This is a genomic window from Myxococcus sp. MISCRS1 (assembly GCF_026626605.1).
GTDB classification, from domain to species: Bacteria; Myxococcota; Myxococcia; order Myxococcales; family Myxococcaceae; genus Myxococcus; species Myxococcus fulvus.
In genome coordinates, this window is record NZ_JAPNKB010000001.1 from 2,590,784 (window position 1) to 2,703,983 (window position 113,200).

Sequence of the window (113,200 nt, forward strand, 5' to 3'; positions counted from 1 at the left end):
GGCGCGAACAGGACCCGCTGCCGGATGTTCGCGCGCCAGTGGTCCGCGTCGAGCACCGAGGCCAGGACCCGCCCACCCCGGACCGTGGAGTACAGCGGCGTCACCAGCGCCTTGGGCGCGAGCTCCCGCGTGCATTCGTCCAGCTCCGCCAGGTGCGCGTCCATCTGCGCGCTGTGGAACGCGTGGTCGACGTTCAGGAGCCGGACGCGAATCCCCTGCGCCTGGAGGCTGTCCCGCAGCGACTCCAGCGACGCGCGCTCTCCCGAGACGACGATGTCCTCCGGACCGTTGAGCGCGGCGACCGACAGCGCGTCACCGTGAGGCGCGAGCAGCGGCGACAGTCGCTCGAGCGAGGTCGCCACCGTGGCCATGCCTCCGCGTCCGGCCGTCTTCCCCATCAAGCGGCTGCGGCTCACGACCAGGGCCATCGCCTCATCGAGCGACAGCGCGCCGGCGAGGTGCGCCGCGCTGACCTCTCCGATGCTGTGCCCCACCACCGCGTCCGGACGGATGCCCCACGCCGCCCACAGCGCGGCGAGCGACACCTGGAAGGCGAACAGGAGCGGCTGCTCCACCTCCGTGCGCGGCGGAGCGGCCCCCTCCCGCGCGGCCTCCATCGCCTCGACGAGCGAGGCCCCGGTGCGCGCGCGGAACGCCAGGTCGCAGCGCTCGAACATCTCCCGGAAGCAGGGCTCCTCCTCGAACAGGCGGGTGCTCTCCCCGAGCGGGAAGCCCCCCTGCCCCGAGAACACGAAGCCCACGCGCGGCCCCTCGCCCTGTCGGACCACCCCCTGGGACTGGAAGGCCCGAGGAGGCGCCCCCTGGCCGAACGCCTCGAGCTCCTCCGCCAGCGCCGTCCGCGTCCGGGCCACCAACGTCAACCGGTGCGCATGGTGGTCACGCCAGAGCCCCGCGGTGGCGCAGAGGTCCGCGAGCGAGGGCGTGGGCGCGCCGCGAAGCTGCCCGGCGACACGACGCGCCTGCGCCCGGAGCGCGGGCTCCGTCCTCGCGGAGAGCACGAACAGCTCCGCGGCCCCGTCGGCGGTGGGAGGCACAGGGGCCTCCGGCAACACACGCTCCCAACGAATCGCGTGGCCCGCCGAGGCGAGCGCGTCGAGCGCGCGATGAAGCCCATCCAGGTCCGACGCTCCGCGCTGCAGCCCCTGCACCACCGTGGCCGTCGCCGCGTGGGCCGCGATGTTCTCCTCCACCGAGCGCGCGTGGATGGGATGCGGGTTGACGTCGAGGAAGACCTCGTGCCCGGAGTCGAGCAGCGTCTTCACCGCGTCGGCGAACCGCACGGGCGCCTGGAAGTTGTCGGTCCAGTACCCGGGTCCCAGCGACACGCCGTCGACGAACGCGCCCGACACCGTCGAGACCATCGGGATGCGCCCCGGCAGCGGCCTCAGCGCCGGACAGCCTCCCAGGAAGAGCGGCGCGAGCGGCGCCACCTGGGGGATGTGCGCGTAGAAGTCGATCTCCACCGTGCGCGCGAAAATCCCCTCCGCCACCAGCCGCGAGGCGAAGTCCTGGAGGGCCGAGGGCTCTCCGCCGATGCCCGTGGACCGGGGGCTGTTCACCGAGGCGATGGCAATCCTCCCCGCCCCGGCGAGGCGCGCCTCCACCTCCGCCGCGGGGAGCCCCACCACGCCCATGCCCGCGCCGCCCGTCACGCTCCGCTGCACCTGGATGTAATGGCGCGCGAGCGCGAAGACCTCCTCCAGCGTGAGGATTCCCGCCACGTGCGCCGCGGCCCACTCGCCCACGCTGTAGCCGATGACGGCGCTCGGCTCGACGCCCCAGTCCCGCCACGTCGCCGCGAGCGAGACCTGGAGCGCGAGGACGACTGGCAACTGCACCTCGCCCCGCTCGAAGCGCGAGCGGTGGCGAGGCGCGAGCAACGCCTCCACGAGCGAGTCGCCCCCGAGCCCCCGGTACACGGCGTCACACGCCTCGAAGCGCGCACGGAAGACGGGCTGCGTCGCGAGCAGCTCCCGCCCCATGCCCCACCACGCCGAGCCGGCGCCCGCGAAGAGGAACGCGACCTTCCTCGGCCCTCCGGGGAGCGGCGGGCGGGCCACGACGGAGGGAGGCGCCACGGCCCGCCGGGGCCCCGGCAGATGCTCCTCGACGACGAGGTGACAGTTGGTGCCCCCGAAGCCGAAGGAGCTGATGCCCGCCAGCGCGGGCTCGTCGTCCCTGGGCCACGCCGTGAGCGCCGTCTGCATGCTCAGGCCCAGCGCATCGAACGGGATGTGCGGGTTCGGCTGCTCGAAGTGCAGGCTCGCCGGGAGCCGCCGCTTCCGGATGGAGAGCGCCACCTTGATGACTCCCGCGACGCCCGCGGCCGCCTCCAGGTGCCCGATGTTGGTCTTCACCGAGCCCACGCGAAGGGGCTGCCCGGAAGCGCGCGCCGCCCCGCCCAGCACGGCGCCCAGGGCCCGGGCCTCTATCGGGTCGCCCAGCGGCGTTCCCGTCCCGTGCAGCTCGACATACTGCACCCGCGCGGGGTCCACGCCCGAGGCGCCGTAGGCGGCGCGCAGCAGCTGCTCCTGGGCCTTGGGGCTGGGAGCCGTCAGCCCGTTGCTGGCGCCGTCGTTGTTCACCGCGCCGCCACGGATGACGCAGTAGATGGAGTCCCCATCCGCCAGGGCGCGCGACAGGGGCTTGAGGACGACGACGCCCGCGCCCTCTCCGCGCCCGTAGCCGTTGGCCCGCGCATCGAAGGTCTTGCACCGCCCGTCCGGCGCGAGCGCACCGAAGGCAGAGACGGCCTGGAGCGTGCGGGGAGAGAGATTGAGCTGCACGCCCCCCGCGAGCGCCAGGGTCGACTCGCCCGCGCGCAGGCTGCGACAGGCCTCGAGGATGGCGACCAGCGACGAGGAACAGGCGGTGTCGATGGCCAGACTGGGGCCCTCGAACCCGAACGTATAGGAGACCCTGTTCGCCACGATGCTCCCGGCGTGGCCGGTGCAGGTATGAAGGGAGGCGGAGGCCCCCTGGAGCGTCTGGAGGTCGGCGTAGTCGCGCCAGACCAGCCCCGTGAAGACGCCGGTGCGCGAGCCCCGCAGCGTCCCGGGCGCGATGCCCGCGTCCTCGAGCGCCTCCCACGACAGCTCCAGCATCAAGCGCTGCTGGGGGTCCATCTGCCCCGCCTCCCGGGGCGAGATTCCGAAGAAGCCCGGGTCGAAGCGGTCGACCGTGTCGAGGAACGCCCCAGGTCGCTCCCAGGTCCCGGCAGAGGCCGCCCAGCGCTCCGGGGGCACGTCCGTCACGCAGTCGACGCGCTCCTGGAGGACCCGCCAGAAGCCCTCGGCATCCGGCGCGGAGGGGAAGCGACAGGCCAGCCCGACAATGGCGACAGGCTCCGAGGGCTCCTGGCCGGGCACGTCCCAGCCGGGCTTCGACGCCGCTTCGGGTCCCAGCAGATGGGCCGCCAGCCCCGCGGGTGTCGGATGCTCCCAGATGAGCGTGGGCGACAGCGGCCGCCCCAGCACCCCCGACAGCCGGGAGATCAACTTGAGCGCGACGAGCGAGTCGACGCCCATCTGGAAGAACGGCGTCGCGAGCCCCACCTCGCTCGCCTCACGCCCCAGCAACGAGGACAGCTCGACCGCGAGCCACGCCCGCAGCCCGTCGACGTCGCCAACCCGCTCTTCCATTCCCTGCCTCACTGGCATCCAGGCGGTCTTCCGTCCACGACCGGAGACACCCTGGACGTCGCAAAAGACATACATGCCCGACCCCAGGCATGCACCCACGCATCCATGTGAATCAGCGATTGACCTGCTACCGATACACCCGGCAACGCATACAACAACCCATAACTCCGCCGCTCGGGCGATCTCTCTCTACGCCCGGAACTCGCGCAATACCAGATGATTTTCTGCCCCGCGGACAGGGGGTGGAGAGCACTCCCGGACAATCCGATTTTGAGAATATGCACACTGCAAAGGCACCCGAACAAAGACACTCTCAACGCAGGTTTTGCGTCCGCCTGCGTCACATCAATGTCAAACACGCCATTCGCGCACGATTTGCGGGAGAGTGGACTCCCCATCCTCGGTTGAGGCTTCACGCCCGGGGCCGTCACGGCCGTCAGGAGAAGGCCCTCGACCCGGGGAGGGCCCTGGCCCCGCCGCGAACGCTCAGGTCTTCATCGACCGGATGAAGTCGATGAACGCCCGCAGCGGCGTGGGGAGGTGGTGGCGGCCGGGATAATAGAGGACCGGCCCGGAGAAGCTCGGCCACCAGGACTCGAGCACGGGGACCAGCTCTCCCCGGTCCAGGTAGGGACGAAGCCAGTCCTCGAAGTCGTAGATGATGCCGGTCCCCGCCACGGCGGCGGCCACCGCCAGGTCCGTCGTCGTCCCGAGGCCGACGATGAGCGGGCCCTTCGGCTCGACGTTGAGCGTCACCCCGTCGCGCTCGAACTCCCACGCGTGCAGCGGCCCCTTCGTGAACCGGCCCCCCAGGCAGTCATGGTTCAGGAGCTCTTTCGGATGCCTGGGGCGCCCACGCCGCGCGAGATACGCGGGCGAGGCGGCGGCCGCGAAGCGCTGGACGCGCGGACCGATGGGCACCGCCACCATGTCCTGCGCGAGCCGCTCCTCGTAGCGGATGCCCGCGTCATAGCCCTCGGCCACCACGTCGACCAGGCGCTCCTCCGCGATGACCTCCATGCGGATGTCGGGGTACTTCGCCAGGAACGGCGGCACGATGCGGGGCAACACCAGCCGCGCCGCCGCGATGGGGACATTGAGCCGCAGCCGCCCCGCCGGTCGGCCGCGGAAGTCGTTGACCACGTCCAACGCCGAGCGGACCTCCCCCAGCGCGGGCTCCAGCCGCTCGAGCAGCCGCGCCCCCGCGTCCGTCAGCGTCACGCTCCGCGTCGTCCGGTGGAGCAGCCGGACCCCCAGCCGGGCCTCCAGCCGGCGGACGGCGTCCCCCAGCCGCGAGGCGCTGCTGCCCGTCACCCGCGCCGCGCCGCGAAATCCGCCCTCACGCGCCACCGCCCTGAAGGCCGTCAGGTCCGAGAACTCATCCATCACTGTGCGGATTTTCGCACAGCCCGTGCGCATTGCCACTGATTGTCGCGCAGCGGCGCCCTCCGTAGAGAAAGGGAGAACCTCGAATCCCAAGGACCTCCACCATGTCTCCCATCCCCAAGACCTATCGCCTCGGCACCCACACCGTCCGCCGCGTGGGTTACGGCGCCATGCAGCTCGCCGGCCCCGGTGTCTTCGGTCCACCCAGGGACCGTAAGGCGGCCCTCGCCGTGCTGCGCGAGGCCATCGAGCAGGGCGTCGACCACCTGGACACCAGCGACATCTACGGCCCGCATGTGACGAACCAGCTCATCCGAGAGGCGCTGCACCCCTATCGCGACGGGCTGGTCATCGCCACGAAGGTGGGCGCGGTGCGTGGCCCCCAGGGCTCCTGGGAGCCCGCGTCCTCTCCCGAGGACCTCGAGCGCTCGGTCCACGACAACCTGCGCAACCTCGGCCTCGACGTGCTGGACGTCGTGAACCTCCGGGCCATGTTCAGCGCCGAGGGCCCGGTGGAGGGCTCCATCGAGGCGCCCCTCACCGCGCTCGCCGAGCTCCAGCAGCGCGGGCTCATCCGCCACATCGGCCTGAGCAACGTCACCCCGACGCAGGTCGCCGAGGGCCGCAAGCTCGTCGACATCGTCTGCGTGCAGAACCACTACAACCTGGCGCACAGGCATGACGACGCGCTCATCGACCAGCTCGCCGCCACGGGGACGGCCTACGTGCCGTTCTTCCCGCTGGGCGGCTTCACCCCGCTGCAGTCGAGCACGCTGAACGACGTGGCCACGCGCCTGGGCGCGACGCCGATGCAGGTCGCCCTGGCGTGGCTGCTGCACCGCGCCCCCAACGTGCTGCTCATCCCTGGCACGTCGTCACGCCCCCACCTCCGGGAGAACCTCGCGAGCGCCTCGCTTTCGCTGAGCGCCGGGGACCTGGACCTGCTCAACCGCCTCACCGAGCGGGGCTGACCGCGCGCGGGACACCCCGCGCGGCGTCCCGCCCGACGTCAGTTGCCGCGGTAGGTCGTGTCGAGGATGCCGACGCCAGCCCCCTCCACGTAGAGGGTGACCCGCGTGCCCTGGGTGGCGGCCTGGGTGGCGCGCTCGAACAGCCCCAGGCGCTCCGCTTCACTGTACTGGTAGCCCGCCGAAGCGGCGCTCGCGCCCAGGTAGTAGTAGTTGCCGACGAAGCTCCCCGTGCAGTTCGCCGCCGTGTACACCTGCACGACCACGTAGCCCTGGCCGTAGGTGAGATTGGGCTGACGCGTGTACGTGGCCGCGCAGACGTAGCCATTCACGGTGATGGGCGCCGCCAGCGCCGGAGTGGCAAACCCGACCGACATCATCACCGCCGAGACAACGAGGGACGCTCGCTTCATGGTGTTGCTCCTTCCAATGGGGACTTGGATTGGAATTCCCACAGCCAGGATGGATGCCGGGCTCCGGAGAAATGACTTTGGCCTTTCCACACAAACCAACGCGCGAGCCGCTTTTTCTTCCCGAGGGTGCGGGCTTCTCCAACGCGAATCGCACTCGGTATTGGCCCGGGGAGGTATCGACGGCACGGGGGGCTCCTCGGGTACGACTACGGCTCCATCATGCGCGACTCGCGCACGGCGTTCTCGAGCAACGGGCTGCCGACCATCGAGCCCCTGGGGCGGGCAGGCCATCGGCCAGCGCGCCTCGAACGGCAAAGAACGACGTGGTGGCCGAGGGCGGTGGCAGCGGCACGGTGAACGCCAACCGCACCGCCGTGGGCGCGTGGGAGCAGCTCATCATCACCTTCGAGTGAGTCGCGGCCCGCCGGCCAGCCCTTGCGTCGTGGCAGGCCGCGCGGGTCGAGTGGCCCCGGTGTGGCTCACCACCGTCGGTGGACGGTCGCCTTCGGGCCCGTCACCAGGCTCGCGTCCGGCACGTCGTCGCAGACGATGGCTCCGGCCGCGACCACCGCGTCGCGACCAATCCGGACCCCGGGAAGAATCGTCGCCCCCGCGCCAATCCACGCGTTCTGGGCCACCTCGATGGGCGCGCCCGTGAGGTACAGCCGCCGGTCCCCCGGGTCCACCGGGTGGCTCATCGTGATGAAGGTGACCTTCGGGCCGACCATCACCCCTTCGCCCAGCCGGATGCCGGCATGGTCGAGGAACGTGCAACCCTGGTTGATGAACACCCGCTCGGCCAGCTCCAGCCGCAGCCCATGGTCCGTGTAGAACGGCGGATAGACGGTGACCCGCTTGGGCAGCGGCCGCCCGAGAATCTGCTCGAGCAGCGCCGCCTTGCCCGCCTCGTCCTCGAACGGTAGGACGTTGAGGCGTGACGTCAGCCCGGTGACGTGCAGCACCCGCTGGCTCATCGCCGCGAACTCGGGGCTGAAGGCCCGCTCTCCTCTCGCGAGGGACTCCGGGTCGTGGATGCGCATGAGGTTCTGGAGGGGCATCCCACGAGCCTGGCCCTCGGGCCGCGCCGGCGTCCAGCGCCAGGAAACGCTTCAGCCCGGGCGGCGGATGGAGGACGCTGGGCGCCCCCCCACGCACGGAGTCGGTGATGACGTACATGCTGTTGGTCATGGAGGAGAGCAAGCGCAAGCGGAGCCGGACGGCGGAAGAAGGCCGCCGCGAGATGGAGCGGATGGTGGGCTTCGTCCAGGACCTCCAGGCGCGCGGGCTCTGGAAGGGCAGCGACTCCCTCCGGTCCGTCTCGGAGGGGGTCCGGATCGAGGTCCGGGACCACCAGCGCACCCTGCGTGATGGCCCCTTCGCCGAATCCAAGGAGGTTGTCGGAGGCTACGTCCTCTTCGACTGCGCGAGCCGGGAAGAAGCGCTCGCCATCGCCAGCCAGTGTCCCGCGGCCGAGTGGTCCACCGTCGAGCTGCGCGAAATCGGCGTCTGCTACGAGGAGGAGGACCCGGGCTGAGGCCCCCGCCTCCGTGCCTCGCCAGGAGGTTGGTGCAGTGGAACTCTTCGCTCGGACTGTTGCGTGTCTGCCCTGAAGCGCCCACCAACTCCTTTCAGCTTCCAGGAGACTGGGGTGGCCGCCGCACCCCATCCCTATCAATTCAAGATTAATATGGACTACTAGACATACCGGTAGTATCTGCGCGCCCCAGCTCGAAGCTGAGTCGGGGGCCGAGATGACTCGTGTCGCGAGGTCAGACGGAAAATCCGCAAGTCCTCACACTGAAGTGGCGGTCCTGAAATGGCTGCCTTCGCAGGCGGAATACCTGCATCAACAGGCCGTGCGGTTGGCTCGGGCAGGGGGACCACAAGCCGCGGGGGTCCGTGAGCGCGCCGAGGCCAGCGCGAGCGCGCTGCGAGAGCTGCTGGACCCCGGGCAGCGCGCCGTGGTGGATGGCTATGCCAGCAATCGCACCACCCTGCTGGTGGTCGAGGGCATGCGAGCGGTGGGCGAGGGCGTCCCCGAGACGAGGCCGTCGCTCGAGTCCTTGAAGGTCGACTTCGATTGCCAGGTGCTCGCGTCACGCAGCCAGCTCCTGTTGAACCTCTGTGACAATCGCGCCTTCGCGTACGATTTGGATTACAATGAGATGGTCCGCATCGTCGGCAACTTCAAGGGGGGCGGCCAGCACAAGATTCCAGAGGAGCCCGCGCCCGAGGACGTGGAGCTCTCCTCCCACTCCGGCCTCGCGCTCGGCGCCCACACCGAGCCGCCGTATTACTGCTCGTTCCACGCGACGCAGCGGCGCTCCCCGGCGCCCTCGACGCTGATTCTGACGGCGCGGTGGAATCCGCTCCAGGAACCGACCCAGGTCATCCCGGTGACGCCGGTGCTGGAGGCCCTGGGAGAGCCGGTGGTCGACGCGTTGACCCGCAAGCACTATCAATTCACCCGGCCCGACTCCTACGTCCCCGGTGACGAGGACGGCCGCGACGTCTCCATCGTGGACTACAACCCACACGGCGACTACGCGTTCCGGTTCAGCGCCTATCGCTTCTCCGCGTGCGCCGGGGCGCCGGAGACCGCGCACAGGGCCCTCGCCGCGCTGCAGGCCGGCATCGCGAACGCCGAGCGGCTCCAGGTGACGCTGGACTCCAGCAAGGCCATCCTCATCAACAACACCAAGGCCCTGCACTGCCGCGACATCATCAAGGACAACCGGCGCATCCTCGTGCGACTGTTCGGCTACAACCGCTTCTCGACCGCCATCGTCCAGTCGACCGACCCGATGCTGGTCCAGGGCTGACCCCGCGACACCATGCCTCGACTCGACCACCTCTCCGTCATCGCACCCTCGCTCGTCGAAGGCATCTCACATCTCCGGGAGTGCCTGGACCTCGACATCCCCTTCGGCCGCAAGCACATCCACATGGGCACGCACAATCACCTGCTCCGGCTGGGTGAGGCCGCCTATCTGGAGGTGATTGCCATCGACGAGGAGGCGCCGCCCCCCGCGCACCCCCGGTGGTTCGGGCTGGACGACCGCGCGGCGGTGCGGCGGGCGTGGGACGACGGCAGGCGCCTGCGGGGCTGGGTGGCGAGCACCGACCACTTCGCCCGGGACCTGGCCCGGCACCCGGGCGTCTTCGGTGAGCCGCGCGAGTTCCACGCCGGCGCGTCCAGCTACTTCTTCGCCGTGCCCGTGGACGGCTCGCTGCCGATGGGGGGCGTCGTGCCCTCGCTCATCGACCGCAAGGGGGCACGCCCGACGCTCGCGCCCCAGACCGAGCGGGGCTGTGAGCTTCTGGCCTTCACGCTCGAGCACCCGGACCCGGCCGGCATCACCCGGCTGTACGAGGCACTCGACATCCCTGGCGCGCCCGCCGTGAAGCACGGCGAGGCGCTCCGCTATACCGCGACGATTCGCACGCCGTCGGGAATCCGCATCCTGACTTGAACCCTGGGGTCGACGATGTCCAAGGTGGCTTCTCCCTTTCAGAAAGACGGCGGCGGTCTGGCGCTGTGTCCCTACGACGCGGAGCTCGACGCGCTGCTGGCCCGGGCCTCGGCCGACGAGCGTGAGCACATCGCGGCGGCACAGCGCGACCTGCGCGCGACGGCGCTCGACCACCGGCTCCAGTTCGACGCCAACCACGCCTATCCGGTGTGCCTGCGGCCGACCGTCATCGACGCGGACTGGGCCGCGGAGCTGAAGCTCGCCGGCGAGCGCTTCATCCGGGTGTTCGACGACGTGCTGGAGCTGTACCGCCACGACGACGAGGTCCGAGGGCTCTATCGCGGCTATGAGCCGGTGCGTGACTACCTGCTCGCGGCGCCCGGGTTCCGGCCGCTCACGCGCATCTGCCGCTTCGACGGCCTGGTGGCGCCGGACGGCCGCTACCTCATCCTGGAGACCAACACCGACTGTCCCGCGAACCTGTTCGCGTCCGGCATGGCGACGCGGCTGTGGCGCTCGCGGCCCAACCCCATCCTGGCCGCGTGGGGGCGCGACGTGGAGTGGGTCCCCCAGCCCATCGTGGAGACGCGCAACCTGTTCATCTCGGAGATGCTGGACACCTATCGCGCGGACAAGGGACGTGAGCCGAGCGAGGTCCGCATCGTCAACTACAACGGCCGCTTCACCAGCGAGACCGACCTCATCATCCAGGGCTTCGACGAGCGCGGCATCCACTGCGAGTTCATCGACCTGCGGGAGCTGGCGCCGGGGGCGGGCCACGTGACGCACCGGGGGACGCGCATCGACCTCGTCTACAACAAGTGGGACCTGCGCGACCTGGTCCGGTGCCCCGACGCCGCCCCCTACCTGCGCGCGGTGGCGGACGGAGACGTGGTCAGCGTGAACCCGCTGGCCTGCCAGTGGCTCTACGCGGACAAGTCCATCCTGGCGCTCCTGAGCGACCCGCGGTTCGGCGACCACTTCTCACCGGCGGACCGCCAGCTGTTCCAGCGCCACGTGCCGTGGACGCGCGTGGTGGCGCCCGGGCGCTCCATCTCCATGGAGGGCGACGCGGTGGACCTGTGCGACTACCTCCAGCGCAACAGGTCCCGCTTCCTGCTCAAGCCGACCAACGCCACGTGGGGCGACGGCATCGTGATTGGGAACAAGGCGCGGGAGGAGGACTGGCGGCGCGCCGTCGAGACCGCGGCGTCCGACGCCTCGTACGTGGCCCAGGAGTACATCCAGGGCCACGTCGTCCACTGTCCGGACCCGACGACGGGCGAAATCACCCAGCGCATCGCGGACCTCAACATGTTCATCTTCGGCGGCAAGGCGGTGGGCTTCCTGTCGCGGGCCAACCAGAGTCCCATCATGAGCCTCTACAAGGGCGGCGCGATGCTGCCGGTCCTGGTCGCGCGCCACCCGGCGTCATGAGTCCACCCCTCCCGGACGCCGCCGCGTGGCGGAGCATCTTCACGATTTCGTTCCTGGTCGGCATGTTCGCCGTCGCGGTGGGGGGCACGCCCGTGTTGCTCGGCGTGCTGCTGGCCCGCCAGGGCGTGGCCGACAGCGTGATTGGCATCTCCGCGGCGTGCAGCCCGCTGGGGCTGATTGCCTCGTCGTTCGTGATTCCGTGGGCGGCCGAGCGGTTCGGCGCGGTGCGCATCGGCGTCGCCAGCTGCCTGCTCGGCCTGACGGCGATGGTGGCGATGGCGCTCGTGCCCCAGCCGCTGCTGTGGATTGTCGCGCGCCTGCTGTGGGGCCTGGCGGTGGGCGGCTTCTACATCGTCAACAAGGCCTGGCTCGCGCAGCTCACGCCCTCGGGGCGCCGGGGCCGGGTGTTCGGCATCTACACGTCGTTCCTGTCCGCGGGCTTCGCGTGTGGGCCGCTGGTGGTGGCGCTGGTGGACTTCCGCTCGCCCCACTGCTTCGCGCTGCTCGGCGCCGCGTTCATCGCGTGCGCGCTGGGGGTGTTGCTCGTCCGCCAGCGGCTGCCGGACTTCCACGGCACGGCGCGCGCGCCGGTGCTCGGGGCGCTCGGCTTGATTCCGGCGGCGCTGCTGGCGGCCGCGTCGTTCGGCGCGTTCGACCACGCGTCCCTCGCGTTCCTGCCCCGGTTCGGGGCAGCGCATGGCACGAGCACCGCGGTGATGGGCATCGGGCTGAGCGTGCTGAACGTCGGCAACGTGGTGCTGCAGCCGCCCATCGGCTGGGCGTCCGACCGCTGGGGCCGACGCCCGGTGATGATGGGCTGCGCGTTGCTCACCGTGCTGGGCGGCGCCGCGCTGCCGTGGGTCATCGGCGTCGCGACGCCCCTGCTGTTCCTGTTCCTGTTCGTCTGGGGCGCGTGCGCCTACGGCACGACGACGGTGGCGCTGGCGTCCATCGGCGACCGCTTCAGCGGGGCGCAGCTGCTCAGCTGCAGCGCCGCCATGACGATGGCGGGCGGGGTCGGGGGTGTCGCCGGCTCCTCGGCTATCGGCGTGCTTCAGGACGTGTTCGGCACCCAGGCATTCCCTCGGGCGCTCATCCTCATCTTCCTGGCGCTGGCCGTGGTCGCGGCGCGCTCGATGCGGGGCGGCAGCCCGGCCACGCTGCCCGACGCCGCCGCCACCCGGTGAGCGCGCCCGCTCGCCGTCAGAGCGAGGCGGAGGGCTGACCGCCTTCCCGGGGCGTGACGCCACCGCGGACGGAGCCGCGGAGGAGGTCCTCGAGCGTGGAGCTGATGGCGGCGCGGTAGCGGTCGAACGCGTCCACGCTCTTGGGCACATCGCAGATGATGGAGTGGAGGAAGAGCCCCTCCGCGTTGCGGAGGAACCACATGTTGCCCGTGTTGGAGTGCGAGGACTCGGGCATCGTCTTCGGCCGCCAGACGTCGAGCATGTCCGCGCCGGGCAGCTTCCGGTAGTCGAGGAAGGAGAAGAAGTTGACCGGGAACGGCCACGTCCGCAGGTGGAAGTACTGCGGCGCGAGCAGCTCCCAGACCTTCACGAAGGGCACGTCGACGTTGCGCAGCAGCTCCTTGAAGCTTGTCTGGACCCCCTCGACGACCTCCGGGAACGTCATCCCGTCGGCGATGGGGAAGCGGATGGCCAGGGTGTTGACGAACCAACCGAAGGACTTGCGCCAGCGGGGGTCCTTGCGCTCACCAATGGGCATGAACCCCCGGTACACCTGGGCGCCCGAGATGTCCCGCAGGGCCATGCCCACGACGGCCAGCATGCCGATGAACAGCTTCACGCCGCGCTCCTGGCAGAGGCGCTCGAACGCCTGCGCCCCCGCGTCGTCGAGCAATCGCACGGTGCTGTTGCGGGCCGGGTACATGCGGCCTGACTCGAGGCCCAGGTCGAGCGGGATGTGGGGGAACAGGTCCCCCGCGTCCGCGATGAAGGCACGCCAGTAGTCCAGCTCGGGGCTGTCCGCGGTCAGCTTCGAATAGCGGTGGCGCTGCACGTCCCCGAAGTCGAGGTAGCTCCCCGCCACCTCGGGGACCGGCGTCAGGCCCGCGGCCAGGGCGGCGTAGTCGCGCTGCACGTCCTCCACCGCGAAGACCAGGGAGAGGCCATCACACAGGATGTGGTCGAACCCCATGTAGACGGTGGCCTGCGACGGCTCCACCACCACGCCCATCACGAACAGCGGCCACGACAGCGTGTCGATGTCCCGGTTGAACGTGGCCTGGATGTGGGCCGTCACCGCCTCGCCCGACGCGAGGTGCCCCACGTCGGTGTGCTCCAGCCGGACCTGCGCGGGCGTCATGACGTCGCAGCGCAGGTCCCCGGCGATGAGCTGCTCGAACCCGCAGCGCAGCACCTCGTGCCGCTTCACGAAGTGCAGCAGCGCCGCCTCCAGCGCGGCCAGGTCGAGCGGGCCGGGGATGCGGAACGACAGGCCAATCCAGTAGTCCTCCGAGACGTGCTCCTGCCGGGCCGACACCGCGGCCGCGAAGTGCTTCTCCTGGTTGTAGGAGGCGGGCCGGTCACCGGCCGAGAGCGAGGCGAGCGTGTTCGCGGCGGGGCGCAGTCGCCATTCGTGGACATGGCCGGCGTGGAACCCCGCCTCTTCGAGGGGGAGCTGATGCATGGAGGAAGTCCTTTCCGCGGTCTTTCGCGTGTTCGGCGCCTCGCGGACGCGAGTTCGCGTCAGTGCGCCCTGCACAGAGGCTGTGATTGCCATTCGGCACGGACAAGCCCTCTTCCGCGCCGTGTCGGGTGCATCCAGTTGGGGGCGACGCGAGACTGGAGGTGACGTCTGCCATTGCCCCCGGGATGCGGGTGAGCCGGAACACCAGGCCGAGGCAGTGTGGAGCAAGCCCCACTTCGAACGGGTGACGGTGCTACGGGCTTTCCACGCGCGCACCGGTCCGGAGTATGCAGCACGCATGACTCATCCTGATTTCGACCCGCAGCTCGCCCCGCTCCTCGCCCCGCTCGAGGGGTACGTCCCCTTGAAGATGACGCTGGAGCAGCTCGAGCACTTCCGCCGACTGAGCGACGTGACGCGGGAGGCGCTCATCGGGGACGCGCAGGTCGACTGCGTCGACCACACCATCCCGGGATATCGAGGCGACGACATCGTCGTCTCCGTCATCTCCCGCAAGGGGCACTCGGTGGCCGGGCCCGCCGTCTACCACATCCATGGTGGTGGCATGGTGATGGGGACCCGCTTCGCCGGAGCCCGGCCGCTGGTGGACTGGGCGCTGCGCCATGACGCCGTCTGCGTGAGCGTCGAGTACCGGCGGGCACCCGAGCACCCCGCGCCCACGCTGGTGGAGGACTGCTACGCGGGCCTGGAATGGATGGCCGCGAACGCGAAGTCGCTGCGCTTCAATCCCCACCAGCTCGTCATCTTCGGCGGCAGCGGCGGGGGCGGGCTCGCGGCAGGGACCACGCTGCTCGCCCGGGACAGGCAGGGGCCTCGGCTGCTCGGCCAGTTGCTGCAATGTCCCATGCTGGACGACCGCAACGAGACGACCTCCGCGCATCGGTACGACGGCGTCGGCGTCTGGGACCGGACCAGCAACCTGACCGCGTGGCGCGCCGTGCTGGGAGACCGGCTCGGCGGTCCGGAGGTGTCCCCCTACTCCGCGCCCGCGCGGGCCTCCGACCTGAGCCGGCTGCCGCCCACCTTCATCGACGTGGGAGGCGCGGAGACGTTCCGGGATGAAGCCGTCACCTACGCGAACCGGATCCTGGCGGCGGGGGGCGAGTGCGAGCTGCACGTCTGGGGTGGCGCGTTCCACGGCTTCTACGACATCGCCCCCCAGTCGGCGCTGGCGCGGGCGTGCATCGCGGCGCGGGACTCGTGGCTCGCGCGGATGTTCGCGCGCGACGCCACCCACCCCGTGACGGGGTAGACTCCGAGCCCCCCTCGCTTGGAGTCCCCTGGATGAGAACCGTCCCCCTCGTCGTCCTCCTCCTGCCGCTGTCGGGCGTCGCCGCCACGAAGAACGTGACCACCGTGGCGGAGCTGCAAGCCGCGCTGTCCTCCGCGAAGGCGGGGGACGACATCGTGCTCGCGGATGGCACCTACACGGTGAATGCGAACCTCAACTGCGCGGCGGAGGGCACGGATGCCCAGCCCATCACCGTGCGCGCGGCGAACCGGCACGCGGCGCTCATCCGCTTCAACGCCACCGAGGGCTTCAAGGTGTCGGGGCGCGCCTGGGTCTTCGACGGGCTCACCATCGAGGGCATCTGCGCCCGCGACCAGGACTGCGAGCACGCGTTCCACGTCACCGGCCACGCGGAGGGCTTCGTGCTGCGCAACAGCCGCGTGCGCGACTTCAACTCCCAGCTCAAGGCCAACGCGACGAAGAACACCAGCGGCGTCTTCGAGATGCCCCACCGGGGGCTCATCGAGCGCAACGACATCTACGACACCCGCCCGCGCGTGACGGGGACGCCCGTCAACAAGCTCAACATCGACACGGGCGACGACTGGGTGGTGCGCGACAACGAGGTGCACGACTTCTCCAAGCAGGGAGGCATCTCCTACGGCGCTTTCATGAAGAGCGGCGGCAAGCGGGGGCTCTTCGAGCGAAACCGCGTCCTGTGCGCCCGGGACCGGCCGGCCTCGGACACGCGAATCGGCCTGTCCTTCGGCGGCGGAGGCACGGGCGCGGCGTTCTGTGCGCCGGCCTTCGACGCGACGGTGCCGTGTGACCCCGAGCACTCGGATGGCATCATCCGGAACAACATCGTCGCCAACTGCTCGGATGTCGCCGTCTACCTGAACCGGGCCGCGCGCACGCAGGTGCTGTTCAACACCTTCATCGCCACGACGGGCGTGGACTTCCGCTACGCGTCCTCCACCGGCGAGGCCCACGGCAACGTGTTGTCGTCCGTCATCCGAAACCGCGACAACGGCCGCTTCACCGCGGGGACGAACATGACGAACGTGGCCACGGGCACGTGGACGTCCTGGTACGTGGCGCCGGTCCAGGGCGACCTGACGCTGAAGGGCCCGGTGACGCAGTTGGTGGCCGCCGCCGTCCCCAGTGCCTCTGTCACCGAGGATTTCTGCCAGCGGCCCCGGCCCACCTCCGGCAACTCCACGCTGGGGGCGCTGGAGCACTCGCTCGGCGACTGCGCGCCCGTCACGCAGCAGCCTGACGCGGGCACTCCGGACGCGGGCGGAGGAACCCCGGACGCGGGCGGAGGCACTCCGGACGCGGGAGGCGGCGTGACAGACGCGGGCACGAACCCGGACACGGGCTCCCCCGACAAGGACAGCGGCGGTTGCGGCGCCAGCCCGGGTCTGTGGCCGCTGCTCCTCGTGCTGCTCCTGCCGTTGAGCTTGCGGCGCCGGCTGCGTTAGCGGCTGTCTTCCATTCCGGCCCGTGGGTGACCTGCCCACGGGCCAGGCGGGCCCCAGGGCGTGAACACTGGCGGAGCCAGTCATGACGCGCTATTGGCAAGCGCCAGCTCCACCATGGTTGCCTCCACACCTGATTCGGGCCCCGAGCGCCCGCGACCACGACTGGCACCGCTCGCGCTGCCGCTCGTGGTCCTCCTCTGGCTGGTGCTCGTCGTCACCCCCGTCTGGCTTCAGGCCGCGCGGGCCTGTTTCCCGAACTTCGACCTGGGCATCTATTCCCAGGCGACGTCTGGCCCCTCACGCCCGAGCGGGTGAGCGAGCTCATCAACGTGTGGCGCAAGGACGCGGGCACCCGGGTCCTCATCGATGACGAGCACGTCTTCCTGGCCCGAGGGCGCTTCACGGCGCACCGCTGACGCGCGTCTCGAAGAGGGTCCCCGTGAGGTCGTCGGTGAAGACCTTCGAGGGCGGCAGGCCGAACATCCCTCGGAACAGACGGGAGAAGTGCGCCGAGTCGTAGAAGCCCGCGGCGTGCGCGACCTCGGTGAGGCTCCTCCCCCGCAGCGCGAGCGCCGCGGCCGCCTGCATCCGGTGCCACGCGCGATACGCCCCCATCGGCACGCCGACCTGCTCGCTGAACCGGTGCTCGACGAGCGAGGTCGAAGCCCCCACCCGCCGCGCCAACCCCACCGCGTCCGCGGGCGCCGACTCCCGCGTGGGAGCAGCAAGCCACGCGGCGACCCGCGCGATGCGCGCGTCGACCTCCCTCGGGCAAGGCCCCAGGTGCAGCGCCTGCTGGAAGAGCTCCGTCCAGGGCTGGAGGTGTCGCGCACCGAGGGCGGTCTCCACGGCCGCGCGCACCGCGCTCGCGTCGACCTGATGGCGCAGCTTCACGCCGGGCTCCAGGAACAGCACCGCGGCGCGCCCACCCTGGAAGTCGAGCGCGTGCCATTGCCACCCCCGCACGAAGGTGGCCTCGTGCTGCCCGACACGGCCGTCGCCGTCGACGAGCTCGAACGCATCATCCAATCCCACGAGCACGGCGTTGGCGGCGAACCGATGCCGAGGCAACTCGTGGAAGCGGCCGACGTAGAGCGCTCGACCTCCGCCCAGCAACAAGTGGCTCCGCATCTGCAGAATCATACAAGCCGGCCCGTGGCGCCGCACCTAGCGTGGCTTCGTGAAACAAGCCGCTCCCCTGCCCGCCACGCACCGAGGAGGCCCCATGGCCGAGGTCCACCCGTCCCTCCCCCAGATGATTCTCGACCGGGCGAACGCGTCGCCGCATCGCGTCGCGTTCCGCGTCAGACATGACGAAACCTATGTCGACCACCGCTGGTCGGAGCTGCTGCCGCGAATCGAGTCGCTCGCCGCGGGGCTGTTGAGCGCGGGCACGGTGGACGACGGCGCGTGCATCACCCTCGTCGGCAACACCTCGATGGCGTCCTGTCTCGTCGACTTCGCGGCCCTGCGCGTCGGCCTCAAGACGGTGCCCGTCTACGCCAGCCTGCTGCCCGAGGAGGTGGGCTACATGCACGTGGACACCGCCGCGCAGCTCATCGTCGTGGACGACGCGAACCAGCTCGACAAGGTGCGCGCCTTCCGTGCGGGCTTCACCTTCTTCGACCGGCACTACCCACCCGACGCGCTCCCCGCGCGCGCCAGGGTGGTCGTCATCCATCCGGCCGGACTTGCTCCCGCCGATGACTGGGAGAGCCTGGAGGCGCTCGAGGCTCGCGGGCGCGCCCGACGGGCGGAGCTGGAGGACGAGGTGCGCCGCAGGGCGTCGCTGATTCGACGCGAGCACGTCGCGACCTTCACGTACACCTCGGGGACCACCGGCGCGCCGAAGGCGGTGATTCAAACCCACGACAACATGCTGGCGATGCTCGAGGACGTCGGCGCCGCACGGCTCCTGGATGACAACGTGCTCACGCACGGCCTGTTCCTCTTCCTCCCCGCCGCGCACTCCTTCGGACGCATGGTGGAGTTCGCGGGCCCCTTCTTCGGCGCGCCGCTGGTGATGTCGTCGGTGCCCACGCTGGCGGCGGACCTGGTCGCCTCCCGCCCGGGCTTCTTCCCCGCGGCCCCGCGCGTCTTCGAGAAGATGATGGCGAAGGTCACCAGCACCATCGAGGGCGAGCGGGGCTTGCGCCGCTGGATGCTGGACTGGGCCCTGGGCGTGGGGCGTCGCGCCGCGACCCACGGCAAGTCCCGGCCCCTGTGGCTGGAGGCGCAGCGGGCCCTGGCGGACCGGCTCGTGCTGTCGAAGCTGCGCGCGCGCCTGGGCCTGGACCACGCCTCCGTGCTCCTGTCCGGCGCCGCCGCGCTTCGCGTCGACGTGCAGCTGTTCTTCCTCTCGCTCGGGCTGACCATCCTGGAGGCCTATGGGCTCACGGAGACATGTCCCGGGCTCACCATCAATCCCAGGGAGGACGTGCGCCCTGGCACGGTGGGACGCGCGTTCTCCCGCTGCCAGCTCAAGGTGGACGCGGATGGCGAGCTGCTCGCGCGCGGACCGAACATCTCACGGGGCTACCTGAACCGTCCGGAGGCCACGGCGGAGGCCTTCGATGCCGACGGGTGGTTCCGGACCGGAGACCTCGCCTCCATCGACGCGGAGGGCTTCGTCCGGGTGACGGGGCGCAAGAAGGAGCTGCTCAAGACGAGCGGCGGGAAGTACGTGGCGCCGCTGAAAATCGAGGCGCAGCTCAAGCGACACCCGCTGGTCCAGGAGGCCGTCGTGCTGGGCGACGGACGCAACTACTGCACGGCCATGTTCGCGCTCGACCCGGAGATACTCGCCATGGTGGCCCGGCGAGAGGGCATCCCCGCCGACCCCGCGCACCCGCGCATCAACGACATCCTGAAGGCCCTGGTGGAAGAGACCAACGCAGGCCTGGCGTCCTTCGAGCGCATCAAGACGTTCCGTATCTCCCCGGGCCCGTTCACGGTGGATGGCGGCGAGCTCACCGCGTCGCTCAAGGTCAAGCGCCACGCCGTCACCCGCAAACACTCGGCGCTCATCGAGTCGATGTACGGGGCCTAGGCGTCGTCAACCCGCCTGGGCTCGCCTAAGCTATCCCCGCACTTCGCGTATTCCGAGCGAATCAACTGGAGATGGTCATGCGAGCAATCCTGGCAATCGCGGTGGCGTTCGGACTGACGGCCTGTGGGGGCGTGGAGACGGGTGAGCCGATGGCGCCCGAGGCCACCGAGCAGGCGTCGTCGGAGCTGGCCGGCAGTTGCGAGGCCCTCGTCGGGACCTTCTGTCGCCCCGGAGCGTTCACCTCCTGCACCTGGTCCGACGGCAACCTGGGCGAGTGCGAGTGCCAGCGCACGCCCTTCAACAAGTGGCTCTGCTACTAGCCTTCACGCCGTGTCAGTCCCGTTGATTCCGTCCCGAGGCAGGCAGACGGAATCAACGGACCTGCCTCAGGGTTCGGTGAAGAAATGTGGGCGACACACCCACAAGAGAGTACCTAGAATCAGGCCTCCCCGCCGCTGAAGGTCGACTCCGCTGAACACCACCGAACCGCGCCACCTGGCCGGCCTGGACCTGCTCCGGTGCCTGGCCATCTTCATCGTCGTCCTCTTCCACTACCCACGCCCCGAGGGACACGAGTCCTACCGGATGCTCGCCAACTTCGGCTGGACGGGCGTGGAGCTGTTCTTCGTGCTGAGCGGCTTCCTCATCGGCTCACAGCTGATGGAGCCGGTGTCGCGCGGCGAGGCGCCATCCCTGAAGCGCTTCTACCTGCGGCGCTCGCTGCGCATCCTGCCGCCCTACCTCATCGTGCTGGCGCTGTACCTCTTCGTCCCCGCGTGGAGCGAGCGTCCGGTGGAGACGCCCGCGTGGCGCTTCCTCACCTTCACGCAGAACTTCGGACTGCGCCTGAATGGCTTCTCCCATGCGTGGTCGCTGTGCGTGGAGGAGCACTTCTACCTGGTGCTCCCGCTCACCGTGCTCGCGCTGCGAGGACGCGTCCGGGCCGCGCACCTGCTCGTGGGCGCTGGGGCGTTGATGCTCGGCGGAATGCTCCTGCGGGCATGGCTGTGGCAGCGGCACTTCTCGATGCTCGCGCCCGAGGACACCGCGTGGCGCGGCTACGACACGCTGCTGTACTACCCGACCTACGCGCGACTCGACGGCCTCTTGTGTGGCGCGATGCTCGCGGCGCTGCGCGTCTTCCGCCCCGCGACCTGGGAGCGCTGGACCCGAGGGGCGCGCGCGGGCGCCCTGGCCGGAGCGGGCCTTGCGTGCCTGGGCGTCGTGTTCTGGCTGAACGAGGAGCACTTCCGCTACCTCGCCCACACGATGCTCGCCTTCCCCCTGACGTCGCTGGGCTACGCGGCGCTGCTCGCGGCCATGGCGAGCCCCACCGCGTCGCGCGTGTGCGCCCGCATCCCCGGGGTGAAGACCTTCGCGCTCTTGAGCTTCACCATCTACCTCACGCACAAGGCCCTGCAGGCCGGAGCGCGCGTCGCGCTGGAGCCCTACGGCCTGGACGCGTTCCACCCGCTCACGTTGCTGGCCGGCGCGGCGGCGGTGCTGCTCGCGTCCCTCGCGCTGCACCACGGCGTGGAGCGCCCCGCGCTGAAGTGGCGCTCACGGCTGGAGGCCCGGCTCTCCCACGAGCCCACGCCGCGGCCCGCCCTCCGTTAGCCCGGGGCCCCTCCACGGAGGCCCCCGGGACTACGGACGCTGCACGGGGCGGGACATGGGCGCGGCGGCGGGGCGCGGCGTCTCCTGGAGCAGGCGCAGCGCCCGCTCCAGCACCTCGTCCCGGCCCGCGCGCACACCCGCGAGCGTGGGGCGCACCGCCACGTGCGGCGTGAGCCCCTTGCGCTGGAGCTGACCGCCGTCCGCGTGCCGGGCATCCATGCCCGTGAAGCTCATCCAGATGCCGCCGGGCAGCACCGCGTACGTCATGTTCCCGTTGGCGCCGGCGGTGGGGCTCCCGACGAAGGTCGTCCCGCTGGTGACCTCCAGCATCAGCCCCAGGTGCTCCGCCTGGCTCACGGCGCGCTCGTCGATGAGCGTCACGGTGCGGCCCCGGTACACCGGCACGTCCGCGGTGGGCAGCGCCTGCACCAGGGCCATCCGGCCGTTCACCAACGTGGAGCCCGCGACGACGGGCACCTCGAAGCGGGACCAGGTCTTCGCGCGCTTCACGTTGAGGTACGGCGCCAGCGTCCCCGCGGTGCCACGCGGGTAGCCTCGCAGGTCGAACACCACGGCCCGGGTGGTCTGGACCTTCCGCATGACCTCCGGCACCTCGTCGGCCCCCAGTTGCGAGAGGTTCACGAGGGCGATGTTGCCCTCCAGCAGCTTGAAGGGCTCATGGGGGCGCTCCGGCCGGGAGAACGCGGCGGGCCGCTTCACCTTCACCTCCCGACGCCCCTTCTCGTTGAGCACGGTGAAGGTCGCCTCCGAGTCCGGGGGGCCCGCGAGCGCCAGGTAGACGTGGTACAGCCGGGTCGCCGCCTCGGTGGAGGCCTGGTGGACGGCGTCGATGCGGCGGACGCGCTCGTCGAGGAGCTCCGCGTCCACCTTCTCGATGACGTCCCCCACCTGGAGCCCCTGCGCGAGCGAGGCATTGGTCACGGACGTGATGACCACCTTCCCATCGAGGTCGAGCACCTCGACGGGCGCGGCGATGCCGCCCCAGATCTCCCTGAACGTGGGGTGGCCGCTGAGCGAGACGTGTCCGTCGCGCAGCTCCCGCGCGGACTTCGCCACCTCGAGCGCGTACGCCTTCGCGTCCTGGGCGGCCTCGAAGCGCTTCAACATCCCGGGGAGCGCCTGGCTCCAGTCCACGTCCATCAGGTGGCGATAGGGGAAGAACAGCTCCACCACGTTCCACAGCCGCACGGCCGCCAGCAGGCGCAGCTCGCGCGAGGGGTACGGGGACTCCGCGTAGGCGTTGTCCGGGCGCCACTGGGCCTCGGGCCGCGCCGGGGCGCTCGGGCCCTTGGGCTTGGACTTCTGATTCGCCAGCGCCAACGCGCGCGTGTAGGCCGCGTCCGGGGCGGACAGGTCCGCGCGCGCCGGCACCTCCGCGTCGAGCCCCAGCGGCAACACCGTCTCGGTGGTGCGGACCGTGGCGACGAGCGTGCTCCCCAGCGGCACTTCCTGCGTGTCCACGGCCAGCGCGTCCGTCACCGGGCCCTCGCCCACGAAGAGCGCGCGTCCCGAGGCGCGCAGCGCCAGCACCTTCGGCGAGACGACGCTCCGCGCATCCAGGAGGAAGACGACGCGCGCGAACTTCTTGCCGGCGTTGCCCTCCACCACCGAGCTGACGTCCTGGTTGAAGGCCGTGGTGTAGGGCGAGTCCATTCCCGTCTGGGCCTTGTAGCCACCGTGGAGCGAGGAGCGCGAGCCCGGCACGGACAGCTCGCCGTCGATGAAGAGGGGCAGCATCCAGTCCGCGGCGTTGGAGGCGCTCCAGGCCGCCGCCTCGTCGAAGCCTCGCATGCGCATGTCGACGACGGCGGCGCGCGCCTTGCGCACGGGGCCCCAGAGCTTCTCGCCCAGGCCCCAGAAGGCCTGGGGGCCCTCGGGCGTGGCGAGGTTGCGCAGGTCCAGGACGACCACGTCCTTCTCCAGGCCCAGGAGGGGCCGGAGCGTCGGCGGGGCCAGCGCCGCGGGCGGACGCGCGCTCTTCACGCGGGTGGCGGGGTCCTCGAGCGCGCCGAGCATCGACTGGACGGCCTCGGCGAACGCCTCGTCGCTGGTGGCAACCTCCACCTTCGGCACCGCCGCCAGGAAGGCCGCGTCCCAGTCGATGCGCCGCGACAGCATCCACGGGTGGCGATAGCGCACCTGCCCCCAGAGCTCGCCCAACGCGCTGAGTCGCTGGAGCCTCAGCTGCGCCTGGGCCTCCTCCGGCTTCGAGGGGGCCTCCGAAGCCATCGCTCCCGAAGCCAGCAGAAACGCCAGACACAGTCCCAGCCTCGAGCCCAGGTCCTGGTGCCGCATGCAAGTCCTCCTCGTGTTCCAGCCAGCGAGCGAGGACTCTAGAGCGACCCGGAGCCGGAGTCGCGGGCCCGGTGCGCCTTCAGGATTCGCACGAAGCTCTCACGCTGACGTGCCTGGGAACGACGCAGTGAGTCCAGACTGGCGATCCAGAACGCGTCGAACAACGTCGGGTCCTCGCTGACCACCTCGACGAGCGCCTCGATGAAGTTGCGGACCCGCGCCGGCTCGCGTCGCGCGGAGGCAGGCACGAGCCGCCATTCCCGCTCCACCACCTCGCGGACCGCGTCCTCCTCGAAGACGACCACCCGGAAGACGATGCAGAGCGACCGGTCCGGGCGCTCCTCGGTGCTGAACCAATGGAGGAGCTTGTTGTCCGACTCGAGCCTGGGCAGTCCCTCCAGGTACGCCTGGAGCGCCTCCGCCGAGAGCTCCTCGCCGGGCAGGGGCGGCTCGCTGACGAGCTCCTCCGGCAGCAGGTCGAGCGCGGGGAGGTCCGGCGTGCCCTCGGGTGAAAAGCGCACGGAACTGAACCGCTTGCCGTCCCCGCCGACGTAGGTCGAGAACGCATCGAGCCGACGCGCCTCCACATCGAAGACATAGACATAGGACACGCTCCCGGTCTCATCCGGCGCGACCGGCAGGCCCGGGCTCTCCTCCGAATAGCGCTCCTCCTCCGTCTCGTCCTTCCCACCCATGCAGGTGGACCAACCCCAGGGGGCCTCGTCGATGAGCCGCGCCACCACGGCCTGGAGGTCGCCGCGGACGCGCTCGACACACGCCATCAGGTGTTGCCCGAGGCCCGTGGGATAGCCATCCCAGTGATGATAGACACCGCGCCAGGGCCGAGAGGAGACGTGCTCGGGAATCCCCGAGCCCGACGTGTACACAGCGATTGCACCACGGGTCGACATGGGGGCCGGAGTGTAGCGTCCAGCCCTCACGGGTTGTCGGACAATCACGCCTTCCGAGCGGAGTCACGCCTCACGGCCGGATGCCCAAAAGCGCCAGACGCAGCACCCGGCGCGCGGTGGGGGCATCCTGCTCGTTGGCGACCGCGATGGCGTTCACGAGCCGCAGCAGGTCCTCCGCCGTGGCGCCGGAGTGAATCGCGCCCGCCGAGGACGCCCGCGCCACCAGCCCGTTCAACACCTCGAGCAACATGTCCGTGCAGCACAGCTCCCAGGGTGACAGCCCCTCCGGGCCCGCGAGCAGCGCGGCGGCGAGCCCACGGTGCGTCGCCGTGTAGACCGTCACCTCCTCCAGCCAGGCCGCCAGCTCCGCGGCCGGATTCCTGCCCGGCTGAGCGGACGCCATCGCACACAGCTGCGCGACGCCCTCCCGGAACACCACCTCCAACAACGCCTGCCGCGTCGGGAAGTGTCGGTGCAGCGTCGCCGAGCCCACCCCCGCCCGCCGCGCAATCTCCTCGAGCGACGCCTGCGCGCCATCCCGCGCGACCAGCTCCGAGGCCGCCGCGACGATCCGCTCCCGGTTGCGCTGGCCATCCACTCGCAATGACTTCACGCGCTCCACGACACCTGTCTCCTCACCGTGACGCGCCCCCACAACTGGGGGAGCCCTCCACATTCAACCACGGAATGGCACGGGGGGACGCCACCTGCCGTAGGGCCGCCGTCACCCAGGCGGTTCGGGACCCAGGCCCCCCGTGTCTCCCGCTCGCCCGCAATGGCAGTCAGCGCTCGACATGGACACACACACGAGCCCCATCCAGCCGGGGATTTCCTGTCAACACGCTGTTTCATTTCAATTCATTTCAGGAAATCCAAACCAGTACCACTTAGATGGATTTTGCGGCAAAACATCAACTCGGCCGCTAGCATAGACATCCCGCCGGGCATGACGGGCGTCCGCCCATTCCTGGCGTCTTCCTTCAAGGACTCATCACTCATGTCACACCCTCGCACCCTCTTTGTGCGCGCTCTTCGGGGCGCGTTGCTGTCCTCCGTGTTGCTCGCCGCCCCTGCCCTCGCCGAGGAGCCGCACTGGGGCTATGCGCAGACCGTCGACCCCGAGCACTGGGGCGAGGTCGCCGGTGGCGCGCTGTGTTCCACGGGCATCCAGCAATCCCCCGTGGCGCTGTCCACCTCCGGGGCCATGCACACGAATGTGCAGGCGCCCAGCTTCCACTACGGCACCAGCCAGGTGCGCATGGTGAACAACGGCCACACGGTGCAGTTCAACTACGACGTGGGCAGCACCCTGCGCCTGGGCGACCAGGAGTACAAGCTGGCTCAGTTCCACTTCCACACGCCCAGCGAGCACACCCTGAACGGCGTGCACCATCCGCTCGAGGTGCACCTGGTGCACACCGACGCGGCGGGGACGCCCAGGGTCGTGGTGGGCGTGCTCATCGAGGAGGGCCTGGTGAACGCGGCGCTCTTCACCGCCTTCCGTCACCTGCCCCGTCACGAGGGTGAGACCAGCACGCCGCTGGGCGCGCTCATCAACGCCAGCGCGCTCCTGCCGTTCAACCGGGCGTTCTTCCACTACGCGGGCTCACTCACCACCCCCCCGTGCAGCGAGGGGCTGCAGTGGTTCGTGATGAAGAACCCCGTCCAGATGTCCGACTCGCAGATCGCCGCCTTCGAGCGGCTGCCGCACCTCAACCCGAACAACCGCCCCGTGCAGCCGCTGAACGGCCGCGACGTGGGGCTCCAGTCCGCGCACTGAGGTCAGGCTCGGGGGCACTCCAGAAGCTTGGGGGCCCCACCCTGTTCAATCCGCCGACAAGCGGTGGGGGCCCCCGCTTTCGACCCGTCCGTCCTTCACGAACCCGACAGACGTCGTGTTGAGACAGAGCTCGAGGCGGCCCAGAGGATGCCGCCCTGTTTCCAGACAAGCACTGCCAGCCGAGGCAGGCGCGGAATCCCGCTGCCTTGACAAACGGGGGGCCCCTCCGTATTCAACGACCATAAACGGTGGGGTCCCCCACTTACGAGAGGAGCCGCCGATGCGTCGTCACCCGACTGTCCTCGTCACCGCCGCCACGGGGAGACAGGGCGGAGCCACGGCCCGGGCCTTGCTGACCGAGGGCAGCACCTCGGTGCGTGTATTGGTGCGCAATCCGGAAGCGCCCAACGCCAGGGCGCTCGCGGCGGCGGGGGCCGAGCTCGTGGTGGGAGACCTGGACGACCTCGCGTCACTGCGCGCCGCCTGCGCGGGGGTCCAGGGGGTCTTCTCCATGCAGTCCCCCATCGTCTCCGCGACGGGCGTCGACTTCAGCAAGGAGGTCCAGCAGGGCAAGAACCTCATCGAGGCCGCGCTGGCCGAGCGCGTGGAGACGTACGTGCACACCGCGACGTCCGGCGTCGGGGACCACCGGAACATCGAGGGTTGGGCGGAGGGACGCTGGAAGGAGCACGAGGTCTACTGGGAGAACAAGCTCGCCACCTGTGAGCGCGTCCGGAGCGCCGGGTTCAGGCACTGGACGCTCATCCTGCCGGCCACCTTCATGGACCACGCGATGCTGGACACGTCCGCCTTCGTCGACGGGCACCGGTGGGTGACGGTGCTCGAGGCGGACCGGCCCATTCCCTTGATTGCCCCGGAGGACGTGGGCAACGCGTCCGCGGCGGCCCTCCTGAACCCCGCGCGGTTCCACGGGGTGACGCTGCAGCTCGCGGGCGACGTGCTCACGCCCCGGCAGATGGCGGAGGTCCTCTCCCGCGTCGATGCAAAGACCTACACCGTCCAGTCCAGCACCATCGAGGAGGCCGTCGCCGCGGGCCTCCATCCCGGCGTGGCGCGAGGGCTGACCTACATGAACGTCGCCCCCGCGCTGGCCCGGCCCGAGCTCGCCAGCGACCTGGGGCTCTCGCTCATGCGCTTCGAGCCCTGGTTGCGCCAGCGCCGTATCCAGGCACCCCGTGAGGCGCTCAGTACGGGCTCGCCGTCGGGCGGATGATGATTTCGCTCACGTCCACGTCCGCCGGCTGGCTGATGGCGTAGGCGATGGAGCGGGCGACGGCTTCGGCGGGAATCGCCACCTTGCGGAACTCGCGCATCACGTCGCGCGCGTTCGAGTCGCTGATGCTCTCCGCCAGCTCCGACGTGGTGACGCCCGGGGAGATGACCGTCACGCGGATGTCCCCGCCCACCTCCTGACGCAGCCCCTCGGAGATGGCCAGCACCGCGAACTTCGTGGCGCAGTACACCGCCGCCGTCGGACTCACCGCGTGCCCGCCAATGGACGACAGGTTGATGACCTGCCCGGACTTCTGCCGCTTCATCACCGGCAGCGCCGCGGCGATGCCGTGCAGCACGCCCCGGATGTTCACGTCGATCATCCGGTCCCACTCGTCCACCTTCAGCTTCTCCAGCAGCGACAGCGGCATCACCCCCGCGTTGTTGATGAGCACGTCCAGCCGTCCGAACGCCTCCACCGTGAAGCGCACGAAGCCCTCCACGTCCTCGCGCTTCGTCACGTCCACCGCGCGCACCCGCACCTCGCCTCCCGCCGCCGTCAGCTCCTTCGCCAGCACCTCCAGCCGCTCCTGCCGGCGCGCGCCCAGCACCACCTTCGCGCCCTGCTGGGCAAGCAGGCGGGCCGCCGCCTCGCCGATTCCGCTGCTCGCTCCGGTGATGGCCACCACCTTGCCCTGGATGTTCGTCGTCATGTGCACGTCCCTCGATGGATTGCCCGGTGCCAGGAGGGCGCCGGGGACATGCACACCTTCTCAACCGAGGGCCTGGGGGCGTTATCCGGATGCTCGCCGGCTCTTGCCTAATCCTGCACGGGACGTTTGACTGCCTGCCATGAAGCGCGCCCCTCCCTCGGCGTCCGCCCCGAATCCCAGCCTGGACGAGCTGGCGACGCTCCTCGCGCGCCACACGCCCGCGGACGGCATCCACGCCACCGCCATCCCCCGGCTCTCGCTCATCCGCGCCTCCGCCCCCACCCCGGAGCTGCACGCGCTGCAGGCCGCCGCGCTGTGCATCGTCGCGCAGGGCCGCAAGCAGGTGCTGCTCGGTGACGACGTCTATGTCTACGGGACGGACCAGTGCCTGGTCGCCTCCATGGACCTCCACGTCACCGGCCAGGTCATCGAGGCGACGCCCGCCAGGCCCTACCTCTGCTTCCGGCTGGACCTGGAGCCCGGCCAGCTCAGCAGCCTGATGATGGAGGCGGCGCTGGAGGCGCCCGAGGACCGCGGCGTGGCCCGAGGGCTCGCGCTGGGCCCGGTGGCGGCACCGCTCCTGGACGCGACGTCGCGGCTCGTGCGGCTCCTGGACACCCCGCGCGACATCCCCGTGCTCGCGCCGCTCATCACCCGGGAGATTCTCTACCGCCTGCTGTCCGGGGAGAACACCGCGCGGCTGCGGCGCATCGCCATGGCGGACAGCCGCCTGGACGCCATCGCCCGCGCCATCCACTGGCTCAAGGCGCACTACGCCGCGCCCCTGCGAATCGAAGACCTGGCGCGCACCGTCCACATGAGCCCGTCCGCGCTCCACCACCACTTCAAGTCCGTCACGGCGATGAGCCCCCTGCAGTACCAGAAGCAGCTGCGCCTGCAGGAGGCCCGTCGCCGGATGCTCGCCGAGGCCATGGACGCGGCGATGGCCGGGCACTCCGTGGGCTACGAGAGCCCGTCCCAGTTCAGCCGCGAGTACAGCCGGATGTTCGGCGCCCCGCCGTCGCGGGACATCGCACGGCTCCGCGAGTCGCTCGGAGCCGTGCAGTGACGCAGTCAGCGGGGCGCGCCGCGCAGCTCGTCCATCAGCGCCTTGGCCGTGCGGCCGTCATGCACGCTGAAGTCGGCGAGCCCCGGGTGGACCTCGGAGCCGAGCGCCTGGATTTCACCCGACGCCGTCACCCGGAGCCGCCCCTGCCAGCCCCCGAGCACATGGTACGCGCCCGGGTGCTTGGCCGCGGGGATGAGGAAGAAGATGGCCTCCTCCGCCAGCCGCAGCACGGGCTTGTCATCCGGCTCCATCCGGTGGCCGTCCGGCGCCAGTCCCCCCAGCTCGACGATCTCCAGCTTGCTGTCGGGCCCGAGCTTCGCGCCCCCCAGCGCGACCAGCCCCTCTTTCGCGCGGGCGACGTCCGACACCACCAGCGTGGAGACCGTCAGCGGCGTCTCCGCGTAGCGGTCCCCCGCCTCCTCCGGCGTGAAGTACCGCTGGGCCTTCTCGTTCCAGCCGTAGACGCGCTGAACCGCCGGACGCGACGACACCACCCGGGCCTGGACGATGACGCCCGACTCGCCCACCATCTCCTTGAAGCTGTCGTGCGTCACCCAATGCACCGTCATCGGGTGGCTGTGCTCCACGGACTCGAGCGGCTGGGACACCGGTTGCGCGACCTCGGCGGACGGCGCCTCGCGAGCGCAGCCCATCATCGCGCCCCAGACGCACGGGAGCAGCAACAGCCTGCGTGCCTTCTTGAATTCATGCATGGCGTTCTCCTTTCCTGGCGGCCCGTCAGGGATACAGCGCGTTGAGGCCCTGCGCGTCGCAGCCGCTGAGCGTGGCGGGGTTGGAGCACTCGGTGCAGGGGTTCATCACCCGGCCCTGGGTGCAAACACAGACATGCTTCATTCCCACCGCGTGCCCCGTCTCGTGCTCGGCCAGCCACAACCGCCAGGTGGCGTCCGCCGTGACGCGGCTCAGGTTGAACTGGATCATCGCGCCGCCCCGGTTGATGCAGTTGTTGGCGCCGATGCCGCCCGGGTACGTCGTGTAACCCCACCACGTGTCGGAGGTGTTGGCGTCCCAGTAGTCGATGTCGTGGTTGGAGTGGTTGGAGCCGTCCGTGTTGAGGTACAGCGTGTTCCCCGGCGCCGCGGGCGGGTTGTTGAGGTTCGTCCAGGCCTGCGGCACCTGGCTGATGGACGAGTGGTTGTAGACGTTGACCGAAGTCCAGTGCTGGGAGCCGCTGTAGGTGATTCCGCACCACTTCCAGCCCGACAGGTTGTAGCAGGCGTTCAATCCCCCCGAGCCGCAGTCATCGCGGGTGCAGGCCTGAGCGTCGGGCGAGGTGAGCCCTCCGAGCGCGGCCACCATCGCGATGGCGGCCGTCCGGTTCCAGAGCGTTCGCATGAGCCGTTCCTCTTGGCGGGGCGTGGGCTACTGACAGGTGATGCCCGGCAGGCCCTGGTAGGAGCCCTGGGACGTCCACAGGGAGATGGTGCCGCCGCAGCCCGGCGTGGCCGCGTACGGGTCATCCGTTCCCCACGTCGGGTCGGAGAACTCGAAGTGCAGGTGAGGCCCCGTGGACGCGCCCGACGAGCCCGCCTTCGCAATCCAGTTGCCGCAGGGGATGTTCGCGCCCACGCTGTACTGGAAGCTGAACTTCTTCAGGTGGAAGTACTTGCTGCGGCGGTTGTCCGAGTGTCGGAGAATCATGTAGTTGGCCGCGCGGATGCCGCAGTTGGCGTTGGGGTCGTCCTTGTTCCAGGCCAGGCACCGGTCGTAGAACCCGTCGACGGCGCTCTCCAGGACGCCGGAGGCGGCGGAGATGACCCAGACGCCCGCGTCCATCGCCGCGAGGCCGCCGGACAGCGAGAAGTCCGTGCCCAGGTGGCCGTAGTAGGTCCAGCCCTGGCACGTCCAGTCCTTCACGCCCCCCAGGTCCTTGTACGCGCCGACATAGCAGCCGCCGCTGGCGCACTGGCCGGGGTTCATGGACATGGGGAAGCGGAACATCGTGCCCGCCAGCGCGGACGCGGGCGCCACCAGCAAGGCCCCCACCAGCAGGGCCTGCAGCTTCATCGAGAGCGTCGTCTTCACCGGGCACCTCCTTCCCGCACCGCCACACCGGTGCGCACATCCAGCGTCCACTGCTCGCCGCCGCCGGCCGCGTAGCGCAGCCGGTCCTCGGACAACCACTCCATGGCCCCGGTGTTGATGGGAGGCGGCACGAAGTTCGCGGGCACGCCGTCGCGCAGCGCGCCGGCCTTCAGGCCGACGTTGGTGAGCTGCACCGGCTCCGCGCCATCCAGCGTGGTGCGGAACCACGACGCCATGGTGGTGCGTCCCGACACGAACACCACCGTGCGCCCGTCCGGGGACATCGTGCCCATCGCATCCAGACCCGGCCCGTCCGCCACCACGGTGACGCGGCCGTCCACGCCCACGAAGCCCACCGCCGTCTCATGCGACTCGGCGCCGGTGCGCGACAGGGTGGCCACCACGCCGTCGCCCTTCACGGACGGCGCCAGGTCGCCGAGCACGCGCTGCGCCAGCAGGCGCTCCCGGCCCGAATCCTCGCGCAGCCGCAAATCTCCCTCGGGGGTGAGCAGCAGCGTCTTGTCGCCCAGCGCGCTGGCCTCCGCGTACTTGAAGGCGCGGTCCACCACGCGCACGGTGCCCCGGGCCTCGTCGTAGCGCAGCACCGCCAGCCTCGGCTGCAGGTCCGTCCCCGGCGGGGGTGCCTCCTCGATGACGCCCAGCACCGTCTGCGCGCCGCGGCCGTGCAGCGTGGCGACGAACGCCTTCGCGCCGAACTCCTTGGCGAGCATGGGCTCCACCGCCGCGCGCATCGCCCGCACGCGAGTCACCTCGCGCGACGCCCCACCCTCTTCCGCCTGGGCGACCGGCCCCGACAGCAACAGTCCGGCCACCGCCATTCCCAATGTCTTCATCACGAGACCTCACTGAACCTTCATGATTGCAATGCAGCCATGCCCGGCCGACACACGGCTCCGGGCACACGGCGACTCACCACTGACGAAGGGCGCGGGTGTCCCCATGCGGGGCATCGGGACGTGGGAAGCACGCCCTTCGCCCCCATGACCGACGGGGCGGATTTACGTCCCATTTCCCGGCGCGACGGACCGGACCACGGCGCCAGGGCGCGGGTCTCCAGGTCCTTCTTCGCCAAGGTGGCCGACCTTGTTCACGCCTCGAGGGCGGCCACCGTGAACGGCACGACTACACGCCGCTGGGCGTCACTCGGCGCCCGGCAACAGCGGGGGCGCGGAGAAGAACAGCAGCCCGCGGCTCAGCATGGGCATCCAGGCGCCGTAGTGGTCCTCGCCCGGGAACTCCAGGAACCGCACCTCCAGCCCGCCGCCCAGGGCGGACAGCTCGCGGGTGTTGTCGACCATCCGCCGCTCGACGGCGAGCATGCCCCGCTCACCCTGGCTCTTGCGCGGCGTCTGCTCCAGTCCCCCCACCGTGAACAGCACACGCGCCCTCACCGGCGTCGCCGCGTGGTGCGCCAGGAAGGACGGCTTCCCGGTGAGCACGTGGCGGTGGTTCCACCAGAGCGACGGACTGCCGGCGATGAACGTCTGGAACGACGCGGGCCGCGTGAAGAGCGCGTGCACCACCAGGAGCCCACCATAGGAGTGGCCCATCAGCGCCGTGCGCGACGTGTCCAGCGGCAGCCGCGCCGCGAGCGCGGGCTCCAGCTCCTTCTTCACGAAGTCCAGGAAGCGGTCCGCCCCCCCCTGCTTCTTCGAGAACCGGTCCCCCGTGTTCGACAGGTCCGGGGCCGGCGGCGTGTAGTCCTCACCGCGCGCCTGGTCACTCGCGGCCGTGTCGCCCGGGTAGCCCAGGCCGACGATGATGGGCGGCGCGGCTGGCACCCCGAAGCCCTTGGCGAGCCTGGGGAGCGCACGCGACAGGCGCTCCAGCGTGGGGAAGTGCGAGCCCCCATCCAGCAGGTAGATGACGGGGTGGCCCGCCGCGGGCGCGGGGCCCTCCGGGATGGCCACGAACATCCGGTGGGTCCGCCCCGTGTGCGTCGACGCCAGGTCGAACTGGAACGTGCCCGGCAGCGTCACCGGCGCCCAGTCCACCTGGACCACCGAATCGGCGCGGGGCGTGGGCCCCGAGGAACAGCTGGCGGTCAACAGCCCCGCCGCGAGGAACAAGGGGATTCGCATCAGGTGGCCCACTCCTTGGGAACAGACGGCTCCTGGCCGGGGCTCGCGGCCGGAGCGCCCAGGGACCAGACACTGTCCTGGGGACCCGTATGCGCGCGTCGGGACGTCGCCCGCGCCATCCAGGCGAAGCAGAGGGCCCCCAGGAGCGCGGTGAGGTCCACGCCCAGCCCGTCCAGCGTCGCCCAGGGGCCGAGCCCCGGCACGAGCCACCCCACCAGGGTGGTGAGCGGAATGGCCAGCGTGCAGAGCGCCGCGCCCCACAAGAGGTCGATGGACGCGCGCGCCGCGCCTCGCGCCAGCGCATAGCCGATGGAGGCGAAGAAGACCGCGTAGTAGCCGTATTGGTGGAAGACCCGCACGTCCGCCACGTGGGCGCCGAGCCACTTCGCCAGCACCAGGGTGAAGGAAATCCCGCTCACGCAGCCCAGGCAGATGCCGACGGTGATGGCCGCCATCCAGCGCACGTCCCGCCGCTGGACGGGCAGCGCTCCCGCGGCGCGCGCCTTCTTGCGGCGCGTCTCCACCCAGAGCACGTTGCCGCTGTAGAACAGCCACGCGCCGCTGAGCGCGAGCAGGAAGTAGATCCACTTCACCGGCGGGCCGCCGAAGGTCCCGAAGTGCAGCGCGAAGAAGCTGCTGATGAGCGTGACGGGGGCGGACATCTGGCCCGGGAGGAAGTCGGCGGACTGCACCTTCCCGCTGTACGGGTCCAGCGCCACGAACCCTCCGAGCGCGCGCGGAGACAGCGCCGCCGGGTCATGCCCCCACACGCGCACCAGGGCGCGAGGCGTGGCGACCTTCACGTACTGGAGCGAGTGCGGCTCCAGCGCGGGAGCGGCGACCCGCGCCCGGGCGAGCAGCTCCGCGGGCGGCAGCATCGTGGTGGGGTCCGGAGCGCTCCGGACGTCACCGGCCGCCGGCCTGAAGCCGGCGCGCAGCGTCCCGCCGTGGATGAGCTGGTCCTGCACGTCGTAGATGATGTCGTGGAGGCCGAACACCGCCGCGGTGATGGCAATCAAGAGGTGGAACGGGAGGCTCGCGATGCCCACCACGTTGTGCGCGTCCATCCACCACCGCTTGAGGCCCTTGCCCACGCGCAGCGCGAAGAAGTCCTTCACCAGGGACGGCAGGACGATGACCAGCCCCGACAAGAGCGCGAGCGCGTAGAGCAGCGAGATGACGCCCGTGAGCACGCGGCCCACCTCGGTGTCGAAGGGCAGGCCCACCACCCGGTGCAGCACGTCGATGAACTCGCCCACCTTGCTGGGGTGTCCCTCGGTGACGACGGCGGCGCCGTTCGCCTGGAGCGTGGCGTGGAACCGACGCTCGCCGAGCACGTCGTGGTCCTCGTCGCCCTCGTTGCGGTGCCAGCTCATCGGCGAAGGCGCCTGGGCCGGCGCCGCCTCGAGCGTGAGGGTGAACTCTTCGGCCACTTCGGGGTGCTGGGCCAGGGTGGTCGTCACCAGGGCGTGCAGCTCCGCGGCGGACCTGGGCTTCGAGGAGGCGCGTTCAGCGGGCGGCGTGGCCCAGCGGGCCAGCGGGTCCTTGAAGACGGTGAAGGCGCCCGCGTAGAAGCAGATGAAGAGCCCCAGTCCGGCGACGATGCCAGCCCAGGTGTGGACGACCTTGTAGACCTTGATGAGGGCGGAGCGCATGGGAGTGCCGGCGGAGGTCAGGGGTTGCGCAGGAGCAGGAAGGTGCCCCAGGTGAGCACCGCCGCGCCGCCCAGCCACAGCCAGGCGCGCGGCCCCGTCCTGAAGAAGAAGCAGCCGCCGACGACGCCCATCCACACCGGCACCACGCTCCACATGACGAGCTGGTTGCGGGGGCTCGTCGCCATGGGCGCCAGGGCCAGGGACAACAGGCCGCTCACGCCGAACGCGAGCACCAGCCCCAGCAGCACACCCGCGAGCGTCTTGGAGAGCCAGTCGGGCCGGAGGACCTCCTCATCGCCGCCCGCCATCACCGAGCCTCCCCTCGCCCGACGAGCAGCGCCGCGTACGGGAGCAGCATGAGGAGCAGCGTCGTCCAGACGAAGAGCACGGAGAGCGCCACCCAGGGCTGGAGCGACTGCCCCAGGAGCGGCAGCGCCGCGAGCACCAGGAGCGAGCCCACCCAGCGCGCCGGACGCGCGGGCAAGGCAGCGCGCAGCAGGCGCTGGTGGCGCGAGGACAGGTACAGGCCGAGACATCCCCCGAGGGAGAGCAGCAGCGCGAGGGGGACGAAGGGATTCATGGCGCCCGGGGAAGCAAGGGACAGCGGGAGCAAAGGCCCCCGCCGGGACACGGCGGAGGCCCTGCTCGAGGAACAGCGAGGACTAGCGGACGCGCAGCAGGCCGCGCACCTGGCCCTCGACGACGGTCTTCGCGTCACCCAGGCCCGTCTGCGGGCTCATGATGCGGAAGCGCGTCTGGGCGTTGTCGTTGACGAACTCGGGCAGCACCAGGAACTCGCCCGGGTTCTGGGGAATGGTGCGGCCGTTGGTGGGCACCAGGTCGTCGCGCACCACGGCCGTCGCCGTCGGAGCGTCGCCGAGCGTCACCTCCCACAGGCTCCACCAGCCGCCCGTCGAGGCATGGCTGCCGTGGAAGGGCCGGCCACCCGCCACCGCGGCGTCGAACGCGACCTGCGCGGCCGCCTTGTCCATCACCCGCACGTAGCCCTTGCCGGGCGCGCCGGGCAGCAGCATGGACGCGATGTCTCCGTCCGTGCCGGGAGAGACGAAGGCGTCGAGCGTGGTGAACCAGTTGTCGAACTCACCCGTCGCGGGGTCGAAGCGAATCATGCACGGCTTCGCCGCCGTCGTGGGCGACACGAAGTGCGCGCCGGCGGCGAGCGACTCGGTGGCGTAGTAGATCTTCCCGTCCGTGTGCTTGACGCCGTCGCGCGCCCAGCCGCAGCGGGTGTCGGTCTTCACCGTGACTTCGTCCGTCTGCGTGTCCACGATGACCAGCGCCGTCTTGGCCGGAATCGTCTTCACGTCGGCGGCGTGCCAGCCACCGGCGATGATGACGTCATTGCCCGCGGTGACGGCCAGGCTCTGCGAATAGCGGAACGTGAACTCGCCGTCCTTGAGCTGCGCCGTCAGGTCCTTGGAGCCGATGAGGGACAGGTCCTTCGGGTTCCAGATGACCAGCTTGTAGTTCACGTGGTCGAAGTAATAGGCCTTCGACTCGCTGACGAAGTAGTGCTGGGACTGGTAGCCGTTGGTCGCGCGGACGCCGTAGCCGGTGAAGGACAGCGCGGCCTCCGGCACGAGCGCCCCGGAGGCGTTGAGCGTGTAGGGCGTCATCGTCGGCTGGGTCGAGCTGCTCACGAACAGCTTCCCGGCACCCGGGTAGCCCGCGACGATGTACGCGTCCGCGGACAGCTCGAGGGCGTTGGCGATGCCGACGGTCTTCGCCTCCTGGATGTCGTCCACCGTCACCAGGTAGCTCTGGGTGTTGCCACCGGCGATGGGCACCTGGGTGATGAGGGCGTAGAGCGGGTCCGGCGTCCCCGCGTCCGGGTCCGTCGGGTTGCCGGCATCCGGAGTCGGCGTCGGGTCATCCGAATCCGAGCAGGCGGTGGCGAACACGGCGAGAGCGAGCAGTGCGGACTTCAGCTTCATCGGGCTTCCTTTGGCGATGACATCCTGAAAGGGGACACGGAGGGCGGCTCAGAGGTCGACGGTGAGGCGCGCGGACAGGGCGCGCCCCGGCCGCTGGACACCGACGAGGTCGAAGGCGGCGGCGTCGGTGAGGTTGTGGAGGTTGAAGGAGAAGGAATACGCGCGCCGCTCGAACCGGGCGCGGTAGGTGAGCGCGGTGGAGTGCAGCACCTGCGTCGGCACCGACTGCTTCGTGCCGCCATTGCCCGCGCTCTCCCAGGAGCGGTCGAACGAGCCGACGACGCGGGTGGTCCACTCCAGGCCGAGCGCGTCCTCGCGGGAGAGCAGCCGGCTCACCTGGAACCGCGCGGTGCCGGTGGCCTGCAGCCACGGGAGGTTGGGCATGCGGTCGCCCTTGAAGCGCGCGAACTGCCCCTCCTCCGCCAGGTTCTTGAAGTCGAGCCAGGTGACGGCGCCGGTGAGCCCCACCCAGTCACCGGGGGAGTCCCAGTCCAGCCCCGCGTGCGCGGTGACGGAGCGGGCGTGGTCCACGTTCTCGTAGGCCTGCGTGGTGTCGCCGGGGAACAGCTGGATGAGGTTCTCGATGTCGCGCAGGCCCGCGGAAGCGTTGGCGCCGAAGCGGCCCACGGGCGTCACCCACGAGAGCAGCTCCACGCCCACGTTGGCGTTGTGGCTCGACTCGGGGAGCAGCGCCGTGCTCTCCACCAGCAGGCCGCCGTCGCCGAAGAGCTCCTCCACCCGGGGCATCCGCGTGGTGCGCTCGTAGGACGCCTTGAGCAGGAGCCAGCGCGTCACGCTGAAGCGCAGCGTGTCGCCGTAACCACCCGCCCACCGCGTCTCCGCCAGCTGCGCGTTCGTCCCCGAGGAGAGGCGCTGCACGTAGCCCTTCACGAACAGCGTGTTCTCCAGCCGGCCCTCCCACAGGGACTGCCGGTGGGACAGCCCTCCGAAGCCGGACGTGAGCCCGAGCGGAATCCGCAGCGGGTCCTCCTGCCCCAGCCGGGTGAGGTAGGCGTTCTCGCCCGTCCGCTCGCTGTCGTCGGCGCCGAGCGACAGCTCCAGGTCCTCCACGTCGAGCAGCGTGCCGAGCAATCGCACACGTCCGAACAGCGTCTGCCGCTTCTGCGTGTTCTCCAGCGGGGACGAGCCAATCTCACCCGCCCGTGCCTGGGTCCCCTGGCAGACGCCATACCAGTCGTAGAGACAATCCGAGACATCGTACAGCTCACCGATGCGCTGGTTGTACCCCGCGATGGCCAGCACCTTGAGCCGCTCGTGGGCGGACACCTCGTAGCGCAGCCCCACGCCGTAGCTCTCCTGTCCGGAGGTGACGGCGCCATAGGGGCGGATCATCAGCTGGTCGTGCGGGACTTCCTTGTCGTACTGGCCCAGGTAGCCGGTGAGCACCAGCCGGTCGAGCCCCGGCAGCGACTCGACGCCCAGCTCCAGGCTCCCTCCGGAGCCCCGGTAGGCGTCATGGCTGCGGTTCAGCGCGCGCGGCCCCACCCGCCCGGTGACGGGGTCGGCCACGGGGACGGTGACGCGGTAGTCGTTCCGGGCCCGGTCATGGAACCCCGCGGCGCGCACGAAGACCTGCTCGTTCGCCCGCCACGTCACCCGGCCGGTGCCGCGGTAGCTGCCGAAGGAGCCCGCCTGGAGCGACAGGGACGCGCCCGTCTCCGGGGCCGCCAGGTCCGAGCGCAGGTGGATGGCCCCGCCCAGCGCGTCCGTCGCCAGGCGCACCGGGACGACGCCGTTGAAGACCTCCATCTGCCGGATGAGGGAGACAGGGACGCTCCCCAGCCCGTAGACATACGGCGAGTACTCGATGGGCACGCCGTCGAGGAGCACGCGCACCTGGTCGCCGGAGAGGCCGCCCAGGGACAGCTGCGTGCGGCTGCCCAGGCCGCCCGTCCTCTGGACCTGCACGGCCGAGGCGCGCGTCAGCACCTCCGCGAGGTCCTCCGCGCGCTCATGGGCCTTCTCCAGCTCCACCACATCCACCGCCTCCGAGCCACGCACCAGCACGCGCGCCTCGGTGGCCTTGCCCCGGACAATCGACGTGAAGGAGGGCAACTCCGGCTCCGGGGGGGCCTCCGCGGGCGTCTGGGCCACGGGCGCCTCGTCCACGGGCTGCTGGGGCGCGGGGCCCTCGGCGACCTGGGAAGCGGGGGCGGCGAGGATGAAGTGGTGGATGAACTCGAACTGGCAGGCGACGGGGGTGCCGTCCTGCATCGCGGGTGTGAAGCTCGCCTTCGCCAGCGCGTCCACGGCCGCCTCGTCGAGCCCGTGGCCAAGCCCCTCGACGACCTGCGCGCGCGTGACGCGGCCCTCCTCGTCCAGCGTCAGCAGGAGCTTCACCGCGCCCCCGACCTTCGCGGCCAGGGCCTGGGGCGGATAGACGGCCTCCGGCTTGGACAGGAGCACCGGCGGGACGACGCCGCTGGACGGCGCGCGCGGCTCCTCGGTCGGCGCCGGGCTGGCCGGAGCGGCGACAGCGGTCCCCGGAGGCTCACTCGCCTCCTGCGCACGCGCCTCCCCTCCCGACAGCAGGGACAGCAGCACCAGTGCGGAGAACGAAGAGGTCGGCGCGAGGGCGCCCCGCCAGCGACGAGGTGTAGGCATGTTCAGCGAGTGCGGGTCGGAGCTCCCAGGATGATTCCGATTTTGAATCTCATATTCATTATCGACCCACACCGCCTTTGTCCTATCAGCGGTGGCGGTGGGGGTCAATCAGGGAGGCTCTCCCGGGTCGGAACCGGGGGCCGTCCGGAGACCTGCGCTACTGGGACTGATAGGGCCGGTGACTCCGAGCCCGCAATCCTTGCGCGTGGGGCACTCCAAGGCCGCATCGAGCCGCGCTTCCCGAGGAGGTCCCGGTGCCAGGGGAGACAGGGGAGGTGTCCGGTGGCGGACTTCGAGCCCCCTTCACGTCCCGCTCAATTCCTGCTCAACCGCGACATGCGCGGCCTTCACAAAGACAATCCAGACAGCCGCACCGCTCGCGGAAACGCTCAGCGAACCTGGAGGACGTCGCCTCATGAGGACCCGCCTCGACTGCCTGTCTCCCGAAGTCATCGCGAATCTGCACGCCCACCTGGCGGAGCTCCGGCGCCAGGGGCCCATCGTGCAGGTGGACCCGGGCGGCATGTGGGCCGTCACCCGCTACGACGAAGCACAACACGTGCTCAAGTCGCCGCAGCTCTTCTCCTCCACGGGGATGCGCCTGGCGTTCCAGCCGGAATGGCTCGGGCGCGCCAATCCCCTGGCGGAGTCGCTTCCCTTCCTGGACCCGCCCCAACACGGACGACTGCGGACCCTCATCCTGCGGGACTTCACCTCCGCGGCCATCAAGCGCCTGGAGCCGCGAATCCGCGCCCTCACCCGGGAGCGCATCGCGCGGATGATGGAGCAGCGGACGGTGGACTACATGGAAGCCCTCGCCGTGCCCGTTCCCGCCACCGTCGTCTGCTGGCTGCTCGGGTTGGACACCGCGCTGCTGAAGCACTTCGAGCGCTGGGCGCATGACATCGCCCTCATCGGCGGTGTCCACCCGGAGGACACGAAGCAGATGGAGCAGTGCCGACGGACGCTCGACGAGATGGAGCGGTACGTCCAGGACGCCCTGGACGCGCGGCGCAAGACGCCGGGCGATGACTTGATGAGTGATTTGCTCCAGGCCCGCGCGGGCGGGCAGGCCCTGACCCCACAGGAGCTGATGAGCTTCTTCTTCGTGCTGTTCACCGGCGGGGTGGAGACGACGACCTATCTCATCGGTCAGTGCGCCCGGATGCTCTGTCAGCACCCGGAGCTGCTCTCCCGCCTGCGGGAGACGCCGACCCTCATCCCCCGCTTCGTCGAGGAGACCCTGCGCTACGAGCCCTCCGTCGTGGCGCTGCTGCGCACGTGCCTGCAAGACGTGACCGTGGCCGACACCGCGCTGCCCAAGGGGAGCGTGGTGCTGGTCTCGCTCGCCTCGGCGGGCCGTGACGAGAAGGTCTTCCCCGACGGTGACCGGTTCATCCTGGGGCGGGAGAGCGCGCAGCACCTCACCTTCGGCCACGGCATCCACTACTGCCTGGGGGTGATGCTGGCACGGATGGAGGCCAGCATCGCCCTGGAGGAGCTCATCCCCCACGTGAGCCGGATGGAGCTGCGCACGGAGCGCATCGACTGGACCACCTCCCTCGTCGTTCGCGGGCCGGCGACGCTGCCCGTCGAGCTCTTCCCCGCGTGAGCCAGGGCGCGGGGCCCCACGGGAAGGGACGCGGACCCCTCGTGTTATAGGGTCCGCGCATGCGGATGATCGACAGCGTGGAGTTGCACCCTCAGCGCGCACCGGCGCCGCCTCGCGCGGCGTCCACGCCCATCGCGAAGGACACGGTCCCCTACGTCGAGTTCCTCGCCTTCGAGCCCCATGGCTCCCTGCTGGTCATCGAGGCGCCCAACCTCGCCAGCCAGCTGGGGCGGCTGGTGCGCCGGAGCGGCCCCCGCTTCGACGTCGAGGCCGAGCTGACGGGCCTGCGCGGCCCCGGCGCGCGCTCGCCGGGTGGGCGCTGGCTGCTCACGGGTGGCGCGTTGTTCTCGGGACAGGCGGCGTGCTGCCAGGTCATCGACCTGCACACCTTCCAGGTCGTGCACACCCTGCCCGTCATGCGGCCCTTCGTCTGGGTGGACGATGCGCACTTCATCGCCCAGTCGCCGAACTGGAGGACCGCCGTCACGGAGGGGGGAGTGACCCGGGCGGAGACACGACGCGTGGACCCGGCGCTCGCGGCCGCGCTGCCGGCCCTGGTGACTCCGGAGCCGTCGATGGTCCTCGTCTCCCTGGCCTCCCTCGACTGTCGGCCGTTGCTTCCTTCCCTCCTGCTCGATGAGGAAACCTGCGCCGTGCTGTCGTCCGACAAGGACATCCTCTACACGGCCACGTCCTTCTCCCGCGTGTCCGCGGTGAGTGTGTCCGACGGGCAGGTGCTCTGGCAGCGCCCACCGTCACGGCTCGTCACGGAAGGCACCGTCTACGCGATGGCGCTCGATTCCTCGACGAACCGGCTGGTGACTGTGGGCGGCGGCGTGGAGCACGACACGCTCGTGCTGGATGCGAGGAGCGGTGACGAGCTCTCACGCCACTCCCTGGAGAAGCTCACGCGCGGAATGACCCCGGGGCCGAGCACCCGCGGGGATGCCGTCCACTTCCGCGAGGACGGCCTGGGTGTCATCGGCACCAACAACGGCCTGGTCATCGAACTCGGAACCGATGGGCGCTGGTGCGCCTTCAAGGCGGGAAACCGCTCGCACCGAGCCATCGCGTTCTCGCCCGACGGCGCGTCCATGATTCTCGGAGGCGCGGAGAAGAACCTGCGCGTCGTCCCGCTCACGACGCGCTGAGCGGCGCTTCAGGAGTTCCTGGCCCCGGAGCTGGCAGCCCGTCACCGCGCGACCCAGGCTACGGGCGCACCATGTTCACGGGCACAGCCCCCGTCAGGTCCTCCACGCTGTCGAAGAGCAGCTGGCCCACGTAGTTGAAGTTGTGGGCCCACGCGCCCTTGTCCTTGCGACTGAGCTGGTAGTTGTGCGTGGCCTTCACGAGCGCGGGGGTGAAGGGCGCGAACGCGTTGGACGAGACGGCCTCCGTCGCGCTGCACGTGCCGTCCTTGTCCGTGTCCTTGAAGAAGTACGGATTGACGTCGCCGTTGTAGCAGAGGCCGTTGCTCGTCACCGTGCGCATGGCGGCCAGCAGGCGCGCGGCCATGCCATCCACCTCCGCCCGGAGCAGCTCCGTGGTGTTGCCGTCCCCGTCGTAGTCCTGGAGGTGGACGTTGCGAACCTGCTCCGCCGACTCCTGGTCGGCGTGACACGTCTCGCACCGCGTGCTCCACACGTCCGCGATGCGGAAGGTGTGGTTGCTCACGCCGGGGACATGGCAGCTGGTGCACTGCGAGCCCCCCAGGTGCGAGAGCCGCCCGGCGTACGTCTTGCCCGGGTACTCGTACCCTGTCTTCGCCAGCGTGCCCTCACGCGTCCCGGCGGCGGGCATGTAGTGGACGTTCTGGAAGCGGGGCGTGCCTCCCGCCGCCAAGGCATTGTCGAGCGTGGCCTTCGACGCGCGTCCGATGTGGCAGTTCGCGCAGAGGTTGTCCTGGCCCGGCAGACTCACCGTCGTGCCATCCGGCAGCCACGTGCGCGTGGGGACGAACACGTCGTAGTCCGGCGCGAAGCTCTCGTGACACGTGGCGCACTCCAGTCCGTTGGCCGTCTCCGGCACCGCCTGCCCCACGCCGTACTGCACGAAGAACCGGTAGCCCTGCGCGCCGCTGTGGCAGCGGGAGCAGCTGGCCTGCACCGTCTCGCTCGCGTCCCAGTTTCGCGCCGCCTTGCTCGCTCCATTGAAGTGGCCGGGGTCGTTGCGCACCAGCAGCGACGTATCGAAGGGGGTCGTCAGCGCGCCGTTGAGCGACTGAATCGAGTCGTGCAGGAGCTGGATGATGTACTTCGCGTTGTGGGCGAACGCGCCTGGGTCCACGCGGGCGAGCTGATAATTGAAGGCCGCCTTCTGCAGCCGTGGCGTCCAGCTCTTGTAGGCGTTGGTGCTCACGACCTCGGCCGTGGAGCATGTCCCATCGCCATCTCCATCCCGGAACCAGTAGGGATGGGCGTTGCCGTAGCAGAGGGGCTGGGCCCGCTCGGCGCCATAGCGCTGGAGCGTGGCGAGCAGCCTGTCGCGCAGCCCCTGAATCTCGAAGTAGATGCCCTCGGTGCGGTTGTTGTCTCCGTCGTAGTCCTGGTTGCGCGAGGCGATCTGCCGGATGTTCCACGCCTGGGTGACATCGGTGACGCCCGGATGGCACGTCGCGCAGGCGTCCCAGCGGACGCGGGTGCTGTGCGGGTCATGGCACTCGTTGCACTTGTCGAAGTCCGGCACATGGCGGAAGCGCGTGTCGTAGACCTGCCCGGCGTACTGGTAGCCACCGGCCGCCTGGGCGGCGAAGAGCGTGGCGGCCGCCGGGTAGTAATGGATGTTGGTGAAGCCCAGCGCCGCCGAGGCCGTGTCCTCCCCCACTCCCGCGTCGGCGACCTGCGCGTCGATGTCCTTCCCCGCGGCGCGCCCCTGGTGACACACCATGCACCGCGCCTCCGCGCCCAGCCCGGTGACCTCCTTGCCCGAGGGGAACGTGACGGCCGTCAGCCGCGAAGCCGCGGCGTCATGGCACGTCTCGCACCGCACCACGGACTCCGTCCTGCCCGGCGCGTCCACCCGTCCTGGGGCGGAGCCGTCCCCGCCCAGGAAGTCGATGTAGCCCTCCGAGCTGTGGCAGCGCGCGCACGTCGCGGGCACCATCCCCTCCTCGTTCCAGTGAGAGAAGGCCTCCGCCGTGGTGTCCGCGTGCGGCGAGCCCGCCCAGGCCACGTAATAGGGCACCTGCGACGGGTCCACGCCGGCGTCCCCCGCCGAGGGCCCCACGACCACCACCGCGTGACGCCCCTCCAACCGCGAGCGCTTCCCGACGACCTTCACCGCCGTCTCACCCACGCTGACGCCCGTCACCAATCCCGTGTCGTCCACCGTGGCGATGGCCGGGTCCTCGCTCTCCCACGTGTAGCCGTCATCCGTGGCCTCGCGCGTGGCGGCGCCGAGCTGGAGCGTCTGTCCCAGCAGGACCGAATGCGCCCCGCTGGTCGTGATGCCCGGGTTGGCGTTCTCCAGCTTCGCGCAAGCCACGAGGAGACAGGGCAGCGCGGCGACCAGGAGCAACGTCGTTCGTCTCATCGGGTCCCTCCTGGGAGATGTGTGGGTCATGGCAGCGCGCCTCCGGCGATCCACGCCAGGAGCGTCTGATACTCGGGGGTGCCGTCGGCGTAGATGGCCCCGCCGCCGTGTCCCGCCCCGGCGGCCTTGCGCAACAGGCGGCTGCCAGCGGGCGCCGCGGTGTCCGTCAGCGCGTTCGACACCTGGAAGTCCGCGTCCGCGTCGCCCGTCAACACGAAGCCCGTGTTGCCCGCGGCGCCTCCAGCGCGATGGCAGGACTGACAGCCCGATAGCAACAGGGGATGCGCGTCCGTGGCGAACGAGGGCGCGTCACCTCCTCCGTCGCCGCCACCGCCGCCGTCACCACCGGAGGGCGTGCCCGCGTCGGGGCTCGCGTCTCCTCGGTGGAAGTCCGCGCAGCCCGGGACGACCAGGAGCGCGAGCAGGAGTCCGAGCCTAGAACTCATACGCCACCACCAGTCGCGTGAAGTCGTCCGGCACCTCGTCCACCTTCTCCAGGTTCCAGAACTGGAAGAGGCCCACGCTCAAGCCCTTCCAGCGGGCGACCGCGCCCACGTTGTGCGCGGAGGCGTCCTCGCGGGTGAGCGCGGTGGTGTCGAGAATCCGCCCGCGCTGGTTGCCGAAGGTGCGCAGGCCCTGTCGATACTGGAGGTAGAGCCAATCGGTGGGATGGAAGCGGAGCTGGAGGTAGCTGGCGAAGTGGTAGTAGTCCGCGCCGGGACCGCCGTACCCCTCGGCCTCGCCTCCGGAGACGTCCGCGCGCAGCAGACCCGCGCCCAGTGAGAAGCGCTCCAGCACCGGCACCCCGCGAGGGCGCCACGACGCGACGTCCAGGGCCTGGAGGAACAGCCTCCGGCCGTATCCCAGCGGATTGTAGTAGGCCGAGTACCAGAGGCTCAGCGGGCCCCAGGAGCCACCCAGCCGCGTCCCCACGCCCAGCCGCGTCGCTTCCAACGGAGCGAAGTCCGACTGGAGGTTGAGCACGGCATCGGCCCGGCGGAGCTGGTAGCCGGCGATGACGTAGACATCCGCGGAGAGCAGGAACGGCCCCTCCCGGCGCTGCACGTTCGCCGTGAGCCCCTCACGCGCGTAGACGGGTGGGAGCACCTTCTGGTCGAAGCCCGCGAGGCCGCCGTAGCTGTGGTGGAACAGCGGCTCGGCGCCGAAGGGCACCAGCACCTTGCCCACCCTGGCGGAGAGCCGCACCGGCCAGTCCTCGCCGCTGACCCGGTAGCCCACCTCCCAGAACTGGAGCGACAACGTCTCCAGTGTCAGCGTCACCGGGTCCTCGGTGGACTGGCGCGTCAGGAAGAGGAAGTGGTGGTAGCTGCGCAGCGCGTTCGAGGCGCCCTTCTGGAAGGGCTGGTCGTTGTAGCCGAGGCGCTCGTAGTTGAGGTCGAAGCGCCCGTTGAGCGTGAGCGAGCCGAGCACGGGGAAGGTCCCGAGCTGGACGCCCGGCGGTGGCCCACCCGACGATGCGATGGGAGGCGTCGAGGACGGAGCAGCGGGCGCGGCGGTGGCCACGGAGGGAGGTGGCGCCGAGGATGGAGCAGCGGGCGCGGCGGTGGCCACGGGAGGTGCCTCCGCTCCACGCGCGCCCTCATCAATCCACCGGGCCAGGAGCGCGAGCTCCGCGCTCCCGGGCTCCCACACCGCGCCGCCCTGATGCGAGTCACCTCGCGCGCGTTGATACAGGAGGCTCGTGTCGGCCGAGCCGGGCGTCACCAGCGCCAGCACCGTGCGCAGGTGGGGCTCGGGCTCCGAGTGGGCGACATAGCGGGTGGACCCGGCGAACCCATCCGCCGCGTGACAGCTCGCGCAGCCCGCCAGGAGATGCTCGTGGATGCGGGGAGCGAAGCGCAGCGAGTCCGAGCTGGAGGCAGACGCCGGCACGGGCTGCGTCCCTGGCGCGAGCGGCGTGGACGAAGGAGGCGTCGGCGCATCCCCCACGCGCGCGGAAGCAGGAGCCCCCGGAGGTGCTGCCACCGTCGAGGAGGGCACCGCGGACTCCACCCCCACGCGCGAGGAGGCCATGGACTCCGAAGGTGTTGCCCCCGTCGAGGACGGCGCGACGGGCAACTCTCCCACGCGCGCGGAAGCAGGAGCCCCCGGAGGCATTGCCGCCGTCGCGGGTGGCGCCGAGGGCCCCTCCCCCAGGCGCGCGCCCCCCGGAGACGTTTCCTCCGTCGAAGGTGTGGCCGAGGCCACGTCCCCCACGCGCGCGGAAGTCGGAGCCCCCAACGTCGTTGCCGCCGCCGACGAGGGGGGCGGCGCGGTCCCGGCAGGGGCCTGTCCTGGGAGCGCCCCGGATTCGACCCACCTCAGCAACGTGGCGTACTCGGGCGACTCGGCCGCGAGCGACTTCTTGCCACCATGCAGGACCGCGCCGGTCCCCTTCTTCAACAGCGGACTCTGCGCGGCGGCATCCAGCTTCACGAACCGCAGCGTGGTCTCGTAGTCCGTGCCATCGCCACGCAGCACCCACTTCGACCTGCCAGCCATGCCCTCCGGGCGATGACATGACAGACACCGGGCCACGAGGATGGGCCGGGCGTCGGCGGCGAAGGTCGGTCCGCGCGGCTTCGGCGCCCCTCCCGTCCTCGGCCCCGACGGAGTCACCCCCGGTGCTGGTGCCGCCTTCGTGGGCGCGGCAGGTGCCGCGGAGGTCTCGGGAGTCCCCGCGTCAGCGCTGCCTTCTGGTGCGGGCGGAGGCGTCGGCGGACGCTGGATGCCCAGCCGCTCCTGGAGCTGGCGGCGCTTCTCCTCCTGCGTCTGCGCGCGCGCGGGCATGGCCGCCGTCAGCAGGAACACCCCCACGCAGAGACGGCCCAGGTCAATGAGGCGCATGGCAGGCCTCGCAGCGCATGGAGCTCGGCGCATTGGCCGCCCGTCCATCGTGGCAACTGCCACAGTAGCGGCCCTCGCGCATGTCCTGATGGGTGAAGCCCAGTGGGGCCTGGGGGAACACCCCCGGGTGGCAGCTGTAGCAACGCTGCGAGTCGTGGGCCCAGTGTGAGAACAGCGCCGGCACCGGCGCCTTGCGTTCCTTCAAGAGAGGAATCCGGACATCCTGGGGCGCGTTGACCGCGAGGATGGGCGGCGCGAAGAGCAGCGGCACGGCGAGCACCACTCGCCAGCGCCAGCGATGCAGCACGGCCCCCGCGCGAGCGCGCCAGGGCTCCGAGGTCGGAGTGCTCATAGCGCCTTGCGCTCCTTGAGGATCTTCCAGACGGTCACCACGTAGAGGCCCACTCCCAGCAACACCAGGGGCACGCCCACCGCCGTGAACACCACGAAGGTGAGCGGTGACCAGAACAGCGTGGTGAAGAGCTGGACACACAACCCCGCCAGCACCAGCAGGGCCGCCCTCCGGATGCGCTTCTCGTGGCTCATGGACGTGGCTCCGGCAGCCAGAAGTTCCGCGCCTTCACGCCCTCCAGGTCGTGCGCGAGGTCGTGACACGTGAGACACGAGCGCGCGCCGCTCTGGAGCTCCGCCTGGATGTCCTGGTGCGCGGACGCCTCCAGGAAGCTCCGGGCGTCGCTGTGACAGTGCAGGCAGTTGTAGTTGGGATACGGCTGATAGAGCTTCGGTCGCTCGGGAATGGTGCCGAAGTAGTGGACCCAGACGTGCTTGAGCCCGTTGAACTTCGCCTTCGCGTCACCGAACAGGGCGTAGTCCGTGTGGCACGCGTAGCAGGTGGTGTCCCGGCTGATGAGCCGCTTCTGGTAATGCACCGCCGCCAGCGACGCGGCGTTGTCCACGAACAGGCTCTGCCCGTACGGCTCCATCTCGTGACAGCTCAGGCAGAACTGCGTCTGCGACGACTCACGCACGCCCACGGCGACGCCCGCGCCGGTGACGACCAGTGGGAGGATGGCCAGCCCCGCGAGCAACACCAGCCGCCCCAGGTGGCTCGCGGTCAGGACTCCCGCCGCGAACGCAATCAGGGCGACCAGGACCGCCACGGCGATGACAACCACTATCAAGAGGGTGGGCAGGCGGGAACCTCGCTCCCTTTCCTATACAGGTCTCATGCCCATGCGTGAACCCTGGAATGAAGATGCGCAATCGATACGCAATTCCTGCGCACCCGCGCCATGGCGCGCAAGAATTGCGCGACCATGACCGGGGGGAGCGACAGCACGTCCAATCCCTAGCGCTTGTCGACGAGGTGGCGCAGGAGCGAGGTGAGCCCGGAGAAGCGGAACGACGGGTCGATGTACTTCTCGAGCACGTAGAAGGCGAAGTAGTAGGCGCGACAGAAGGCCCAGATGGCGAGCAGCAGCAGGAGCAGGACGCGCCACTCGGGCAGCTCCATCAGGAGCAGCGCCGACGAGACGCAGCCGATGACGACGAAGAGGATGGCCTTCACCCACATCCACCGGTGGGATTGCAGGTCGCGCATCCCTGGAACGTAGCGCCTGGCGAGCCCTCTTCGACAGGCCGGCCCACCCACGCTCGAACTCCGGGGCTTGCATACATACCAACCGTACGGTATGTCGACTCCATGCCACGCTTACCGAAACACGCGCCAGAACGCGGGGAGGCCCGGACGCGGCTGCTCGAGGCCGCGCGCGACACGATTCGCGCGAAGGGCTTCGCCGCGACCTCGGTCGAGGAGCTCTGCCAGATCGCGGAGGTGACGAAGGGCGCCTTCTTCCATCACTTCAAGAGCAAGGAGGGGCTCGGCGTGGCCGCCGCGGAGCACTGGAAGGAGACGACGACCGCCTTCTTCGCGAGCGCGCCCTACCACGCCCCCGCGGACCCGCTCGACCGGGTCCTGGCCTACGTGGCCTTCCGCAAGTCCATCATCACCGGGAGCCCCGCCGAGTTCTGCTGTCTGGTGGGCACGCTGGCGCAGGAGGTCCACGCGAGCGCGCCTGACATCCGGGACGCCTGCGCCGCGAGCATCTTCGGTCATGCCCAGACGCTCGAGGCGGACATCGCCGCCGCCATGCGCAAGCGCCGCGTCTCCGGAGGCTGGACGGCCGCGAGCCTGGCACGCCACACCCAGACGGTGATTCAAGGCGCCTTCGTGCTCGCCAAGGCGGGGAACGACGCGGCCCTCGCGCGCGAGAGCCTGGACCACCTGGACCGCTACATCCGCCTGCTCTTCAGGCTCACACCCCCGGAGAAAGCCTCACCATGACCCAGGCCTCATCGCTCGGCTGCGCCTGCGGGGAAGTCTCCCTGCGGGTGGACAAAGCCCCCATCATCAGCGCCGAGTGCTGCTGCGACAGCTGTCGCGCGGCCGTCGCGAGATTCCAGACGCTGCCCGCGTCACGGCTGCTGCTGGGGCCTCGGGACGCGTCACGCTTCGTGCTCTACCGCAAGGACCGCGTCCACTTCCTCCAGGGCACGGACCGCCTCGCGGAGTTCCGGCTCACGCCGGAGTCGAAGACCCGCCGCGTCGTCGCCACGTGCTGCAACACGCCCGTGTTCCTCGAGTTCCAGAGCGGCCACTGGCTCAGCCTCTATGGGGGCCTCTGGGCCGACGGAACCCTGCCTCCGCTGGAGCTGCGGACGATGACCTCCGACCTGCCGCCCGGGCCCGCGCTCCCCACGGACGTGCCCAACAGCCGGCACCAATCCGTCGCGTTCTTCATCAAGCTGCTCGGCGCGTGGGTGGGGATGGGCTTTCGCAGCCCGAAGCTCACCTTCGTCAAGGCGGAGCTGCCGCGCTGACCTCGCGCGCGGATGCGCCTGCTAGAGCCTGCCGACGACGAGCCCTCGGACGTCACGATACCACCGACAATCGCATGACCAGAGCCCTCCAGGTGCAACAGCAACGCACAGGAACGACCGGTCATCAGCAGATAGATGGAACCCCGGACGCGACGAGGGGCGTCGAAGCAGCTCACGAATTGTTCGTGAGTTCATCGACTTGCTCGAGGAGTTCCCATGCCCGCTCGCCGTGTATCCCTGGTCCCTGTTTCACTGTGCGCCACTGTCGCGCTCGCCCTCCTCTCCGGCTGTGGCGGAGGCCTCGCGACGTCCAACCCGCGCTACTTCACCGACGGGAAATGGAACGCGTTGGACAGCCCGTATGCCCTCACGCCCATGCTCGCCTGCGCGTATCCGGCGGAGGGCAACGACAAGGTGTATCGCAACCTCGAGGACCATCTCGCGCCCGCCATCTGGAGCGCGTATGGCAAGGATGTCTCCGAGGTGAAGGTGAAGAAGTTGAAGGGAGACAGCGAATGGTGTGACGCGTTCCCGAACATCGCCGCGGACCGCTTCATCGTCCCGCCGCGGATGAAGAAGGAGCTGGCCGAGTACGTGAAACAGTCCGGCGCCAGGGGTGTCATCATCCCGGTCGCGCACCTGTATCGCTCGCCCATCATGAAGGATGTCCTGGGCCCTGATGGTTCGCCCATCGGGAGCGTGGAGACGGACCGCTTCGGCGCCGACGGCACCGCGGGACTCTTCGTCCACTACATCAACGAGAGCGGAGAGCTCGTCTACACGGGACGCTCGAAGACGAATGGCCTGGGCGTACTCGCGAACCCCATCGATTACATGCGGGACCATGCGTCCGACTACGCCCAGCAGATGACGCAGAAGGCGCCGCCCGTCACCCTCCAGTAGCCCTCGTGCTTGACTCTCCCCCTGGGGGAGACCGCCACCCTCCAGGCATGTCACCCACGGACATGTCTCGGAGGAAGCGCATGGCGGCGGCAATCCTTGGAACCCTCATCCTGCTGGCGGGCGCGGCGGCGGGCGCCTGGTGGTGGATGGGGAGGGCCCTCTTCCAGCCCGGCACCGTGACGCAGGTGCTGACCGCGCGGGGCGAGACGCTGGAGGTTCCTCCGGGACAACGCGCGGACGCCTCGTCCTGGCAGGTGACCGGTGATGTCCAGTTGCACCACGTCGCCGTGGGCGAGGGGCGGGACGTCCTCGTCATCCACGGAGGCCCTGGCCTGCCTCCAGCGAACCCCTGGCGCGCGGCGGCGCTGACGAGGGATGCCCTGCGTTGGCACTTCTATGACCAGCGAGGCAGCGGCGCCTCCTCGCGGCCCATCACCCTGCCGCCTCCCGGGGGCACCTGGCGGGCCATGCAGGAGGTGGAGGCCCGCCTGGGACTCGCCGCGCAGCTCGCGGACGTGGAGCGCATCCGGCGCCTGCTCGGCCGGGAGCGACTCACGTTGGTGGGCCACTCCTTCGGCGCCCTGATTGCCCTGCTGTACGCGGCCGAGTGGCCGGAGCGGGTGGACGCGCTCGTGCTCGTGGCGCCGGCCCCGTTGGTGACGATGCCCTCGAAGGGCGATGACCTGTTCACCCAGGTGCGCACCCGTCTGGACGAAGCAGCCCAGCGGGAGCTCGCGGCCTGGATGAAGCACACCTTCGACTTCCCTGCCCGCCTGAAGGACGACGAGGCCCGCCTCGCCGAGCACTTCGCCGCCTTCGGACCGCTGTATGCCCGGGCCCTGAACGCCGAGCGCCCCGACACGAGGCCTCCCGACACTGGTGCCGCTGGAGGCTTCCTCTCGCTCGGGCTCTACCTGAGCCTGGGACGCCATCACGACTGGAGCGAATGGCTGCGCCGGGTGCGCGCGCGCACGCTCGTCATCCATGGCGCCCATGACCTGCAGCCGCGCTCGGCCACCACGCGCGTGGTAGAAGCGATTCCCCACGCGCGACTCGTGGAGCTGGCGGGCAGCGGGCACTTCCCCTTCGAGGAGCAGCCCGAGGCCTTCGCGGCCACCGTGCGCGCCTTCCTCCAGGAGGAGGAGCGGTGAGCGGACTGCTGTACTCCATCGGCGAGGTGTCTCGCATCACCGGGCTCACCGTGAAGGCGCTGCGCCTGTACCAGGAGAAGGGGCTGCTCGAACCCTCCCGCGTGGACGCCTCCACGGGCTACCGCTACTACACCGAGCACGACATCTCGCTCGCCCACACCGTGCGCGCGCTGCGCGACCTGAAGCTCTCCCTGGAGGAGATTCACGGCGTGCTCACCCAGCTGGGACAGGGCGCCTCGCTCGCGGAGCAGCTCGCGCGCGTGCGGGCCCGACTCGCCGAGGAGGCCGCGAGCGCGCGACGCTCCGTGCTCGCGCTGGACACGCTGCTCGAAAACCAGGCCCGGGCGGAGGCCTACCTGCGCGCGCCACCGCCCCTGCTGGAACGCTGGCTCCCACCCGTTCGTGTCGCCGTGCATCGGGCCCGGGGGCGATACTCCGACGCGTCGGTGTTCTTCCCCCGGCTGCTGGCCGCGTGTGGCCCCCACGTGGCCGGGCCCCCCTTCTGCCTCTTCCACGAGGCGGAGTACCGCGAGGACGACGCGGACCAGTCCTGGTGCGTGCCTCTGGCCCCCGGGGCCGTCCCGGAGGGCGTCGCCATCTCGGAGCTGCCCGAGGTGCGGGCCGTCACGCTCGCGCACTCCGGCCCGCCCCACTCCGTGGGCCCATCCTGGGCCCGTCTCTTCGCCCACCTCCACGCGAAGGAGCGCACCCCGAGCGTCCCGCTTCGCGAGACCTACCTGCGCGTGGACTCGGCCCAGGGCGCCTCGTGGATGAGCGAGCTCGCGCTGTCGTGGGAGGCGAGCCCGGACTGAATCAGGGCGACGGCGCCCGGTGGCTCGTGGAGAGCCAGCGACGCACCTCGTCCAGGTACTCCTTCGGGAGCGCATGCCCGCTGTCGAAGGTCTTGTGTGTCTTTCGCACGGACGGAGCGGACTCGAACAGGGCGCGACTGTCGGCGACGGGCGCGAAATCATCCTGGTTCGCGGTCAGCAGCAACCAGTCCTGGCGAATCGTCGACATGTGCCGCGACGGGGCGACCTCCTCCATCGACGGGTCGATGTGGGGCGGCACCATGGTGATGAGGTGGGTGACGCGCTTCTCGCGTGCCGCCAGCAGGAGCCCCACCTGGGCCCCCATGCTGTACCCGACGACGAGCACGCGCGGCGGCTTGCCCTGGGCGAGCACCGCGGACAGCAGCGCGTGGGCATCGCGCACGGTGTCGGCGATCATCTTCACGTACCGCGCGGGCTCGCCCTTGTGGGCCAGCTTCGCGAGCGCCCCGGGCTTCGCCTCGGGGTTCGCCCGCTCTCCGTGCAGTCGCGCATCGAGGAGATAGACGCGGTAGCCGGCCCGCAGGAGCTCGTCCTTCAAGACGCCGCCATGCGTGGGCCCCGCGTCAGACAGCCAGTCCTCCTTGCGGCGCGTGAGGCCATGCACCAGGACGGCGATGGGTGGATTCGCGTGCCCCCCTTCGGGCTCGAGCACCCGCGTGGGGATGCGCTCGCCATCCGCGCCACGAACATCCAGTGTCGGCGTCGGGGCATCGGCCCGGGCCAGGGAGGCGGACAGCAGCAGCACGCACAGCGACAGCCAGCGGAACATGGTGGACTCCTGGAAGTGAGCTTCACCGTCACCCTGCCCTCCGCTGTGTCGGACAGGCGTCAACCCGCGGTTGACGTTCGATTGACGTTCCCTCCGGTAGCCTGCGACCGTCCTGCCATCCCGAGGTCCCCTGCCCGCTCATGCGAGTGCTCGTCGTCGAAGACAACCGTGACCTCCAGGCCAACATCGCGAGGTTCCTCGGCGCGGACTTCCAGCTCGACTTCGCCGCCACCGGGCCCCAGGGGCTCACGCTCGCGCTAAGCCACGAGTACGACGTCATCGTGCTGGACCTGATGCTGCCGGGGATGAGCGGCATCGAGCTGTGTCAGCGCTACCGGCAGCTCGCCGCCCGGCTGGTGCCCATCCTGATGCTCACCGCGCGCGACACGCTCGAGGACAAGGAGGAGGGCTTCCGAGCAGGCGCGGATGACTACCTCGTCAAGCCGTTCTCGCTGAGGGAGCTCCGGCTGCGGCTGGAGGCCCTGGCGCGCCGCCCCGTGCCTCCGAGCGGTCGGCGTCTGACGGTGGGCTCGCTCACCCTGGAGCCCGACACAGGACAGGCCCGGCGCGGCGAGCGCGGCGTGCGACTCAACCGGACCGAGGCACGGCTCCTCAAGCTACTGATGGAGTCCGCGCCCGGGCCCGTGTCGACGGCGACGCTCGCCCATCAGCTCTGGGGCGACGACGCGCCGGAGTCCAGCGCCCTGCGCACGCACGTCTATGCGCTGAGAGGCGCGCTCGCCGAGCTGGGGATGGACGACTGCATCACCACCCACCGCAACAAGGGCTACAGCCTGGAGGCCCGTGAGGACTAGGTCGATACGAGCGCTCCTCCTGGGCGCCATGGTGTCGTCCGCGGCGCTCTCGCTGGTCCTCATGGGGGCGTTCTTCACGCTCTTCAGCTACGACCTCGAGGACACCCTCTTCGCGCGGCTCGTCGCCACCGCGATGGACGAGCACGGCGGCGATGGGGTGATGCCACTCGGCATCAGGACCTATGTGGGCCACGCGAGCCTGCCGTCCTGGCTCCAGGCGGAGGTGCCGGCGGACGCGCTGGGTGGCGAGTACGAAATCTTTCCTCCCGGACACGGCCACTTCCATGTCGCGGTGCGACCGGACGTGTCGACAGGCCTCACGCGCTACGGCGTGCTCGACACGACGGAGCTGACCGGCACCACGCGCCAGCTGCGTCGCACGTCGGGTCTGCTGGTGGTGAGCGCGGTGCTGGCCCTGCTGGGCGCCGCCGGGCTCTCCCTGCTGGTCGCGAGGCGGCTGGGGGTTCCGCTGGAGCGGCTCGTCGCGCAGGTGCAGTCGGGACAGGCGACGCGAGCCGAGGACATCGTCGTCACCGAGGTGCGGGCCCTGTCCCAGGCCTTGAGTGCCCGGGATGTCCGCATCCAGGAGCTGCTGGAGCGGGAGCGGGCGTTCAACCGGGACGCCAGTCATGAGCTGCGCACGCCGCTCGCCGTGGCGCAGGGCGCGGTGGAGATACTGGAGCTGGACCCGCCCAGGGACTCGGCGACCTTCGAGCGGCTGCGGCAGGCGGTCCTCCAGATGGGCCTGCTGACGGAGGGCATCCTCTGGCTGGCGCGGCCGGGGCGCTCGGACGAGACGTGCGGACTGGTGGGCATCTCTCGCGAGCTGCTCGCGCTGTACGGTGGCCACCTCTCCCGAGGCGACGTGGCGCTCGTCATCGAGGCGACGGACGAGGTCGTCGTGCCGCTGCCCGGCTCCGTGGCGCGGGTGATGCTGGGCAACCTCATCAAGAACGCGCTCGCGTATACGGAAGAGGGGCGCATCGTCATCCGCGTCACGCCCGAGGCGTGGAGCATCGACGACACAGGGGTGGGCTTCGGTCGGAGCGAGCCCGAGCAAAGGGGCTTTGGTGTCGGACTGTCGCTGGTGGAGCGGCTGGCGCGCCGGTTCCAGTGGACGCTGGACCTCCGCGCGGTGGAGCCGCATGGCACACATGTCCGACTGACCTGGCCTTCATGAGGGCGGGCGCTGGAACTCATGACCGGGGCCATCTACAACTGGCCCATGCACTCGAGCCTCCGCCGCCTGACCGCTCTTGTCCTCGTCTCGCTGACGCTCGCCTGCGCGACGCGAGCCGCGGCGCCCTCCCCAGGCCCCCCCATGACGACGCCCTCCCCGCTGGACGCCCCCGCCGAGCAGTACGTGAAGCTGGCCCTCGCCGTGGGGCAGCACGACGGCAACTACGTGGACGCCTATTACGGGCCGGAGGCCTGGGCGAAGGAGGCCGAGGCCACGAAGCTGCCCCTGCCCGAGATTGCCGCGCGCGCCGCCGCGATGGTGGCCGCGGTGGAGGCGACGCCGGTGCCCGCCGATGAGCTGCTCGCGATGCGCCACCGCTTCCTGCTGACCCAACTGCGCTCGCTCGAGGCGCGGGTGCGGATGCTGTCCGGCGAGAAGCTGAAGTTCGACGAGGAGAGCCAGGCGCTCTACGGCGCGAAGGACCCGGGGCACACCGACGCGGAGTTCGAGGCGGTGCTCGTGGAGTTGGACAAGCGCCTGCCCGGCCAGGGTCCGCTGGTCGACCGGCTGGACCGCTTCCGCAACGACTTCGTCATCCCGAAGGACAAGCTGGACGAGGTCTTCCGCGTCGCCATCCAGGAGGCCCGGCGCCGCACGCTCCAGCACGTGGAGCTGCCCGCCAACGAGCACTTCACGTTGGAGTACGTCACCAACAAGCCGTGGAGTGGCTACAACTGGTACAAGGGCAACTCGACCAGCGTCATCCAGATCAACACGGACCTGCCCTTCTACATCCTGCGCGCCATCGACCTGGCGGCGCACGAGGGCTACCCGGGGCACCACGTCTACAACGCGCTGCTGGAGCAGCACCTGGTGCGCGGACGCGGGTGGGTGGAGCTGACGGTGTATCCGCTCTACTCGCCCATGTCGCTCATCGCCGAGGGCAGCGCGAACTACGGCATCGACGTGGCGTTCCCGGACGCGGAGGCGTACTTGAGGGACGTCCTCTTCCCGCTGGCGGGGCTCGACCCGAAGCGCGCGGCCAACTACGTGGCCGTGGAGGCGCTGGCGGCGAAGCTGTCCTACGCGAGCAACGAGGGCGCGCGCCGGTACCTGGACGGGCACCTCAGCCGCGAGGCGACGCGTGACTGGTTCGTGCGCTACGGCCTGGTGTCCGTGGAGCGGGCGACGCAGAAGATGGCCTTCATCGACTCGTATCGCGCGTATGTCATCAACTACAACCTGGGCCAGGACCTGGTGAAGCAGTACGTCGAGCGCCACATGGGCGCCGACACCTCGCCCGAGCGCCGCTGGCAGGTGTTCCGCGAGCTGCTGTCCTCCATGCGCTTGCCGGCGGACCTGTCCCCGGAGAACTGAGCACAGCCACTCACTGTATCCACCGGCCCACCCGGTCCCAGCGAACCCTGAGACCGGGCTCCGATGAGAAGTAGATGTAGGAGCCCACGCCTCGGATGCTGTCTTCCCGCACCGCACCGAAGTGACGCGAGTCGAAGCTGAAGTCTCGGTTGTCGCCCAGGACGAAGAGATGGCCAGCGGGGACTCGGCAGCTCGACCCAGCGGGCTCCAGTTGGGCCGGGCAGACCCCCTCCCGCTCCGGGAAGGACGCCAGGGCGTCGCTGACCTGGACGCGGTAGCGGTGTTCGCCCAGCGTCTCCTCGAACACCGCGCAGGCGATGTCCATCGATCTCGGGCTGGAGGCAACACATGCCTCTTCGATGGCTCGACGAGAGACGGGCTGCCCGTTCACCCAGAGCCGGCCCGCGTCCATCCTCACGGAGTCTCCAGCCACCGCGATGATGCGCTTCACAAAAGGGCCGGAGAACTCGCGTGGAGGGTCGAACACCAACACCTCTCCCCGCCGCAGGGAGCGACGCCGCCAGGGAGAGGCAACGCTGGCGTCCGCCATGAAGACGTCCCCTTGCAGCAGAGACGGCTCCATGGCCCCCGAGGGAGTGCTCCACGGCGACGAGACGCCGGCGCGAATCACGCCCTTCACCACGCCGCCCCCCAGCCCGACTCCCACGGCCATCATCAGCGCGAGCAAGCGGGCAGGCGCTCCCGCCACGGGAGGAGCCACGAGCATCACATCGACGACCGCCGCCAGGTACACGACCAGCACCGCCACAACGCCGACGAAGCCCACGAACGGCATGCTCATGCTGAAGAGCGCGAGTGCGCCCGACCACAGCGCTCCACGAATCCAGCGCCCCAGCAAGGCGTGCCCCACTCCCGTGAAGGACACCAACGTCAGGAGCACCGCCACCGCTCTGCGTCCCACCGACACGCGCGGGGACGGGGGCCTGGCCACATCGGATTCAACGGACATCGTCGAATCATCCAGGAGGAGGACGACCCGGGCAATCGGCGGCAGGGCCTTGGAGACGCGGCCTTCACGCACCCGGCATGGACGGTGGACGAAGAGGTGCGCCGCAGCGGATGCTCCTCCCTCCCGTCGGGGCGGGGTCCACACCTGCCCCTGAAGAGCGAACGAGAGAGGCCCCCATGCGCGTCACACGGTCTGTTCGACTCGAGGTGAACCCGACGACGGACCCGCGGTGGGCCGCATGGGAGGGCTCCTTCAGGTTGCCCGCGGCGCCTGGCGAAGCTGGAGGGCCCCAGTGGTACTCGGGCAAGCGGCGCGGCGCGCGCCTCGTGATTCACCGGCAAGTCCCTGCCTGGGAGCGCTGGGTGTGGCGCCCCAGGCACCACGTGGAGTCCTCCGTGGAGAAGGTGGCCGAGAAGGAGGTCCAGGTGGTGACTCGCCTGGTGTGGCACGCCTCGGCCCTCCTGCCCCTCGCCGCGTTGGTGCTCGGGACGCTCGCGATGTTTCGATTCCTGTGGGGGACTCCCTGGCTCTGGGGCTTCCTGGCGATGATGTATGCCTTCGCGAGCCTGCCGTGGCTCGTTGGCTCTCGACAGGTCCGGCGGGAGTCCAGGGCGCTGACCCACGCACTCGAGAGTCAGGCCACTTTGACTGACACGACAACACGCGCTCATTGACGTGTCAGGCCATCGCCATTGACGTGTAGGAGCGCGGCATCCTCCCTTGAACACCTCGCATCTCCCCGGAATGACAGGCGCCGGGGGAATGGCTTATCGTGTGCAGGTGGGGGGAGGCATGCATTCTCGTGCGGACCGTCTGTCATTCGAGGCGCCCCTGGCGGAGCCGACCACGCTCGTCGAGCAGGCCCGCGACCTGGTGAACCAGCGCGTGACGCTGGGCGAGGTCATCCCCGTCCTCACCGAGCCCGCGCTGCTCGCCGCCAGTGATGCCTTGCTGCTGTCGGTGCCCGGGTTCCGCGAGCTCCACGCCGAGCTGTGGGACCCGGCCCTTCCCGAGCCCGAGGCCCTCTCCACCCTGCCGGAAGGCTCGTTCGGCCGTTGCTACGCGGCCTACATGGCGCACTACCGGCTGGCCCCGGACTTCTTCCCCATCCAGGCCGAGCTCGACCCGGAGGCGACGCCCACCCGCTACGCCGTCCACCGGCTCAACAAGTGCCACGACTTCTTCCACGTCCTGGGCGCCTATGAGACGTCGGACGCGGACGAGGTCGCCGTCCAGTCGTTCGTGTTCGGACTCGCGCCCTCCGCGCTCGCCCTGTTCCTGGCGGCGGCCTCCGTGCACCCGGACATCCTCCGCGACAAGTACAAGCACCTGCGCGACATCTACGAAGGGCGCATCCAGGCCCACGACTTCGTCCGCGGCGTCGCCGCCACCGCCCTCTTGGGCGCGCGCCTCGAGTCCCTGATGGAGGAGCCGCTGGACGGACTGCGGCAGCGGCTCGGCCTGGGGGCACGGACGGACTTCCGACCCGGGCATCCCGGCGAGAACACCTGCTCGGGCCGCTCCGTCCCCGCCTTCTTCACGCACGCCACCGCTCAGGTGCCGTGAAGCTTCAGCATCCGCCGCCCCACCTCCGTGTCCGCGAAGTCCGGCAGCCCATCCGCGTCCGTGCTGACGCTCAGCTCGCGCAGGGCCTCGTCGCTCGCCCCCATCTCGCGCAGCGTCAGCCCGGCGAGGGCGTAGGCATCGCTCCCCAGGAGCAACCGGCGTGGCTGCTTCTCCATCGCCGCGAGCCGCAGCAGCGCCTTCGCCGCCTTCTCGGGCACACCGCGCGCCGCGCCCGGATTGACCCTCACGCTCGCGTTGAGCGCCCCCACCGTGGCCTGGTAGTCGGGCTTCGAGGGATGAATCGTCATCGACGCGCCCGCCCAGTCCGTGGCGAAGCCACCCGGCTCCACGATGGTCACCTGGATGCCGAGCTGCGCCACCTCGTTCATCACCACCTCGCTGAAGCCCGCGACCGCGAACTTCGCGGATTGATAGGCGCTCAGGCCGGGCGTGCCGCCCCGCCGCCCGCCAATCGAGCTGATTTGAAGGATGCGCCCCTGCCGCTGCGCGCGCATCACCGGCAGCACCGCCCGCGTCACGTGCACCACGCCGTAGAAGTTGGTGTCCATCTGCGCGCGGAAGTCGTCGAGCGCCAGGTCCTCCGCCGAGTCGATGTTGGCGTAGCCCGCGTTGTTCACCAGCACGTCGATGCGGCCGAAGGCCTCCACCGCCTCACGCACCGCCCGCTCCGCCTGCTCGGGCTGGGTGACGTCGAGGGCCACCGGCTGGATGCGCGCGCCGTGCTCGCGAACGAGGTCCGCGAGCGACTCGGGGTTTCGCGCCGTGGCGACGACGCGATGCCCGGCGGCGAGCACGGCGAGGGTGAGCGCGCGGCCGAGGCCACGCGAGCTGCCCGTGATGAACCACACCTGCGAAGTGTCCTGGGTCATGGGCTGAAGATGCGGCGCGAAGGCGCGTGCCTCAAATCCAGACGCGCCACTATCTCATCGAATCGCGCCAACGGTGCGGCGTGGTGCCCTCCCAGGCGCGGAACGCCCGCGTGAAGGAGTTGAGCTCCTCGAAGCCGAGCAGGAAGGCAATCTCGTCCACGCCCACCTGCTCGGTGCGCAAGAGCCGCAGCGCCGTGCGATGCCGGACGTCATCGAGCACCTGCTGATAGCTCAGGCCGTGCTCCTCCAACCGACGCTGGAGCGTCCGGGCGCTGAGCGCCAGCTCCCGCGCCACCTTCGCCACGCTGGGCCGCTCCCCCGCCATGCGCCGGGCGACCACCGCGCGGACCCGCTCGACGAGCGAGTCCTGCTCGACGGGCGCGAGTCGCTCGTCGAGGCTGGGGAGCAACACCCGCAGCAGGTTCGCGTTGTGGGTGACGAAGGGCGTGGAGAGCACCTTCGCGTCGAAGACGAGCGCGTCGCGCCGCGCCTTGAAGCGCAGCGGGCAGCCGAAGAAGCGCATCAGCATCGGCTCGTCCGCCCGGGCGCGGAGGAGCTCCACGCGCTTGGGCGCCAGCGACAACCCGCTCCCGCGCTGCAGCAGCACCAGCAACGAGGCCAGCGAGGCATCGACGAGGCGCGCGGGCGCGGGGCTGGAGGCGTGCAGGTACGTCGTGTGGACGGTGACCTCGCCGCCCTGGCTGTCGACGGACATGTCCTTCGGGCCGCACAGGCGCTTGTAGCGGGCAATCTTGCCCAGGGCCGTGCCCAGGTCCGGTGAGTGCAACGCGGCCAGCGACGAGATGTCGTACTCGTGCACCTGCGTCTCACGCGCGAGGCGCAACCCGATGTCCGCCGGAGACGACTCCCCGAGCACCTCCCAGAAGTGGAAGAACTGCGCGGTGCTCATCGCGCCCCCAGCGGGCACGCGCGCGGCGGCGGTGGCGTGGGCCACGTTCACGCCGAGCCGGGCAAGACGCGCGCCCACATCCGGCGCGAGGTGGACGAGGTCTCCGCTCATCGGAGAAGCGTAACGAGCACCCCGGCACGCGACCAATCCGATCGCGCCAATCGCTCGGACGGCGCCCCCCGCGCGCCAGGACAATCCCTCACGCAAGGCCCTGGTCTCGGACCACGACCGCCTGTATGCCTGCCGGCATGAGCGCTCGGAATGCAATCGTCGTCGGCGGAACGGGCAACATCGGCGCCGCCGTCATCCACAGGCTGCGGGCGGAGGGACTGCACGTCATCTGCGCCTCGGAGGACGTGACGCGGGAGTCATCCGACTCGATGCGGGTGGACGTCACCGATGAGGCCTCCGTGAGGTCGCTGTTCGACAAGGCGTCCGCCAACGGGTCCCTTCATCTGCTGGTCAACTGCTCGGGCTTCGGGGCCTTCACGCCCATCGAGGAGACCTCGCTCGCCGACTGGCGGAAGAGCCTGGACGTGAACCTGACGGGTGCCTTCCTGTGCGCGCGCGAGGCGTTCAAGCGGATGAAGGCGCATGGCGGAGGGCGCATCGTCCACATCGGCTCGGTGAGCGACCACCTCACCCTGCCCATGAATGGCGCCTACGCCGCCTCCAAGCATGGCCTCCGGGGGCTGACGGGCGTGCTGAACGCGGAGGGAAAGGACCACGCCATCCGGGCCACGCTGCTGTCGCTGGGAGCCGTGTACACGGCCTTCTGGAAGACGCGTCCGGAGTTCAGCCCCGCCGACATGTTGTCCGTGGACGACGTGGCCGAATCCATCTGGGAGATTGCCCGCAAGCCCTTGCACATCCGCGTGGACGAGCTGCGCCTGGTCCCCTCGAAGGGGGTCCTGTGATGACGTCGGCCTCGAACGCGGACTTGGCGCTCGTCACGGGCGCCAGCCGGGGAATCGGCGCGGCCATCGCGGAAGTGCTCGCCGGGCAGGGGCTGCGCGTCGTCCTCCTCGCGCGGGACGAGGAGGCCCTGGCCCGACAGGAGGCGAAGCTGCGCGCCTCGGGAGCCCAGGCGTGGTCCTTCGCGTGCGACCTGGCGAACGAGGCCGCGCTGGACGCGACGCTCGCGAGGCTGGAGTCCACCGTGGGAGTGCCAGGAGTCCTCGTGAACAACGCGGGCTTCGGCGGGCCCTTCCACCGCGCCGACGAGGTCTCGCGGAGCGAGTGGGAGCAGCTCTTCGGGGTGAATGTGGACGCCGTCCACCAGCTCTGCCGCTGGGCCCTGCCGCGCATGAAGGCGGCGAGGTTCGGCAGAATCGTCAACATCGCCTCCTCCCTCGGCCTCTTCGGCGGGGCGCTCTCCTCCACCTACGCGGCCACCAAGCACGCGCTCGTGGGCTACTCCAAGTCCATCGGCGCCGAGTGGGGCGCGCACGGCATCACCTGCAACGCCATCTGCCCCGGCTACATCGACACGGAGATGCTGGCGAAGGCGCCGCCCGCGCTCCGCGAGGAGCTGCTGCGCAGGATTCCCGCCGGGAGGTTCGCCACGCCCGACGAGGTGGCCCGACTGGTGGCCTTCGTCGCGGGCCCCTCCGGGGGCTACATCAACGGCACCACGCTGGTCGTCGACGGGGGATTGTCATCCCATCTGGCCAACGACCTGCCGACCTTCTGAGGCGGCGCCGCTACGCCTTCTTCAGCGCGGAGACCAGGTCGCCCGCGCCCAGCCGGGTGACCTCCTCCGCGGAGGTGTGCAGGAAGCGCAGGGCGTACCCCTCGCTGCCCTGAGAGAGCGCGGGAACATCCGTCAGCCCCGCGAAGAACGTGGGCGCCTTGCCGGGCGTGAAGCTCCGCGCGGTGGAGTCCGCCTCCAGGCCTCGCAGCCTGCGAAGGAAGGAAGCGGTGTCCTCGTCCTCCGCCCGCTTCAGGACGGACACGGAGCCATCCCGACGCCGGACGTGCACGGTGCGGCTGCGCGCGGCGGCGTGCAGGGTCGCCAGCTCCCACAGCGTGGGCCGGGCGCCGGTGCCGAAGTAGGCCAGGGTGTCCTTGCCCAGGTGCGCGAGTCCGCCCCGGGAGCGGGCCACGCTCTGGAAGCCGTCCTCGGGAGGGACCTTCACGTCCACCCAGCGAAGCTGCTTCTCGACGAGGTCGATGACGAGCGGCACCGAAATCTGCGCGCTCCCCTGCAAGTCGAAGCGCTGCTCCACCGTGCGCGCGTCGAAGTGTTCCCCCTCCACCTCGTCCCGGACCATGAAGCCCGCGAACGCGTCCTCCATCCGGTCGAACGAGACGCTGTTGAAGGAGAAGACCACGGGGATGGCGTAGCGCACACCCTGGGCGAGCAGGCGCTCCATGTGCACGTCCAGGAACTCTGCGCCTCCCAGCGGCGGAGAGCCCGACGTGACATCCCCCGAATGCACCGCGGCGTCGTCCTCCAGCCGCAGGTTCGTGTAGTCACACCGGTCCACCAGCCACCAGTTCTTGTCGTAGAGCGCCACCGACAGGTCCAGGTCGACGTACGTGTTCTGGGGCTCCGTCCAGTGGACGAAGAAGCGCAGGACCTTCCCCTCCGGAATCGGCAGCAGGCTGCCGCGAGGCACCGCCACCAACGCCTTCGAGGCCGTCTTCTCCGCCATCGGCACCAGGAGGTCCCCCAGCGCCTCGTCGATGACCGCCTGAGGGAAGGACGGCAGGGCCTCCGCCCGTCGCAGCAGCTCCCGCTCCAGCGGCGCCACCAGCTGGCCAATCACATCCCCGGGGAGCAACGGACGACGGTCCTCCATGCCCCAGGCGTGGGTGGCCTCACCCTTCGGGAAGAAGATGCGCCGGGCGAACGGCTGGTGCCGCTTGCGCAGGTGCGCCGAGGCGGCGAGCAGCAACGCGGGCGGAGACCGGGCCAGCACGGCATCGAGCGTCGCGAGCAGCTCCGGCGCCAGCGACGCGGAGCCCGCGAGCGCCACCGAGAGCCGGCTCACATGGTCCAACCTGCGCAGCAGCTCACCGGGCCGCTGCCGGAGCAGCGTCAGCGCGCCCGGAAGCGCCCTCGCGCGCAGCGCCTCCTCGACGCGCGAGGTCCAGGAGCGGAACTCCACCACGACGCCGCCCTCGACGTCCCGCGTCTGGAAGGACTCGGGATGTGCACCGGCGAGGCCCAGCAGCGTCGCGCCGAACGGCGTCTGCACGGAGAGCACCGTCCCGCGCAGCACGGCGAACGCGAGCGAGACCTTGGGATGACGCCGCCACTCCTCGAAGACGTGCAGCAGCCCGCCGAAGGCCTTCCACAAGCCCGGGTTGCGACCGACGTCCTCGGTGACGTTCAACAGGGAGAAGCCCTCCATCATCTGGAGGACGGCGCGCCGCACCTGACGCGGCGGGCTCTTCAAGGGCACCTTGACGGAGAGGTCGGGGTTGCCACCCGCCCAGGCCACCAGCACGCGGAGCACATCCGTGGCGGTCTTCACGTGCGCCGCGGCGCCGGCCAGCACGTCCCCCGCCGTCCGGGGGTCCCGGAGGAGGTGCCCCACGATGAGCGCCAGGGTCTCCTTCACCGGGATGCGCCGGGGCAGCCAGCCCAGCACCCGGGGCCCGAAGGCGGACACGAGTCGCTTGAGGATCTCCAGGTCGCGAGGGTTGAGCACCGTGGACCGCGATGCCAGCCGTCGCATCAGTCCGCTCGCGGTGGCCTCGGGGTCCGTGCCCAGGGACAACCGCGTCAGCTGGCTCCGACGGATGGAGTAGACGGTCCGCGAAGCGCCCTTGAGTTCCTTGGGCTGCAGGAAGGGGTCCGTCGGCGACAGACGTCGACGGCAGATGGGACAGGCGGAGTAGTCCTTGCCGTCGAAGCACTTCTCACAGACGAGGTGGGCGCACGGCGACAGCGCGCGCACCGAGCCCAGGGTGCCGCAGTGGATGCACGGCTGCTCGGGGTTCTGGTACAGCCACGACAGCACGCGCTGGACGAACAGCGCCTGCGTGTCGCGCGGGACGCTGTGGGGGAAGTCGCGGAACAGCGGGACGAAGGGGCGGTCCTTGCCCACCGTCGCCGCGCAGTTCTCGTAGAGGAAGCGGCCAGACGCGGCCAGGGTCTCGTCGGGGAGCGCGAGCAGCGCGTCCCGGAGGTCCCCCGCGAGCACGTAGCCGACACCCGCCAGGTCCGCATCCAGCGCGACCAGGGCCTCCTCGCGTGCCTTCGTGTCACCGCCGGCGGGCAGGCCCGTGGAAGGAAAGACGAGCCCCGTGGTCCAGAGCAACAGCGCGGCGGAATCGCCCGTGAGTTGGAGCGAAGGGGCGCCCATGGTGACTCCCTGAGAGAGGGGAAAGGCGGGGCGGAGAGCGGATGAGCTACCTCATAGGAGTGAGAAGGAAGCACACCCAAAGCCGCCCCGCGGAGAACCCTACCAGGGCCCACCAGGAACCGCCAACGAGGAAAAAGACCGGGGCATCGGACTCACGCCGTGCGCCAGCGAACCATCGCCAGACATCCTCGACGTTGAATTGACAGCGTGAACCCACCCCTCTCAAGTTGGGCCGTCGCCGACGCCGGCGATCTGGAACACGTGAGGGTGTGGGCGGGCGCAATGCCTCTCAGACCCAGACACGCATCGCAGTCCATCGCGTCATTCCCATGCCGAGGATTGTTCCATGTCGAAATCGAATCCGTCGACTGTATCCAGCCGTCTGTTCTTCACACTCGCCACGCTCTGGGGCGTGCTCCTGGCCCCCGCCGCCCAGGCACACTCGGCTGTCTATGGTGGAGGACCTTTCTACTCCGGGGGCACCGCGGTGATGGATGACCTGCGCGCCTCGGGGTTCACCACGGTGATTCTGTGGAGCTTCCACATCGAGGACAACGGGGACCTCGTCTACAACGACATCCCCGTGGTCCGGAATGGCGCGTACATCGGCGACGCGGCGTGGCCCACGCGGCTGGCCACGCTCAAGCGGGCGCCCACGTCGGTCAATCGCATCGAGGTGTCCATCGGCGCCTGGAGCGTCCCGGACTTCGAGCGCATGGCGAGGCTGGTCAACGGCACCGCCGCCGGCTGCGGCACCACGCTGGTCTGCGGCACCGGGAGCAACAGCATCCTGTACCGCAACTTCCAGGTGCTGAAGACCATCACCGGCGCGGACGCGGTGAACTTCGACGACGAGAGCGCGTATGACCTCGCTCCGACGACGACCTTCGGGCAGATGCTGATCGGCCTGGGCTACAAGATCGCCTTCGTGCCGTACACGCAGCAGACATTCTGGCGCAACCTCCGGAACAACCTGGGGAGCGCGGTGGACCGCATCTATCTCCAGGTCTACGACGGCGGCGCGGGCAACAACCCAGCGAGCTGGAACACGGCCATGGGGATGACGGTGTCCCCGGGCCTGTGGTCGCGGCACGGCACCAACTGCGCGTCGGGTGACAGCCCGGCTTCGGTGCAGACCAAGATGACCCAATGGAAGGCCAATGCCGGCATCCCGGGCGGCTTCATGTGGCTGTATGACGACATCCAGCGGTGCTCGGCGCAGGGGACGAGCGCTCAGTACGCGGCGGCCATCAACACCGCGGTCAGCGGCAACACGCCTCCGGTGGCGAACTTCGGCGTCACCCTCAGCGGGCTCACGGCGACGTTCAGCGACGCGTCCACGGACGCCGATGGCAGCATCGTCTCGCGCAGTTGGAGCTTCGGCGACGGCACCACGTCCACGGCGACGAACCCCGCGCGCACGTATGCGAGTGGCGGCAACTACAACGTCACGCTGACGGTCACGGACAACGGCGGGGCGAGCCACAGCAGGACCCAGACGGTCTCCGTGGGCACGGGCTTCATCAACCTGGCGCTGAACAAGCCCACCAGCAGCACCACGCCCTGCAACAGCAACGAGACGGCGGCCAAGGCGGTCAACGGGAGTGTCTCGGGTGGAACCACCGACAAGTTCTGCTCACTGACGTCACCGGCGTGGATGGATGTCGACCTGGGCTCGGCCCAGACGGTCAGCAGCTTCACCGTGAAGCACGCGGGGGCAGGCGGTGAGACGGCGACCTGGAACACCCAGGCGTTCACCATCCAGACTTCGACCAATGGGACGACGTGGAACACCGTCGTCACGGTGAGCGCCAACACCGCCAACGTCTCCACCCACCCCATCACCGCCACGTCCGCACGCTACATCCGGCTCCATTTGACGCTGCCCACCCAGGACTTCTCGCCGGCGGCACGCATCTACGAGTTCGAGGTCCGCTGAGTTCCAGGCATCCGCGCCGACCCGCGAGCATGTCTCGGGTCGGCGTGGGCGTCCCTCGTCAGGGCGCTGTTCAGAAGTGCGTGTGACTCGCCGCTACAAACATCACCAGCGTCCGTGGCCCTACGTCTCGAGAAGACGGCCATGACATGCCGGCACACCCTGCATCGACGTGGCGCGCACGGACCGGCGGCGCACGGGGGCGACTTCCTTGCGTCGAGCGCGGACACAAAAGGCCGCGACGGGCGCGCGCATCCATCCACGTCGTGCCCGATGAGAGCGCCCGTGGACGAGGGGGCGCTCCTTGCCAACCTCGAGCGTCGACACGGAAGGCCGCGACAGCCGGCCTCATCGATACAAGCCGTGCCGAGCTGGAACGCCTCGCGAGTGCGCGGGGCACTACTTCCCGGCGTCGAGCGCGGACAGCGCGGCCTTCACCGCGTCCACCGCGTACTGGGAGAACTCCCGCTGCATCCTGGGCAGCCGCTCCGCTTCCGCGAGCGCCGTCTCCAGGTCCTCGCGCGCCTCGTCCTTGCGGCCAGCCCGCTCCAGCGTCCGCGCCCGGCTCAGCCATACCGCCAGCCGTCGCCCTCCCTGTGCCCGCTTCAGCGCGCGGTCCGTCGCGGCGAGCGCCTCGTCGTAGCGACCGAGCTCCCGGAGGTTCGAGGCCACCCGCGCGCTGGCGGAGAAGTCGTCGGGCAGCTCGCGCTCCGTCTGGACGAAGAGCGCGAGGGTGTCCGCCAGGTGCCCGCTCGACTCCGCGGCGCTGTAGAGCGGAGCGTCCCACGCCGCCCGCCCCCGCGCCGTGGTCTCCTCGGCGCGATACGCGAGCACCTTCGCGTAGTACTCCTCGGACAGCTTCCGGGCCCCTTCCTTGTCGCCGCGCTCCTCGAGCAGGTCCGCCATGGAGCCGTAGAGCCACGTCTGCCCCTTCGCGTCGCGCTCGCGCAGCTGCTCGAAGGCCTTCTCGAAGTAGACCTCCAGCGCCTTCATGGCCGGCGCGGCCCAGGGCTTGGGCTCGTCCGCGTACCTCGCGCAGGCGTAGGCGGTGCTCGCGGCGCCCGCCCTGCTCGCTTCGTCGAGACTCGGGACCTCTTTCACCGCGTACTCCGCGCACGCCTGGAAGGCCTCGGCGTTCCACAGCGCGTTGAGCGCGGACTCCACGGCCCTCGCACGACGGCTCCACTGCTTGGAGCCTTGCGCCACCGCCTCCTGGTACTTGCGCGCCGCCAGTTCGTGCTCCCGCCTGGCATGGGCGCGGTCTCCTTCGAGCAGCAGCAATTCCGGCCCCGACACCTGGGCACTCAATGCGCGCCGGGCATCGTCGAGCAACGCCAGCACGTCCTCCAGCCCGGCGCCGCCCATCCAGCGCAGCGCGGGCGTCTCCGTCTCGGAGTCGAGCACCAGCAGCGTGGGCAGGTTGTCCACCGGGAAGCGCTCGAGGAGCGGCTCGTTGATGGGGTCATCCACATCCACCGCGAGCAGGACGTAGTCCTTCGCCTTCTCGATGAAGCCGGGCGCGGCGAAGACCTGCGCCTCCATGGTCCGGCACGGCGGACACCACACCGCGCCGAAGTCGATGAAGAGCGGCTTGCGCGCGGCCCGGGCCTGGGCGAGCGCCGCGGCGTAGTCGTTCTGGATGAACGCCGCGTGCTCGGGGGGACGTGCTTTCGTGGTGGCACAACCCACGAGGACCATGAGGCAGACGGGGAGGAGCCGCTTCATGGGAGGCGACTCTACCACCGCGACAGCTCACATCCGTTCGCCGGGGAGCTGGCTGGCCTGCTTCACCCAGGACACGAAGCGGGCCTCGTCGAGCGCGTCGTCCTCGCGGATGTCGAGGTAGCGGGTGTCCTGGCTCTTCGACTCGCCCGGAGGCATGGGCTTCAGCGCCGTGCCCCGGAAGAAGGCCACCTTGATGTACTTCGCGAAGCAGTGGATGCCGAGGAACATCCCCTGGCCCTCGATGCCATACATCGGCGAGTTCCACTTCACCGCCTTGGACACTCCCGGGACGGCGCGAGAGATGAGCGCGTCGAGTCGCGCGCCGACCTCCCGCTTCCAGCCCGGCATGGCCGCGATGTAGGCCTGGATGGGGGCCTCCCCGTACCCCTTCGCGATCTGCGGATTGCCTCCGGAGAGGAGGACTGGCGCCTTGGCCGGTGCCGAGGTCGCCTTGCGCTCCGTGGCCTTCTTCGCCGCTGGCTTCTTCGCCGTGGTCTTCTTCTCGGCGGTCTTCTTGGCCTGGGGCTTCTTCGCCGTGGCCTTCTTCGCCGTGGCCTTCTTCGCCGCGGCCTTCGCGGCCGTCTTGCCAACCATGTCGCGCACTCCTGGATGACGGGGGTGGGGCGCCATCACGCCCCGAACCCTATCGCTTCTTCGCCTTCGCACCGCTCGGCTTCGCGGCCTTCTTCACGGCGCTCTGCTTCCGCGCCGCCGGGGCCTTCTTCGCCGCCACCGCCTTCTTCGCCACCGGCGTGGCCTTCTTCTTCGGCGCACTGTTCAGGGCCGCGGCCGCCTTCACCAGCGCCTTGAACGCACTCGCGTCGACCTTCTCCCCCTCACGGATGTCGATGGCCCGGCGCGCGTTGCCCTCCAGGCTGGAGTTGAAGATGCCCGTCGGGTCGGGGACACGGGCGCCCTTGATGAAGGTGAGCTTCGCGACCTTCGTGTACGCCTCCCCCGTCGTGACAATCCCATTGTGGGACCACACCGGCGTGCCCCACTTCCACTCCTCGGTCATCTCCGGGACGGCCTCCAGGATCAGCTTCCGCATCCGGGCCAGGGCCTCTCCCCGCCAGTCCCCCAGGTCGAGGATGCGCTGGTCGATGAGCCTCGACGCGGCCTCCCCGCTCGCCTGCCCCTCCCCCTTCTTCATGAGTGACCTCCGGCCAGCACCGGCGCCGCGGCCGGAACCGGAGCCACCTGCAGGCGACGCCAGAAGAAGTACGACAGCCCCCAGAGCACGCTGGTCCCCACCACCCAACCCCACGCCTCGGGGCCGTCCCCCACCGCGCGGTGCGCGATGAACGCGGAGGCCAGGTTGATGGCGAACCCCGCGTAGGCCCACTCCTTCAGCCGCGCCGGCACGGGCGCGAGCAGCAGCACCACCCCGAGGAACTTCGCCCACGACAACCCCTCCCGGAAGTAGTCGGGGAAGCCCAGGTGGGTGAACGCCGCCGCCACCTGCGGCAGGCTCAGCTGCGCGTAGGCGGTGAAGCCGATCTGCAAGCAGAACAGCGCGGTGACAACCCAGAAGCCGATGGTGATTCTCTTCGAGCGCGTCATCTTCAGTTCCTCGGGGAAGAAGTGTGTCCAGGGGTCACGACGCCGAACTGCTCGGCGTACTCGGCATGCAGCCGCTGCCAGCCCTCGAACCGCATCGCCTCCGGGCCGACCAGGCGCCCCAGCGGCTCGCCCGCCAGGAGTCCATCCAACACGTCGAAGCAGATGTGCCAGCCCGCCGCGCCCATCGCGATGAAGCCCTGGTGGATGTTGTGCCAGAGCGTCAGCCGCGTGCCGCCGCTCTCGCGCGGCTCCAGCTCCCAGCGGACATCGTTCCCACCCCAGCTGTACTCGAGCAGCTTCGGCGCCTCGGCCCGCTTCACCTGCGTCTCGGCGACGAGCGGCTTGGGCGCGCCCACCGTGGTGAGCATCGCGGAGCCCACCGCGCCCAGGTTCCGGTCCGAGTCGAACGGCGCCCACTCCCGCAGCTGCTCGGGGTCCGTGAGCGCCTCCCAGACCTTCACGGGCGGGTGGCGCAGGTCACGCACGAGGACGAGCGTCCAGCGCTCCGCGTCCTTCTTGATGTGGGCCCCGGCCGCGCGGCCGGGGGTGTACTTCGCACGGTGAGTCATCGCTTCTTTCCTTTGCTGGAGGTCTGCTCCATCCGGTCCAGATGGCGCTCGAGCGCGTCGACATGGGCCGTCCAGAAGCGACGGAAGGGCGCAAGCCACTCGTCGACCTCCATGAGCGGCTCGGGCCGCAGCCGGTAGACACGTCGCTGGGCCTCGACCCGGGACTCCACGAAGCCCGCCTCGCGCAGCACCCGCAGGTGCTTGGACACCGAGGGCTGGGACATCCGCAGCTCCCGCTCGATTTCGCCGACGGAGCACTCCGACGCGGCCAGCAGGCTGAGGATGCTCCTCCGGTTGGGCTCCGCGATGATTCCGAACGAGGATTCCATGCCGCATATATACCCATGGATTCATATAACCGTCAAGGCATGTACTGGAAATATGACAGGACCTTGTCAGGACATCGGGGGGTTTTGGCTTCGGGATGCCCGGCTCGCGACGTAGCCTCCGGCGCCATGGCCACCCCAGATGACCTGGCGTGCGAGCTCGCGGAGCTCGCGCGGCTGCGGCGCGCCCGAGACCTGATGGACCGGGAGTTCGACAGTCCCCTCACGGTGGAGTCGGTGGCCCGGGTGGCCGCCATGTCCCCCGCCCACTTCTCGCGCCGCTTCCGGAAGGAATACGGCGAGAGCCCCTATGGCTACCTGATGACCCGCCGCATCGAGCGCGCCATGGCGCTCCTGCGGCGCGGGGACCAGAGCGTCACCGACGTGTGCATGGCGGTGGGCTGCTCATCCCTGGGCTCGTTCAGCGCGAGCTTCACCCGACTGGTGGGCATGCCGCCGTCCGACTACCGCGCGAAGCAGCACACCGAGGACCAGGTGCTGCCCGCCTGCATCCAGAAGGAGCGGACGCGCCCCCGCCGAGCAGGATTCGAGAAGCACCCTCCCACCCGTTGACCCACAGTGGAGTCATGACCCTCAAGCTCACCACCGTTCACCTGATTGTCGACGACCCGGACAAGGCGCTGCCGTTCTACCGCGACCTGCTGGGCCTGAAGCTCATCGGCGACGTCTCCCACGAGGGGCTCCGGTGGCTCACCCTCTCGCCTCCCGCGCAGCCGGACATCCAGATCGTCCTGAGCCAGCCGCACGCCGGCCGCACGAAGGAGGACGGTGACGCCATCGCGCGCCTGCTCGCCAAGGGCACGCTGGGCGGCGCCCTGTTCAGCAGCGCCAACCTCGCGGAGACCTTCGAGAAGCTGCGCGCCTCGGGCGCGGACGTGGTGCAGGAGCCCACGAACCAGCCCTGGGGCGTGCGCGACTGCGCCGTGAGAGACCCCGCCGGCAACCTCATCCGCATCAGCCAGGCCTTCCCCCTGCGCGGCAACGCGGGCTGAGCAAGCCCGCCCCCGTCGTCCCCACACCCCACCCGTTCGCCGTTGGTACCCCTGTCATGACCGAGCCCAAGCACTCCACTCCCGAGCATCCCGCGGACCGCCACGACCTCATCCGCGTCCGGGGCGCCAGGGAGAACAACCTCAAGGACGTGAGCGTCGAGCTCCCCAAGCGCCGGCTGACGGTGTTCACCGGCGTCTCCGGCTCGGGCAAGTCGTCGCTGGTCTTCGGCACCATCGCGGCCGAGTCCCAGCGGATGATCAACGAGACCTACAGCGCGTTCGTCCAGGGCTTCATGCCGTCCCTGGGCCGGCCCGAGGTGGACGTGCTGGAGGGCCTGACGACGGCCATCATCGTCGACCAGGAGCGCATGGGCGCCAACTCCCGCTCCACCGTCGGCACCGCGACGGACGCCAACGCGAGGCTGCGGGTGTTGTTCAGCCGCCTGGGCAAGCCGCACATCGGCTCCTCCAACGCGTTCTCCTTCAACATCCCGTCGGCGCGCGCGTCGGGGCAGATAACGGTCGACAAGGGCGAGGGCCAGGTCGAGGAGCGCGTGGTCACCATCTCCGGCGGCATGTGTCCCCGGTGCGAGGGCATGGGCTCGGTGACGGACATCGATCTGGGCCAGCTCTACGACGACAGCAAGTCGCTCAATGAAGGCGCGCTCACCATCCCCGGCTACAACGCCGACGGGTGGCAGGTGCGCATCTACGCGAACTCGGGCTTCCTGGACCCGGACAAGCCCATCCGCAAGTACACGAAGAAGGAGCTGGAGGACTTCCTCTACAAGGAGCCCACCAAGGTGAAGTTCGAGAGCATGAACCTCACCTACGAGGGCCTGGTGCCCCGCATCCAGAAGTCGTTCCTGTCCAAGGACAAGGAGGCGATGCAGCCGCACATCCGCGCCTTCGTGGAGCGCGCGGTGACCTTCACGCCCTGCCCCGAGTGCGCAGGCACCCGGCTCAACGCGGCCGCCCGGTCCTCCAAGGTGAAGGGCATCAACATCGCCGAGGCCTGCTCGATGCAGGTGAGTGACCTGGCCGAGTGGGTGCGCGGGCTGAACGAGCCCTCCGTCGCGCCGCTGCTGGCCACGCTGCGCCAGACGCTCGACTCGTTCGTGGAGATTGGCCTGGGCTATCTCAGCCTGGACCGTCCGTCGGGGACGCTGTCGGGCGGCGAGTCCCAGCGCATCCAGATGATTCGCCACCTGGGCTCGTCGCTCACCGACGTGACGTACGTGTTCGACGAGCCGACCGTCGGGCTGCATCCGCACGACATCCAGCGGATGAATGACTTGCTGCTGCGCCTGCGCGACAAGGGCAACACCGTGCTGGTGGTCGAGCACAAGCCGGAGGTCATCGAGATCGCGGACCACGTCGTGGACATCGGCCCGGGCGCGGGCACCGCCGGTGGCGCGGTGGTGTTCGAGGGCACCGTCGACGGGCTGCGCGCCAGCGACACGCTCACCGGACGGCACCTGGGCTACCGCGCGTCGTTGAAGCCCTCGGTGCGAAAGCCGTCGGGGGCGCTGAAGGTGCGCGGGGCGAAGGCGCACAACCTGCGGGGCGTGGACGTGGACATCCCGCTGGGCGTGCTGGTGGTGGTGACGGGCGTGGCGGGCTCCGGGAAGAGCTCGCTGATCCACGGCTCGGTGTCGGGGCGTGAGGGCGTGGTGACGGTGGACCAGAGCGCGATTCGCGGCTCGCGGCGCAGCAACCCGGCGACGTACACGGGGCTGCTGGAGCCGATTCGCAAGGCCTTCGCCAAGGCCAACGGCGTGAAGCCCACGCTGTTCAGCGCGAACTCGGAGGGCGCCTGCCCCACGTGCAACGGCGCCGGGGTCATCTACACGGACCTGGCGATGATGGCGGGGGTCAGCACGCTGTGCGAGGAGTGTGAGGGCAAGCGCTTCCAGGCGGCGGTGCTGGAGTACCGGCTGGGCGCGCTCAACATCGCCGAGGTGCTCGACCTGCCCGTCAAGGACGCGGCGACCTTCTTCGGCTCCAAGGAGGCGCGCACGCCGGCCGCGCATGAAATCCTGAAGCGGATGAACGACGTCGGGCTGGGCTACCTGCGGCTCGGCCAGCCCCTCACCACGCTGTCGGGCGGCGAGCGGCAGCGGCTGAAGCTCGCGACGCACATGGGTGAGGAGGGCGGCGTCTACGTGCTCGACGAGCCGACCACGGGCCTGCACCTGGCCGACGTGGAGAACCTCCTGGGGCTGCTGGACCGGCTGGTCGACTCGGGCAAGTCCGTCATCGTCATCGAGCACCACCAGGCCGTCATGGCGCACGCGGATTGGATCATCGACCTGGGTCCGGGCGCGGGGCACGACGGCGGGACCATCGTGTTCCAGGGGCCGCCGGCGGACCTCGTCTCCGCGAAGGCCACGCTGACCGGCCAGCACCTGGCGGCGTATGTCGGCGGGGCCTCGGGCGCGAAGGTCGGAGGCGGAAAGCCGGAAGCTCCCCGGGGGCGCGCGGCGCGGCGCTCGTAGTCGCGGCCTCCCACGAAGGCTCCGTGCTCCCAACGCGAGGGACACGGAGCCTTGCCGAGGCGATGGCTCAAGGCAGGACGGCGGTGGCTTCGACCTCCACGAGGATGTCCGGCTCGAAGAGCACGCTGACGCCAATCAACGAGGCCGGCGCGGGGACGAACTTCAGCTCCTGCGCGACCTGCTGAACACCCGCGCCGAACTGGGGCAGTTGCTCGGGCTTCCAGCCGACCACGTAGAACCTCAAGCGGACCACGTCGCTGAACGAGGCTCCGGCCGCCGCGAGCGCGAGGCCGACGTTGCGCAGCGACTGCGCCACCTGCCCCGCCAGGTCTCCTCGCGCGACGAGCTTCCCCTCCGCGTCGTAGGCGACCTGACCGGCGATGTGGACCTGCCGGGAGCCCGTGGAGATGGACACCTGGTGGTAGAGCTCGGGCTTCATCATTCCATCGGGGTTGAGCAGCGTGACGGGCATGGCGGTTCTCCTGGGGTTGGCGATGTCATGACCCTATAGCGCTGGGATTGACGAACGGTGTTCCCCACTCCAGCGATGAGGCCGCTACAATCGTGGGGCCCATGAAGCGCGCCAACCTCGACGAAATCCTCGCCTTCATGTCCGTCGTGGACGCGGGCAGCTTCGTCGCGGGAGGGCGGGCCATCGGACTGACGCGCTCGGCCGCGGGCAAGGCGCTGGCCCGGCTGGAGTCGCGGCTCGGCGTGCGCCTGCTCCACCGCACCACGCGCCATGTGAGCCTCACCGACGATGGCCGCGTCTTCCATGAGCACTGCCAGCAGGTCCTCGCCGCGCTGGAGGAAGCGGAGGCCAGCGTCGGACAGCACACGGGGACTCCGCGAGGCGTCCTGCGCCTCACCGTGCCGGACGCGTTCGGCAGGCTGCTGGTGCTCCCGGTGCTGCGGGACTACCTGCGGATGTGGCCCGAGGTGCAGGCGGAGGTGAGCTTCAGCGACCGCGTCGCGGACGTCATCGAGGAGGGCTACGACCTGGCCGTGCGCATCCAGGCGACCCATACGGATACGCGCCTGGTCTCCCGGCTCGTGGCCGAGTACCCCGCCATCCTCTGCGCCTCACCCACCTACCTGGCCGCGCGTGGAGAGCCCCGGACGCTGGAGGAGCTGTCCGCTCACGACTGATTGTTCTTCAGCAGCCGCGCGCGCAGGCAGCGCTGGCGCCTGCGTGAGCAGGGCGGCTCCTGGGTCCACGTGGAGGGACGAAGCCGCCTCCGGCTAGACAGCGGCGAGGCGCTGCGTGACGCGGCGGTCGCCGGGATGGGCGTCGCGTTCCTCCCCGGCTTCCTCGTCGACGCGGACCTCTCGCGAGGGCGTCTGCGGGCGCTGCTGCCCTCCGTCGAGACGGGCACCGTGCGCATCACCGCGCTCTACCCGAGCAAGACCCACCTGCCCGCCAATGTGCGGCGCCTCATCGACCTGATGGTCGAGCGCTGGAAGCCGAAGTCGCGCTGACGTGGGTCGCCGCCACGCGAACCCGGGCGGGAAGGCCCAGGCGCGCCACCACGGCGTCCGGCCCATCCTCGGCCAGCGTCACCCGCGATTGCCGCGCCTCAGCGCGGAGCGCAGCCTTGCGGCTTGAACACTCGCTCCGTGGACGCGGGGAACCGGGCGAGCCTGCTGGCGGGCCGGCGCGGCCTCGGCGTGAGGTCACCGCCGCAGTTGGGGCAGATACCCTTCAAGCGCTCCGACACGCAGTTCGCGCAGAACGTGCATTCGAAGGTGCAGATGAACGCGTCCGTCGCGTCGGGCGGCAGGTCACGGTCACAACACTCACAGCCGGGGCGGAGTTGCAGCACGTGGGAGACCTCCTGGGCGTCGGGACCCAACGAAACACGGGGACGCGACCGGTGCAATCTCCCCGGCCCCAGCGCGCAGCCCCGCTGCCCGTTAACAGGAGCGCCTGACCTTGCCACGGGTGTCAGGGGCTGGCGTGGCCCCCAGGAGAGTCGGATGAACATCGGAGAACTCGCCCTGGAGTCCCCTCACTCGCCGTTCGCATCCCAACCGGAAGCGCTCGCGGCGCTCCTGGATGGCGCGCGCTGACGAAGGTCAGTCGCCCGAGGGCTCCGCCCGAAGCGCGAGGAGCAGCTCCACCTGGGCGCGCAACGTCCGCGCCTCCTCGTGCTTGCCCAGCTTGACGTAGAGGGCCTCCGCCTCCCGCCGCTCCTGGAGCTCCTTCTGGAGGAGGGCATCCACCGCCTCCGGTGACAGGAGCCGACGCGGCACGTCTCCGCTGCCCAGCCCCTCCACGCCCCCCGCGACGACCCCCGTGACGGCCTTGGGGGCGACGCTCAGGTCCGCCGCCTCGGCGTTGTCGAGCGCGGCCAGCGTCTCCCGCAGCACCGCCACCGCCGCCGCGTTCCTGTCCCTCAGCGCATCCTTGAGCGCGGCCCGCAGCCGCGTCTTCCAGTCACCCACCGTTCTCATCGGCCCACCGTAGAGGTCCCCACCCGAACACTCAAGGCAACCCACCCAGCACTCCCCTCCCGGCCCATGCTTTGTGTCTATTTGACACGAAGCATGGAGCTTGAGAGAGTGCCGACGTCATGGACACCGCCTTCGTCGCCTTCATTCCGCTCTCGAACTGGCTGCGCGGATTCGATCGCTACCGCATGCGGTACTCGAAAGCGTCCATCGCCGAGTCGACCTTCCCCGACGCGTTCTACATGTTGAGGGAGGACGAGCCCTGGACGCCGGGGCTCGCGAAGGCGCGGCGGCTCGTCGCGAAGCTCGGCCGCGCGAAGGACCGCGTCGTCGCGCTGCGCGCCCGGCTGCCCACGTCGGGTGAGCGGGCGATGCGCCCCAACGACACCACGGGCACGGGAATCGGCTGGCGGTGGCCCTCGCCCGAGGTCCCCTTGAGCGGCGTCGCGTGGGTCGAGGACGACGGGACGCTGCGCCCCACCCTCCACGAGGAGGTCACCGCGCAGGCCTTCCAGTTGGACGACACGGGGCTCGCGCCGTGGGAGGACTGCCGCCCCCGCTCCTTCTCCGTGCTGCCCGTGGCGAAGGCCTGTCAGGCGAAGTGCGCGTTCTGCTTCTCGAAGGCCAGCGTCTCCGACCTGGCGCGGCAGCGCAGCGCCTCGCTCGAACATCAGCTGCACTGGGCGGACCTCGCCCGCGCCCGAGGGGCGGAGCGCGCCGTCATCACCGGTGGAGGCGAGCCCACCTTGATGGCCCCCGGCCCGCTGCGCTCGCTGGTGCGCGGCCTCGCCGAGCGGTTCCCGAAGACACTCCTCATCACCAACGGCGCGCGCCTGGATGCGGGGCAGCTGCACGCCTTGCGCGACGAGGGCCTCACCACGCTGGCCGTCAGTCGCCACGGCGTCACGCGCGAGGACGACGCGCGCATCATGGGCCTGTCGGTGGACTCGGGTGCGCTCGCGCGGGCCTTCGGGCTGCGCAGCCGCGCCATCTGCGTCCTCCAGCGGGGCGGCGTGGATGACGTCCCCAAGGTCCTCGCCTACCTGGAGCGCAGCGCGCGCGACGGGTTCCACGAGGTCTGCTTCAAGGAGCTCTACGTCTCCAGCCTCTCCGAGAACGCGTGGGCGCCGAGCGCCGCGAACCAGTACTGCGCGGCGCATCAGGTGCCGCTCGCGCTCGTGCGCCACGCCATGGAGGTCGGAGGCTTCACGCAGGTCGACGCGCTCCCGTGGGGAAGCCCCGTGTTCGAGGGAGAAGTCGCGGGGCGGGTGCTGCGCGTGGCGGCGTACACGGAGCCGTCCGTCGGCTGGGAGCGCACGCACCGGAAGGTCCGCTCGTGGAACCTCATGAGCGATGGGACCTGCCTCGCCTCGCTCGAGGACCCCGCCTCGGAGCTGCGCGGATGAGACACGAGGACTTCCTCGCGCTGCGGGACTCGTGGCGCGCGAAGCGGCCCGGGCTCATCGACCTGGCGGAGCTCAACGTCTACCGGAGCCTCGGGCCTGGCTTCGCGCCCATCGCGCCTTCGACCCACGCGGAGTCGCCCTACCGGTGTCACCTCGCCGAGCGCTATCTCGCGCACCTGGGGCTCGACGCGGGGCTCAAGGCGCGAACGCAGGTCAGCCACGGGGTGCGGCGCTCCCTGCGCGCGCTGTTCGGCTGGCTCGCGTCCCGGCGGGCGCGCCTCGGCGTCCCCGAGGACGTGTACCCGGTGTACCTGCAGCTCGCCGACGAAGCAGGTGTCCAGGTCGTTCGCTACGCCTCGCGCGAGGGCCTGCCCGCGCTCCAAGACTGCGACGCGCTCCTGCTGTGCGAGCCGCTCAAGCCCTGGGGACGCGAGCTCGGACGCGAGGAGGCCGAGCAGGTGGAGGCGTGGGTCCGCGCCGAGCCGGGGGAGCGGGTGCTGCTCATCGACTCCGCGTACGCGACACCTCCGGCGCCGTGGGTCCTGCGGCTCATGCAAGAGGAGCTCGCGTTCGTCCTCGTCTCGCTGTCGAAGGGCTGGCTCATCCCGGACCACGCGGGGCTGTGCATCACGCCATCGCGGTGGCGCGAGGACATGCGCGCCGCCTTCGCGCCGCTGCCGAAGGACGAGCGCAAGCTGCGCATCGGCTACGCCGCGCTCACCGAGCACGCAGCGCGTCCCACCGAGGTCCGAGCACGTCTCGTCGAGCATGCGCGCGCACTGGACGCGCTCACCACCCGCAGACCCGAGCTGCGGGCCTCGCGCTGCATCGGATACTTCGCCACGTCACAGTGCTCGTTCGATGCGCTGCTGGAGCAGGGCGTCCTCGGCGTGCCGGCGTCCGTCTTCGGCGGCCCCGAGGCGCTGAGCATCCTCTCGAGCCTCCCCGCCGCGCCGTCGGCACGAGCGACCTGATGGCACGGCGGTGGTTCTTCACGCAGCGCGGCCTGTATTGACACCCAGCTCGCGGGCGCACCGGGCCTCTCCCGCGACCGGTGCGCCCTCTCTCGTGAAGCCGTCGCTACTCGAAGAGGGAGAGCTGCCCCAGCGAGCGCAGCTGCCCCGTCGTCTCGCGCGGGACCGCCTTCACCCGGACCTGGGACACGGCCGTCGTGCCGGTCAGGTCCACCTCCACGAAGGGCCGCGCGCCCGTGCCCTCGAGCAGGTTGGCCAGGGGCACCCACTGCGTGCCGTCGGCGCTGCCCTCCAGCACCAGCTCGTTCACGGCGCCGGACACCTCGAAGTTGCGCAGCACCGCCTTGCGTGGCACCACCGGCCTGGCCAGCTGCACCACGACCTCCTGGACGCCCGTCTGGAAGAGCACGAGCCCATCCAGCTCTCCGTTCGTGAGGCGGCACGGCGTCTCCGCGTTCAGGTACGTGCACGTCGCGCCACGGCTCACGGGGACGAGCGCCCGGCGAGGCAGGGCCCGCTCATCGCTGACATAGGTGAGGCTCACCGACTCCGAGCCCGCCTTCGCGTCACGCTCGACGCTGACGAACGCCTCGAGCCCCGCCGCGTCCTCGAGGACGTAGTCGCTCAGGCGCACGGGCGACACGGCATCCGTCACCCGCCAGGCCTCACGCAGCGAGGGGCGCACGGACAACACGTGCCCATCGCTCTCCAGCCCGTGCGTCGCGCGCAGGGAGCGGAAGCCCACGCTCACCCCTCCCGCCTCCTCGGTGGCCGTCATCGTGCCGGTCCACTCCTGCAGCACGGGCAGCTGGACCTCCGACTCCTGCACGAGGAACGCGGCGGAGACGCTCCGACCCTCACGCTGCGCCGGCGAGCGGAGGACGAAGCAGCGCGCGATGCTCCCGTTGCGCGTGTCCGCTCCCAACAGGTCCAGCTCGAACGTGCCATCCGCGCGGGCCTTCACCGACTTCCAGCTCGCCGTGAAGCCCGCGAACGCACACGACGAGTTGTCGCTGCGGTAGACCTTCAACATCGCCTCGGGCAACGCCGCGCCCGCCTCGTCGACCAGGCGCCCCTTCAGGACGATGTCCAGGTCATCCGCGACCTTGCTCTCGGTACAGCCGACCACCCACGTCAAACCACCCAGTGTCAACGCGCGAATCCATCGCATGGGAACCCCCTTGGCCAATGAGCCGGGGCTTCATTGCAAGATCGGGCGCAGGGGCCGCTCCCTCTGGAGGCGCTGAGCAGGCCCCGTCCTTTCGTGACAGGGCCGTCATGGCGAGCCCCCTACGCGGGTGCCACCGCCACTTCGCGGTGGCCTCGCCGGGGCCGAGAGCCCAGGGCGATGCGCGGCAGTCGAGCAACGCGCGGAGCTTGGGCGCCTCGGTCTCCGGGACGGCGCCACGCAGCTCGACGGGGTCGAGGAGGAAAGGGGAAGGCAGCCACATGGGCTGAAGCCGCGCCCCCCGCTCCGGCACACGCGGTACCGGCGCGGGGCGTCGTGTCACGGCAGGCAGGTCGTCGACAGCAGCGTGAGGGACGTCGAGCCCACCTGGCTCACCATCACCTCCAGCCGGTCACCGCCGCTGAAGTTCCCGGCCGCGAGCCCGCGCGGCATGGCGTCCAGCACCACGTCCCTCCTCGCCGCGAACGAGCCATCTCCCAGGCCGCGCAGGAAGCTGACCGTCTTCGATTCGTCGTGCGTCACCGCGACATCCAGGTGGCCGTCCTGGTCGAAGTCCGCCACGAGCAGCGCGCCCACTTCACCCAGCACGGGGAAGCGCTTCGCGGCATCGAACGTGCCGTTGCCTCGGCCCAGCCCCACGCTCACCTCGGGTTCGTTGAAGGAATCTCCCTTGCTCGTCACCAACAGGTCCGCCCGGCCATCGTGATTGAAGTCAGCGGCCGCCACGTGCCTGGGCTGGTTCTGGGCGGAGTAGCGAGCGCCCGAGCGGAACGAGTTGCCGTCTCCCGAGCCGAAGTAGACGTAGACGTCGGAGACGAGCGACGCGGGGAGCGCCACATCCAGGTGTCCGTCCCCGTCGAAGTCCGCCGTGGTGACGGTGAGCGCGGCGAAGGGGAGGTTGAAGTCCTGCCGGGTGAGCGCGCCGAACCCATTCCCCCTCATCCAGCTCAGCGTCGAGCTGCCCGTCGAGAGGCTCGTATTGACGGTGAAGACATCCAGGTTCCCATCACCGTCGAAGTCCGCGGTCGTCATCGCCCACGGCCCCGCGCCGGTGAGCGTGCTGCGTCCCTCGCCGAAGTCGCCGTTGCCGAGCCCGGGCAGCACGCTCACCGTCTGGCTGCGCGTGTTGAGCACCGCCACGTCCAGCAGCGAGTCGTTGTTGAAGTCGCCGGTGAGGACCTGCTGCGGGTCCGCGCCGACGCCGAACTCTCCCTGCTTGCGCACGCGCCCCTCGCCCTGTCCGAGGTAGCTCGCCACCGTCCTCTCGGTCATCCGGGTCCCGGCGAGGTCCGGCTTCCCGTCCTTGTCGAAGTCCCCCGCGACCAGTCCCCGGAGCTCCGCCTCCACGGCGACCTGGGGGAGCTTCGTCCAGCCGACGTTGTCACACCGGGTCTTCGACAGCCGAGGCGCCGAGGGCGGCCCCTTCCCCACCGCGGTCACCGCGCGGACGACGACCTGGTACTCCGTCTCCGGCGTCAGCCCGGTGAGCAGCACGCTGGTGCTCAGCGTCGCCTCGGAGCGCGGGGTGGCGGCATCGAGGAGCTCGACGACATACGACTGCACCCTCGCGCCTCCATCCGAGTCGGGCGGCGCCCAGCTCACCTGGAGCGTCGAGTTCCCGGGGAAGACCTCGAGGATGCGTGGGGCGCCCGGCAGGGCCAGCGTCGTCACGGGGGCCGAGGAGCCCGACTCCGGCCCGTCACCGGCGGCGTTGGTGGCGCGGACGTGGAAGGTGTAGCTCGTGTTGTCGGCGAGCCCGGCCACCAGCGCGGTCGTGGCGCCGGTCGTCGTGGTGGTGACGCCGCCGGTGCCCGTCACCGTGTACTTCACGATGGCGCCGCCACCGTTCGAGGCGGGCGCCTTCCAGCTCACCTGCGCGGAGCGGACACCGGCCTGCGCCTGGACCTCCGTCGGCGCGCCCGGCACCGTCACCTCGGGCTCCGGCTTCGGCGGAGGCCCCTCGCCTCCACCGCTGGAGCCACAACCCGCGCACACCCCGAGCAATCCCACCAGCAGCGTGGCCACGAAGCCGCGCGCATGCACATGAAGCATCATTCCGTCCCTGTTCGAAGAGCCCCGGCCAGCCATGGACGGCCCGCTGAGCAAGCCATATGCCCATGCGCGCCCCGAGGAGGACAGGTGCGAGGCGTGCACCGCATGGCACAGGGACTGTGAGGCGGAGGGCACGCCGCCCCCTTCCCTGCACAGCGCATCCCGCTTCACTCACACCGCGCGCTGAATCAGACCCGGGTCAGGGGCCATGATTCGCAGCGCCGAGGTCATTCATGGTGAGCCTGTGGGACATGCTGAGCCTGTTGTGGGTTGCATCCACCGTCGGCGGAACGCTGGGCGGCGCCCTGAGCGCGGGCGGAGGCTTCGCCCGGTTGAGCCTGGGCCTCTTGCTGGGGCTCGCGATGGGCGTGCTCCTCGCGCTGGGCTTCAGCTTCCCTCTCCGTGAAGCGTCCGTGGCGGCCGTGCCCATCAGGGGCACGTGGGGACGCAATCGATGGGCTGGTTCCTCCACGTCCCCGCCGAGCAGGACCAACAACCTCCCGCAGCGCAGACATCCGCGCACTGCTGTCCACACTGGTAGCCGCACCCGGCCCTGCACTCGATAGCCGAGGCACCGCCCGGCGGCGGGCCATCACAGGCGTCCTCCGACGTCGAGTCACCACAGGCGAGGCAGACCCCCCACGCACACAGACTCAGGCCCCTCAGTCGCTTGCTCACCAACGTGTCGCCTCCAGGTTCTCGGGGCAGAAGACCACGGAACTCCCGACACAGCCGTCACGATTCGCATGGACAGCGCGGTGCGCGAATGCGGAGACAGGGCGGCCCGGGTATAGGGACATCACCTTGGGGGGATTCCTGGAGCACCGAATGCAGTGGAGAACAGCGGTACTGGCGGCCCTCCTCATGGGGTGCGCCCCCACGTTGAAGCCCCCCGAGACGTCCCTCGCATCCCCGACCGTCGCCGCGTCCACCGCCGTGGTGACGGAGGACATCGAGCGCTTCTGGGTGGCCCACGACGCCGCGGTGGCGACCCCGGATGTCGCCGAGCGCGCCGCCCTCCTCCAGCGCCTCTACATCGACCCGGGGAGCCCCGGGCTGCACGCCCTGATGCAGGCGCGTGACTACACGGCCCAGTCCTACGCGGACGTCATCACCCGCTATCCCAGGTACTGGGCCTCCGTCCGCCCGCTGACGGCGCGGGCCCGGAGCGCGGCCGCGTCGTTGGAGCAGGACCTGGCCACCTTGCGGAAGCTGTATCCCGAGCTGCGGCCCGCCACCATCACCTACGCCATCGGCGCCATGCGCACCGGCGGCACGACGCTCGGCGACAAGGTGCTCATCGGCGCGGAGATTGCGCTCACGGACGAGTCGGTGGACGTGTCCGAGTTCCCCGAGCCGATGAAGACCCGCCTGGGCGCCTTCTTCGCCACGCGCCCCATCGACAACAACGGCCAGAACAACGTCCACGAGTACGTGCACACGCAGCAGCGAGACATGGCGGACGTGCTCGCCTCGCGCGTCGTCTACGAGGGCGTGGCCGAGTTCGTCGCCGAGCAGGTCACCGGCAAGCGCCCCCCGCTGGAGATGTACCGCTACGGCCCCGCGCACGCGGACGCCATCCGCGAACACTTCGTCGCGCAGATGGACGGCGCGTCCCTGACGGACTGGCTCTACAACGCGCCCACCAACACCTTCGGCGTGTCGGACCTCGGCTACTACGTGGGCTACGAGATTGCCCGGGGCTACCACGCGCGGGCCGCCGACAAGCGCGCGGCCCTCCGGGAGATGATTCAGCTCGACTACGGCGACGTCGCCGCGGTGAAGGCCTTCATCCAGGCCTCCGGCTACTTGCAGCAGTAGCCACGCGCCGCCGCCCTCACTCCCTCCGGGTGGCGGCCTTCGGCGCGGGCTCCTCGCGCAGCACCTGGAGCGCGCGCTCGAGCAGCTCGTCGCGGCCCGCCTGCAGCCCCGCGAGCGTGGGCCGCACCTTCACGTGCGGCTCCAGTCCCTTCTTCTGGAGCTGCCGCCCGTCGCCGTGCAGCACCGCCTGCCCGGTGAAGTAGAAGACCACCCCTCCGGGCAGCAGCGCCCGGGTGACGTCTCCGTCCGTCCCCGTGGTGGGGCTGCCCACGAAGACGGTGTCCGTGGTGGCCGCCAGCAGGAGCCCCACGTGCTCGGCCTGGCTGATGGCGCGCGCGTCGATGAGCGTCACCGTGCGGCCCCGGTACTTCGGGCCCGGGCGCGCCGGCACGGCGTCACTGGACTTCAGCTGGCTCGAACGCAGGCCCCGCACCAGCGGGCGCTCATACACGGCATACGGACGCGAGCCCTTCACGTCGAGGTACGGCCCGAGCGCCCACATCGTGCCGCGCGGATAGTCCCGCAGGTCGAACACGATGCCGCGCGTGTCCTTCAGCGCCTCGAACATCGCGGGGACCTGCTGCTCCTCCAGCAGCCCCAGGTCCACGAAGCCGATGTTGCCCTCCAACATCCGCCAGGGGCTCCCCACCTGCGCCTGGGGTGGAATCCCGCGCCGATGCGTGCCCTTCACCTCCCGCAAGCCCTGGGGCCCGCGCACGCCCAGCGTGGACACGGTGCCGTCCGGCGCCGACGCCGCGCGGCGCAGGCGGAAGTCCCGCAGCATCTGCGGCGTCGACGCCGCCACGTAGGGCGTGACGCGACGGACCCTCGCCTCGAAGGGCTCGCCATTGAAGGTCTCGATGACATCCCCCACGGCCAGGCCCGGCACGGCCTCCGGGACGAACACCTCCAGCACCACGGCCTTGCCGTCGAGGTCGGTGAGCCAGATGGGCAACGAGGCGCCATAGAAGCGCTCCAGCTCGGGGTGGCCTCGCATCTGGGCGTGCCCGTCCTCGAGCCACGTGGCCGCCTCGACCAACGTCAGCGCATACGCCTGCGCATCCTTCGCGGCCTCCAGCTTCTGGAGCAGCCCGGGCAGCCGCGCCTCCCAGGGACGGCTCAGCAGCGAGTGGTAGGGAAAGAAGAATTGAACCACGCTCCAGAACTTGGCCCCCGCGAGCAGCCGCAGCTCCCGCGAGGGCTGGAGCGCGTCCGGATACGCCGGCTCGGGGCGCCAGGCGGGGACGGGCCTGGAAGACAGTGCCACCGCCGCCGCCTTGGGAGGCCGGTTCGCCAGCGCGAGCGCCTGCCGCAGCCCCTCGTCGGGCCCCGTCGTCGTCGCGCGCGCGGGCCGCTTCACGTCCGCCTCGAGCGGCAACACCGGCTCATCCAGGCTCACCAGCGCCTGGAAGCCCTCGCCCAACGGCACGGGGAGCTGGTGATTCAGGGACGCGATGCTCAGCGGCCCCTCGGCCACCAGGAGCGCCTTTCCCTGGGCGCGCAGGGCCAGGATGGCGACATCGAGCGCGGAGTCCTCATCGACCAGGAACACGAGCCGCGCGGGCTTGCGTCCCGGGGTGCCCACAAGCAGCTCACTGGCGGAGGCGACGAGCTCGGTGTGGTAGGTGCCGTCCGTGCCATCCTGCGCGCGCAGCCCCGCGTGGGCCACTTCGCGAAGCCCCGGCACGCTCAGCTCGCCTTCGATGAAGTGCGGCAGCAGCCGCGACGCCACCCACGAGGCGCCATAGCGCTCGAGCCCGCGCATGCGGAGGTCCAGAACCACCGCGCGCGCGCGGGCGGCCTCCGCGTCGAGCGTGGTGCTCAGCTCACGGAAGGTCGCGAACGCCTCCGGCCCCAGGAGGTTGCGCAGGTCCAGCACCAGGACGTCCTTCTCCCAGCTCTTGAGCGGACGCAGGGCCGGCGCGGGCTCCTTCCGGACGACGGGCGTCTCGGGCTCCACCAGCGTCGCTGGATCACCGAGCACCGCGAGCATCCCCTGCACGGCGGCGGCGTATTCGCGCGCGTCCCTCGCGGCCTCCACCTTGGGGAGCGCGGCGAGGAAGGCCGCGTCCCACTCGGCGGGCATGGAGAAGGCCCAGGGGTGCCGGAAGCGGACATCGCCCCACAGCTTCACCAGCCGCACCCGACGCTCCGCGCGCAGGGCCTCGGTCGTGTCGGCGGTGGTGGCACCGGGCGGCGCCGCCCCCGTGAGACACAGGAGGGCCAGGGACCACAGGGAGATTCGCTGGAGCAGCGCGCGCGTCATCGGGACATCCTCCCGACCTCGGGGTGGAGCTTGCGACCTGCGCGCAGCTCACCCGACTTCGCACGGGTGACGCAACCACCCGGGCTTCGCGCGCCGCTACTTCTTCTTCACCAGCTTCTGGCCCAGCGTGAGCAGGAGCACCAGCACGCCGCCCGCGGCCAGACCCACCGCGCCGTTGAGCAGCATGGGGGCCAGGCCGCCCAGGATGCTGCCCACGCCGGGCGCCGACGAGGCCCAGGCCGTGAACGACTCTTCCATGTGGTGCAGGGTGGAGACGCCGTGCACGAGGATGCCGCCGCCCACCAGGAACATGGCCGCCGTGCCCGCCACGGAGAGGAACTTCATCAGCATCGGCGCCGCGCGGAGGATGCCCGCGCCCAGGCCGCGCTGGAAGCCGCTGGCCTGACGGCTGAGGTAGAGCCCCGCGTCGTCCAGCTTCACGATGCCGGCCACCAGCCCGTACACGCCCACCGTCATGATGAGCGCGATGCCCACCAGCACCGAGACGCGGGTGGCGAAGGTCGCCGCGGCCACGGTGCCCAGGGTGATCGCGATGATTTCGGCGGAGAGGATGAAGTCGGTGCGCACCGCGCCCTTGATCTTGTCCTTCTCCAGCGCCACCAGGTCCACGGCCGGGTTCGCCAGCGCCTCGCGCAGCTCCGCCTTGTGCGCCTCGTCCTCCGCGCCGTGCAGGAACTTGTGGGCGATCTTCTCGAAGCCCTCGAAGCACAGGTAAGCGCCGCCCACCATGAGCAGCGGCGTCACCAGCCACGGCGCCAGCGCGCTGATGGCCAGCGCCGCCGGCACCAGGATGGCCTTGTTGACCAGCGAGCCCTTCGCCACCGCCCACACCACCGGCAGCTCGCGGTCCGCGTTCACGCCCGTCACCTGCTGGGCGTTGAGCGCCAGGTCGTCTCCGAGCACGCCTGCCGTCTTCTTCGCCGCCACCTTCGTCAGGATGGAGACGTCATCCAGGATGGTCGCGATGTCGTCGATGAGCGCAATCAGACTGCTGCCGGCCATGAAGTGTCTTCCCGAGGGAGGTGAGGGACGTCGCTGTACCGCCAGGACGGATTAGCACAGCGGGGAGTCCGGGGCACGGCTTCGCGCGGGGCCCTCGGACCTCCCTAAGCAGGCGCCCCGGAACGCGAAAGTCCTCCCCCGGGAAGGCAGGCGAGCACCCCGGGCCGCTTCATCGGCTTGACTATTATTATCCGCGAGTAATAACAACCCCATGAACGCGGATGAAGGGCTGGTGGCGCTCGGGTTCACCGAGGTCGAGGCGCGGGTGTACTGCGAGCTGCTGAAGGGGGCGCCGGCCACGGGCTACCGCCTGGCGCAGGCGCTGGGGAAGGCGCCGCCGAGCATCTACCAGGCGCTCGCGTCGCTGGAGCACAAGGGGGCGGTGCTGGTGGAGGAAGGCGAGCCGCGCTCGTTTCGTCCCGTGCCTCCGGACGAGGTGCTCGCCGCGCTGCAGCGGGGCTTCGAGACGCGCAGGAGCGAGGCGGCGAGCGCGCTGCGCAAGCTGCACGCCCCCGCGCAGGACGACCGCATCTACCACCTGAAGAGCACCGCGCAGGTGATGGAGCGCGCGCGGGCGATGATTGCCTCGGCCACCGAGCAGGTGCTCTTCGACCTCTTCCCTCCCCCCTTCACCGCGCTCGTCCCCGCCCTCACGGAGGCGAGCGCGCGCGACGTGGCCATCGCGGGGCTCGTCTACGACGAGACGCCCAAGGTGGCCTTCGACTGCGTGCTGTCCTCCAACGCGGAGTTCGTGCGCGAGCGCTGGCCGGGCGCGCAGCTCACGCTCGTGGTCGACGCACGCGAGTTCCTGGTCGCGCTGCTCACCCCCGACGGCGCCGGCGTCAAGCAGGCCATCTGGAGCGACAGCGGCTACCTCTCCTGTCTGCAACACAGCGGGCTGTCCGCGGAGGTGCGCCTGAGCGCGCCCCAGGCCACGCGCGCCCGGCTGTCACGCGCCTTCTCCCTCGTCGGCTCGAGCCCGCCCGGACTGCGGCAGCTCGTGAGCCAGCCCTCCACCCCCAAGCGCGGAAACACCCCATGAGACCCCTGCTCCCGCTCCTGTTGGCCCTCGTGCTCCTCCCTCTCACCGCCCCCGCGGACGCGACGCGGACGCTCATCGAGCGTCACCTCGCGTGGCGCGGTGGGGACGCCTTCACGCGCCTGGAGAGCCTCCATGTCCGAGGGAAGACCTCGACCTCCGGGCTCCAGGGGACGATGGAGTCCTGGAGCCATCGCGACGGACGCGTCCGCCACGACGAGGACTTCGGGGTGGTGCGCCACTCGATGGCCTTCACGCCCGAGGGCGGCTGGAAGCTCAACGCCAGCGGTCAGGTGGAGGATGCCTCGCCCACCGACGCCCGCGACGCGCGGCACCAGCTGGCGTTGGAGCTGGGGACCGCGCTGCGAGGGGGCGACGGCGCGAAGCTCGAGCCCCGCGCCGATGAGACGCGGGATGGCCGCGCCTGGAAGGTGGTGCGCGTCACCTTCGGCGACGAGGACCTCTATGACCTGTTCCTCGACGACGCCACTGGAGCGCTCCACGGCCTGCGCATCCGCGAGAACAACGTCACGCGCTTCGTGCGCCTGGGGGACTGGCGGCAGGTGGAGGGCGTGCGCATGCCCTTCCTGGAGGAGGAGCTCACCGACAACCCGGACTCCGACTCGCGCACGGTGGTGGAGACGCTGGAGCTCAACGTGCCCATCGCGCCCGCGGTGTTCGAGCGTCCCCAGGACGTGCGCAAGGCGCGCTTCACGAACGGCCGCCACACCACGGGCTTCCTCCCGTTCGAGTTCTTCGACGACAACCGCGTCTTCATCCCGGCCAGGGTGAACGGCAAGCCGACGCAGGTGCTGCTCGACAGCGGCGCGGAGATGACGGTGGTGGACGCGGCCTACGCCCGCACGCTGGGGCTGAAGACGGAGGGCCAGGTCGCGGCGGTGGGCAGCGGCGGACAGGCGCAGGCGCAGTTCGCGTCGGGCGTGGACATCGGGATGGGCAACCTCAGGCTGACGGGGTTGACGGTGGCGGTCATCGACCTGGCCCCCGTCGCGCGGATGCTGGGACACCCGCTGCCCGTCATCCTGGGCAAGGAGGCCTTCCATCAGCTCGTGGTGGACGTGGACTTCCCGAACCGGCGCGTCGCCTTCCACGACCGCGCCCACTTCAAGCCGCCCGCGAAGGCGGTGCGGCTGCCGCTGGTGGAGTCCGCGGGCGGGCAGCGCGCGGTGCAGCTCTCCATCGAGGGCCGGCCCGCCATCCCCGTGCTGTTCGACGTGGGCAACGGCGGCGCGCTCTCGCTCTTCCCCGCGTACTGGGAGGAGGCCCGGCTGCTGGAGGGACGGCCCAGCTCCAAGACGTTGTCCGGCGCCGTGGGCGGCCTGAGGGAGCGCGACGTGGCGACGCTGAAGCACATCGAGCTGGCGGGCGTCACGCTGGAAAACGTGCCCACGGTGTTCGACGACGCCGGCAACAGCATCTCCACCTCGGACCGGCTGCTCGGCAACCTGGGCCTGGGCGTCCTCGCGCGCTTCCGGATGCTCACCGACTACCAGACGGACACGCTGATGCTCGTGCCCGACGCGCGGGCCCTGCGTCAGCCCTTCCGCAAGGACCGGTCCGGCCTGCTCGTGCTCCCCTCCTCGGAGGGCCGGCTCGAGGTGAAGCTGGTCGCGCCCGGGAGCCCCGCGGAGGCCGCGGGCTGGAAGGTGGGCGAGGAGATTGTCGCCATCGACGGCAAGCCGCTCGGCCCCGACGCGTCGAACCAGGCGCGGTCCAGCTGGCGGTATCGCGCCAGCGGCCAGACGGTGGTCCTCACGGTGAAGGGCGGCGAGCAGCGCAGGCTCACCCTGCGCGACTACTACTGACGGCCGGGCGGGCGGCGGTACCCGCTCGCGTCGCGGGTGCCCGTCGCCTCGATGACGCGCCCGTCGGCGCCGGCTCGTCGAGGGCGCGCAGCTCGGCGGCGTGGTGCTTGCCCCAATCACACAGCGCGCCCACGATGGGCCGCAGGCTGAGCCCCAGCGCGGTGGCCGTGTACACGACGCGCGGCGGCACCTCCGCGAACACCTCGCGCGCGACGACGCCGTGCAGCTCCATCTCGCGCAGCTGCTGCACCAGCACCTTCTGGCTCACGCCCGGAATCACCCGTCGCAGCTCCGACAGCCGCTTGGGTCCCTCGAAGAGGAAGTAGAGGACGAAGATCTTCCAGCGCCCGCCAATCACCTTCAGCGCGCGCTCCGCGGGCACCAGCGGGAGCTCCTTCACGATGGGCATGGTTACCTCCGGGTTCCTAGGGAACGAAGACGTCCGTAGAGGGGGAAAAGGTCTATAGTTCCCGGGACGGGGCGTATTTACAACTCAGGCCAGCAATCACGCGGCACGAGAGAGGAATACGCCCATGTCCGAAGCCACCAGGCAGGTCCCCATCGCCCTCATCACCGGCGCCAGCCGGGGCCTGGGCCGGAGCGCCGCGCTGGCGCTCGCCGAGCGAGGCAGCGACGTCATCGTCACCTACCGCTCGGGACACCAGGAGGCGCAAGAGGTCGTCCAGGCCATCCGGGCCCTTGGGCGCAAGGCCGTGGCCCTGCGGCTCGATGTCGGCGCGACGGACACGTTCGACGCCTTCGTGTCCCAGGTGCGCGAGGCCCTGAAGCAGACGTGGGGCCGCGAGCGCTTCGAGTCCCTGGTCCACAACGCGGGCGTCGGCGGCTACGCGCCCTTCGTCGAGACGAGCGAGGCCCTGTTCGACGAGCTCCTCGCCGTGCACTTCAAGGGCCCCTTCTTCCTGACGCAGAAGCTCTTGCCCCTGCTCGCCGACGGCGGGCGCATCGTCAACGTGTCGACGGGGCTGGCCCGCTACGCCCTCCCGGGGCTCTCGGTCTACTCGGCGGCCAAGGGCGCCCTCGAGGTGCTCACCCGGACGCTCGCCGTCGAGCTGGGCGCGCGGCGCATCGCGGTGAATGTCGTCGCGCCCGGAGGCATCGTCACCGACTTCGGCGGCGGCGTCATGAAGGACCCCGCCCTCCAGAAGACCGTCATCGAACAGACGCCCATGGGGCGCCTGGGACAGCCCGAGGACGTCGCGGGTGTCATCGCCATGCTGCTCGCGCCGGAGACGGGCTGGGTCACCGGCCAGCGCATCGAGGTCACCGGCGGCTATCGGCTCTGACGGCGCGCGCGAAATAACAAACAACCCAGGCCCGCGTCGTCCAGGTGTGGTGCTCGCGCACGGGGAACAGGCCCCGTCGACGAAGCACCACATCCCGGAGGACGTATGTCCTTGAACGCGTCGAGGCTGTGGAGCTGGAGTCTCGTGGTGGGGTTGGGGCTCGTGGGCTGCGAGGCGGCACCGCCGCCTGGAATGGAGTCGGAGGCCACGCTGGGCGAGTCGGAGAGCGCCGTGGTCATCCCCCCCACCACCTCCTTCGACTGGCCCCCGTTCGCGAACGTGACGGACGTGTCCCTGGGGTCGGGGCATCGCACCGTGGCGGTGGCGCCGGGCAAGCCCTTCTCCCTGTCCACGGACTACTTCGTGGGGGCGGACCCGTGCATCGGGTGCAACAACCAGCTCGTGTTCGGGGTGCAGGATGGCACCGGCGCGTGCGCCTTCGATGGCGTCGGTCCCGTGCAGAGCCACGCTGACGTGGAGCTCATCGCGCCCACGACCCCGGGCATCCACAAGGTGCACGGCAATCACACGCGCGCGCCGGACTGCGCCGCGGCGCTCGGGGCGGCGGTGAGCGGACCGGCCTTCGGGCTCATCGGCGTCTACGCCGACCCGTGGGAGTGGAGCTGGGGCAGGGTCAACAACCTCCGGCTGAACGGGAACAGCTCGCACAAGATCAACGTCTTCCCGGGGGCTCGCGTCGACATCACCACCGACTACAAGCTCGACCCGGGGTCGGGCGGCTGCCCCGGCTGCTGGGCCCAGCTGGTCTTCGGAATCGACCAGGGCTCCAAGACGTGCATCTACAATGGCATGGGCACGACGAGCGCCACGAACAGCACCTTCTCGCTCACCGCGCCCACCCAGCCGGGCCTCTATCCCGTCTGGGCCGCGGCCCAGTGGGCCTTCACCTGCGACCAGGCGCTGTCCTGGTCCAACGGCGGCGCGCCCGTGGCCTTCATCGAAGTGAAGTAGCGGGAGGCTACTCCGAGCGCAGCACCTCGGCCGGGTCCACGCGCGCGGCACGGCGCGCGGGCCCGAAGCTCGCCACCACCGCCAGGGCGGCGAGCAGCGCGCACACCGCCGCCAGCACCAGCGGGTCCGTGGCGCTCACCTCGAAGAGCAGCGCCCCCAGCACCTGCCCCATCAACAGCGCCCCCAAGAGCCCGAGCACGATGCCCAGCCCCGTGAAGCGCAGCGACTGGAGCACCACCATGCCCGCCACCTGCGCCGCGCGGGCTCCCAATGCCAGCCGGATGCCCATCTCCCCGCGTCGCTGGCCCACGATGAAGGCGATGACGCCGTAGAGCCCCACCGCGCTCAAGAGCAGCGCCATCCCCCCGGCGATGCCGAGCAGGAACAGGGTGAAGGACGCCCGCGCCACCGACGGCGACTTCGCCAGCACGCGGTCCATCGTCTGCGCGTTGGCCAGCGGCACCGTGCCGTCCATCCGCGCCAGGATGCGCCGGATTTCGGGCGTCAGCGACTCCGGGCGGGAGGTGGCCGTGCGCACCACCACGGCGGGCGAGCGGCGCGGCCCCCACAGCGGCAGGTCCGCGGCCGGCGCGAGCGGGAAGAACACCGCCTCCGACGGCGCCTGGTCCAACCCGTGGGCCCGCAGCGGCCCCGTCACGCCGACGACCTTGTAGAACGGCGGACCGAAGCCGTTGCCCCGGATGCCCTTGCCCAGCGGGTCCTGCCCCGGCCAGAGCCGCTCGGCGAGCGCCTGCGTCACCACCACCCCATCCGACTTCTGCTCCAGGTCATCCCACGTCAGCTCACGCCCCTGCACCAGCGGGATGCCCAGGGCCTTGAAGTACCCGGGCGCCACGCCGGGCGTGGTGACGCAGGGCATCTTGGAGGGCTCCTGGGACATCCCCTCGACGGCCAGGGCGGCGCAGCCTCCGAAGCGGCCCAGCGGCAGGTGCGTGGACAGGCTGGCGCTCTTCACCCCGGGCAGCGCCTCGATGCGCGACAGCAGCTCACCGTAGAAGCGGTTCACCTCGTCGTAGCCCGTGTAGCGCGTGCGAGGCAGCACGATGTCGAACGTGAGCACGTCGCGCGAGTCCAGCCCCGGGTCCACCCGGTGCAGCGTCCAGTAGCTGCGCAGCATCAACCCCGCGGCGGCCAGCAGCACCACCGCCAGCCCCACCTGCCCCACCACCATCCCTCCGCGCACGGCCTGGCTGCGGCGCGAGGACGTCAGCCCCCGGCCCGACTCGCGCAGCCGCGCCAGCGCCTTGTCCCCCCCGAGCAGCGGGAAGAGCCCGAAGACGACGCCCGCCAGCAGCGCCAGCCCTCCGGCGAACACCCCGCCGCGCCAGTCCAGGCCAATCTCCCGCAGACGCGGAAGCCCCGAGGGCTCCATCGAGACCAGCAGGCTCAGCGCCCCGTGCGCGAGCACGAGCCCCAGCCCGGCGGCGACGCCACACAACAGCAGGCTCTCCGTGAGCGCATGCCAGGCCAGGTCCCGCCGGCCGGCGCCCAGCGCGGTGCGCACCGCCAGCTCCCGGGAGCGCGCCTCCGAGCGCACGAGGAAGAGGTTGGCGACATTGGCGCACGCGATGAGCAGCACCAGCGCCACCGAGCCCAGGAGGATCCACAACACGCGGTCCGCGTCCCCGACCACGTGCCGGGCCAGGGGCGACACCCGGGTGGTGAAGCCCGTGTCCCGCATGAAGCTCTCGGTGTACGCGAGCGGGAAGAGCTCCGGCAGGCGCGTGGTCAGCGTGGCGAGCTCGGCCCGAGCCTGCTCCAGCGTGACGCCGTCCTTCAGCCGGCCCGCGGCCCGGACCCAGTGCGAGTTCTCCGGCGGGCTCGTCGGGTCCAGTTGCAGCGGCCGCCACAGGTCCACGGTGTCGTCCGGCAGGTGGAGGCCCGGCGCCATGACGCCGATGACCTCCGTGGGCTCGTCATCCAGCCGTATCGACGTGCCCAGCACCTTCGGGTCCGCGCCGTACTGCCGCACCCAGAAGTCGTAGCCGAGCACCACGGTGCGAGGCGCGCCGGGCGCATCCACCTCCGGGGTGATGATGCGGCCGAGCGCGGGCCGCGCGCGCAGCACGTCCATCAGGCTGGCCGACACCAGCGCCACGTCCACGCGCAGCGCGCCCTCCTCGGCGGCGAGGCTGCCGTTGGACGTGTCGAGCGCCCCCAGGGACGCGAAGCCGCGGGCCTCCTTCTGGAAGTGGTGGTAGCCGGCCACGGACAGGTCCCACCGGGCCTCCGGCGCGAGCCTCGGCACCGGGCTGTCCAGCCAGACCAGCCGCTCCGGGTCCGCGTACGGCAGCGGGCGCAGCACCACCGCGTCCACCACGGAGAACAGCGCCGTCGTCGCCCCCAACCCGAGCGCGAGGGTGAGCACCGCCATCACCGCGAAGGACGGGCTGCGAGCCAAGGAGCGCAGCGCCTGGCGCGTCTCGCGCGCCACCATGTCCCAGAGCTCCGTGCGGCGCTCCTCGCGTGCCATGCGCTCGTCAATCACGTGGGTCTCCTCCCGATAGGCCTTCACATCACCGAAGCGCGCGAGCGCCTCCGCGCGCGCCGCCTCGGGGGTCATTCCCCGGGCCACGTACTCCTCGGTGCGCATGGCGAGGTGGAACTCCAGCTCCTCCGCCACGTCGTCCTCCAGCTGCCCGCGACGCACGAGCGCGCGCAGCGCGTGATAGCGGTCTTTCATCCAGCGCATGGGACGCGGTCCTTTCCTCAGGCGCCCTGCATCACGGGCCGGGCCTGGAGCACCTTCGACACGGCCTCGGTCATCCGCTCCCAGGAGGAGGCCTCCTGCGCGAGCTGCCTGCGGCCCTCCGCCGTCAGCGTGTAGAACTTCGCGCGGCGGTTGTTCTCGGACACACCCCAGTCCGCCTTCACCCAGCCCCGCTTCGTCATGCGGTGCAGCGCCGGGTACAGCGAGCCCTCCTCCACCCGCAGCGCGTCGTCCGTCGTGCGCTGGAGCCAGCTCGCCACCGCGTAGCCATGCATGGGCCCGCCGGTCAGCGTCTTGAGGATGAGCATGTCCAACGTGCCCTGCAGCAGCTCGGTCTGCATCGTGTCCCCTAGAATGTCTAGGGGTAGATAGCGCCACTCCCCTAGAACGTCAAGGGGAGCGGGTGCCGGCGCTCACGGTGAGGCGCGTGCGGGCTCGGAGAGGAACAGTTCGGCGAGCTGGGAGGCGTGCTCCTCGACGACGTCCGCGTACATGTTGGTGAGCAGGGCGACGACGAGCCGCGAGTCCGGGAAGAGCAGCAGCAGGCCGCGGCCGCCTTCGATGGCGCCCCGGTGGTGGAAGAAGCGCCGCCCCTGGGGGGTGACGCCGAGCCGCCAGCCGATGCCCACGCCCGTCTCCTTGCCGGACTGGAGCTTCTGCGACGTGAAGAGGAGCGCCAGGGTCTGCTCGCGCAGGAAGCCGGGCTGCAGGTGCGCGGAGCCGAACCGCACCAGGTCCTCGGCGGTGGAGAGCAGGCCGCCTCCGGCCCACTTGTAGCTGTTGTCGACGTGGGCCGCGTGCAGGTGGGTCCCGGAGGGGCCCGGCGCATAGAAGCGCGTGCGGTCCGGAATCAGCTGATGGGGATGGTCCGCGCCCGTGTGGCGCAGGCCCAGCGGCTCGAGGACGGAGCGGTGCAGGTGGCGCAGGAACTCCTCGCCGGAGGCGCCCTCGATGACGGCGCTCACCAGGTTCCAGCCGTAGCTGGAGTAGGCGTAGCGCGTGCCCGGCTCGAACAGGAGCGGGTCCGCCTGGAAGAGCTCCAGGCCCCGGGCGACGCTGTCGAAGTGCTTCGCCTGTTGGAAGATGACCTCGTCCTTGTCCACGTAGTGGCGCACGCCCGCCACGTGTCCGGTGAGCTGGCGGGTCGTCACGGGCCACTGCTTCTTCGGGAAGGTGGGGACGTACTTCTGGACGGGGGCATCCAGGTCCAGGCGCCCCTCCTCCACCAGACGCGCGACGGCGGCGGCGGTGAAGACCTTGGAGATGCTCCCCACGCGGAAGCGCGTGAGCGGTGTCACGGGGACGTGCTGCTCCAGGTCCGCGTAGCCGAAGCCCTCGGACCAGAGGACCTGGCCGTGCTGCGCGACGGCCACGGAGAGCCCCGGCAGGTGCTTGCTCGCGAGCAGCTCGCGCGCGAAGGCGCGCCCCTTCTCGATGCTCGACGCATGCCGTGAGGAGACGGGCGGGAGCGGATACGACGCCTCCGGCGCGGCCCACACTGGGGTCGTGGTGAGCCAGGTGGTCAGGGCCAGGGCGATGAGCCGTGCGGTCGTACGAAGAGCGAGAGGTGCGGCTGGGGCGGGCATGACGTGTCCTCGTGATGCGGGGGAACGGGAGACACCGTGCCCTCGCGGGCGTCACGCGGGTGGAGTGTTCAGCCGGTGGGTCCAGGCGCGCGGCGGGCTGGCTTGACGGCGCGGCGAACGGACCGGCTCTCAGCGCAGGTGCTGGAGCTTCTCGCGGTGGCTCCGAGCCACGCGCAGCTCGGCCCCACCCGCGAGCACCACCACGAGGTCCCTTCGCCCCTCGCTGCGCAGCTCACGGATGCGCCGCGAGTTGACGATGATGGAGCGGTGGATGCGCATGAAGCGCTCCGGGTCCAGCCGCGCCTCCAGGCTCTGCAGCGTCTCGCGGTGGAGGTGCGACTTCCCGCCCGCGTGGATCTGCACGTAGTAGTCGGCGGCCTCCAGGTACTCGATTTCGTCCACATCGAGGAACACCACGCGGCCCGTGTCACGGATGGCGAGCCTGCGCACCCACGGCTCCGCGGGGACGGCCGGGGCGACCTGTGGCGCGACGTCACGCTCTCCATAGGTGGAGAGCACCGACAACAACCGGTGGCTCAAGTCCGACATGCGCGCCATGCGCAGGTGCGCCTTGGCGCGGCCGACGGCGTCGTGGAAGCGCTCGTCGCGGAACGGCTTGAGCAGATAGTCGAGCGCGTGGATGTCGAAGGCGCGCAGCGCGTAGCGGTCATACGCGGTGACGAAGATGACCGCGGGCACCTCCCCTGGGGCGAGCCGGGCGAGCACCTCGAACCCATTGAGCTCCGGCATCTGCACATCGAGCAGCACCAGGTCCGGGCGCTGCTCGCGGATGAGGCGCACGGCGTCCGGTCCGTTGCCCGCCTCCCCCACCACGGTGACCTCGGGGTCCGAGGCCAGGAGCAGGCGCAGCCCCTCGCGAGCCAGGGGCTCATCGTCCACGACGAGCGTGCGGATGGCGGCGGCCGCGTTCATGCCCCGAGCGCCTCGGACGAAGCGGACTGGAAGGGCAGCTCCAGCCGGGCCCGCACACCGCCCTCGGGGCGGTTCTCCAGCGAGAAGACGTAACGGTCCGCGTAGAGCTGGTGGAGTCGCGCCCGCACGTTGGCGACCCCGATGCCGCCATCCTGGCGCTCCCACCCCGGAGCCAATCCAGGACCGTCATCGAGCACTTCCAGCACCAGCCGCGGCCCCTCGCGCGAGGCGCGCAGCTCCACGCAGCCCGAGCCCGAGCGCGCGGCGAGCCCGTGCTTGATGGCGTTCTCCACCAGCGGCTGGAGGATGAGGCTGGGCACCAGCGCGCCGAGCGTGACGGGGTCGATGGCGCGCACCACCTGGAGCCGGTCCTGGAAGCGGGTCTGCTCGATGTCCAGGTAGCGCTCCAGGAAGTCCAGGTCCTCGTGCAGGGGGACCCACTGCCGTCCGGTGGAGTTGAGGGCCATGCGCAACAGCTCACTCACGCCGGTGAGCATGCGGATGGAGCCCGCGGTGTCCTGCTTGCGCACGAGGACGGAGATGGCGTTGAGCGTGTTGAAGAGGAAGTGCGGGTGGAGCTGGGCGCGCAGGACATCCAGTTGCGCATGGGCCAGGCGCGTCTCGAGCTGGGACTGGACCAGCTCTCCCTCGCGGTAGCGGTGGTGGTACTCCACGGCATAGCCGATGGCGACCAGGGTCCCGTAGATGAGCAGGGACGTGATGACGTGCTTGGCCATCATCAACGGCAGCATCTGTCCGAGCGACGTCTCCGCGAGCCACTTCTCCCCCGCGGTCCGCGACACGAAGTAGATGAGCGTCACGTACGGAACCATGAGCGCGGCGAGGGCCGCGACGTGGACCGCGAGCGCCCGGGGCCAGACGCCTCGCTCCAGGCGGAAGCGCCGCCCCAGCCCCAGCACCACCGGCGTGGCGAAGGCCCAGTACTGCCAGGGAGGCAACTGCACCAGCAGCGCCCGGGTGAAGGAATAGCTGGGGTCCTTGGCCTGGGCGTAGACCCAGGTATGAAGCGCGGCGATGACGCCCGGCACCGCGTAGACGAGCATCAACAGCGGCAGCCGGTGCGCCAGCGGGAGCGGCTCGGCCCGAGCCGACACCCCGAGCGTCGCGCCGGGGGATGACAGCAGTGGGCTCGCGACACGAGAGGTGGATTCCACGCGGCGTCGGAGTCTACGCCCGAACCCGGCCACCTCCGAGCGGGTGCAGCCAACGGGCACCAGCGTGCAGCCAACGGGCCCGCCCGCCTGCTCTCCACGTCACGCCTGGCGACGGGTGAACACGCCCAGCTTGTCGCGATTCCACGCGTTGATGGTCAGCGAGGCGGCCCGGTTGCGCGCGAAGGTGAAGATGGCGCCGGAGAACCCGGAGGCGTTCTCTCCCGTGGTCTGGAAGAAGAACTCGTCGCCGCTGTAGTGCATGAGCGGGAAGCGCTTGCCCGCGGGCCCCACGGTGAAGGACAGCACGCCCTGCTGGAGCGACACGGTGAGGTCGCCGTAGACGCGGTTCGGATACGTGCCGACGTAGGCGCCCAGGTTTCGCGGCGGCGTCGGATTCACCGCGGGCCGCGAGTACTTCGTCTGGTCCTCGGTGACGGGCTCGGACACGATGGGCCCCAGGTAGGCGAGCCAGTTCCGCGTCGAGGCGTTGTAGCGGACGATGTCCACGAACTCGGCGGCGATGGCCTCCGGCAGTCCCCGAGGGTCCGCGTTCGTCAGCACCGCGATGCCCAGCTTCTTCGACGGATACAGGAGGATGCTCGTCGCGGCGCCGCGCCCGAAGGCCCCCGAGTGGCTCAGCCGCAGCTCCCCGGTGTTCTCGTAGTCGACGTTCCAGCCCAGGCCGTAGAAGCCGCTGCGGCCTCCGAGCTCCTCGGGCCCATGCGTGACGCTCTGCGGACGCCAGATGGCTTGCAGCCCCGCGGTGTCCACGAGCGGCCCCTGGAGGCCCGGGACGACGCCGCCCGCGAGCAGCATCGTCAGCCACCGGGCCAGGTCTCGCACGGACGCGTTGGCGCCCCCCGCGGGCGCCTGGCCGTCATTGTTCGCGCCCAGGTCCGGCGTCCACCGACCGTTCACCAGCGTGTGCAGCGCCGCGCGGTTCTTGCTCGCCTGCAGCTCCGCGAAGGAATAGTTCGCGCTGGTCATCCCCAAGGGAGCGAAGAGCACCTCGCGCGCCAGGTCTCCCCACGAGCGCCCCGTGGACGCCGCGAACGCCACCGCGCCGGCCGTGAGCCCATAGTTCGTATAGGCATACGTGTCGCGGAAGCGGGACAGGGGATACAGCGCGAGCTTCGAGATGATCTGCTCGCCGGTGTAGCCGAGGTCCTCGAGCAGATCTCCCGCATGGTCCGGCAGGCCGCTGCGATGCGAGAACATGTCGGCGACGGTGACGTGCTGGCCCACCCACGGGTCCGCCAGGGTGAAGCCGGGGCGCAGCGACTGGAGCGTGTCGTTCCAGCCCTGCCCCTTGGACAGCTGCCGCGTCAGGGCGGCGGCAATCACCGTGGAGCTCAGGGGCTTGGAGACGGAGGCCAGCTGGAAGACGGTGTCCGGGTCGACGTCGCCCGCGACTCCCGCCTGCTTCTCCCCGATTCCCTTCAGGTAGCGGACGACGCCGTCGTACACCACGGCGACCGCGATGCCCGGGACGGTGGTGGCCGCCTTGTCCTTCTTGATGATGTCCTCGAGCACCGCCAGCGCGCGCGTCACGCCCTCCGCGGTGATTTCGCCGCAGGCCGGCACCGGCGCGGCCGTGGGCCCACGAGAGACCTGCGCGGGCACGGCGGCCTGGGCCGTCGAGGGGCCTCCCGTCACGGCCACCCCGACACCCGCGGCGCCAAGCCCCTGCAACACCGCCCTGCGCGGCAACACGGATGTCGAGCCGTTCACATCGTCCTGCGCCATGTCGGCCTCCTCGGTCTGACGTCGAAGAGGTTTCGACGAACCGGCGCGCGGAGGGTGGGAAGCAGCCAGCACGCGCGCAACGTCCCGAAGTCCAGTTGCGCGGCGCGGCCCTCACGGCAGGGGCCTCACGTTGACTTTATATACGGCCTATACAAATCATCCTGAAAACGCGTCATGGGGCCGCCGACGTGGCCCGGGAGAGAGACACATGGCGGAGCGCTGGCTTCTCCAGGGGGCGACGGTGGTGACGGGAGACCCCGAGCACGAAGACCTCCCGTGCGGTGACCTGCTCATCGAGGACGGCCTCATCGTGGCGATGGGGCGCGGCTTGAGCACGGAGGGATGCCGGGTGCTGCCGCTCACCGGGAAGCTGGTGATGCCAGGCCTCATCGACACGCATCGACACACCTGGCAGACACCGCTGCGCGGGCTGGGCGCGGACTGGACGGTGATGGACTACCTCGCCGCGGTCCGCGTGAAGCTCTCCCCGGTGTTCCGCCCCGAGGACCTCCATGCGGGGACGCTCGCGGGGGCGCTCGAGGCGCTCGACGCGGGCATCACCACGCTGGTCGACTACTCGCACTGCATCAGCTCGCCGGAGCACGCGGACGCGGCGCTCCAGGGGCTCCAGGACTCCGGCATCCAGGCCCTCTTCGCCTACGGCTTCGCGCCGGGCCCCACGCCAAGCCCGGCCTTCCCCTCCCCCGAACATCGCTTCGCGGACGCGCGCCGACTGCGAGCGGGCCCCCTGTCCTCGGACTCCAGTCGCGTGCGCCTGGGCATCGCGCTCACCGAGATGCAGGTGCCCTGGGAGCAGAGCCGCGCGGAGGTGCACACGGCGCGCGCGCTGGGGGTCCCCATCAGCCTGCATTGCTCGGCGTGGCCCGTCACCGGGCCGAGCGAGGTCGAACAGCTGGCGCGTGAGGGGCTGCTCGGTCCGGACCTCCTCTTCGTGCACTGCACGTTCAGCGGGGACGAGGACCTGGCGCGCATCGCGAACAACGGCGGCTCCATCAGCGCGACGCCGGAGTCGGAGCTGCAGATGGGCATGGGGTTCCCCATCGTCGGGCGCGCCCTGCGCGCGGGGGTGAGGACCACGCTGGGCTGTGACGTCGTGGCGAGCAACGGGGGTGAGCTGTTCACGGCGATGCGGCTCGCGCTCCAGTCGGAGCGGGGACGCGCGAACGCGCTCGCGGGACTGCCTCGACGGCTGGACCTGAAGGCCCGCCAGCTGCTTCGCATGGTGACGCAGGACGCGGCGGACGCCATCGGCCTGGGAGCCGTCACGGGCTCACTGCGCCCCGGGAAGCAGGCGGACCTGGTCGTGCTCTCGGCGGACTCGCTGAACCTGAGCCCGCTGGGGGCCCCGCGAGACGCCATCGTGATGCAGGCGCATGCGGGAAATGTCGAGTCGGTGATGGTGCGCGGAAAGCTCGTGAAGCACCGAGGCGTCCTCCTGGGGACGGAGGTGTCCGGTGTCCGACGCCAGGTGCTGCGGGCCCGCGACGCGGTGCTCGAACGGGTCGGCGGGATGTCGGCGCTCCTCGCCGAACACGCGCGGCTGGAGGAGCACTGGGACCTGGGCGCGGGGCGTGCACCTGGGACGACTGTCACGCGCTGACGACACGAGGCCCAGAAGCCGGTTGCGCGCCCCTGGAAGCCGACTACGTTCGCGGGAGTGAAGACCCCCAAACCGAGAGGGCGGCCTCCTCGGCTGTCCGGTCCGCTCGTCATCGAGACGGCCGCGAAGCTCGTGCGGGAGAACGGGCTGCGAAACCTCTCGATGCGCGCGCTGGCGGACAGGCTCGGCGCGACGCCCATGGCCTTCTACCACCACGTCGGAGACCGCGACGCGCTGGTGGCCCACGTGGTGGAGCACATCTTCGAGCAGCTCGTGCTCCCCGACGCCAGCCTCGCGCCGCTGGACTGGCTGCGTGAAGTGGCGATGCGGGTGCGCGCGCTGGGGCTGGAGCATCGAGGGGTGATGGACTTCCTCCTGGAAGAAGGGCCCGCGGTGCACGGGGCGCTGGTCGTCCTGGACAGAACCGTCACGAAGCTGCACGAGGCGGGCGTGCCGTGGCACGAGGCGGGGGACCTGCACAACACGTTCTTCTCCTGGCTCGCGGGCACCATCCGTCGCCAGGAGCAGTGGGCCGCGAGGCAGGAGGATGCGCCCCCTCCCCTCCAGCGCTTCCACGCCGCCGCCCTCGCGCTCCCAGCCAAGGACTACCCGGGTGTGGCGCAGACGCTGACGCGCATGCGGACCCTCGATGTCGAGGCCGAGTTCCAGAACAGCCTCGACTTCATGCTGGAGGGAATCGGCCGACGCCTGGAGCAACACCGCGCCAGGAAGCCCCGGGGGCGATAGTCGGACGGCTCCACGTTTGAAGCCGACGTCCAGGGCGCGGACGGACGGCGGGGGGCGCCGCGCATCTCGCGCCCCCCGCGTGCGCCGGAGCGCGCTACAGCGCTTCCACGAACAGCGCCAGGTCGCGATAGGCACCGGAGGGAGTCATGGTGACGTACCAGACGCCCGGCTCGGGGTCCAAGACCCAGCAGGAGTTGTAGCTGCGGAAGTCCGACGACATGCAGCCGTACTCCGTGGCCGTCGGCGGGCTGTCCTTGCGCGCCGCGACCTTCATCGCGCCCGCGGGAGAGCCCGTGTCCATGCCCGCCGCCTCCACCGCGAGGTGGTCCATGCCCGGGGGAACCATGACCTTGAAGGTCCTCGCGAGCGCGGACGAGGCGGTGAGCCCCTTCGTATAGGTGCCGCTGCGCACCAGCGACACGGCGTCCACCTGCTGGGCATGGAAGCCAACGATGCGTGCCGAGGTGAAGGTCGCCGAGGTGGACCTCACCAGCGCGTACCACGTGCCCGCCGCGGGCGCCGACACCTGACACCGCACGGTTCCCGCGGTGGGCTCCGCGCAGCGCGTGCTCGCCGTCGTCGGCAGCGCGTCCTTCGCGAGGAAGACCGCCAGGTCGCCCGTCGTCGCCGTCTGCTGGCCGGACACCTCGAAGAGCAGCTCCGTCTCCCCCGCCGGCACCTCCAGGTTGAAGAACTGGGGCTGGCCCGGCTTGATGACGAGGTTGGGCAGGGGCACGCCATTGGTGAGCGCCGTCACCGTCTGCGCGGCGAGCATGCCGCCGGTGAGCGACAGGCCGCGATACCGCGTCGTCCCCGTGAGCGACACGAACCACGTTCCCGCACTCGGGTTGGGGATGACGCACACCCGTCCGTGGGTGGTGGTGGAGCCGGTGCAGTCCACGCTCACGCTGCCCACCGGCCGACCTCCAAACTTCACCTTGAGGGTCGGGTTGCCCACGCCGTTCCCCGTGCCGAACCACAGCAGGCCCTGGCCCGGAGGGACCTCCATCCGCCACACCTGCTGCGAGCCGCCCTCCGCCGTCAGGCCGGTGAGCGCGACGTGGGACGACAGCGGGGCAATCCCCTCCGCCTGCGTCATCGAGTACGTCCCCGACAGGCGCGCCATGGACGACAGGTTCGTCACCGTCTGCGTCCAGTGCCCCACGTACCACGTGCCGGCGCGAGGCTGGACGAAGTCGCAGTTCTCCTCGCTGCCCATCGCGTTCCTCGACGCGCAGTCGTAGCTGTAGGTGGTCGGCGGAGCACCGTAGCGCACGTAGAGGTTCGCGTCGCTGGTGAGCGTGCCCTCGCCCTTCAGGTTGAAGTTGAGGTGGCTCGCGCCCGGAGGGACCTCCAGCCGATAGACGGTCATGGTGGACACGGGGACGCTCTGGACGGGCTGCTCCCACATGCCGTTGACCAGCGCGCGCGCCTCCCGGTTCGTCGTGGTGATGCGCATGGCGCCGTTGAACGCGGTACTGCCAGACAGGGTGATGTACCAGACGCCTCCCGCGGGGGTGGGGATGTCACAGGAGCGCCAGGCCTTGCACTTGTAGGAGAACTCGGTCGGATAGGCCCCGTGCTGGATCCAGAGCTCCGGCCCGACGGAGTCGTGGTACTGGCGGCCCAGCATCTCCACCAGGAGATAGGGCAACCCCTCGGGGAACTCCAGGCGGTAGGTCCGGAAGACGTTCGACGAGGACGGCACGGGCGTCGCGGTGTCGGTGACGACGGAGGAGATGGGCCCCGTCTCCGAGTGCCTCGCCACGAGGGAGGCGTTGGAGCCCGAGCCCGGAGGCGGCCACATGCTGGTGACGCGCACGAGCACGAACCAGGGGCCCTCCTGGGGGTCGAAGTAGTCGCACCGCTCGTAGGACGAGTACGACTGGGTGGAGGCGCAGTCGTAGTCCGTGTTCGTCGGCAGGGCGCCGCGCTTGACGTAGAGGCTCGCGTCCGCCTGGCTGTAGCCCTGCGTGACGAAGGTCAGGCCGGTGCGCCCAGGCGGTACGTCGAAGCGGTAGTAGGTCCCCTGGAAGGTCTCGGCGATGCCGTTCACGGTGACGCCGTTGAACAGGGGGAGCGGCGCGGTCACCTTCGCGGTGAGCGTGCGGTCCGTGAAGGCCGCGCGCGAGCGGACGCGCACGTACCAGGTGCCACCCGCGGGGCGCTCGATGAAACAGGGCGTGAGCATGAAGCACCCCGTGGTGCCCGTCGCGGGGGGCGGGCTGCCCGGCTGTGCATCCACCATGACGTCCAAGGTGGGGTTGCTCAGGGTGAACTCGAGCTTCACCTGGTGGGGCGGCACCTGGAGGGTGAACAGCCGGTCCTCCAGCGGCATGCCGGAGAACGATGCCGAGGGCTGGTCGAGCACCAGCGCTCCGGTGGAGACGGGCACGGCGCTGGTGTAGCCAGCCGTGAGCGTGTGGCCCGCGAAGTCGCCGTAGCCGCCCGGCTCCACCCAGAAGTGCCACGTGCCCGCCGCCGGCGCGTCGATGACACACGAGCCCGGCAAGGACTTCCGGCAGACATAGCCGCCGTCGTGCACGGGCCGGCTGCCACGTCGCGCCGACACGTAGCCCGAGCCCGTCCCACCCTGCGCCCAGATGGCCAGCCGCGCCTGTCCCGGCGGGACCTCCAGCGTGTAGTAGAGGCGGTCATCACTGTGGCCGCCCACGCCTGTCACTTGTTGGAGGTTCGTGAGCGCCGTGTTGCTGACCACGCCCTTGTAGCGGCCCAGGACCGAGAGGTACTCGAACTTGCGATACGGGTACTCCGGAGCCACCCGGACATACCAGGCACCCGCGCGAGGCTCCTCGAAGGTGCAGCGGCTCCCGGTGCTCGACCGGCTGCAGTCGTAGTCGGTGCCCTCGGGCGGACTGCCGTACTTCACCGTCATCAGGAAGGAGCCGAAGAAGAGGGACGGCACCTCGAAATAGAGCGTGGCGACGGACTCGGGGACATCCAGCCGGAACAGGAACGGCCCGCCCGATTCGCTGTCGAGGCGGGACACCTCCTGACCGTTCACCAGCGGAACGGCCAGCTCCAGGCTCACCGACTGCGCGAGCAGCGTGACCCCACTGAACGCCGCGTAGGCCCGCACCATGACGTGGTACGTCCCCGCCACCGGCGCGGTCACCGTGCAGGTCTCCGTGTTGCCGGTGACCCACGAGCGGCAGTCATAGCTGGTCGTCGAGGGGTTCCCGCCCCGCTTGACGTAGAGGTCCGCGTCGCCGGTGCCTCCCGAGAGCGTGACCTTCAGGGAGGCCTGCTGCGCGGGCACCTCCAGCGTGAAGAAGAGCATGGCGTCCTTGGCCGCCGAGAGGTTCGTCACCGGCTGGCCATTGATGAGCGCCGTCACGGGAGGCACCACCGTGCCCACCAGCCTCGCGCCGCTGAAGGCCGTGTAGCCGCGCAGCATGACGTACCAGGTCCCCGCCTGGGGGGTTGGCACCTCGCAGACTTCCGTGTTGCCGGAGGTGTTGGAGCGGCAGTTGAACGTCGCGAGGTCGGGCGTGGAGCCATGCCGGAGGTAGAGGTCCGCGTTGCCCGTGCCGTCCGAGAGCGCCACGCTCAGCCGCGTCTGCCCCGCGGGCACCTGGAGCGAGTACATGAGCCAGTCGCCCACGACGCCGGACACAGCCGTCATGGCCTGGCCGCTGGTGAGCGCGCGCACGGGGCTGGTGCCCGTGCCGTAGGCGGAGACGGTGGCCGTGAGCGTCACGTTGGAGAAGGAGCTCGTGGCGGTGAGCAGCACGTACCAGGTCCCGGCGATATCGCGGCCGGACACGGTGCAGCGCTCCACGCTGTCGGCTCCCGCGGACGTGCAATCACCCGTGGTGGCCGTCGGTGCGGCGCCGAAGGCCACCTTCATGTCCAGGTTGCCGGGCCCTCCCGTCGTGGCGAAGGTGACCGCGCTCTGGTGGGCCGGGACGTCCAGCGTGTAGAGCCGCTGCCCGCCCGTGGGGGCCGCGATGAAGGGGATGGGTGTGCCTGGGGTGAGCACTCCGTCCACCAGCTTCTGAGAATGGCCGTCGGTGGAATCCGGGTCCGACTCGGGTGACTCACCACGACAGCCGCTCCACAGGAGCAGCGCTCCCGCGAGCAGGAAGATGCGCTGAAGACTTTTCACAGGGGTCCTCGAATCGAGTCAGGGCCTCGCGGTGAGGGCCGCGAAGCCGCTGGAATTTGCAATCAGGTGACACTTGCTTCCGTCACCCTCGAACGGACCCGGGCGCGGATTGTCGCGTCGCGCCGCGAGGAATTTTCACCGGGTGTTCCAGACGAGGAGGACTCACGAGGTCTCGGAGCCGCCCGCGGAGGACACGGCCACCTCCTCGACGTCTCGGGTTCTCGAGGTCTCCATCTCCACCGGACTTCCGAGCGCGCGACATCGACAGGCCGGACTGGGCGCCATGGCATGGAAGCCATCTCGTGCCTGACGACTTCATCGCGCGGCTGCAGCAGGAAGCGGTGAACGCTCACGAAGTGGCTTGCGACCCCAGGACATTTGCATTGCTCATCAGTCGACCGGCGCCGCCACAGCGCGTCTGCTGGTCAACGCTCTCCACTCAGCGGCTTAATTGGCTTAATCCTGTTTTACAGCTCTATGCATGATGTTGGCGGCCCGGCCATCCGGAGCCAGCGCCTCCGCGCTCCCTTGGCGTGGAGCGCCCGAGAAACCGTCGACCACAAGGAGCACCATCATGTCTGGCCATCTTGTTTCACGCAGTCTGGCGTTGCTGGGAATCTGTGGGGGCCTGAGCGTTCTGGGAGGCTGTGAGCGCGCCGAGCCAGCGTCCGCGGACCTCGACCCGGTGGGCCAGGTGGAGAGCGCCGCCATCGTCGACACCATCACCGCGGGTACCTACGTCATCCGCTCGGTGATGACCAACAAGTGCATCGACGTCGCCTCGTCGAGCACGGCGGACGGCGCCAAGGTGCAGCAATGGGATTGCAATGGAACCAATGCACAGCGCTTCGTCGTCACGCCGACGTCCGGCGGCTACTTCAGCATCATCAACGTGAACAGCAACAAGGCGCTCGACATCAAGGAGGCCAGCGTCGCGGCGAACGCGCTCGTCCACCAGTGGAGCTACGGAGGTGGAACGAACCAGCAGTTCCGCTTCGTGAAGGAGGTGGGCAGTGAGTTCAGCATCCGCGCCCGCCACACGGACATGGCCATCGACGTGTACTGGGGCAATACGGCCAACGGCACGGAGCTGGTGCAGTACCCCTACGAGCAGCGAACGAACCAGCGCTGGACGTTCGACCGTGTCGATGGAGGCGGCGGCACGGGGCTGGCGGCCATCCTGAGCGAATCCACGTTCAACGCCATGTTCCCGAACCGGAACCCCTTCTACACCTACAGCAGCCTCATCGCCGCCGCGAGCACCTTCCCGGCCTTCGCCAATACAGGCTCGCTGGAGACGCGCAAGCGCGAGGTGGCGGCCTTCTTCGCCAACACGGCGCACGAGACCGGGAACTATGTCTACATCGAGGAGATCGCCCGTGGCCCCTACTGTGGCACCTGGGGCCCGCCGGGGTGCAACTGCGTCGCGGGCAAGCAGTACTACGGCCGTGGGCCCATCCAGTTGTCCTGGAACGGCAACTACTGCGCCGCCGGAGCCGCGCTGAACCTGCCCCTGCACACGAACCCCGACCTGCTGGCCCAGGACGCGAACGCCTCGTGGCGCTCCGCCTTCTGGTTCTGGACCACCCAGACGGGTGCCGGAAGCATGACTGCGCACAGCGCCATGGTGAACGGGGCCGGCTTCGGTGAGACCATCCGCACCATCAATGGCACGTTGGAGTGCAACGGTGGAAACCCGGGGCAGGTGCAGAGCCGCATCCAGAAGTATCAGGACATCGCCAACCTGCTCGGCGTGAGTCCTGGAGGCAACCTGGGCTGCTGAGAGGCAAGTCCCAACGCTCGTGGAGTGGGGCCGGAGAATCGACGGCCTCACCCCACGGGTGCGACTGCGCCAACATCACTGGAACGAGAGGGGAAGCTGCTGCCGGTACGCGAAGTCGGCCAGCCACCAGAATGGTCTACGTGCCCTCGTTCTTGCTTTCGAGTTCACTCTTCAGACCTTCAAGTTCAAGTTCGAATACATAGATGGTCGGATGGTCGGCGCCGGGACGCAGGGTGACGGCGAAGTTGGCGGCGCCGAATGCGGTTGAGGCCGTCAGCTCTACTTCGGGGATACCGAGCCTGTCGGAGACGACCTTCACGGCCCTGGCCATCGTGGGGTGCGACCCTTCATCGATATGGACGATGACCGAGCTGCCTTCGACTTTCTTGAAGTGAATTCCCACGAATGTCTCCGATGGAATGAGTAGGGGTAGGCGCGAGCCGGCGCCGTGTGGTTCGAGGATACTGCTCGGCAAACGACTGGTCGCCGAAATGCAGCCGCCTCACCCACGAGGACACCGGGCATGTCGCGAACAACCTTCTCGAACTCCGCGCGGGCCACCGACTCCGTCGTCCACCGCATCTGCGTGTCGCGCACGCTCCGCGCGAGGCCGTTCTCATTGGGCGACCTGTGGCTGACCGAGGCCTCTCTGGCGTGGCAGGCGGCATGGTGGATCGCGTCGGCTCGGTCATCGAAGAGTTCGCGCTCGTGTACGGCATCCGGTTGCGCGTGCCGTCGACCGAGTTCGCGGGGCTGATCCGCCAAGCTTGGGCGGACACGTCGGCCTTCGCGACCATGACCCGGCTGAGCGCGACCGAACTGCATCCAATTGCCAATAAGCGCACCGCGCGGTTCGTGGCTACGCTCGTGGAGCCGAACAGCGACTGACCCGTGCGCCGTGACTTGTGAATCGCGGTTCACCCATGCACCCAGGTGCTTCATGACCATGAGCGATGAGGCCGAAGGCTCGACCACGAAGACGCAGCTACGGCAGCAATTGGACGCCATGGAGAACGACGCGCTTCGACAAGCGGCCAACTGGTTCATCCTCGCCGCCGGCACGGCGAACGTGATCATGCAGCTCTCCAGGCCGGCCGTCGCCTACGGCGTCATGGAGAGCAAGGTCGAAGAGGGCAACCTCTTCAAGAACCCGAAGCGACGGGCCCGCACCACGCTGACGTACATCGCGGTGACGATGCTCGGCGGAGCGGAGGAGCGCGCCGCGATACGCCGGGCGACGAACGTCTCCCACGCGCGCGTCCGCTCCGAGCCCGGACATCCGGTCGGCTACAACGCGTTCGACCCCGCGCACCAGCGCTGGGTGACGGCGTGCCTGTACGTCGGCGCGGAGGACGCGTACCAACGCGTGCACGGCCCGCTGCAGGGCGAGTTCCGGGAGCGGTTCTACCAGCAGGGGAGCGTGTTCGGCACGACCCTGCAGATGCCGCCCGAATCGTGGCCGCCGACCCGCGACGACTTCGAGGCGTACTGGCAGGCGGAGATCTCGGGGCTCACGATGGACGAGCGCACGCGCGACTACCTCTGCCGGATCGTGCGACTCGAGTACCTCGGCCGCCGCATCCCCGCGCCCGTCCTGCGGCTTCGGCAGCGACTGGTCGCGGGCTACCTGGGGCCGGAGTTCCGCACGCTGATGCAGCTACCGTGGACGGAGGCCGACGCCCAGACCTTCGAGAAGTTCAACCGACGGCTGGCGGGTTTCATGCGTCTGGCCCCCACCGCCATTCGTGAAGCGCCGCTACGGCGACAACTGCGGGACGTGCGCAGGCGGCTGGCCGAGGGACGCCCGCTGTTCTGACACGGCTGGCAGTCAGCGCCGGAACTTCTGCGGGAACAAAGACTTCGGTGCAAGTCCACATCACCCCACGGGGACACCGGGCATGTCGCGAACGACCTTCTCGAGCTCCGCGCGGGCCACCGACTCCGGCGTCCACCGAATCAGCGTGTCGCGCACACTCCGCGCAAGGCCGTTCTCCCATTGCGCAACCCGGCCAAGCATCCATGAGCGGTCGCGAATCCGCTCCGCGCGCGGACGGCGGAGTTGCTCATACCGGGCCAGTGCCTCGTCCGTGGGCCCCATCGACACCAGGAGCTGCGCGAGCGCGGCTGCGTCCTCGATGGCCAGCCCCGCGCCCTGCCCCAGGTTCGGCGTCACCGCATGGGCCGCGTCACCTAGCAGCACGACACGAGGCTTCCACCACCGCAGCGCCGAACAGTCCTCGATGTCGTTGTGAAGCAGCCCTTCGAGCCCACCGAACGCCGCCAACGCCGAGCGGGCCGGGTCCGCGAAGCCTGCATACAGCGCCTGGAAGCCGGACAGGTCCTTCCACGGAGCCGGCGCGCGACGCGGGGCATTCAGCGTGAGGAAGACATAGGACTTCCGCTCGCCCAGCGGCACCACCCCCACGCGCCTGCCCGTGCCCCACATCTCCACCACCGCGTCCTCGAAGTGCCCCTCCACCACGCCGCGCC

Annotated in this window: 99 protein-coding genes and 1 pseudogene (2 of these 100 cut by a window edge); 45 read left to right on the forward strand and 55 right to left on the reverse strand. The window is 70.3% G+C overall.

Features of this window, described 5'->3' with window-relative positions:
• Window positions 1-3,662: the 5' end (the start) of a type I polyketide synthase gene (locus OWM54_RS09815; RefSeq protein WP_267697307.1), read on the reverse strand. It extends 8,383 nt beyond the left edge of the window; only the first 3,662 of its 12,045 coding nucleotides appear in the window; its start codon is at window positions 3,660-3,662; the stop codon falls past the left edge of the window.
• Between the two features lie 486 nt (window positions 3,663-4,148).
• Entirely contained in the window at window positions 4,149-5,048 is a 900-nt protein-coding gene (locus tag OWM54_RS09820; RefSeq protein ID WP_223750318.1) for a LysR family transcriptional regulator, read from the reverse strand.
• A 104-nt stretch (window positions 5,049-5,152) separates the two neighbouring features.
• Between OWM54_RS09820 and OWM54_RS09825 the strand changes: the two genes are divergently transcribed.
• Complete coding sequence (locus OWM54_RS09825; RefSeq protein ID WP_267697308.1) at window positions 5,153-6,019, forward strand: aldo/keto reductase family oxidoreductase; 867 nt, start codon at window positions 5,153-5,155, stop codon at window positions 6,017-6,019.
• A gap of 38 nt (window positions 6,020-6,057) precedes the next feature.
• Here OWM54_RS09825 and OWM54_RS09830 read toward each other — a convergent pair whose 3' ends face one another.
• Both OWM54_RS09830 and OWM54_RS43225 read right to left on the reverse strand, forming a co-directional pair.
• Window positions 6,058-6,429: a hypothetical protein gene (locus OWM54_RS09830; protein WP_248544322.1), complete on the reverse strand. Its 372-nt coding sequence runs from the start codon at window positions 6,427-6,429 to the stop codon at window positions 6,058-6,060.
• A gap of 479 nt (window positions 6,430-6,908) precedes the next feature.
• Window positions 6,909-7,487: a sugar O-acetyltransferase gene (locus tag OWM54_RS43225; RefSeq protein WP_324289061.1), complete on the reverse strand. Its 579-nt coding sequence runs from the start codon at window positions 7,485-7,487 to the stop codon at window positions 6,909-6,911.
• 107 nt (window positions 7,488-7,594) lie between these two features.
• Between OWM54_RS43225 and OWM54_RS09840 the strand changes: the two genes are divergently transcribed.
• From OWM54_RS09840 to OWM54_RS09860, 5 genes are all read left to right on the forward strand, one after another.
• Entirely contained in the window at window positions 7,595-7,963 is a 369-nt protein-coding gene (locus OWM54_RS09840) for a YciI family protein (RefSeq protein WP_267697309.1), read from the forward strand.
• Window positions 7,964-8,231: 268 nt separating this feature from the next.
• Entirely contained in the window at window positions 8,232-9,251 is a 1,020-nt protein-coding gene (locus tag OWM54_RS09845; RefSeq protein ID WP_267697310.1) for a hypothetical protein, read from the forward strand.
• A 12-nt stretch (window positions 9,252-9,263) separates the two neighbouring features.
• The gene (locus OWM54_RS09850) at window positions 9,264-9,902 is read left to right on the forward strand and encodes a VOC family protein (protein ID WP_267697311.1); all 639 of its coding nucleotides are present in this window, start codon (window positions 9,264-9,266) and stop codon (window positions 9,900-9,902) included.
• Window positions 9,903-9,926: 24 nt separating this feature from the next.
• Window positions 9,927-11,339, forward strand: a complete 1,413-nt coding sequence (locus tag OWM54_RS09855) for a hypothetical protein (protein ID WP_267697312.1) — start codon at window positions 9,927-9,929, stop codon at window positions 11,337-11,339.
• Window positions 11,336-12,526 (forward strand): MFS transporter, encoded by a 1,191-nt coding sequence (locus OWM54_RS09860; RefSeq protein ID WP_223750311.1) that lies wholly within the window; start codon window positions 11,336-11,338, stop codon window positions 12,524-12,526. The genes OWM54_RS09855 and OWM54_RS09860 overlap by 4 nt, the downstream gene beginning before the upstream one ends.
• A 16-nt stretch (window positions 12,527-12,542) precedes the next feature.
• Here the strand turns inward: OWM54_RS09860 and OWM54_RS09865 are convergent, their stop codons facing one another.
• Complete coding sequence (locus OWM54_RS09865) at window positions 12,543-13,988, reverse strand: condensation domain-containing protein (RefSeq protein ID WP_223750310.1); 1,446 nt, start codon at window positions 13,986-13,988, stop codon at window positions 12,543-12,545.
• A 298-nt stretch (window positions 13,989-14,286) separates the two neighbouring features.
• On the opposite strand from OWM54_RS09865, the gene OWM54_RS09870 reads away from it, so the two are divergent.
• Entirely contained in the window at window positions 14,287-15,261 is a 975-nt protein-coding gene (locus OWM54_RS09870; RefSeq protein WP_223750309.1) for an alpha/beta hydrolase fold domain-containing protein, read from the forward strand.
• Window positions 15,262-15,293: 32 nt separating this feature from the next.
• Complete coding sequence (locus tag OWM54_RS09875) at window positions 15,294-16,724, forward strand: chondroitinase-B domain-containing protein (protein WP_267697313.1); 1,431 nt, start codon at window positions 15,294-15,296, stop codon at window positions 16,722-16,724.
• A 399-nt stretch (window positions 16,725-17,123) separates the two neighbouring features.
• On the opposite strand, the gene OWM54_RS09880 is transcribed toward OWM54_RS09875, so the two are convergent.
• Entirely contained in the window at window positions 17,124-17,867 is a 744-nt protein-coding gene (locus tag OWM54_RS09880) for an AraC family transcriptional regulator (RefSeq protein ID WP_267697314.1), read from the reverse strand.
• Between the two features lie 82 nt (window positions 17,868-17,949).
• Here OWM54_RS09880 and OWM54_RS09885 point away from each other — a divergent pair, with 82 nt between their 5' ends.
• The 3 genes from OWM54_RS09885 (at window position 17,950) to OWM54_RS09895 (ending at window position 21,390) form a co-directional block, all read left to right on the forward strand.
• Window positions 17,950-19,773, forward strand: coding sequence for an AMP-dependent synthetase/ligase (locus tag OWM54_RS09885; protein WP_267697315.1), 1,824 nt, complete (start codon window positions 17,950-17,952; stop codon window positions 19,771-19,773).
• A gap of 77 nt (window positions 19,774-19,850) precedes the next feature.
• Window positions 19,851-20,093, forward strand: a complete 243-nt coding sequence (locus OWM54_RS09890; RefSeq protein WP_046712023.1) for a hypothetical protein — start codon at window positions 19,851-19,853, stop codon at window positions 20,091-20,093.
• Window positions 20,094-20,283: 190 nt separating this feature from the next.
• Window positions 20,284-21,390 carry an acyltransferase family protein gene (locus tag OWM54_RS09895; RefSeq protein ID WP_255666300.1) on the forward strand — a complete coding sequence of 369 codons (1,107 nt, stop codon included), beginning with the start codon at window positions 20,284-20,286 and terminating at the stop codon, window positions 21,388-21,390.
• Window positions 21,391-21,420: 30 nt separating this feature from the next.
• Here the strand turns inward: OWM54_RS09895 and OWM54_RS09900 are convergent, their stop codons facing one another.
• The 3 genes from OWM54_RS09900 to OWM54_RS09910 all read right to left on the reverse strand — a co-directional run bounded on the left by OWM54_RS09900 (window position 21,421) and on the right by OWM54_RS09910 (window position 25,230).
• The gene (locus tag OWM54_RS09900) at window positions 21,421-23,706 is read right to left on the reverse strand and encodes a S41 family peptidase (RefSeq protein ID WP_267697316.1); all 2,286 of its coding nucleotides are present in this window, start codon (window positions 23,704-23,706) and stop codon (window positions 21,421-21,423) included.
• A gap of 38 nt (window positions 23,707-23,744) precedes the next feature.
• Window positions 23,745-24,617: a hypothetical protein gene (locus OWM54_RS09905; RefSeq protein ID WP_267697317.1), complete on the reverse strand. Its 873-nt coding sequence runs from the start codon at window positions 24,615-24,617 to the stop codon at window positions 23,745-23,747.
• Between the two features lie 70 nt (window positions 24,618-24,687).
• Entirely contained in the window at window positions 24,688-25,230 is a 543-nt protein-coding gene (locus tag OWM54_RS09910) for a TetR/AcrR family transcriptional regulator (protein WP_267697318.1), read from the reverse strand.
• Between the two features lie 384 nt (window positions 25,231-25,614).
• On the opposite strand from OWM54_RS09910, the gene OWM54_RS09915 reads away from it, so the two are divergent.
• Window positions 25,615-26,397: a carbonic anhydrase gene (locus tag OWM54_RS09915; RefSeq protein ID WP_267697319.1), complete on the forward strand. Its 783-nt coding sequence runs from the start codon at window positions 25,615-25,617 to the stop codon at window positions 26,395-26,397.
• 280 nt (window positions 26,398-26,677) lie between these two features.
• Window positions 26,678-27,631, forward strand: a complete 954-nt coding sequence (locus tag OWM54_RS09920; RefSeq protein ID WP_267697320.1) for an NmrA family NAD(P)-binding protein — start codon at window positions 26,678-26,680, stop codon at window positions 27,629-27,631.
• Here OWM54_RS09920 and OWM54_RS09925 read toward each other — a convergent pair.
• Window positions 27,603-28,343: an SDR family oxidoreductase gene (locus OWM54_RS09925; protein WP_223750299.1), complete on the reverse strand. Its 741-nt coding sequence runs from the start codon at window positions 28,341-28,343 to the stop codon at window positions 27,603-27,605. The genes OWM54_RS09920 and OWM54_RS09925 overlap by 29 nt on opposite strands.
• Before the next feature lie 139 nt (window positions 28,344-28,482).
• On the opposite strand from OWM54_RS09925, the gene OWM54_RS09930 reads away from it, so the two are divergent.
• Entirely contained in the window at window positions 28,483-29,412 is a 930-nt protein-coding gene (locus tag OWM54_RS09930) for an AraC family transcriptional regulator (RefSeq protein WP_223750298.1), read from the forward strand.
• Between the two features lie 5 nt (window positions 29,413-29,417).
• On the opposite strand, the gene OWM54_RS09935 is transcribed toward OWM54_RS09930, so the two are convergent.
• The 10 genes from OWM54_RS09935 to mxcH all read right to left on the reverse strand — a co-directional run bounded on the left by OWM54_RS09935 (window position 29,418) and on the right by mxcH (window position 39,795).
• The gene (locus OWM54_RS09935; RefSeq protein ID WP_223750297.1) at window positions 29,418-30,125 is read right to left on the reverse strand and encodes a hypothetical protein; all 708 of its coding nucleotides are present in this window, start codon (window positions 30,123-30,125) and stop codon (window positions 29,418-29,420) included.
• A 25-nt stretch (window positions 30,126-30,150) separates the two neighbouring features.
• Window positions 30,151-30,768: a hypothetical protein gene (locus OWM54_RS09940; RefSeq protein WP_267697321.1), complete on the reverse strand. Its 618-nt coding sequence runs from the start codon at window positions 30,766-30,768 to the stop codon at window positions 30,151-30,153.
• 27 nt (window positions 30,769-30,795) lie between these two features.
• Window positions 30,796-31,458: a M23 family metallopeptidase gene (locus OWM54_RS09945; RefSeq protein ID WP_223750295.1), complete on the reverse strand. Its 663-nt coding sequence runs from the start codon at window positions 31,456-31,458 to the stop codon at window positions 30,796-30,798.
• Window positions 31,455-32,312: a TolB family protein gene (locus tag OWM54_RS09950; protein WP_223750294.1), complete on the reverse strand. Its 858-nt coding sequence runs from the start codon at window positions 32,310-32,312 to the stop codon at window positions 31,455-31,457. Before OWM54_RS09950 ends, OWM54_RS09945 begins: the two co-directional genes overlap by 4 nt.
• A 306-nt stretch (window positions 32,313-32,618) precedes the next feature.
• On the reverse strand, window positions 32,619-33,560 hold the full coding sequence (locus OWM54_RS09955) for an alpha/beta hydrolase (protein WP_267697322.1): 942 nt from the start codon (window positions 33,558-33,560) through the stop codon (window positions 32,619-32,621).
• Window positions 33,560-35,215 carry a PepSY-associated TM helix domain-containing protein gene (locus OWM54_RS09960; protein WP_267697323.1) on the reverse strand — a complete coding sequence of 552 codons (1,656 nt, stop codon included), beginning with the start codon at window positions 35,213-35,215 and terminating at the stop codon, window positions 33,560-33,562. Before OWM54_RS09960 ends, OWM54_RS09955 begins: the two co-directional genes overlap by 1 nt.
• Window positions 35,216-35,232: 17 nt before the next feature.
• Window positions 35,233-35,523, reverse strand: coding sequence for a hypothetical protein (locus tag OWM54_RS09965; protein ID WP_141322973.1), 291 nt, complete (start codon window positions 35,521-35,523; stop codon window positions 35,233-35,235).
• A complete protein-coding gene (locus tag OWM54_RS09970) occupies window positions 35,523-35,795 on the reverse strand; it encodes a hypothetical protein (RefSeq protein WP_267697324.1) in 273 nt (90 codons plus the stop codon). The genes OWM54_RS09965 and OWM54_RS09970 overlap by 1 nt, the downstream gene beginning before the upstream one ends.
• An 82-nt stretch (window positions 35,796-35,877) precedes the next feature.
• Window positions 35,878-37,170: a hypothetical protein gene (locus OWM54_RS09975; protein ID WP_267697325.1), complete on the reverse strand. Its 1,293-nt coding sequence runs from the start codon at window positions 37,168-37,170 to the stop codon at window positions 35,878-35,880.
• Window positions 37,171-37,218: 48 nt separating this feature from the next.
• Window positions 37,219-39,795: a TonB-dependent siderophore myxochelin receptor MxcH gene (gene mxcH / locus OWM54_RS09980; protein WP_267697326.1), complete on the reverse strand. Its 2,577-nt coding sequence runs from the start codon at window positions 39,793-39,795 to the stop codon at window positions 37,219-37,221.
• A gap of 415 nt (window positions 39,796-40,210) precedes the next feature.
• On the opposite strand from mxcH, the gene OWM54_RS09985 reads away from it, so the two are divergent.
• Complete coding sequence (locus tag OWM54_RS09985) at window positions 40,211-41,407, forward strand: cytochrome P450 (RefSeq protein WP_267697327.1); 1,197 nt, start codon at window positions 40,211-40,213, stop codon at window positions 41,405-41,407.
• 59 nt (window positions 41,408-41,466) lie between these two features.
• A complete protein-coding gene (locus OWM54_RS09990; RefSeq protein WP_267697328.1) occupies window positions 41,467-42,558 on the forward strand; it encodes a hypothetical protein in 1,092 nt (363 codons plus the stop codon).
• A gap of 58 nt (window positions 42,559-42,616) precedes the next feature.
• Here the strand turns inward: OWM54_RS09990 and OWM54_RS09995 are convergent, their stop codons facing one another.
• The 7 genes from OWM54_RS09995 to OWM54_RS10025 form a co-directional block, all read right to left on the reverse strand.
• Window positions 42,617-44,938: an Ig-like domain-containing protein gene (locus tag OWM54_RS09995; RefSeq protein WP_267697329.1), complete on the reverse strand. Its 2,322-nt coding sequence runs from the start codon at window positions 44,936-44,938 to the stop codon at window positions 42,617-42,619.
• Between the two features lie 26 nt (window positions 44,939-44,964).
• Entirely contained in the window at window positions 44,965-45,384 is a 420-nt protein-coding gene (locus OWM54_RS10000) for a hypothetical protein (protein ID WP_223750283.1), read from the reverse strand.
• Window positions 45,374-47,785, reverse strand: coding sequence for a hypothetical protein (locus OWM54_RS10005; RefSeq protein ID WP_267697330.1), 2,412 nt, complete (start codon window positions 47,783-47,785; stop codon window positions 45,374-45,376). Before OWM54_RS10005 ends, OWM54_RS10000 begins: the two co-directional genes overlap by 11 nt.
• The gene (locus OWM54_RS10010) at window positions 47,772-48,137 is read right to left on the reverse strand and encodes a c(7)-type cytochrome triheme domain-containing protein (RefSeq protein ID WP_267697331.1); all 366 of its coding nucleotides are present in this window, start codon (window positions 48,135-48,137) and stop codon (window positions 47,772-47,774) included. The genes OWM54_RS10005 and OWM54_RS10010 overlap by 14 nt, the downstream gene beginning before the upstream one ends.
• Window positions 48,134-48,331, reverse strand: coding sequence for a hypothetical protein (locus OWM54_RS10015; RefSeq protein ID WP_141322983.1), 198 nt, complete (start codon window positions 48,329-48,331; stop codon window positions 48,134-48,136). Before OWM54_RS10015 ends, OWM54_RS10010 begins: the two co-directional genes overlap by 4 nt.
• Window positions 48,328-48,906, reverse strand: coding sequence for a NapC/NirT family cytochrome c (locus OWM54_RS10020; protein ID WP_267697332.1), 579 nt, complete (start codon window positions 48,904-48,906; stop codon window positions 48,328-48,330). Before OWM54_RS10020 ends, OWM54_RS10015 begins: the two co-directional genes overlap by 4 nt.
• A 188-nt stretch (window positions 48,907-49,094) precedes the next feature.
• A complete protein-coding gene (locus OWM54_RS10025) occupies window positions 49,095-49,346 on the reverse strand; it encodes a hypothetical protein (RefSeq protein WP_141322985.1) in 252 nt (83 codons plus the stop codon).
• A 102-nt stretch (window positions 49,347-49,448) separates the two neighbouring features.
• Here OWM54_RS10025 and OWM54_RS10030 point away from each other — a divergent pair, with 102 nt between their 5' ends.
• The 5 genes from OWM54_RS10030 to OWM54_RS10050 all read left to right on the forward strand — a co-directional run bounded on the left by OWM54_RS10030 (window position 49,449) and on the right by OWM54_RS10050 (window position 53,492).
• The gene (locus tag OWM54_RS10030) at window positions 49,449-50,090 is read left to right on the forward strand and encodes a TetR/AcrR family transcriptional regulator (RefSeq protein WP_267697333.1); all 642 of its coding nucleotides are present in this window, start codon (window positions 49,449-49,451) and stop codon (window positions 50,088-50,090) included.
• Window positions 50,087-50,626, forward strand: coding sequence for a GFA family protein (locus tag OWM54_RS10035; protein ID WP_223785495.1), 540 nt, complete (start codon window positions 50,087-50,089; stop codon window positions 50,624-50,626). Before OWM54_RS10030 ends, OWM54_RS10035 begins: the two co-directional genes overlap by 4 nt.
• A gap of 216 nt (window positions 50,627-50,842) precedes the next feature.
• The gene (locus OWM54_RS10040) at window positions 50,843-51,529 is read left to right on the forward strand and encodes a hypothetical protein (protein WP_267697334.1); all 687 of its coding nucleotides are present in this window, start codon (window positions 50,843-50,845) and stop codon (window positions 51,527-51,529) included.
• An 80-nt stretch (window positions 51,530-51,609) separates the two neighbouring features.
• Window positions 51,610-52,680, forward strand: a complete 1,071-nt coding sequence (locus OWM54_RS10045; protein WP_267697335.1) for an alpha/beta fold hydrolase — start codon at window positions 51,610-51,612, stop codon at window positions 52,678-52,680.
• Entirely contained in the window at window positions 52,677-53,492 is an 816-nt protein-coding gene (locus tag OWM54_RS10050) for a MerR family transcriptional regulator (protein ID WP_223750275.1), read from the forward strand. The genes OWM54_RS10045 and OWM54_RS10050 overlap by 4 nt, the downstream gene beginning before the upstream one ends.
• A 1-nt stretch (window position 53,493) precedes the next feature.
• On the opposite strand, the gene OWM54_RS10055 is transcribed toward OWM54_RS10050, so the two are convergent.
• Window positions 53,494-54,282 carry an alpha/beta hydrolase gene (locus OWM54_RS10055; protein WP_267697336.1) on the reverse strand — a complete coding sequence of 263 codons (789 nt, stop codon included), beginning with the start codon at window positions 54,280-54,282 and terminating at the stop codon, window positions 53,494-53,496.
• 140 nt (window positions 54,283-54,422) lie between these two features.
• Between OWM54_RS10055 and OWM54_RS10060 the strand changes: the two genes are divergently transcribed.
• From OWM54_RS10060 to OWM54_RS10070, 3 genes are all read left to right on the forward strand, one after another.
• Window positions 54,423-55,097 carry a response regulator transcription factor gene (locus OWM54_RS10060; protein WP_223750273.1) on the forward strand — a complete coding sequence of 225 codons (675 nt, stop codon included), beginning with the start codon at window positions 54,423-54,425 and terminating at the stop codon, window positions 55,095-55,097.
• Entirely contained in the window at window positions 55,087-56,277 is a 1,191-nt protein-coding gene (locus tag OWM54_RS10065; protein WP_267697337.1) for a sensor histidine kinase, read from the forward strand. The genes OWM54_RS10060 and OWM54_RS10065 overlap by 11 nt, the downstream gene beginning before the upstream one ends.
• Before the next feature lie 141 nt (window positions 56,278-56,418).
• Window positions 56,419-57,654 (forward strand): hypothetical protein, encoded by a 1,236-nt coding sequence (locus OWM54_RS10070; RefSeq protein WP_267697338.1) that lies wholly within the window; start codon window positions 56,419-56,421, stop codon window positions 57,652-57,654.
• 10 nt (window positions 57,655-57,664) lie between these two features.
• On the opposite strand, the gene lepB is transcribed toward OWM54_RS10070, so the two are convergent.
• Window positions 57,665-58,624 (reverse strand): signal peptidase I, encoded by a 960-nt coding sequence (gene lepB, locus OWM54_RS10075; RefSeq protein WP_267697339.1) that lies wholly within the window; start codon window positions 58,622-58,624, stop codon window positions 57,665-57,667.
• Window positions 58,625-59,019: 395 nt separating this feature from the next.
• Here lepB and OWM54_RS10080 point away from each other — a divergent pair, with 395 nt between their 5' ends.
• Entirely contained in the window at window positions 59,020-59,298 is a 279-nt protein-coding gene (locus tag OWM54_RS10080; protein WP_267697340.1) for a hypothetical protein, read from the forward strand.
• Window positions 59,299-59,416: 118 nt separating this feature from the next.
• The gene (locus OWM54_RS10085) at window positions 59,417-60,190 is read left to right on the forward strand and encodes a Coq4 family protein (protein WP_267697341.1); all 774 of its coding nucleotides are present in this window, start codon (window positions 59,417-59,419) and stop codon (window positions 60,188-60,190) included.
• Here the strand turns inward: OWM54_RS10085 and OWM54_RS10090 are convergent.
• Both OWM54_RS10090 and OWM54_RS10095 read right to left on the reverse strand, forming a co-directional pair.
• The gene (locus OWM54_RS10090; protein ID WP_267697342.1) at window positions 60,178-61,080 is read right to left on the reverse strand and encodes an SDR family NAD(P)-dependent oxidoreductase; all 903 of its coding nucleotides are present in this window, start codon (window positions 61,078-61,080) and stop codon (window positions 60,178-60,180) included. The two genes, OWM54_RS10085 and OWM54_RS10090, sit on opposite strands and share 13 nt — an antisense overlap.
• Window positions 61,081-61,129: 49 nt before the next feature.
• Window positions 61,130-62,101, reverse strand: a complete 972-nt coding sequence (locus OWM54_RS10095) for an AraC family transcriptional regulator (protein WP_267697343.1) — start codon at window positions 62,099-62,101, stop codon at window positions 61,130-61,132.
• A gap of 137 nt (window positions 62,102-62,238) precedes the next feature.
• On the opposite strand from OWM54_RS10095, the gene OWM54_RS10100 reads away from it, so the two are divergent.
• Both OWM54_RS10100 and OWM54_RS10105 read left to right on the forward strand, forming a co-directional pair.
• Window positions 62,239-62,907, forward strand: a complete 669-nt coding sequence (locus tag OWM54_RS10100; protein ID WP_267697344.1) for an SDR family oxidoreductase — start codon at window positions 62,239-62,241, stop codon at window positions 62,905-62,907.
• Entirely contained in the window at window positions 62,907-63,683 is a 777-nt protein-coding gene (locus OWM54_RS10105; protein WP_223750265.1) for an SDR family NAD(P)-dependent oxidoreductase, read from the forward strand. The genes OWM54_RS10100 and OWM54_RS10105 overlap by 1 nt, the downstream gene beginning before the upstream one ends.
• Before the next feature lie 10 nt (window positions 63,684-63,693).
• On the opposite strand, the gene OWM54_RS10110 is transcribed toward OWM54_RS10105, so the two are convergent.
• Window positions 63,694-66,306 carry an MXAN_6230/SCO0854 family RING domain-containing protein gene (locus OWM54_RS10110; protein WP_267697345.1) on the reverse strand — a complete coding sequence of 871 codons (2,613 nt, stop codon included), beginning with the start codon at window positions 66,304-66,306 and terminating at the stop codon, window positions 63,694-63,696.
• A gap of 346 nt (window positions 66,307-66,652) precedes the next feature.
• On the opposite strand from OWM54_RS10110, the gene OWM54_RS10115 reads away from it, so the two are divergent.
• Entirely contained in the window at window positions 66,653-68,245 is a 1,593-nt protein-coding gene (locus tag OWM54_RS10115; RefSeq protein WP_267697346.1) for a PKD domain-containing protein, read from the forward strand.
• 396 nt (window positions 68,246-68,641) lie between these two features.
• On the opposite strand, the gene OWM54_RS10120 is transcribed toward OWM54_RS10115, so the two are convergent.
• Genes OWM54_RS10120 through OWM54_RS10145 form a run of 6 tightly spaced genes read right to left on the reverse strand, consistent with a single transcriptional unit; the run spans window position 68,642 to window position 72,428 of the window.
• Window positions 68,642-69,967: a tetratricopeptide repeat protein gene (locus OWM54_RS10120; RefSeq protein ID WP_267697347.1), complete on the reverse strand. Its 1,326-nt coding sequence runs from the start codon at window positions 69,965-69,967 to the stop codon at window positions 68,642-68,644.
• Window positions 69,968-69,994: 27 nt separating this feature from the next.
• Window positions 69,995-70,561 (reverse strand): DUF1801 domain-containing protein, encoded by a 567-nt coding sequence (locus OWM54_RS10125; protein WP_267697348.1) that lies wholly within the window; start codon window positions 70,559-70,561, stop codon window positions 69,995-69,997.
• A 49-nt stretch (window positions 70,562-70,610) separates the two neighbouring features.
• Window positions 70,611-71,120 (reverse strand): DUF1801 domain-containing protein, encoded by a 510-nt coding sequence (locus tag OWM54_RS10130; RefSeq protein ID WP_324289062.1) that lies wholly within the window; start codon window positions 71,118-71,120, stop codon window positions 70,611-70,613.
• Entirely contained in the window at window positions 71,117-71,530 is a 414-nt protein-coding gene (locus tag OWM54_RS10135; protein ID WP_267697349.1) for a DoxX family protein, read from the reverse strand. The genes OWM54_RS10130 and OWM54_RS10135 overlap by 4 nt, the downstream gene beginning before the upstream one ends.
• Window positions 71,531-71,532: 2 nt before the next feature.
• A complete protein-coding gene (locus OWM54_RS10140) occupies window positions 71,533-72,099 on the reverse strand; it encodes an SRPBCC family protein (RefSeq protein ID WP_141323005.1) in 567 nt (188 codons plus the stop codon).
• Window positions 72,096-72,428 carry an ArsR/SmtB family transcription factor gene (locus tag OWM54_RS10145; RefSeq protein ID WP_046711976.1) on the reverse strand — a complete coding sequence of 111 codons (333 nt, stop codon included), beginning with the start codon at window positions 72,426-72,428 and terminating at the stop codon, window positions 72,096-72,098. Before OWM54_RS10145 ends, OWM54_RS10140 begins: the two co-directional genes overlap by 4 nt.
• A 126-nt stretch (window positions 72,429-72,554) precedes the next feature.
• On the opposite strand from OWM54_RS10145, the gene OWM54_RS10150 reads away from it, so the two are divergent.
• From OWM54_RS10150 to OWM54_RS10160, 3 genes are read left to right on the forward strand one after another with little or no spacing between them, the layout of a single operon-like run.
• The gene (locus OWM54_RS10150; protein ID WP_267697350.1) at window positions 72,555-72,998 is read left to right on the forward strand and encodes a helix-turn-helix transcriptional regulator; all 444 of its coding nucleotides are present in this window, start codon (window positions 72,555-72,557) and stop codon (window positions 72,996-72,998) included.
• Between the two features lie 14 nt (window positions 72,999-73,012).
• Window positions 73,013-73,438: a VOC family protein gene (locus OWM54_RS10155; RefSeq protein ID WP_141333591.1), complete on the forward strand. Its 426-nt coding sequence runs from the start codon at window positions 73,013-73,015 to the stop codon at window positions 73,436-73,438.
• Between the two features lie 56 nt (window positions 73,439-73,494).
• A complete protein-coding gene (locus tag OWM54_RS10160) occupies window positions 73,495-75,936 on the forward strand; it encodes an excinuclease ABC subunit UvrA (protein ID WP_267697351.1) in 2,442 nt (813 codons plus the stop codon).
• Between the two features lie 67 nt (window positions 75,937-76,003).
• Here the strand turns inward: OWM54_RS10160 and OWM54_RS10165 are convergent, their stop codons facing one another.
• The gene (locus tag OWM54_RS10165; protein ID WP_141324986.1) at window positions 76,004-76,408 is read right to left on the reverse strand and encodes a RidA family protein; all 405 of its coding nucleotides are present in this window, start codon (window positions 76,406-76,408) and stop codon (window positions 76,004-76,006) included.
• A 101-nt stretch (window positions 76,409-76,509) separates the two neighbouring features.
• Between OWM54_RS10165 and OWM54_RS10170 the strand changes: the two are divergent.
• Window positions 76,510-77,415: pseudogene (locus OWM54_RS10170) on the forward strand (LysR family transcriptional regulator).
• Window positions 77,416-77,513: 98 nt separating this feature from the next.
• Here OWM54_RS10170 and OWM54_RS10175 read toward each other — a convergent pair.
• Together OWM54_RS10175 and OWM54_RS10180 are read right to left on the reverse strand one after the other, a co-directional pair.
• Window positions 77,514-77,759 carry a DUF1272 domain-containing protein gene (locus OWM54_RS10175; RefSeq protein WP_223785478.1) on the reverse strand — a complete coding sequence of 82 codons (246 nt, stop codon included), beginning with the start codon at window positions 77,757-77,759 and terminating at the stop codon, window positions 77,514-77,516.
• A 253-nt stretch (window positions 77,760-78,012) separates the two neighbouring features.
• Window positions 78,013-78,390, reverse strand: coding sequence for a hypothetical protein (locus tag OWM54_RS10180; RefSeq protein WP_223750257.1), 378 nt, complete (start codon window positions 78,388-78,390; stop codon window positions 78,013-78,015).
• Window positions 78,391-78,509: 119 nt separating this feature from the next.
• On the opposite strand from OWM54_RS10180, the gene OWM54_RS10185 reads away from it, so the two are divergent.
• Complete coding sequence (locus OWM54_RS10185; RefSeq protein WP_267697352.1) at window positions 78,510-79,793, forward strand: radical SAM protein; 1,284 nt, start codon at window positions 78,510-78,512, stop codon at window positions 79,791-79,793.
• Window positions 79,790-80,767 (forward strand): hypothetical protein, encoded by a 978-nt coding sequence (locus OWM54_RS10190; protein ID WP_223750255.1) that lies wholly within the window; start codon window positions 79,790-79,792, stop codon window positions 80,765-80,767. The genes OWM54_RS10185 and OWM54_RS10190 overlap by 4 nt, the downstream gene beginning before the upstream one ends.
• Window positions 80,768-80,873: 106 nt before the next feature.
• Here OWM54_RS10190 and OWM54_RS10195 read toward each other — a convergent pair whose 3' ends face one another.
• Window positions 80,874-81,938 (reverse strand): hypothetical protein, encoded by a 1,065-nt coding sequence (locus OWM54_RS10195; protein WP_223750254.1) that lies wholly within the window; start codon window positions 81,936-81,938, stop codon window positions 80,874-80,876.
• 336 nt (window positions 81,939-82,274) lie between these two features.
• Window positions 82,275-84,011: an FG-GAP-like repeat-containing protein gene (locus OWM54_RS10200; RefSeq protein ID WP_267697353.1), complete on the reverse strand. Its 1,737-nt coding sequence runs from the start codon at window positions 84,009-84,011 to the stop codon at window positions 82,275-82,277.
• 825 nt (window positions 84,012-84,836) lie between these two features.
• On the opposite strand from OWM54_RS10200, the gene OWM54_RS10205 reads away from it, so the two are divergent.
• Window positions 84,837-85,829 (forward strand): hypothetical protein, encoded by a 993-nt coding sequence (locus OWM54_RS10205; protein WP_223750252.1) that lies wholly within the window; start codon window positions 84,837-84,839, stop codon window positions 85,827-85,829.
• 16 nt (window positions 85,830-85,845) lie between these two features.
• Here the strand turns inward: OWM54_RS10205 and OWM54_RS10210 are convergent, their stop codons facing one another.
• Both OWM54_RS10210 and OWM54_RS10215 read right to left on the reverse strand, forming a co-directional pair.
• A complete protein-coding gene (locus OWM54_RS10210; protein ID WP_267697354.1) occupies window positions 85,846-88,095 on the reverse strand; it encodes a S41 family peptidase in 2,250 nt (749 codons plus the stop codon).
• A gap of 96 nt (window positions 88,096-88,191) precedes the next feature.
• Window positions 88,192-89,118, reverse strand: a complete 927-nt coding sequence (locus tag OWM54_RS10215; protein WP_223750250.1) for a DUF808 domain-containing protein — start codon at window positions 89,116-89,118, stop codon at window positions 88,192-88,194.
• Between the two features lie 211 nt (window positions 89,119-89,329).
• On the opposite strand from OWM54_RS10215, the gene OWM54_RS10220 reads away from it, so the two are divergent.
• Window positions 89,330-90,160, forward strand: coding sequence for a TrmB family transcriptional regulator (locus OWM54_RS10220; protein ID WP_267697355.1), 831 nt, complete (start codon window positions 89,330-89,332; stop codon window positions 90,158-90,160).
• Window positions 90,157-91,983, forward strand: coding sequence for an aspartyl protease family protein (locus OWM54_RS10225; RefSeq protein ID WP_267697356.1), 1,827 nt, complete (start codon window positions 90,157-90,159; stop codon window positions 91,981-91,983). The genes OWM54_RS10220 and OWM54_RS10225 overlap by 4 nt, the downstream gene beginning before the upstream one ends.
• Here the strand turns inward: OWM54_RS10225 and OWM54_RS10230 are convergent.
• Window positions 91,961-92,392, reverse strand: a complete 432-nt coding sequence (locus tag OWM54_RS10230; protein ID WP_223750247.1) for a winged helix-turn-helix transcriptional regulator — start codon at window positions 92,390-92,392, stop codon at window positions 91,961-91,963. The genes OWM54_RS10225 and OWM54_RS10230 overlap by 23 nt on opposite strands.
• Before the next feature lie 124 nt (window positions 92,393-92,516).
• Here OWM54_RS10230 and OWM54_RS10235 point away from each other — a divergent pair, with 124 nt between their 5' ends.
• On the forward strand, window positions 92,517-93,287 hold the full coding sequence (locus OWM54_RS10235) for an SDR family NAD(P)-dependent oxidoreductase (protein ID WP_267697357.1): 771 nt from the start codon (window positions 92,517-92,519) through the stop codon (window positions 93,285-93,287).
• 105 nt (window positions 93,288-93,392) lie between these two features.
• A complete protein-coding gene (locus OWM54_RS10240; RefSeq protein ID WP_267697358.1) occupies window positions 93,393-94,259 on the forward strand; it encodes a hypothetical protein in 867 nt (288 codons plus the stop codon).
• A gap of 7 nt (window positions 94,260-94,266) precedes the next feature.
• Here OWM54_RS10240 and OWM54_RS10245 read toward each other — a convergent pair whose 3' ends face one another.
• The 6 genes from OWM54_RS10245 to OWM54_RS10270 form a co-directional block, all read right to left on the reverse strand.
• The gene (locus tag OWM54_RS10245) at window positions 94,267-96,972 is read right to left on the reverse strand and encodes an ABC transporter permease (protein WP_267697359.1); all 2,706 of its coding nucleotides are present in this window, start codon (window positions 96,970-96,972) and stop codon (window positions 94,267-94,269) included.
• A gap of 17 nt (window positions 96,973-96,989) precedes the next feature.
• Complete coding sequence (locus tag OWM54_RS10250; protein ID WP_223785471.1) at window positions 96,990-97,331, reverse strand: PadR family transcriptional regulator; 342 nt, start codon at window positions 97,329-97,331, stop codon at window positions 96,990-96,992.
• A gap of 72 nt (window positions 97,332-97,403) precedes the next feature.
• Window positions 97,404-98,576, reverse strand: a complete 1,173-nt coding sequence (locus OWM54_RS10255; RefSeq protein WP_267697360.1) for a serine hydrolase domain-containing protein — start codon at window positions 98,574-98,576, stop codon at window positions 97,404-97,406.
• A 129-nt stretch (window positions 98,577-98,705) separates the two neighbouring features.
• Window positions 98,706-99,509, reverse strand: a complete 804-nt coding sequence (locus tag OWM54_RS10260) for a LytR/AlgR family response regulator transcription factor (protein WP_267697361.1) — start codon at window positions 99,507-99,509, stop codon at window positions 98,706-98,708.
• Window positions 99,506-100,624: a sensor histidine kinase gene (locus OWM54_RS10265; protein WP_267697362.1), complete on the reverse strand. Its 1,119-nt coding sequence runs from the start codon at window positions 100,622-100,624 to the stop codon at window positions 99,506-99,508. Before OWM54_RS10265 ends, OWM54_RS10260 begins: the two co-directional genes overlap by 4 nt.
• Window positions 100,625-100,783: 159 nt before the next feature.
• Window positions 100,784-102,430, reverse strand: a complete 1,647-nt coding sequence (locus tag OWM54_RS10270; RefSeq protein ID WP_267697363.1) for a serine hydrolase — start codon at window positions 102,428-102,430, stop codon at window positions 100,784-100,786.
• Window positions 102,431-102,638: 208 nt separating this feature from the next.
• Between OWM54_RS10270 and OWM54_RS10275 the strand changes: the two genes are divergently transcribed.
• The gene (locus tag OWM54_RS10275) at window positions 102,639-104,051 is read left to right on the forward strand and encodes an amidohydrolase family protein (RefSeq protein WP_267697364.1); all 1,413 of its coding nucleotides are present in this window, start codon (window positions 102,639-102,641) and stop codon (window positions 104,049-104,051) included.
• Window positions 104,052-104,108: 57 nt separating this feature from the next.
• Complete coding sequence (locus OWM54_RS10280) at window positions 104,109-104,798, forward strand: TetR/AcrR family transcriptional regulator (protein ID WP_267697365.1); 690 nt, start codon at window positions 104,109-104,111, stop codon at window positions 104,796-104,798.
• 94 nt (window positions 104,799-104,892) lie between these two features.
• On the opposite strand, the gene OWM54_RS10285 is transcribed toward OWM54_RS10280, so the two are convergent.
• Window positions 104,893-108,927 carry a PPC domain-containing protein gene (locus OWM54_RS10285; protein ID WP_267697366.1) on the reverse strand — a complete coding sequence of 1,345 codons (4,035 nt, stop codon included), beginning with the start codon at window positions 108,925-108,927 and terminating at the stop codon, window positions 104,893-104,895.
• A gap of 574 nt (window positions 108,928-109,501) precedes the next feature.
• On the opposite strand from OWM54_RS10285, the gene OWM54_RS10290 reads away from it, so the two are divergent.
• The gene (locus OWM54_RS10290; RefSeq protein WP_267697367.1) at window positions 109,502-110,710 is read left to right on the forward strand and encodes a glycoside hydrolase family 19 protein; all 1,209 of its coding nucleotides are present in this window, start codon (window positions 109,502-109,504) and stop codon (window positions 110,708-110,710) included.
• Window positions 110,711-110,846: 136 nt separating this feature from the next.
• Here the strand turns inward: OWM54_RS10290 and OWM54_RS10295 are convergent, their stop codons facing one another.
• Window positions 110,847-111,113, reverse strand: a complete 267-nt coding sequence (locus OWM54_RS10295) for a hypothetical protein (RefSeq protein ID WP_223750237.1) — start codon at window positions 111,111-111,113, stop codon at window positions 110,847-110,849.
• A gap of 263 nt (window positions 111,114-111,376) precedes the next feature.
• On the opposite strand from OWM54_RS10295, the gene OWM54_RS10300 reads away from it, so the two are divergent.
• Together OWM54_RS10300 and OWM54_RS10305 are read left to right on the forward strand one after the other, a co-directional pair.
• A complete protein-coding gene (locus OWM54_RS10300) occupies window positions 111,377-111,598 on the forward strand; it encodes a hypothetical protein (protein WP_223750236.1) in 222 nt (73 codons plus the stop codon).
• Window positions 111,599-111,656: 58 nt separating this feature from the next.
• Window positions 111,657-112,526 (forward strand): oxygenase MpaB family protein, encoded by an 870-nt coding sequence (locus OWM54_RS10305; protein ID WP_267697368.1) that lies wholly within the window; start codon window positions 111,657-111,659, stop codon window positions 112,524-112,526.
• 60 nt (window positions 112,527-112,586) lie between these two features.
• Here the strand turns inward: OWM54_RS10305 and OWM54_RS10310 are convergent, their stop codons facing one another.
• Window positions 112,587-113,200, reverse strand: partial view of an FAD-dependent monooxygenase gene (locus OWM54_RS10310; RefSeq protein ID WP_267697369.1) — the 3' portion only. Its footprint extends 520 nt past the window's final position; the window shows 614 of its 1,134 coding nt (coding positions 521-1,134); the start codon falls outside the window, past its right edge; its stop codon occupies window positions 112,587-112,589.

Excerpts from the sequence above, each read along its gene's own strand:
- OWM54_RS10115 (WP_267697346.1), top strand. The coding sequence starts at position 66,653 with ATGTCGAAATCGAATCCGTCGACTGTATCCAGCCGTCTGTTCTTCACA.
- OWM54_RS10240 (WP_267697358.1), top strand. The coding sequence starts at position 93,393 with ATGTCCTTGAACGCGTCGAGGCTGTGGAGCTGGAGTCTCGTGGTGGGG.
- OWM54_RS10000 (WP_223750283.1), bottom strand. The coding sequence starts at position 45,384 with ATGAGTTCTAGGCTCGGACTCCTGCTCGCGCTCCTGGTCGTCCCGGGC.
- OWM54_RS10255 (WP_267697360.1), bottom strand. The coding sequence starts at position 98,576 with ATGCCCGCCCCAGCCGCACCTCTCGCTCTTCGTACGACCGCACGGCTC.
- OWM54_RS10155 (WP_141333591.1), top strand. The coding sequence starts at position 73,013 with ATGACCCTCAAGCTCACCACCGTTCACCTGATTGTCGACGACCCGGAC.
- OWM54_RS10215 (WP_223750250.1), bottom strand. The coding sequence starts at position 89,118 with ATGGCCGGCAGCAGTCTGATTGCGCTCATCGACGACATCGCGACCATC.
- OWM54_RS09970 (WP_267697324.1), bottom strand. The coding sequence starts at position 35,795 with ATGAATCCCTTCGTCCCCCTCGCGCTGCTGCTCTCCCTCGGGGGATGT.
- OWM54_RS09825 (WP_267697308.1), top strand. The coding sequence starts at position 5,153 with ATGTCTCCCATCCCCAAGACCTATCGCCTCGGCACCCACACCGTCCGC.
- OWM54_RS09960 (WP_267697323.1), bottom strand. The coding sequence starts at position 35,215 with ATGCGCTCCGCCCTCATCAAGGTCTACAAGGTCGTCCACACCTGGGCT.
- OWM54_RS09990 (WP_267697328.1), top strand. The coding sequence starts at position 41,467 with ATGCGGATGATCGACAGCGTGGAGTTGCACCCTCAGCGCGCACCGGCG.
- OWM54_RS09955 (WP_267697322.1), bottom strand. The coding sequence starts at position 33,560 with ATGCGAATCCCCTTGTTCCTCGCGGCGGGGCTGTTGACCGCCAGCTGT.
- OWM54_RS10125 (WP_267697348.1), bottom strand. The coding sequence starts at position 70,561 with ATGGTTGGCAAGACGGCCGCGAAGGCCGCGGCGAAGAAGGCCACGGCG.
- OWM54_RS10045 (WP_267697335.1), top strand. The coding sequence starts at position 51,610 with ATGGCGGCGGCAATCCTTGGAACCCTCATCCTGCTGGCGGGCGCGGCG.
- OWM54_RS10025 (WP_141322985.1), bottom strand. The coding sequence starts at position 49,346 with ATGCGCGACCTGCAATCCCACCGGTGGATGTGGGTGAAGGCCATCCTC.
- OWM54_RS10195 (WP_223750254.1), bottom strand. The coding sequence starts at position 81,938 with ATGCGATGGATTCGCGCGTTGACACTGGGTGGTTTGACGTGGGTGGTC.
- OWM54_RS10245 (WP_267697359.1), bottom strand. The coding sequence starts at position 96,972 with ATGCGCTGGATGAAAGACCGCTATCACGCGCTGCGCGCGCTCGTGCGT.
- OWM54_RS10275 (WP_267697364.1), top strand. The coding sequence starts at position 102,639 with ATGGCGGAGCGCTGGCTTCTCCAGGGGGCGACGGTGGTGACGGGAGAC.
- OWM54_RS10040 (WP_267697334.1), top strand. The coding sequence starts at position 50,843 with ATGCCCGCTCGCCGTGTATCCCTGGTCCCTGTTTCACTGTGCGCCACT.
- OWM54_RS10135 (WP_267697349.1), bottom strand. The coding sequence starts at position 71,530 with ATGACGCGCTCGAAGAGAATCACCATCGGCTTCTGGGTTGTCACCGCG.
- mxcH (WP_267697326.1), bottom strand. The coding sequence starts at position 39,795 with ATGCCTACACCTCGTCGCTGGCGGGGCGCCCTCGCGCCGACCTCTTCG.
- OWM54_RS09870 (WP_223750309.1), top strand. The coding sequence starts at position 14,287 with ATGACTCATCCTGATTTCGACCCGCAGCTCGCCCCGCTCCTCGCCCCG.
- OWM54_RS10180 (WP_223750257.1), bottom strand. The coding sequence starts at position 78,390 with ATGAGAACGGTGGGTGACTGGAAGACGCGGCTGCGGGCCGCGCTCAAG.
- OWM54_RS09840 (WP_267697309.1), top strand. The coding sequence starts at position 7,595 with ATGACGTACATGCTGTTGGTCATGGAGGAGAGCAAGCGCAAGCGGAGC.
- OWM54_RS09820 (WP_223750318.1), bottom strand. The coding sequence starts at position 5,048 with ATGGATGAGTTCTCGGACCTGACGGCCTTCAGGGCGGTGGCGCGTGAG.
- OWM54_RS10035 (WP_223785495.1), top strand. The coding sequence starts at position 50,087 with ATGACCCAGGCCTCATCGCTCGGCTGCGCCTGCGGGGAAGTCTCCCTG.
- OWM54_RS10030 (WP_267697333.1), top strand. The coding sequence starts at position 49,449 with ATGCCACGCTTACCGAAACACGCGCCAGAACGCGGGGAGGCCCGGACG.
- OWM54_RS10165 (WP_141324986.1), bottom strand. The coding sequence starts at position 76,408 with ATGCCCGTCACGCTGCTCAACCCCGATGGAATGATGAAGCCCGAGCTC.
- OWM54_RS09975 (WP_267697325.1), bottom strand. The coding sequence starts at position 37,170 with ATGAAGCTGAAGTCCGCACTGCTCGCTCTCGCCGTGTTCGCCACCGCC.
- OWM54_RS10225 (WP_267697356.1), top strand. The coding sequence starts at position 90,157 with ATGAGACCCCTGCTCCCGCTCCTGTTGGCCCTCGTGCTCCTCCCTCTC.
- OWM54_RS09860 (WP_223750311.1), top strand. The coding sequence starts at position 11,336 with ATGAGTCCACCCCTCCCGGACGCCGCCGCGTGGCGGAGCATCTTCACG.
- OWM54_RS10140 (WP_141323005.1), bottom strand. The coding sequence starts at position 72,099 with ATGACTCACCGTGCGAAGTACACCCCCGGCCGCGCGGCCGGGGCCCAC.
- OWM54_RS10270 (WP_267697363.1), bottom strand. The coding sequence starts at position 102,430 with ATGGCGCAGGACGATGTGAACGGCTCGACATCCGTGTTGCCGCGCAGG.
- OWM54_RS09925 (WP_223750299.1), bottom strand. The coding sequence starts at position 28,343 with ATGACGACGAACATCCAGGGCAAGGTGGTGGCCATCACCGGAGCGAGC.
- OWM54_RS09935 (WP_223750297.1), bottom strand. The coding sequence starts at position 30,125 with ATGCATGAATTCAAGAAGGCACGCAGGCTGTTGCTGCTCCCGTGCGTC.
- OWM54_RS09920 (WP_267697320.1), top strand. The coding sequence starts at position 26,678 with ATGCGTCGTCACCCGACTGTCCTCGTCACCGCCGCCACGGGGAGACAG.
- OWM54_RS10290 (WP_267697367.1), top strand. The coding sequence starts at position 109,502 with ATGTCTGGCCATCTTGTTTCACGCAGTCTGGCGTTGCTGGGAATCTGT.
- OWM54_RS09985 (WP_267697327.1), top strand. The coding sequence starts at position 40,211 with ATGAGGACCCGCCTCGACTGCCTGTCTCCCGAAGTCATCGCGAATCTG.
- OWM54_RS09905 (WP_267697317.1), bottom strand. The coding sequence starts at position 24,617 with ATGTCGACCCGTGGTGCAATCGCTGTGTACACGTCGGGCTCGGGGATT.
- OWM54_RS10130 (WP_324289062.1), bottom strand. The coding sequence starts at position 71,120 with ATGAAGAAGGGGGAGGGGCAGGCGAGCGGGGAGGCCGCGTCGAGGCTC.
- OWM54_RS09995 (WP_267697329.1), bottom strand. The coding sequence starts at position 44,938 with ATGAGACGAACGACGTTGCTCCTGGTCGCCGCGCTGCCCTGTCTCCTC.
- OWM54_RS09850 (WP_267697311.1), top strand. The coding sequence starts at position 9,264 with ATGCCTCGACTCGACCACCTCTCCGTCATCGCACCCTCGCTCGTCGAA.
- OWM54_RS10185 (WP_267697352.1), top strand. The coding sequence starts at position 78,510 with ATGGACACCGCCTTCGTCGCCTTCATTCCGCTCTCGAACTGGCTGCGC.
- OWM54_RS10010 (WP_267697331.1), bottom strand. The coding sequence starts at position 48,137 with ATGAGCACTCCGACCTCGGAGCCCTGGCGCGCTCGCGCGGGGGCCGTG.
- OWM54_RS43225 (WP_324289061.1), bottom strand. The coding sequence starts at position 7,487 with ATGCCCCTCCAGAACCTCATGCGCATCCACGACCCGGAGTCCCTCGCG.
- OWM54_RS09900 (WP_267697316.1), bottom strand. The coding sequence starts at position 23,706 with ATGCGGCACCAGGACCTGGGCTCGAGGCTGGGACTGTGTCTGGCGTTT.
- lepB (WP_267697339.1), bottom strand. The coding sequence starts at position 58,624 with ATGTCCGTTGAATCCGATGTGGCCAGGCCCCCGTCCCCGCGCGTGTCG.
- OWM54_RS09890 (WP_046712023.1), top strand. The coding sequence starts at position 19,851 with ATGCGAGCAATCCTGGCAATCGCGGTGGCGTTCGGACTGACGGCCTGT.
- OWM54_RS10305 (WP_267697368.1), top strand. The coding sequence starts at position 111,657 with ATGAGCGATGAGGCCGAAGGCTCGACCACGAAGACGCAGCTACGGCAG.
- OWM54_RS09940 (WP_267697321.1), bottom strand. The coding sequence starts at position 30,768 with ATGCGAACGCTCTGGAACCGGACGGCCGCCATCGCGATGGTGGCCGCG.
- OWM54_RS10250 (WP_223785471.1), bottom strand. The coding sequence starts at position 97,331 with ATGCAGACCGAGCTGCTGCAGGGCACGTTGGACATGCTCATCCTCAAG.
- OWM54_RS10220 (WP_267697355.1), top strand. The coding sequence starts at position 89,330 with ATGAACGCGGATGAAGGGCTGGTGGCGCTCGGGTTCACCGAGGTCGAG.
- OWM54_RS10085 (WP_267697341.1), top strand. The coding sequence starts at position 59,417 with ATGCATTCTCGTGCGGACCGTCTGTCATTCGAGGCGCCCCTGGCGGAG.
- OWM54_RS10200 (WP_267697353.1), bottom strand. The coding sequence starts at position 84,011 with ATGATGCTTCATGTGCATGCGCGCGGCTTCGTGGCCACGCTGCTGGTG.
- OWM54_RS10260 (WP_267697361.1), bottom strand. The coding sequence starts at position 99,509 with ATGAACGCGGCCGCCGCCATCCGCACGCTCGTCGTGGACGATGAGCCC.
- OWM54_RS09865 (WP_223750310.1), bottom strand. The coding sequence starts at position 13,988 with ATGCATCAGCTCCCCCTCGAAGAGGCGGGGTTCCACGCCGGCCATGTC.
- OWM54_RS10230 (WP_223750247.1), bottom strand. The coding sequence starts at position 92,392 with ATGCCCATCGTGAAGGAGCTCCCGCTGGTGCCCGCGGAGCGCGCGCTG.
- OWM54_RS09885 (WP_267697315.1), top strand. The coding sequence starts at position 17,950 with ATGGCCGAGGTCCACCCGTCCCTCCCCCAGATGATTCTCGACCGGGCG.
- OWM54_RS10120 (WP_267697347.1), bottom strand. The coding sequence starts at position 69,967 with ATGAAGCGGCTCCTCCCCGTCTGCCTCATGGTCCTCGTGGGTTGTGCC.
- OWM54_RS09950 (WP_223750294.1), bottom strand. The coding sequence starts at position 32,312 with ATGAAGACATTGGGAATGGCGGTGGCCGGACTGTTGCTGTCGGGGCCG.
- OWM54_RS10160 (WP_267697351.1), top strand. The coding sequence starts at position 73,495 with ATGACCGAGCCCAAGCACTCCACTCCCGAGCATCCCGCGGACCGCCAC.
- OWM54_RS09930 (WP_223750298.1), top strand. The coding sequence starts at position 28,483 with ATGAAGCGCGCCCCTCCCTCGGCGTCCGCCCCGAATCCCAGCCTGGAC.
- OWM54_RS10235 (WP_267697357.1), top strand. The coding sequence starts at position 92,517 with ATGTCCGAAGCCACCAGGCAGGTCCCCATCGCCCTCATCACCGGCGCC.
- OWM54_RS10015 (WP_141322983.1), bottom strand. The coding sequence starts at position 48,331 with ATGAGCCACGAGAAGCGCATCCGGAGGGCGGCCCTGCTGGTGCTGGCG.
- OWM54_RS10150 (WP_267697350.1), top strand. The coding sequence starts at position 72,555 with ATGGCCACCCCAGATGACCTGGCGTGCGAGCTCGCGGAGCTCGCGCGG.
- OWM54_RS10005 (WP_267697330.1), bottom strand. The coding sequence starts at position 47,785 with ATGCGCCTCATTGACCTGGGCCGTCTCTGCGTGGGGGTGTTCCTGCTG.
- OWM54_RS10105 (WP_223750265.1), top strand. The coding sequence starts at position 62,907 with ATGACGTCGGCCTCGAACGCGGACTTGGCGCTCGTCACGGGCGCCAGC.
- OWM54_RS09915 (WP_267697319.1), top strand. The coding sequence starts at position 25,615 with ATGTCACACCCTCGCACCCTCTTTGTGCGCGCTCTTCGGGGCGCGTTG.
- OWM54_RS10300 (WP_223750236.1), top strand. The coding sequence starts at position 111,377 with ATGGTGGATCGCGTCGGCTCGGTCATCGAAGAGTTCGCGCTCGTGTAC.
- OWM54_RS10055 (WP_267697336.1), bottom strand. The coding sequence starts at position 54,282 with ATGTTCCGCTGGCTGTCGCTGTGCGTGCTGCTGCTGTCCGCCTCCCTG.
- OWM54_RS09965 (WP_141322973.1), bottom strand. The coding sequence starts at position 35,523 with ATGGCGGGCGGCGATGAGGAGGTCCTCCGGCCCGACTGGCTCTCCAAG.
- OWM54_RS10095 (WP_267697343.1), bottom strand. The coding sequence starts at position 62,101 with ATGAGCGGAGACCTCGTCCACCTCGCGCCGGATGTGGGCGCGCGTCTT.
- OWM54_RS10190 (WP_223750255.1), top strand. The coding sequence starts at position 79,790 with ATGAGACACGAGGACTTCCTCGCGCTGCGGGACTCGTGGCGCGCGAAG.
- OWM54_RS10100 (WP_267697344.1), top strand. The coding sequence starts at position 62,239 with ATGAGCGCTCGGAATGCAATCGTCGTCGGCGGAACGGGCAACATCGGC.
- OWM54_RS10090 (WP_267697342.1), bottom strand. The coding sequence starts at position 61,080 with ATGACCCAGGACACTTCGCAGGTGTGGTTCATCACGGGCAGCTCGCGT.
- OWM54_RS10110 (WP_267697345.1), bottom strand. The coding sequence starts at position 66,306 with ATGGGCGCCCCTTCGCTCCAACTCACGGGCGATTCCGCCGCGCTGTTG.
- OWM54_RS09830 (WP_248544322.1), bottom strand. The coding sequence starts at position 6,429 with ATGAAGCGAGCGTCCCTCGTTGTCTCGGCGGTGATGATGTCGGTCGGG.
- OWM54_RS10210 (WP_267697354.1), bottom strand. The coding sequence starts at position 88,095 with ATGACGCGCGCGCTGCTCCAGCGAATCTCCCTGTGGTCCCTGGCCCTC.
- OWM54_RS10145 (WP_046711976.1), bottom strand. The coding sequence starts at position 72,428 with ATGGAATCCTCGTTCGGAATCATCGCGGAGCCCAACCGGAGGAGCATC.
- OWM54_RS10070 (WP_267697338.1), top strand. The coding sequence starts at position 56,419 with ATGACGACGCCCTCCCCGCTGGACGCCCCCGCCGAGCAGTACGTGAAG.
- OWM54_RS10060 (WP_223750273.1), top strand. The coding sequence starts at position 54,423 with ATGCGAGTGCTCGTCGTCGAAGACAACCGTGACCTCCAGGCCAACATC.
- OWM54_RS10205 (WP_223750252.1), top strand. The coding sequence starts at position 84,837 with ATGCAGTGGAGAACAGCGGTACTGGCGGCCCTCCTCATGGGGTGCGCC.
- OWM54_RS09875 (WP_267697313.1), top strand. The coding sequence starts at position 15,294 with ATGAGAACCGTCCCCCTCGTCGTCCTCCTCCTGCCGCTGTCGGGCGTC.
- OWM54_RS09880 (WP_267697314.1), bottom strand. The coding sequence starts at position 17,867 with ATGATTCTGCAGATGCGGAGCCACTTGTTGCTGGGCGGAGGTCGAGCG.